Annotated in this window: 104 protein-coding genes and 1 other RNA gene (1 of these 105 running past the window's edge); 56 read left to right on the plus strand and 49 right to left on the minus strand. The window is 59.7% G+C overall.

Annotation, left to right across the window (positions count from 1 at the left end; all coding sequences use genetic code 11):
• The 10 genes in view from BW43_RS12330 to BW43_RS12290 are tightly spaced (at most 9 nt apart) and all read left to right on the plus strand, a layout consistent with a single transcriptional unit that may run on beyond the window.
• A protein-coding gene (locus BW43_RS12330; protein ID WP_032887508.1) for a phage tail tape measure protein crosses the window boundary here: on the plus strand, nt 1-667 show its final stretch. Its footprint begins 1,619 nt before the window's first position; the window shows 667 of its 2,286 coding nt (coding positions 1,620-2,286); the start codon falls outside the window, past its left edge; it ends in the stop codon at nt 665-667.
• The gene (locus BW43_RS12325) at nt 667-984 is read left to right on the plus strand and encodes a DUF2590 family protein (RefSeq protein WP_032887510.1); all 318 of its coding nucleotides are present in this window, start codon (nt 667-669) and stop codon (nt 982-984) included. The genes BW43_RS12330 and BW43_RS12325 overlap by 1 nt, the downstream gene beginning before the upstream one ends.
• On the plus strand, nt 981-2,150 hold the full coding sequence (locus tag BW43_RS12320; protein WP_032887511.1) for a baseplate J/gp47 family protein: 1,170 nt from the start codon (nt 981-983) through the stop codon (nt 2,148-2,150). Before BW43_RS12325 ends, BW43_RS12320 begins: the two co-directional genes overlap by 4 nt.
• Nucleotides 2,147-2,671 carry a phage tail protein gene (locus BW43_RS12315; RefSeq protein WP_032887513.1) on the plus strand — a complete coding sequence of 175 codons (525 nt, stop codon included), beginning with the start codon at nt 2,147-2,149 and terminating at the stop codon, nt 2,669-2,671. The genes BW43_RS12320 and BW43_RS12315 overlap by 4 nt, the downstream gene beginning before the upstream one ends.
• A 9-nt stretch (nt 2,672-2,680) precedes the next feature.
• Nucleotides 2,681-5,011: a phage tail protein gene (locus BW43_RS29295; protein ID WP_177326443.1), complete on the plus strand. Its 2,331-nt coding sequence runs from the start codon at nt 2,681-2,683 to the stop codon at nt 5,009-5,011.
• A gap of 8 nt (nt 5,012-5,019) precedes the next feature.
• Nucleotides 5,020-5,739 carry a tail fiber assembly protein gene (locus tag BW43_RS12310; RefSeq protein ID WP_032887515.1) on the plus strand — a complete coding sequence of 240 codons (720 nt, stop codon included), beginning with the start codon at nt 5,020-5,022 and terminating at the stop codon, nt 5,737-5,739.
• Nucleotides 5,736-6,662, plus strand: a complete 927-nt coding sequence (locus BW43_RS12305) for a hypothetical protein (RefSeq protein WP_032887517.1) — start codon at nt 5,736-5,738, stop codon at nt 6,660-6,662. Before BW43_RS12310 ends, BW43_RS12305 begins: the two co-directional genes overlap by 4 nt.
• The gene (locus tag BW43_RS12300) at nt 6,659-7,207 is read left to right on the plus strand and encodes a hypothetical protein (protein ID WP_032887519.1); all 549 of its coding nucleotides are present in this window, start codon (nt 6,659-6,661) and stop codon (nt 7,205-7,207) included. Before BW43_RS12305 ends, BW43_RS12300 begins: the two co-directional genes overlap by 4 nt.
• Nucleotides 7,204-7,902 (plus strand): hypothetical protein, encoded by a 699-nt coding sequence (locus BW43_RS12295; RefSeq protein WP_032887521.1) that lies wholly within the window; start codon nt 7,204-7,206, stop codon nt 7,900-7,902. The genes BW43_RS12300 and BW43_RS12295 overlap by 4 nt, the downstream gene beginning before the upstream one ends.
• Nucleotides 7,887-8,858, plus strand: a complete 972-nt coding sequence (locus BW43_RS12290; protein ID WP_032887523.1) for a phage baseplate assembly protein V — start codon at nt 7,887-7,889, stop codon at nt 8,856-8,858. Before BW43_RS12295 ends, BW43_RS12290 begins: the two co-directional genes overlap by 16 nt.
• Before the next feature lie 38 nt (nt 8,859-8,896).
• On the opposite strand, the gene BW43_RS12285 is transcribed toward BW43_RS12290, so the two are convergent.
• From BW43_RS12285 to BW43_RS12275, 4 genes are all read right to left on the minus strand, one after another.
• A complete protein-coding gene (locus BW43_RS12285) occupies nt 8,897-9,916 on the minus strand; it encodes a DUF2971 domain-containing protein (RefSeq protein WP_155989971.1) in 1,020 nt (339 codons plus the stop codon).
• A gap of 79 nt (nt 9,917-9,995) precedes the next feature.
• Nucleotides 9,996-10,946, minus strand: a complete 951-nt coding sequence (locus tag BW43_RS12280) for a DUF4238 domain-containing protein (protein WP_032887527.1) — start codon at nt 10,944-10,946, stop codon at nt 9,996-9,998.
• Between the two features lie 419 nt (nt 10,947-11,365).
• Nucleotides 11,366-11,680, minus strand: a complete 315-nt coding sequence (locus BW43_RS0127560) for a type II toxin-antitoxin system YafQ family toxin (RefSeq protein ID WP_032887529.1) — start codon at nt 11,678-11,680, stop codon at nt 11,366-11,368.
• Complete coding sequence (locus BW43_RS12275) at nt 11,610-11,936, minus strand: type II toxin-antitoxin system RelB/DinJ family antitoxin (protein WP_032887531.1); 327 nt, start codon at nt 11,934-11,936, stop codon at nt 11,610-11,612. The genes BW43_RS0127560 and BW43_RS12275 overlap by 71 nt, the downstream gene beginning before the upstream one ends.
• Nucleotides 11,937-13,275: 1,339 nt before the next feature.
• Here BW43_RS12275 and BW43_RS0127565 point away from each other — a divergent pair.
• The 4 genes from BW43_RS0127565 to BW43_RS12260 all read left to right on the plus strand — a co-directional run bounded on the left by BW43_RS0127565 (nt 13,276) and on the right by BW43_RS12260 (nt 15,283).
• Nucleotides 13,276-13,623 (plus strand): metalloregulator ArsR/SmtB family transcription factor, encoded by a 348-nt coding sequence (locus tag BW43_RS0127565; RefSeq protein WP_032887533.1) that lies wholly within the window; start codon nt 13,276-13,278, stop codon nt 13,621-13,623.
• A 76-nt stretch (nt 13,624-13,699) separates the two neighbouring features.
• Entirely contained in the window at nt 13,700-14,170 is a 471-nt protein-coding gene (locus tag BW43_RS12270) for an arsenate reductase ArsC (protein WP_032887535.1), read from the plus strand.
• A 12-nt stretch (nt 14,171-14,182) separates the two neighbouring features.
• A complete protein-coding gene (gene arsH, locus BW43_RS12265) occupies nt 14,183-14,884 on the plus strand; it encodes an arsenical resistance protein ArsH (protein WP_032887537.1) in 702 nt (233 codons plus the stop codon).
• A 9-nt stretch (nt 14,885-14,893) separates the two neighbouring features.
• Nucleotides 14,894-15,283: an N-acetyltransferase family protein gene (locus BW43_RS12260; protein ID WP_371260730.1), complete on the plus strand. Its 390-nt coding sequence runs from the start codon at nt 14,894-14,896 to the stop codon at nt 15,281-15,283.
• Nucleotides 15,284-15,340: 57 nt separating this feature from the next.
• On the opposite strand, the gene BW43_RS12255 is transcribed toward BW43_RS12260, so the two are convergent.
• From BW43_RS12255 to BW43_RS12240, 4 genes are all read right to left on the minus strand, one after another.
• On the minus strand, nt 15,341-16,381 hold the full coding sequence (locus BW43_RS12255; protein ID WP_032887539.1) for a DMT family transporter: 1,041 nt from the start codon (nt 16,379-16,381) through the stop codon (nt 15,341-15,343).
• Nucleotides 16,382-16,443: 62 nt separating this feature from the next.
• Entirely contained in the window at nt 16,444-16,779 is a 336-nt protein-coding gene (locus tag BW43_RS12250) for a hypothetical protein (protein WP_032887540.1), read from the minus strand.
• A gap of 93 nt (nt 16,780-16,872) precedes the next feature.
• Nucleotides 16,873-17,451 (minus strand): DUF4337 domain-containing protein, encoded by a 579-nt coding sequence (locus BW43_RS12245; RefSeq protein ID WP_032887542.1) that lies wholly within the window; start codon nt 17,449-17,451, stop codon nt 16,873-16,875.
• A 54-nt stretch (nt 17,452-17,505) separates the two neighbouring features.
• Complete coding sequence (locus BW43_RS12240; protein ID WP_032887544.1) at nt 17,506-17,871, minus strand: DUF2784 domain-containing protein; 366 nt, start codon at nt 17,869-17,871, stop codon at nt 17,506-17,508.
• A gap of 108 nt (nt 17,872-17,979) precedes the next feature.
• Here BW43_RS12240 and BW43_RS12235 point away from each other — a divergent pair, with 108 nt between their 5' ends.
• Nucleotides 17,980-18,666 (plus strand): HAD-IA family hydrolase, encoded by a 687-nt coding sequence (locus BW43_RS12235; RefSeq protein WP_032887546.1) that lies wholly within the window; start codon nt 17,980-17,982, stop codon nt 18,664-18,666.
• A gap of 131 nt (nt 18,667-18,797) precedes the next feature.
• Here the strand turns inward: BW43_RS12235 and BW43_RS12230 are convergent, their stop codons facing one another.
• Nucleotides 18,798-19,544 carry a 3-oxoacyl-ACP reductase family protein gene (locus tag BW43_RS12230; RefSeq protein ID WP_032887548.1) on the minus strand — a complete coding sequence of 249 codons (747 nt, stop codon included), beginning with the start codon at nt 19,542-19,544 and terminating at the stop codon, nt 18,798-18,800.
• A 126-nt stretch (nt 19,545-19,670) separates the two neighbouring features.
• Between BW43_RS12230 and BW43_RS12225 the strand changes: the two genes are divergently transcribed.
• Entirely contained in the window at nt 19,671-20,594 is a 924-nt protein-coding gene (locus BW43_RS12225; RefSeq protein ID WP_032887550.1) for a LysR family transcriptional regulator, read from the plus strand.
• A 51-nt stretch (nt 20,595-20,645) separates the two neighbouring features.
• On the opposite strand, the gene BW43_RS12220 is transcribed toward BW43_RS12225, so the two are convergent.
• From BW43_RS12220 to BW43_RS12210, 3 genes are all read right to left on the minus strand, one after another.
• On the minus strand, nt 20,646-21,374 hold the full coding sequence (locus BW43_RS12220; protein WP_032887552.1) for an aspartate/glutamate racemase family protein: 729 nt from the start codon (nt 21,372-21,374) through the stop codon (nt 20,646-20,648).
• 13 nt (nt 21,375-21,387) lie between these two features.
• Complete coding sequence (locus BW43_RS12215) at nt 21,388-22,917, minus strand: NCS1 family nucleobase:cation symporter-1 (RefSeq protein ID WP_032887554.1); 1,530 nt, start codon at nt 22,915-22,917, stop codon at nt 21,388-21,390.
• Nucleotides 22,918-23,387: 470 nt separating this feature from the next.
• Complete coding sequence (locus BW43_RS12210) at nt 23,388-24,122, minus strand: phosphoadenylyl-sulfate reductase (protein ID WP_032887556.1); 735 nt, start codon at nt 24,120-24,122, stop codon at nt 23,388-23,390.
• Nucleotides 24,123-24,273: 151 nt separating this feature from the next.
• On the opposite strand from BW43_RS12210, the gene thrH reads away from it, so the two are divergent.
• Complete coding sequence (gene thrH / locus BW43_RS12205; RefSeq protein ID WP_032887558.1) at nt 24,274-24,891, plus strand: bifunctional phosphoserine phosphatase/homoserine phosphotransferase ThrH; 618 nt, start codon at nt 24,274-24,276, stop codon at nt 24,889-24,891.
• 90 nt (nt 24,892-24,981) lie between these two features.
• On the opposite strand, the gene pabB is transcribed toward thrH, so the two are convergent.
• The 4 genes from pabB to BW43_RS12185 form a co-directional block, all read right to left on the minus strand.
• Nucleotides 24,982-26,325, minus strand: a complete 1,344-nt coding sequence (pabB, locus tag BW43_RS12200; RefSeq protein WP_032887560.1) for an aminodeoxychorismate synthase component I — start codon at nt 26,323-26,325, stop codon at nt 24,982-24,984.
• A gap of 99 nt (nt 26,326-26,424) precedes the next feature.
• Nucleotides 26,425-27,411 carry an alpha-L-glutamate ligase-like protein gene (locus BW43_RS12195; protein WP_032887562.1) on the minus strand — a complete coding sequence of 329 codons (987 nt, stop codon included), beginning with the start codon at nt 27,409-27,411 and terminating at the stop codon, nt 26,425-26,427.
• Nucleotides 27,411-28,943: an inactive transglutaminase family protein gene (locus tag BW43_RS12190; RefSeq protein WP_032887564.1), complete on the minus strand. Its 1,533-nt coding sequence runs from the start codon at nt 28,941-28,943 to the stop codon at nt 27,411-27,413. Before BW43_RS12190 ends, BW43_RS12195 begins: the two co-directional genes overlap by 1 nt.
• Nucleotides 28,944-28,948: 5 nt before the next feature.
• A complete protein-coding gene (locus tag BW43_RS12185) occupies nt 28,949-29,482 on the minus strand; it encodes an ATP-dependent zinc protease (RefSeq protein ID WP_032887566.1) in 534 nt (177 codons plus the stop codon).
• A gap of 271 nt (nt 29,483-29,753) precedes the next feature.
• Here BW43_RS12185 and BW43_RS12180 point away from each other — a divergent pair, with 271 nt between their 5' ends.
• From BW43_RS12180 to prpD, 6 genes are all read left to right on the plus strand, one after another.
• Nucleotides 29,754-30,464 (plus strand): GntR family transcriptional regulator, encoded by a 711-nt coding sequence (locus BW43_RS12180; RefSeq protein ID WP_032887568.1) that lies wholly within the window; start codon nt 29,754-29,756, stop codon nt 30,462-30,464.
• The gene (gene prpB / locus BW43_RS12175) at nt 30,461-31,354 is read left to right on the plus strand and encodes a methylisocitrate lyase (protein ID WP_015885362.1); all 894 of its coding nucleotides are present in this window, start codon (nt 30,461-30,463) and stop codon (nt 31,352-31,354) included. Before BW43_RS12180 ends, prpB begins: the two co-directional genes overlap by 4 nt.
• A 42-nt stretch (nt 31,355-31,396) precedes the next feature.
• Nucleotides 31,397-32,524, plus strand: a complete 1,128-nt coding sequence (gene prpC, locus BW43_RS12170) for a 2-methylcitrate synthase (protein ID WP_032887571.1) — start codon at nt 31,397-31,399, stop codon at nt 32,522-32,524.
• Between the two features lie 210 nt (nt 32,525-32,734).
• A complete protein-coding gene (acnD, locus tag BW43_RS12165) occupies nt 32,735-35,329 on the plus strand; it encodes a Fe/S-dependent 2-methylisocitrate dehydratase AcnD (protein ID WP_032887573.1) in 2,595 nt (864 codons plus the stop codon).
• 10 nt (nt 35,330-35,339) lie between these two features.
• Nucleotides 35,340-36,530, plus strand: coding sequence for a 2-methylaconitate cis-trans isomerase PrpF (prpF, locus tag BW43_RS12160; RefSeq protein WP_032887575.1), 1,191 nt, complete (start codon nt 35,340-35,342; stop codon nt 36,528-36,530).
• A 219-nt stretch (nt 36,531-36,749) separates the two neighbouring features.
• Nucleotides 36,750-38,234, plus strand: a complete 1,485-nt coding sequence (gene prpD, locus BW43_RS12155) for a 2-methylcitrate dehydratase (RefSeq protein WP_032887577.1) — start codon at nt 36,750-36,752, stop codon at nt 38,232-38,234.
• 75 nt (nt 38,235-38,309) lie between these two features.
• On the opposite strand, the gene BW43_RS12150 is transcribed toward prpD, so the two are convergent.
• From BW43_RS12150 to BW43_RS12130, 5 genes are read right to left on the minus strand one after another with little or no spacing between them, the layout of a single operon-like run.
• Nucleotides 38,310-39,038: an alanyl-tRNA editing protein gene (locus BW43_RS12150; RefSeq protein ID WP_032887578.1), complete on the minus strand. Its 729-nt coding sequence runs from the start codon at nt 39,036-39,038 to the stop codon at nt 38,310-38,312.
• Nucleotides 39,039-39,040: 2 nt separating this feature from the next.
• Complete coding sequence (locus BW43_RS12145) at nt 39,041-40,033, minus strand: serine O-acetyltransferase (RefSeq protein WP_032887580.1); 993 nt, start codon at nt 40,031-40,033, stop codon at nt 39,041-39,043.
• A 37-nt stretch (nt 40,034-40,070) separates the two neighbouring features.
• Complete coding sequence (locus BW43_RS12140) at nt 40,071-40,985, minus strand: PLP-dependent cysteine synthase family protein (RefSeq protein ID WP_032887582.1); 915 nt, start codon at nt 40,983-40,985, stop codon at nt 40,071-40,073.
• Nucleotides 40,986-41,000: 15 nt separating this feature from the next.
• Complete coding sequence (gene moeB, locus BW43_RS12135; RefSeq protein WP_032887584.1) at nt 41,001-42,863, minus strand: molybdopterin-synthase adenylyltransferase MoeB; 1,863 nt, start codon at nt 42,861-42,863, stop codon at nt 41,001-41,003.
• A gap of 23 nt (nt 42,864-42,886) precedes the next feature.
• Nucleotides 42,887-43,780: a DMT family transporter gene (locus BW43_RS12130; RefSeq protein WP_160385034.1), complete on the minus strand. Its 894-nt coding sequence runs from the start codon at nt 43,778-43,780 to the stop codon at nt 42,887-42,889.
• A 160-nt stretch (nt 43,781-43,940) separates the two neighbouring features.
• On the opposite strand from BW43_RS12130, the gene BW43_RS12125 reads away from it, so the two are divergent.
• A complete protein-coding gene (locus BW43_RS12125) occupies nt 43,941-45,365 on the plus strand; it encodes a PLP-dependent aminotransferase family protein (RefSeq protein WP_032887586.1) in 1,425 nt (474 codons plus the stop codon).
• Nucleotides 45,366-45,480: 115 nt separating this feature from the next.
• On the opposite strand, the gene BW43_RS12120 is transcribed toward BW43_RS12125, so the two are convergent.
• A complete protein-coding gene (locus tag BW43_RS12120; protein WP_027603681.1) occupies nt 45,481-46,299 on the minus strand; it encodes a pyruvate, water dikinase regulatory protein in 819 nt (272 codons plus the stop codon).
• 178 nt (nt 46,300-46,477) lie between these two features.
• Between BW43_RS12120 and ppsA the strand changes: the two genes are divergently transcribed.
• The 8 genes from ppsA (at nt 46,478) to BW43_RS12080 (ending at nt 54,572) form a co-directional block, all read left to right on the plus strand.
• Nucleotides 46,478-48,853, plus strand: coding sequence for a phosphoenolpyruvate synthase (gene ppsA, locus BW43_RS12115; protein ID WP_032887588.1), 2,376 nt, complete (start codon nt 46,478-46,480; stop codon nt 48,851-48,853).
• A 106-nt stretch (nt 48,854-48,959) separates the two neighbouring features.
• On the plus strand, nt 48,960-49,949 hold the full coding sequence (locus tag BW43_RS12110) for an alpha/beta fold hydrolase (protein ID WP_032887590.1): 990 nt from the start codon (nt 48,960-48,962) through the stop codon (nt 49,947-49,949).
• Between the two features lie 187 nt (nt 49,950-50,136).
• Nucleotides 50,137-50,628 carry a ribonuclease E activity regulator RraA gene (gene rraA / locus BW43_RS12105; protein ID WP_032887592.1) on the plus strand — a complete coding sequence of 164 codons (492 nt, stop codon included), beginning with the start codon at nt 50,137-50,139 and terminating at the stop codon, nt 50,626-50,628.
• Nucleotides 50,629-50,652: 24 nt separating this feature from the next.
• The gene (locus tag BW43_RS12100) at nt 50,653-51,648 is read left to right on the plus strand and encodes a zinc transporter ZntB (protein ID WP_032887594.1); all 996 of its coding nucleotides are present in this window, start codon (nt 50,653-50,655) and stop codon (nt 51,646-51,648) included.
• A gap of 85 nt (nt 51,649-51,733) precedes the next feature.
• Nucleotides 51,734-51,979, plus strand: coding sequence for a hypothetical protein (locus tag BW43_RS12095; RefSeq protein ID WP_025854229.1), 246 nt, complete (start codon nt 51,734-51,736; stop codon nt 51,977-51,979).
• Between the two features lie 2 nt (nt 51,980-51,981).
• Nucleotides 51,982-52,806 carry a mechanosensitive ion channel domain-containing protein gene (locus BW43_RS12090; protein ID WP_003175519.1) on the plus strand — a complete coding sequence of 275 codons (825 nt, stop codon included), beginning with the start codon at nt 51,982-51,984 and terminating at the stop codon, nt 52,804-52,806.
• Between the two features lie 87 nt (nt 52,807-52,893).
• Nucleotides 52,894-53,484 (plus strand): RNA polymerase sigma factor SigX, encoded by a 591-nt coding sequence (gene sigX / locus BW43_RS12085; protein WP_032887596.1) that lies wholly within the window; start codon nt 52,894-52,896, stop codon nt 53,482-53,484.
• Between the two features lie 107 nt (nt 53,485-53,591).
• Nucleotides 53,592-54,572 (plus strand): OmpA family protein, encoded by a 981-nt coding sequence (locus BW43_RS12080; protein WP_032887598.1) that lies wholly within the window; start codon nt 53,592-53,594, stop codon nt 54,570-54,572.
• 57 nt (nt 54,573-54,629) lie between these two features.
• Here BW43_RS12080 and cobA read toward each other — a convergent pair whose 3' ends face one another.
• The 5 genes from cobA to BW43_RS12055 all read right to left on the minus strand — a co-directional run bounded on the left by cobA (nt 54,630) and on the right by BW43_RS12055 (nt 60,308).
• The gene (gene cobA / locus BW43_RS12075) at nt 54,630-55,373 is read right to left on the minus strand and encodes a uroporphyrinogen-III C-methyltransferase (RefSeq protein ID WP_032887600.1); all 744 of its coding nucleotides are present in this window, start codon (nt 55,371-55,373) and stop codon (nt 54,630-54,632) included.
• Between the two features lie 26 nt (nt 55,374-55,399).
• Complete coding sequence (locus BW43_RS12070; RefSeq protein ID WP_032888083.1) at nt 55,400-57,070, minus strand: bifunctional protein-serine/threonine kinase/phosphatase; 1,671 nt, start codon at nt 57,068-57,070, stop codon at nt 55,400-55,402.
• Nucleotides 57,070-58,281 (minus strand): NarK/NasA family nitrate transporter, encoded by a 1,212-nt coding sequence (locus tag BW43_RS12065; protein ID WP_032887602.1) that lies wholly within the window; start codon nt 58,279-58,281, stop codon nt 57,070-57,072. Before BW43_RS12065 ends, BW43_RS12070 begins: the two co-directional genes overlap by 1 nt.
• 211 nt (nt 58,282-58,492) lie before the next feature.
• Complete coding sequence (locus BW43_RS12060; RefSeq protein WP_032887604.1) at nt 58,493-59,068, minus strand: ANTAR domain-containing response regulator; 576 nt, start codon at nt 59,066-59,068, stop codon at nt 58,493-58,495.
• A gap of 13 nt (nt 59,069-59,081) precedes the next feature.
• Nucleotides 59,082-60,308, minus strand: coding sequence for a CmpA/NrtA family ABC transporter substrate-binding protein (locus BW43_RS12055; protein WP_032887605.1), 1,227 nt, complete (start codon nt 60,306-60,308; stop codon nt 59,082-59,084).
• Nucleotides 60,309-60,557: 249 nt separating this feature from the next.
• Here BW43_RS12055 and sctC point away from each other — a divergent pair, with 249 nt between their 5' ends.
• The 5 genes from sctC to BW43_RS12035 all read left to right on the plus strand — a co-directional run bounded on the left by sctC (nt 60,558) and on the right by BW43_RS12035 (nt 64,362).
• On the plus strand, nt 60,558-62,006 hold the full coding sequence (sctC, locus tag BW43_RS12050; protein ID WP_032887607.1) for a type III secretion system outer membrane ring subunit SctC: 1,449 nt from the start codon (nt 60,558-60,560) through the stop codon (nt 62,004-62,006).
• A 15-nt stretch (nt 62,007-62,021) separates the two neighbouring features.
• On the plus strand, nt 62,022-62,246 hold the full coding sequence (locus tag BW43_RS0127570) for a FliM/FliN family flagellar motor switch protein (RefSeq protein ID WP_032887609.1): 225 nt from the start codon (nt 62,022-62,024) through the stop codon (nt 62,244-62,246).
• A gap of 142 nt (nt 62,247-62,388) precedes the next feature.
• Entirely contained in the window at nt 62,389-62,787 is a 399-nt protein-coding gene (locus tag BW43_RS12045) for a winged helix-turn-helix domain-containing protein (protein ID WP_032888085.1), read from the plus strand.
• The gene (locus BW43_RS12040; protein ID WP_032888087.1) at nt 62,780-63,241 is read left to right on the plus strand and encodes a transglycosylase SLT domain-containing protein; all 462 of its coding nucleotides are present in this window, start codon (nt 62,780-62,782) and stop codon (nt 63,239-63,241) included. Before BW43_RS12045 ends, BW43_RS12040 begins: the two co-directional genes overlap by 8 nt.
• Before the next feature lie 86 nt (nt 63,242-63,327).
• Complete coding sequence (locus BW43_RS12035; RefSeq protein ID WP_032887611.1) at nt 63,328-64,362, plus strand: quinone-dependent dihydroorotate dehydrogenase; 1,035 nt, start codon at nt 63,328-63,330, stop codon at nt 64,360-64,362.
• 108 nt (nt 64,363-64,470) lie between these two features.
• On the opposite strand, the gene rmf is transcribed toward BW43_RS12035, so the two are convergent.
• Complete coding sequence (rmf, locus tag BW43_RS28390; RefSeq protein WP_002553055.1) at nt 64,471-64,686, minus strand: ribosome modulation factor; 216 nt, start codon at nt 64,684-64,686, stop codon at nt 64,471-64,473.
• A 532-nt stretch (nt 64,687-65,218) separates the two neighbouring features.
• Between rmf and rlmKL the strand changes: the two genes are divergently transcribed.
• Both rlmKL and BW43_RS12025 read left to right on the plus strand, forming a co-directional pair.
• Nucleotides 65,219-67,486, plus strand: coding sequence for a bifunctional 23S rRNA (guanine(2069)-N(7))-methyltransferase RlmK/23S rRNA (guanine(2445)-N(2))-methyltransferase RlmL (gene rlmKL, locus BW43_RS12030; protein WP_032887613.1), 2,268 nt, complete (start codon nt 65,219-65,221; stop codon nt 67,484-67,486).
• A 137-nt stretch (nt 67,487-67,623) separates the two neighbouring features.
• Complete coding sequence (locus BW43_RS12025; RefSeq protein ID WP_032887615.1) at nt 67,624-70,020, plus strand: diguanylate cyclase; 2,397 nt, start codon at nt 67,624-67,626, stop codon at nt 70,018-70,020.
• Nucleotides 70,021-70,072: 52 nt separating this feature from the next.
• Here BW43_RS12025 and dacB read toward each other — a convergent pair whose 3' ends face one another.
• The gene (dacB, locus tag BW43_RS12020; protein ID WP_032887618.1) at nt 70,073-71,533 is read right to left on the minus strand and encodes a D-alanyl-D-alanine carboxypeptidase/D-alanyl-D-alanine-endopeptidase; all 1,461 of its coding nucleotides are present in this window, start codon (nt 71,531-71,533) and stop codon (nt 70,073-70,075) included.
• Nucleotides 71,534-71,771: 238 nt separating this feature from the next.
• Between dacB and BW43_RS12015 the strand changes: the two genes are divergently transcribed.
• Nucleotides 71,772-72,116 carry a YggL family protein gene (locus BW43_RS12015; protein WP_016979277.1) on the plus strand — a complete coding sequence of 115 codons (345 nt, stop codon included), beginning with the start codon at nt 71,772-71,774 and terminating at the stop codon, nt 72,114-72,116.
• A 37-nt stretch (nt 72,117-72,153) separates the two neighbouring features.
• On the opposite strand, the gene BW43_RS12010 is transcribed toward BW43_RS12015, so the two are convergent.
• On the minus strand, nt 72,154-73,344 hold the full coding sequence (locus BW43_RS12010) for a benzoate/H(+) symporter BenE family transporter (RefSeq protein WP_032887620.1): 1,191 nt from the start codon (nt 73,342-73,344) through the stop codon (nt 72,154-72,156).
• A gap of 226 nt (nt 73,345-73,570) precedes the next feature.
• Here BW43_RS12010 and BW43_RS12005 point away from each other — a divergent pair, with 226 nt between their 5' ends.
• A complete protein-coding gene (locus BW43_RS12005) occupies nt 73,571-74,335 on the plus strand; it encodes a GntR family transcriptional regulator (RefSeq protein WP_017134778.1) in 765 nt (254 codons plus the stop codon).
• Between the two features lie 138 nt (nt 74,336-74,473).
• On the opposite strand, the gene guaD is transcribed toward BW43_RS12005, so the two are convergent.
• The 4 genes from guaD to xdhA form a co-directional block, all read right to left on the minus strand.
• On the minus strand, nt 74,474-75,778 hold the full coding sequence (guaD, locus tag BW43_RS12000) for a guanine deaminase (protein WP_032887622.1): 1,305 nt from the start codon (nt 75,776-75,778) through the stop codon (nt 74,474-74,476).
• Between the two features lie 7 nt (nt 75,779-75,785).
• Nucleotides 75,786-76,628 carry a xanthine dehydrogenase accessory protein XdhC gene (gene xdhC, locus BW43_RS11995; RefSeq protein ID WP_032887624.1) on the minus strand — a complete coding sequence of 281 codons (843 nt, stop codon included), beginning with the start codon at nt 76,626-76,628 and terminating at the stop codon, nt 75,786-75,788.
• Nucleotides 76,629-76,751: 123 nt separating this feature from the next.
• Nucleotides 76,752-79,151 (minus strand): xanthine dehydrogenase molybdopterin binding subunit, encoded by a 2,400-nt coding sequence (gene xdhB / locus BW43_RS11990; protein WP_032887626.1) that lies wholly within the window; start codon nt 79,149-79,151, stop codon nt 76,752-76,754.
• Nucleotides 79,144-80,592 (minus strand): xanthine dehydrogenase small subunit, encoded by a 1,449-nt coding sequence (xdhA, locus tag BW43_RS11985; RefSeq protein WP_032887628.1) that lies wholly within the window; start codon nt 80,590-80,592, stop codon nt 79,144-79,146. Before xdhA ends, xdhB begins: the two co-directional genes overlap by 8 nt.
• A 280-nt stretch (nt 80,593-80,872) precedes the next feature.
• Here xdhA and BW43_RS11980 point away from each other — a divergent pair, with 280 nt between their 5' ends.
• From BW43_RS11980 to BW43_RS11950, 8 genes are all read left to right on the plus strand, one after another.
• Nucleotides 80,873-81,532: a GntR family transcriptional regulator gene (locus BW43_RS11980; protein ID WP_032887629.1), complete on the plus strand. Its 660-nt coding sequence runs from the start codon at nt 80,873-80,875 to the stop codon at nt 81,530-81,532.
• 2 nt (nt 81,533-81,534) lie between these two features.
• Complete coding sequence (gene smc, locus BW43_RS11975; protein WP_032887631.1) at nt 81,535-85,023, plus strand: chromosome segregation protein SMC; 3,489 nt, start codon at nt 81,535-81,537, stop codon at nt 85,021-85,023.
• Between the two features lie 258 nt (nt 85,024-85,281).
• The gene (gene zipA / locus BW43_RS11970; RefSeq protein ID WP_032887633.1) at nt 85,282-86,145 is read left to right on the plus strand and encodes a cell division protein ZipA; all 864 of its coding nucleotides are present in this window, start codon (nt 85,282-85,284) and stop codon (nt 86,143-86,145) included.
• Between the two features lie 87 nt (nt 86,146-86,232).
• Nucleotides 86,233-88,602, plus strand: a complete 2,370-nt coding sequence (ligA, locus tag BW43_RS11965) for an NAD-dependent DNA ligase LigA (protein ID WP_032887635.1) — start codon at nt 86,233-86,235, stop codon at nt 88,600-88,602.
• 151 nt (nt 88,603-88,753) lie between these two features.
• Complete coding sequence (locus BW43_RS11960) at nt 88,754-89,920, plus strand: putative zinc-binding metallopeptidase (protein ID WP_032887637.1); 1,167 nt, start codon at nt 88,754-88,756, stop codon at nt 89,918-89,920.
• A 236-nt stretch (nt 89,921-90,156) separates the two neighbouring features.
• Nucleotides 90,157-90,253, plus strand: an RNA gene (gene ffs, locus BW43_RS28395) — signal recognition particle sRNA small type.
• A 242-nt stretch (nt 90,254-90,495) separates the two neighbouring features.
• Complete coding sequence (locus BW43_RS11955; RefSeq protein WP_032887639.1) at nt 90,496-91,542, plus strand: N-acetylmuramidase family protein; 1,047 nt, start codon at nt 90,496-90,498, stop codon at nt 91,540-91,542.
• A gap of 1 nt (nt 91,543) precedes the next feature.
• Nucleotides 91,544-92,140 (plus strand): hypothetical protein, encoded by a 597-nt coding sequence (locus BW43_RS11950; protein WP_032887641.1) that lies wholly within the window; start codon nt 91,544-91,546, stop codon nt 92,138-92,140.
• Between the two features lie 66 nt (nt 92,141-92,206).
• Here the strand turns inward: BW43_RS11950 and BW43_RS11945 are convergent, their stop codons facing one another.
• A complete protein-coding gene (locus tag BW43_RS11945; RefSeq protein ID WP_032887643.1) occupies nt 92,207-93,109 on the minus strand; it encodes a DUF2167 domain-containing protein in 903 nt (300 codons plus the stop codon).
• A 61-nt stretch (nt 93,110-93,170) separates the two neighbouring features.
• Complete coding sequence (locus tag BW43_RS11940; RefSeq protein WP_032887645.1) at nt 93,171-94,034, minus strand: LysR family transcriptional regulator; 864 nt, start codon at nt 94,032-94,034, stop codon at nt 93,171-93,173.
• 102 nt (nt 94,035-94,136) lie between these two features.
• Between BW43_RS11940 and BW43_RS11935 the strand changes: the two genes are divergently transcribed.
• Nucleotides 94,137-95,069: a DMT family transporter gene (locus BW43_RS11935; protein ID WP_032887647.1), complete on the plus strand. Its 933-nt coding sequence runs from the start codon at nt 94,137-94,139 to the stop codon at nt 95,067-95,069.
• 117 nt (nt 95,070-95,186) lie between these two features.
• Here BW43_RS11935 and BW43_RS11930 read toward each other — a convergent pair whose 3' ends face one another.
• Entirely contained in the window at nt 95,187-95,948 is a 762-nt protein-coding gene (locus tag BW43_RS11930) for an ABC transporter substrate-binding protein (protein WP_032887649.1), read from the minus strand.
• 133 nt (nt 95,949-96,081) lie between these two features.
• Between BW43_RS11930 and dnaX the strand changes: the two genes are divergently transcribed.
• The 5 genes from dnaX (at nt 96,082) to BW43_RS11905 (ending at nt 101,703) form a co-directional block, all read left to right on the plus strand.
• Nucleotides 96,082-98,133 carry a DNA polymerase III subunit gamma/tau gene (gene dnaX / locus BW43_RS11925; protein ID WP_032887651.1) on the plus strand — a complete coding sequence of 684 codons (2,052 nt, stop codon included), beginning with the start codon at nt 96,082-96,084 and terminating at the stop codon, nt 98,131-98,133.
• 43 nt (nt 98,134-98,176) lie between these two features.
• Nucleotides 98,177-98,515, plus strand: a complete 339-nt coding sequence (locus BW43_RS11920; protein ID WP_032887653.1) for a YbaB/EbfC family nucleoid-associated protein — start codon at nt 98,177-98,179, stop codon at nt 98,513-98,515.
• Nucleotides 98,516-98,657: 142 nt separating this feature from the next.
• A complete protein-coding gene (locus BW43_RS11915; RefSeq protein WP_032887654.1) occupies nt 98,658-99,692 on the plus strand; it encodes an NADP-dependent oxidoreductase in 1,035 nt (344 codons plus the stop codon).
• Nucleotides 99,693-99,758: 66 nt separating this feature from the next.
• Entirely contained in the window at nt 99,759-100,361 is a 603-nt protein-coding gene (recR, locus tag BW43_RS11910; RefSeq protein WP_032887656.1) for a recombination mediator RecR, read from the plus strand.
• A gap of 193 nt (nt 100,362-100,554) precedes the next feature.
• Complete coding sequence (locus BW43_RS11905) at nt 100,555-101,703, plus strand: acyl-CoA dehydrogenase family protein (protein WP_032887658.1); 1,149 nt, start codon at nt 100,555-100,557, stop codon at nt 101,701-101,703.
• A gap of 107 nt (nt 101,704-101,810) precedes the next feature.
• Here the strand turns inward: BW43_RS11905 and BW43_RS11900 are convergent, their stop codons facing one another.
• Complete coding sequence (locus tag BW43_RS11900; protein WP_032887660.1) at nt 101,811-102,359, minus strand: adenine phosphoribosyltransferase; 549 nt, start codon at nt 102,357-102,359, stop codon at nt 101,811-101,813.
• Between the two features lie 79 nt (nt 102,360-102,438).
• Nucleotides 102,439-103,173: a fumarate/nitrate reduction transcriptional regulator Fnr gene (gene fnr / locus BW43_RS11895; protein ID WP_032887662.1), complete on the minus strand. Its 735-nt coding sequence runs from the start codon at nt 103,171-103,173 to the stop codon at nt 102,439-102,441.
• A gap of 153 nt (nt 103,174-103,326) precedes the next feature.
• On the opposite strand from fnr, the gene BW43_RS11890 reads away from it, so the two are divergent.
• The gene (locus BW43_RS11890) at nt 103,327-103,782 is read left to right on the plus strand and encodes a hypothetical protein (RefSeq protein ID WP_032887664.1); all 456 of its coding nucleotides are present in this window, start codon (nt 103,327-103,329) and stop codon (nt 103,780-103,782) included.
• Here the strand turns inward: BW43_RS11890 and hemN are convergent, their stop codons facing one another.
• The 10 genes from hemN to ccoN form a co-directional block, all read right to left on the minus strand.
• Nucleotides 103,783-105,165: an oxygen-independent coproporphyrinogen III oxidase gene (gene hemN / locus BW43_RS11885; RefSeq protein ID WP_032887665.1), complete on the minus strand. Its 1,383-nt coding sequence runs from the start codon at nt 105,163-105,165 to the stop codon at nt 103,783-103,785.
• Nucleotides 105,166-105,267: 102 nt separating this feature from the next.
• Nucleotides 105,268-105,951, minus strand: coding sequence for a sulfite exporter TauE/SafE family protein (locus tag BW43_RS11880; protein ID WP_032887667.1), 684 nt, complete (start codon nt 105,949-105,951; stop codon nt 105,268-105,270).
• On the minus strand, nt 105,944-106,156 hold the full coding sequence (gene ccoS / locus BW43_RS11875) for a cbb3-type cytochrome oxidase assembly protein CcoS (protein ID WP_032887669.1): 213 nt from the start codon (nt 106,154-106,156) through the stop codon (nt 105,944-105,946). Before ccoS ends, BW43_RS11880 begins: the two co-directional genes overlap by 8 nt.
• A gap of 22 nt (nt 106,157-106,178) precedes the next feature.
• Nucleotides 106,179-108,629, minus strand: coding sequence for a heavy metal translocating P-type ATPase (locus tag BW43_RS11870; RefSeq protein WP_032887671.1), 2,451 nt, complete (start codon nt 108,627-108,629; stop codon nt 106,179-106,181).
• A gap of 113 nt (nt 108,630-108,742) precedes the next feature.
• Nucleotides 108,743-109,282, minus strand: coding sequence for a FixH family protein (locus tag BW43_RS11865; RefSeq protein ID WP_032887673.1), 540 nt, complete (start codon nt 109,280-109,282; stop codon nt 108,743-108,745).
• 15 nt (nt 109,283-109,297) lie between these two features.
• Nucleotides 109,298-110,713 carry a cytochrome c oxidase accessory protein CcoG gene (gene ccoG, locus BW43_RS11860; RefSeq protein WP_032887674.1) on the minus strand — a complete coding sequence of 472 codons (1,416 nt, stop codon included), beginning with the start codon at nt 110,711-110,713 and terminating at the stop codon, nt 109,298-109,300.
• Between the two features lie 351 nt (nt 110,714-111,064).
• A complete protein-coding gene (gene ccoP / locus BW43_RS11855) occupies nt 111,065-112,042 on the minus strand; it encodes a cytochrome-c oxidase, cbb3-type subunit III (RefSeq protein WP_032887676.1) in 978 nt (325 codons plus the stop codon).
• Nucleotides 112,039-112,224, minus strand: coding sequence for a CcoQ/FixQ family Cbb3-type cytochrome c oxidase assembly chaperone (locus BW43_RS11850; protein WP_003175465.1), 186 nt, complete (start codon nt 112,222-112,224; stop codon nt 112,039-112,041). The genes ccoP and BW43_RS11850 overlap by 4 nt, the downstream gene beginning before the upstream one ends.
• Before the next feature lie 6 nt (nt 112,225-112,230).
• Complete coding sequence (gene ccoO / locus BW43_RS11845; protein WP_003193167.1) at nt 112,231-112,839, minus strand: cytochrome-c oxidase, cbb3-type subunit II; 609 nt, start codon at nt 112,837-112,839, stop codon at nt 112,231-112,233.
• Nucleotides 112,839-114,281 (minus strand): cytochrome-c oxidase, cbb3-type subunit I, encoded by a 1,443-nt coding sequence (gene ccoN, locus BW43_RS11840; protein ID WP_032887677.1) that lies wholly within the window; start codon nt 114,279-114,281, stop codon nt 112,839-112,841. Before ccoN ends, ccoO begins: the two co-directional genes overlap by 1 nt.
• Between the last annotated feature and the right edge of the window lie 190 nt (nt 114,282-114,471).

A 114,471-nucleotide genomic window follows, 5' to 3' on the forward strand; every position in this document is an offset into this window, starting at 1 on the left:
CGGCATCGTCGCGATCTTTCATGCGGCGATTAACGGCCTGATCGCCATGCTCAACAAGATCCCGGGCGTCAACATTGAGACCACCTTCGGCGATATGCCGACGCCCCCGGCCGTGCCCGATCTGGTGGCTGGCACCGTCGCGCCGGCGGACGTCTCCAGTTTGCCCGGGGCGACCTCGATGGCGACCGCTGCCGTCGCCGCTGCTGCGCCGGCGCCGCTGATGCTCGCCCAACGCTCCACTGAGCCCGTCGCGGTCAAGCAACCGCTGATGGCCCCCATGTTGCCCCTGGCTGGACCTGCCGTGCCGTTGCAGAAGCTCGCGCCAGAGGTGAAGCAAGCGGCGCCGATCATGCTGCCGCCGGCGACCGCCGACCTGGCCACGTCGCCAAAGACCATGCCGCTGCCGGTGGTGATGCAGAAGGCTGCCGAGCTGCCGGACAAGGTGGACAAAGGCATCCAGGCCCGCGAATCCCTTAACCAAAACACCCCGGCAATCAGCCCAACCAAACCCCTGGCCGTACCCAAAGGAGGACTGATGCAGAGCATTCAGAACACGACCCAGAACCAGCGCAGCGGCCCTCACATCGAGAAAGTGGAGATCCACAACAAGGAGCCTATGACGCCGCTGCAGATGGAAAACATGCTGGCCATGGCGGTGGGTGGCTGATGAGCGAATACATCGACCTGCTGATTTCCGGTAATGACCTGGTGCTCGATCCGGCACGACAACCGCTGTTGGTCAGTGACCGGGCTTCAATCGCCCAGGACATTGCCCACATGATCCGTGAAAGCGGCCTGCTGGTGACCCTGGTGGCCGAGCGCGACCGCATGCGTCAGCGCGATTGCATCCAGCAAATGGAGCTGCTGGTGGAGGCCGACGAGCGCCTGGTGCCTGGCACCGCTGAGATCAACCAGGTATCACCAGGTCAGTACCTGGTAACCGCCACTACGGTGAAATTCGGCCGAGTGGAGGTGAACCTGTGAGCGTCGATTTCAAGCAGGCGATGAGCGATTCGGGGATTCCGATCACCGAAGTCCAACTCAAACAGTCGTGGGAAAAGCTGGCAGCGGAGCAGGGCAGCACCCTCAGCAACACCAGCGCATACAGCCCGTTTTGGCGGATTGTTACTGCCCTGGTGACCAAGCCTGTGCTGTGGTTGCTGGAGTTCGTCAGCGGCACCGTGTTGCCGAATTTTTTCGTACAGACCGCCACGGGCGTTTGGCTCGACACTTTATGTTGGGCGGTCAACGTCGAGCGCAAAGGCGCGACGGTCGCCACCGGTGAACTGCTGTTCACCAGGGCCAACACCGGCGGCGCGTTGGAAGTGCCGGCGGGCACCGTAGTCCAGTCGCCGACCTTGAATGAACACATCTACCAACTGGTCACCACGGAGCCGCGCAGCTTTGAAGAGGGCCAAAGCCAGCTGGCCGTGCCGGTCAAAGCGTTGGGGGCGGGCAGCGGCTACAACCTGGCCCCAGGTTATTACGCGGTCCTGCCGGAACCAGTGCCGGGAATCGTTCAGGTGGTCAACGCTACCGATTGGCTACATGAGCCGGGTGCCGATGCGGAGCCCGACGACCAGCTACGCCTGCGCGGCCGCAATCAGTTTTCGGCGGTCAACCAATGGCACACCGATGCCGTTTACCGGGCGATTATCACCGGCTTCCCGGGTGTGTCGGCCGATGGCGTTTACTTCGAACACGGCGCGCCTCGTGGTCCTGGCAGCGCGAATGCCTTTGTGTTGTTCGACGCCGGCGTGCCTGCTGATACGTTCCTGGAGCAGATCAACACGCATATCCGCGACGGCGGCAACCACGGCCACGGCGACGATCTGCAGGCGATGGCTATGCCTGAAACCTTCCACGCGATCAGCGTGAAGGTTTGGCCAAAAGCCAACCTTAGCGAGATCCAGCTGGAGACGCTGGAAACCGAGGTCGGCCTATTCATCCGCGCCGCGTTTCGCGAAAGCACCCAGCGCGATTACAAGCCGACCAGGACTTACCCGCAGTCGCGGTTCAGTTTCAGCCGCTTGACCGAAGAACTGCACGCCCGTTTCCCCAACATCGAATCGCTGACGTTCGCCGGCACCGACATCGTGTCGGGCCTGAACATCCCGCGCATCCAGAGCCTGGCGGTGGTCCTGCAATGATCAAGCTCAAATTGCCGTTCTGGCTGTCAGGGCCTGAGCTGACCAAGTTGGTCGCCGCTGCCCAGGGCTGGTGGGAAATGGCCGTGGAGTGGCTGCGCTGGCCCTACCTGCAGTTCGACCCGGACACCTGCCACCTGTCGATCCTGGAGCTGTGGGCCTGGCAGCGCGACGTCACGCGCTTCAACGGCGAGCCGGAAAGCCTGTTTCGACTGCGGGTCAAGTACGCCTTTATCAACTCGGTAGACGCCGGCAGCGTGGCGGGGCTCAAGCGAATCATGCAGCGCCTCGGTGTGGGCTACATCGAGATCGAGGAGCGCATGCCCGACCGCGACTGGGACGTGGTGCTGCTGACCCTCAGCGACTCGCAACTCTCCGAAAACCCCGACCTGTTGCGCGTGCTGATCCGTCAGTACGGCCGCACCTGCCGGCGCTACGACTTCGTGACCATTACACCAGTGCGGCTTGCAGTCGCCCTGGTCGACTTTAACGACGACCAGCAAACGCTGATCGCCAGCCTGTAGGGAGTATTCATGGCTGCAAGCATCACACTGGCCGGGCAAAGCCTGATCGCTCAAAAACAAGCGGCTGGCCAAGTCTTGACCGTCGCCCGATTCATCCTGGCCAACGTGCCTGGGCTGGACGTCAATGCACCGGTAAACCGTGCTGGGCTCAAGCCCCCGTCGGGCCAGATCGTTTACACCTCACCGGTGACCCAAACCGGCTACGTGAACCCCAACCAGGTCGTGTACAGCCTGATGATGGGCACCGACATCGGTGACTTTGATTTCAACTGGATCGGCCTTGAAACCAGCGACAACGTGCTGCTGTCGGTGGCCTACGTACCGTTGCAGCAGAAGCGCAAAAACATTCTGCCCGAGCAGATCGGCAACAACGTCACCCGCAACTTCATGTTGGTGTTCGACGGCGCCCAGCAACTGACTGCGATAACCATCGACGCGAGCACCTGGCAGTTCGACTACACCGCGCGCATGAAAGGCATCGACGAGCGCGAGCGCCTGAGCAACCGCGACATGTTTGGCCGGGCCTGCTTTTTCGGCACTGCCCTGCAGATGACGAAGGTGGGCAGCGTGTACCAACTCAAGCCGGGCTTGGCGTACATCGAAGGTGTGCGTTTGGAGCGCGCTACTGCAACGCCGGTGACGGTGCCGGCAGTGCCCAGCAAGGCGTGGCTGGACGTCGTGCTGCAGCGTGAACAGAGCGACGTGGTGGGTACGTTCCAGGTCGTGTTCGGCGCCGACAAGGCCGACTACACCGACAGCGTCGGTGCGCGTCACTACCTGGTGCCGCTGGCCGAGCTGCCGACATCAAGCACGGTCACGGATCTGCGTGTGGTCGAGGCCATCGACGGCGAGCTGGTCAAGCACTTCGCGGCGCGGGTGGGTGACTATCCCGACCTGCGCGCACGCGCCACGACCAAGGACGACGTGGGGCTGAGCAAGATCCCCAACGCGATCAGCGATGCGGCTGACAGTGACAGTTCGGCAATCCTGGCCACCACCAAGATGGTCGCCGGCGTGCGCAAGCTGCTGCAGGACGCGATCACCGCGCTGATTAACGGCACCTCGGTTGCGGGCAAAGCGGCCCGCTGGGCGACGGCTCGCAAACTGTCGCTGACTGGCGGCATCACCGGCGAGGTTTCGCTGGATGGCAGTGCAGACGCGAGTATGAGCGTCACGGTGAAACCCGAGGGGCACACCCACACCATCGCGCACACCACCGGCTTGCAAGGGGCGCTCGATGCCAAGTTGCCTTTGGCTGGCGGGCTGGTAAGCGGTGCCACTGCGTTTTTTCAAGGGATTCATGGCGGTTACGGTAATGGCAACGGCAACAGCGCTGACTGGGGAGCGTGCATCTGGGGATTGGGGGCGTCTTATGACGGTGCCGGCGCGAATGCCGGTTACACCACGGCGAGCCATTACGGGATGTCTTGGATTCGTGCGGGCCATGGCGATGCTATCTCCCAGATCGGGGAGGGTGTGTACTTTTACCAAAATGGCAGCCTTCGGGGTGGGGTCGGTAATGCCGGCGTTTTCACTGCCGGGGTTTTCTATGGAAGTGGGGCAGGTATCACCCAGCTGAATGCCAGCAATCTGGCCAGCGGCACGCTTCCCGATGCGCGATTGTCCGGCACGTACACCGGCGTGAATATCACTGGGAATGCCGCAACAGCCAGCAAGTGGTCGGCCGCACGAACCATCACATTCACCGGTGGTGCTACCGGTTCTTTGACCTTGGACGGTTCCGCAAACGTGAACTTTGCGCTGACTGTTCCGCCGTCCGCACACACCCATACCGTCGCCCAGGTCACCGGGCTGGATACGGCACTGGCTGCGGCAGCTCCACCAGGACTAATCGGAGCGTTTGCTCGCGCAGATGCACCTGTGGGTTGGCTTAAAGCGAATGGTGCCGCGGTTTCGCGCACTTCCTATGCAGCGCTGTTTGCTGCCATAGGCACGCGCTTCGGTGCCGGTGACGGCAGCACCACCTTCAACCTGCCGGAAGCCCGGGGCGAGTTCGTCCGGGGGCTGGACGATGGGCGCGGCATCGACGTGGGCCGCGTCCTGGGCTCGTGGCAGGCAAGCCAGAACCTGGCTCACACCCACACCGCGACCGCCGCCGTCGATGGCGCGCACACGCACACCTTCACGATCAACCGACAAGGCTCGTCGTCGGATCACCGCGTATTGGACATGCCGCCAGGCCGTACCGGCAGTGAAGGCACGGGCAAGGTTTCGGTGGACGCTGCAGGTGAGCACACCCACGCCATCACGGTAGGCGCGAACGGCGGTACCGAAGCTCGCCCGCGCAACATCGCGTTCCTGCTCTGCATTAAATATTGAGGCCCACCATGACCAGCACGACGACAAAAACCGTTTTTCAGACAGATCACCTGGGCATCTACATCGGTGCCACGACCGCCGATGCGTCTCCGCTTGAACCTGGGGTTTGGTTGATTCCTGCCCGCTGTGTGGAAAAGGCGCCGCCTGTTGCGAGCGAGCACCAGTTGCCGCGTTGGGACGGCGAGCTGTGGACCCTGATCGACTCCTACGCGGGCCTTACGGCTTACAGCATCGAGACCGGGGCACCACTGGTGATTGAGCGTCACGGCCAGTTGCCGTCCGGTTACACGCTACAGGCGCCTGGTCAGCACCAGGTGTGGAACGGCAGCGGCTGGCAGGACGATATTCCCGCCGTGGTCGAGCGCGACTACATCGCCAAACGCAACGAGATCAGCGCGGACTGTGATCGCGTGATTTCTGGCGGCTTCTGGTCCGAAGCCCTTGGCGCGCGCCACTTCTACAGCAGCACGCTGGAAGATCAGTTGAACCTGACCAACATGACGATGCGTGCTCTGCCGGCGGCGTTCCCATGCGTGGACGTGGCTGGTCAAAAGGAGTTCAAGGAGCACACGGCGGCGCAGTTGCAGCTGGTGTGCAATGGGCTCTGCGAGTTCAAGCTGGACGCCCTGCAACGCGCTGATCGCCTTAAAAAAGCCCTGGAAGTCGCCCGGTTGGCCAAGGATGTCGAGGCGATTGCTGCGCTGTCCTGGGACGAGGCGCCGCTATGACGTGGGCACCCGTGACCATGCGCTGGCCTGCCGAGGCCACGGCGTGGATGGAGCAGATGGGCGAGGCCAAGGGCCTGGCCGGCAGTCAGATGGCCGACACCGGCACCCGGCTGCAGAAGCTGGCAGCGGTTGCGACAACCAATCCCGGCCCGGTCGGTGGAGCCTCCCAGGGCGCGATCAGCGCCGGGCGTGCGGCGCTCGCGGGGCAGTTCGGCGATGTGCCGGCGTGTATCGTCGTCACCCCGTTTCAGGCCGGCATCGGCCAGGGCAGCGGCGGGCACCAACGTTTTCTGTCTGCGCCCAACCTGCTGCAGCTGTTGGCCAACAAGCTCACCGACTCTACCGACGCTGCACGGCCCCAGGGCCAGCTGTATGGCCTGGTAGTGCTCTTTCTATCTACACGCCAGGATCACTTCGCCGCCACACTGCAGCGTTTCAACACGCTGTTGCCGATGCCTGATCTGGTACGAGCTGAACGCCGCTCGCGGCACCTGTCCAAGCTGGAGGTGGAAAAGTGGGAGTTGCCGGCAGCGGGGCAGATGCCGCGCTGGGGTCAACTGCCCCTGCAGCGTTGCCCCATCACCAAGGTGGCGAGCCAGGCCATGTCCGGCCAGTTGGCCATGCTCGAAAGCTATGCGGCCGACAGCTCGCCCATGGCCGACCTGGCCAGCCTGCAGGCGCGCAAACAGGCCCAGTCAGCCGCCGCAGACCAGAAGCTGGCCGACCTGCAGGCGATGCTGACCAACAGTTCGCCCGACACCTCGATGCAAGCCCGTCTGATCGGCCCCGGTGACGGCGCCACGATTCGCCGGCAACTGTTGGAGGGCGACGCCCCGGGGCATGAATGGCCCCTGTGCGCCGGCGCGCTGTTGGTTGGCTCGCTGGAAAGCCTTGGCTTTGTGCGCGAACTGGTGGGCCTATGACTTCGCTGCTGTTGGACGGCCTGCCGGTGCGCGGGCAGAACATGAAAATCACCGCAAACCTACGCATCGAGAGCGACGACTTGTCGGGGCAGACGAGCAACAGTGAAGCGGCGCACAAGGGCTTCAAGCCCAAAACCCTGGCCGTGACCCTGACCATTCGCTACTCCGACAAGTCGTTCCTGCGCGATCTGATGCGCCAGGCCGAGGCCACCGAAGGCGGTGGCCAGCGCAAAACTTACCGGATCGTCAACGACACCGCTGACGGTTTTGGTGTGCGCCAGGTGCAGTTCAGTGACGGCGTAAGCGCCCGGGAGGACGACAGCCTGTTTTGCTGGCGTGTCCAGTTCACGCTGTCTGAAAAACTGTCGAACCCCGAGCGGGTCGAGAAGCGCCGCCCGGCCAATGCGGCCACCGCACAGGGCGCACCAGGTCAAGCGGTAGGAGGCGGCACCAGCGCCGCCGGCGAGCCCGGGAGCACGCCTGAACTGTCGGGCTTTGAGTCCACGTTGAAGCGCGTAGACGACTGGCTGGGGAGTGGCCAATGAGCCTGAAACTGCACAAGGTGCTGGCCATAAACGGCGAACCCGTTGCCCTGATCAAAGAGGATGTCCGCTTGGAGCTGCGAAGCCCCGGCCGGGCATCTTTCACAGTCCAGGCATCGGCGCCGCTCAAGGGCCTGGTGACGTTGGACATCGGCTACAACGACAGCACGCTGCAGCGCCACTTCATCGGCTACGTCGAGCGCTGCACGGCGGCGAACACCCAGCAGCAGGTGCTGTTCTGCCGTGAGCTGGCCGCGATCCTGGCCAAGCCACTGCCACTGAACCTGCGTCACGTCGATCTGCGCGCCGTGCTCCAGGAGATCAGCAAGCACACGGGCTTGAAATTCCGCGTGCCGGACAGCTCATACACGCGGGTCAGGGCGCCGTTCTTCTACAGCCTGGCCACCGGCTACCAGGCGATGGACAGCCTGGCCCGGGTTTTCTCTATCGACGACCTGATCTGGCAGCAACAGGGCAACGGGGAAGTGTTCGTGGGCAAATGGGCTGATAGCTTTTTCGGCGCCCGAGCGCCCCTGCACCTGCCCACCGAGCTGTTCGACGGCTACCAGGACAACCAGAGCGCCATGATCGCGGCGCTCCCAGGCATGCGCCCAGGCGCGACAATCAACCAAGGCGAGCGGGTCACTTCGGTGACGCTGGCCGGCACTCAAATGGCATTGAAATGGAAGACGCAATAAAACGAGCGGTAGAACGCCAGTTCCCTGAGCTCACCGGCGGCTATCACCTGCCACGGTTTGCCAAGGTGATCGCCGTGCCTGATGCACCTGCCGGCGCCGGCGTCTGTGACGACTTCCGGCCGCGCTTTGGCGTGGACCTGCAGGTGCTTGGACCGGATGGGGAGGTGGACGCCAGTCTGCCGGTGCTGTCTGGCGTGCCGTTACCTGTGCCGGTCGGTGGCGATGAAATGGGCTTCTATGCCTTCCCGGAGGAGGGCACCACGGTTGTGGTGTGCTTTGCGTACGGGTTGCCGCACAAGCCCTATATCCAGACGGTGCTGCCCCACGGCCTGACTCTGCCAAGCGTGCCGAAAGGCGACCAGGTGTGGCAGCACAGCGAAGCTTGCCAACAGCGCGTTGATGCGGACGGCAACTGGCTACGCCAAACAGACGGCAAGATCCAGGACAAGGCGGTCCAGCGGGAAGTGGAGGCGATGGAGAACACCGAGAGCTTCCAGAGCCACACCAGGACGGTGGATGACCATTCAACCGAGTCGGTGGGTGGGATCAAGAAGATCGAGGCGTTGGGGGCACTCAAGCTGCTATCGGGCGGATCTGCGAGCCTGGCGGCGGTGGATGACTTGCACCAGGCAACCGGGCGGGACTTGAACCTGGTGATTGGGCAAAAGCACAACGCCACGGTGGGTGGCGACATGGAGGAAAGGATTCAGGGGCTGCGCCGGAGCGTGGCGGGCGGCGGCCAGCACTTGATTGCGCCTAAGAATTGGGTGGGATCAGAAAGTGTGAATATATTCCAAGTGCTCTGCGATTTGCTCGACCTGGTGCTAGAGATGAATATGCAATTGGCGATGCACACACATGGACCAACACCGGTTCCGGGCAACTCAGCCGTTTTCACTTCTAACGCAGAGTCGATATCAAGACTCGCAGCCAGCCTTAAGCCAATTACAGACTAAAGTCTTAAATTGCTTTCAGTCTGTAATGCGCCATTTTGCTACCTTATACCTTCGGCATATGTATAACAGTCGGTAGTGATAACTTGATTGAGATCGGAGTCAACTATTTGGACATTCACTGAGTGGGCCGAACAGATGGATTCGATCTTGGCTTTCAGTTTTTTGTTAGAGAGGCTTTCTTGTAAACCTAAAGCCGATTGATAGTTTTTGTTATGAGACTTTCTGATTTCTATGCTTGTTTTGAGAGGGACCGGAGACAAGATGATTTTGTTTATAAATAAACTCATGTTTTTTATTTTTAGCTCGACTTTTTTTTCGTCGTTCACTGTGCTTTTTCCGAATGCATAGTCGAAGCTGATATTGTTCCTGTCAGGCCACAGTATGAGCCGAATTTCATTTTCATAGCTGAAATGCTTAGCTTTTGAATAAAAGGGTTTAGTGCTGAGCTCATTCGTGCCGAATTTTGTTGTTTTATGATCGATGTACTCGACCTTTTGAATAGAAAAATTGTACCGTTCATCAAACTCTAAATTGTCTAAAATGGAACCTACGGTGGTCTCAATGCATACTGAGGTTCCATGAGTACGTTCACATCGCGGACAGTATTCGTCGTGGTTGCAGCCTGCCCCGGTAATGCCATAAAGTGACCACATTGCTTCACATTCATGATTTAGGTCAGTCCAGCAGTTTGCATACAACCAAGAGTTGATTGTTTTCAAATACGTATCGCCGTTTAGCTTTTTTTCGCTACCAAACAAACCCTCAAAGGTTTCATTGTTTATTTCGTTGATCCTTTTCTCGGCCTGCTCCTTTTCGGGGGATGCTGGATCGCTTGCTCTGTAATTAATCGCTAGGTCAAAAATTTCCAAGGAAACACTTATGTCTGGATAGTTTTGGCCAGTAATACCACCTTCTAATTGGTCTACGAACCTATCGAATCGTGGGAAATATAATTTGCCCGAGGTCAGCAGGCTTTCAAACTTGTCCAATGACATGTAGCGCTTTACTATCAAGTCTCTATCAACACCTACCGATATATTTCCCATTTCGATATCCATGTCGTAAGTTTATGTAGTTGGCGCTCCCAATTAAGAGTGTTGGGTCTGTGAGGTCGCGCCCTTACTTGATTGGTTGTTTTCAAGGCTGTATTTTTTTGATTTCCTGAGTGAAGTATAGAATGTTACCGCTCTTGAGCTTTGATCTGGCCATAATAGGCTCAATTCGAAATTTAGAGTTTTTTCGAATAAATTGTTCAGTCCAGTCGCTATTTTGACAAGAAAAAACGACAGATTCCGCGCACTGCACAAATAACCTATTTAGTGTTTTGGCCTCGGCTAAGGATAGCTTCTTTTTTTTGTGTTTGAAATGTTCGAAGTCGTGGTCAAGTGTTTTGTAGTGTCGTTCTGGGTTTGGTTTTATGCGGATCGCAATTTGGGGAGTTAATGGGAATATTCTATTGAGAATTCTGTTATCTGAACCATGTTCAATTGCTACAGGAAAGTCGCTGCTGAAAAATGGGCTGTCCGCGTGTGGATTTTCCAGTATGTCCCATGTTGAGTTTCCAAAAACAGCAACATGATAAAGAATTGATCTTATACCAAAAGCCTGAGGGTACTTGCCATCTACATCTATAGTGAGCTTACCCGTTTTTATCAGTTCGGTCATCGACTCGGCACCAAGTTCTGGCGGAGGAGGAGGTATTTGTTTTGTGCTGTCTAGCATTATTGCTTGGTCTTCAACAATGCCTCGAAAAAGTTCAGAGTGAATGCGCATCGCTGCTGGTGAGCAAGTTATTATGTAGGATAAAAAACCGGAAACCGTATAAATCACTTCCTTGTCAATGTTGTTGGCTTTTATTTTTTCGACTGCAGTATTGTATTTAGGCTCAATATCCTCAAGAAATTTCTCGATTGCTCGACTATCTTCAAGGTACTTGTTGGTACTCCCTTCATCTACTCGACATACAGACTTGGAGTTTGGAGTGAAAAACTTCAAATCCGCTTTCCTGTAAGCGTACATCTGTTTTTCTAGGTCTTTTGAATAGAAGTTTTTGAGATGTACTTGTGACACATAATGATCTAGTGCCATGGATTTCATCCAGGAGGGGGCGGAATTTTTGAATGGTTAGGATTCAGGGGGCGGGTATCCCCGCCCCCCTAGCCTAGGAAGAAAATCTTTCAATAAGCCAACATGTAAAAAACACGATGACCCAAAGATCAATTTCCACCTCTACCACTTTTAAACGCAGCCTAAACATGGCAGTAGCCCTGTTTCGTGCTGGCAGCGCTGCCAACTTTTTAAGGGTTGGCATTTATATAGCGCCTTGCCAGGCGCTTGCTATTGGTTAACCGCGAATCACCGCAAGCAGCAGCTCCGGAGCCTGAGTTATCCGAGTGGCACAGCCAGGAACGGGCTCAGACTACTTCACCTTTAGCGGCTAGAGAGGCCGCATTCAGGGGGTATCACTCCCTCCGAAACCTTTTGGCCGACAGGTGTTACATCGGCCATCATTCAAACAGTTCGGCGTGGCTGCCCAGGTCTACAAAAGTCACTAGGTCAGCTCGCGAGTGTTCGTAAATCATCAGGAAGTCACCTCCAATATGGCACTCCCTGAAACCATCCCAATTACCTGTCAACGCATGATCACGATATTCTGCTGGTAGTTGATCTCCCAAGAAAAGCATCGTCATCACAACACGGACTTCATTCATATCCCGACGGCCTGCACGCTTATAGCGCTCCCAGGACTTTTTAAATTCCGGCGTCTGCGCGCACTGCTTTGGCAGATCTGCCCGCTTTTGCTTCTTCTCCGGCTTCGCCATCAGTATCCCTTAGCATGTCGTCGATCGAGTCAAACTGGCGACGAATTTCACGCGCCTGCGCCATAGCACGAGCGGTCTTCTCCGAAGGTACACGCACCTCGAAAGGCAGGCCTTGCGTTGTCACTACCTGTCGGAGGAAAAGACGCATAGCGTCACTGAGGCTCAGCCCGCAGGCATTCAGCACAGCAGTAGCGCGATCCTTCAAATCCTCGTCGATGCGGCAACGCACGTCAGTGGTTTTCAGTAATGCGGACATATTATCACTCCCTCACAAAAATGTAGCTACGTTGTGGCTACAGTCAAAGTATGGGTCAACCCATCAAATTTGATCAAGCTCTTTTTGTCCTGAACAGGACGTTAGGCAGCCCATGCGTCGGAAACCGCAACGCAGATCAAAAAGCCCTGGTACTAAAAAACGAGACGAAAAAGCACTTATCCCCCTCCCGCCGACGGGCTTTGCGTCCCTTTTTTGTGCAAACGGGTAGTGGGGTGTAAACGGTGCCCCGGCCCAAGCCCGCTGCGGACTCTGGGGGATGTTTCGCAATTGCACATAGTGCAAGGTTTTGCAAAAAAGTGCAGTGGCCTTGCGCATACGTCACAGGGTGGCAGGGGAGTGGTCACGCAGACGAGGTGCCCGGTTTACGGGGGCTCTGGTTGTGAAAACCTGCAGCAGGCGGTGATTTCGTTTTCGGAGCCGCTAATATCTGGGGATCGACCAGCCACTGTCGGACACTACGCAAAAACGACTGAGAGGCCCAGCCTGTATGGGTTTCAAACGTTTTGAGACATTGCACAGCACCGCCATCAATTTCCAGCTGTTAGTACCAGCCTAGAGCGTGTGGAAAAAATCGCTGAAACGATGGGCGGATGGCTTTTTTCCAGGCGAGGGGTGGGAAAAGGGTAATTTTAGTAATTGGCAGGTAGTAACGGGCTGGAGCCCTTATAGAACGTAGCTTTCAGCCATTACCTTGGAGGGTAATATAAGGTAACGAGAGAGGTAATATTTTGTTCAGGCCCCCATTTTGCTGGGTTTGGCGGCTCACTGGCATTACTAGCTCTGAAAGTAATTTTATAACCATCTACTTACCTTATTATTACCTCTATAAAACTATATCAACTACCTGATTTTATTGGGTTTTATCCAGTTACTCACAGATCATTACCAAAATTACCTTTTTCCCATGCCTCAACATAAATCGCTCAAAACGCCTGTTCTGACCGTTTCTGCAACCTGGTGCATTTAAGCCATGGGACTGATGTGGGACAGATCCTACGCACGCGACCGGGCTGCAGCCCTTATAAACCGGGGGCCTTGGTTTCAAAAACTGCGAACGGGTAGTTTCGAATCTCTCCTTCACCGCCACATTAAGTAAACACAAACCCCTGATTTTCCTAGAGAAAGTCGGGGGTTTGTGGTTTTTGGCATTCAAAAAAAGCCCCATTAGCGGGTTTGCGACAGGGTCATCTCGTATGGGCGCTCACGAAGGTCCTACGTACGGTTCCCATCGCCCCATAGAAACCCACCCGATCGATAGCTTGCTTTAAATATATGTGTATCCGTATATTCGGTTATTCACATATAGCAAGTGGCCCACATGATTACGCCTCCAGAAGTGTTTAAGAGCCTTGCAGAGGAAACTCGCGCACGCGCTACTTTGCTGATTGCCTCCCAAGGAGAGCTCTGCGTCTGCGAACTGATGTGCGCTCTCGGCGACAGCCAATCGAAGATCAGCCGTCACCTCGCACAGTTACGCAGCAGTGGTCTCCTGCTGGATCGTCGGCAGGGACTCTGGGTTTACTACCGCTTAAATCCGGACCTTCCCAGCTGGGTGCACGAGATCCTGCAAGTGACGTTACGAGCCAACGTTCACTGGCTGCAGGGCGACACTTCCCGTCTACAGAATATGGATGGACGCCCTGTCCGCGATGTTGCCTGCTGCTAATCCCAACTGTTAACCCTATCGAAGCTGGCGCTGCGCCTAAGTGTTTAATGCCCGCGAAGAGTGGAAGGAGTAATTAATGCGAGTCTTGTTCATGTGCACGGCCAACAGCTGCCGAAGCATTCTTTCAGAAGCCATGTTCAACCACCTGGCGCCGGAGGGTTTCAAGGCGGTGAGCTCCGGAAGCTTTCCCAAGGGGCAGGTGCTACCTCGCAGTTTGACGACTTTGACCCAGTCGGGCATTTCCATCGAAGGCTTGAGCAGCAAGGGCAACGAAGCCTTCGAAGATAACCCTCCGGATATCGTCATTACCGTATGCGACAAGGCAGCTGGCGAGTCTTGCCCGGTCTATTTCGGCCCAGCCGTGAAAGCTCATTGGGGCCTGGAAGATCCTTCCGATGTGATGGGGGGCGAAGAAGAAGTTGATGCTGCTTTCCGAGCCACGCTCGCTTGCATCGAAAAACGCTGTAAAGCGTTCTTTGCGCTTCCCTTCAACAGCCTCAGCCGCGATGAACTCAAACGCGAGCTGGATCAAATCAGCAAACACTGAGAAGGAGGACATATGTCAGAGCAGCTGCCCAACCTAGACCTCTCTCTGTTCGACCCCCTGCCAATTGCATCTCGCCCGAAAGATCAAAAGCCTCGAATTCTCTTGCTGTATGGGTCGACCCGCGAGCGCTCTTTCAGCCGTCTGCTGGTCGAAGAAGCTGCGCGTTTACTGGAACACTTTGGTGCGCAAACCCGTGTGTTCAATCCTAGTGGGTTGCCACTGCCCGACGACGCATCGGTGAATCATCCTAAGGTGCAGGAACTGCGGGATCTGATGTTGTGGTCGGAAGGTCAGGTCTGGTGTTCACCAGAACGGCATGGCGCGATGTCAGCGGTGTTCAAGGCGCAGATCGACTGGGTGCCTCTTGAACTCGGCGCTGTTCGCCCCACCCAGGGAAAGACCCTGGCCGTGATGCAGGTCTGCGGTGGTTCACAGTCCTTCAATGTGGTTAATCAGTTGAGGGTACTGGGTCGCTGGATGCGCATGTTCACGATACCCAATCAATCCTCTGTACCGAAAGCCTATATGGAGTTCGACGAGGCAGGCCGAATGAAGCCTTCTGCTTTTTACGATCGCGTGGTCGATGTGATGGAGGAACTGGTGAAGTTCACCCTGTTGCTGCGTGACCAAAAGGCGTTTTTGGTGGATCGTTACTCGGAACGCAAGGAAAGCGCGGAACAGCTCATGGCGCGCGTGAACCAGCGTTCAATCTGAGTTCAATCAATGTCCATTGAAATCAGAGCGGCACGGCTTGGAGATGCTGTTTCCATCCAGGCTATCTATGCCTCGGTAGTGACCGGCTCGGCTATTTCCTTTGAAGAGGTGCCGCCTAGTATTGAAGAGATACAGCAGCGCATTGAGCTAACGCTGCGGATCTATCCATATCTGGTGGCGGTTCGAGAAGGCAAGGTGGTCGGCATATGCTTATGCAAGTCAGCACCGAGCTTCTGGTTCGGCAGGGCTATCGTCCGGCCTATGCTGGCATTTCTCAGCCCAATTCAGGCAGCGTCAAGTTGCATGAGCGGTTTGGCTTCCAACACATCGGTACCTATCCTCAAGTCGGTTATAAGATCGGTCAGTGGCACGATGTGGGCTATTGGCACCTTGAGTTAGCGGATAAAAGCCAGCCGATCGGGCGTCTGTTGGTCTCAGAGCCATGCCCATCGCCCCTCAATGCCTGTGCCGATGATGCACATCCGGAAAATGCGCATGGCTGTGCCTCAGCGGACTGTGCACATGCACATGGCTGTGGGGCTCAGCCGGATCCCACTCAAACCCGTGCTCATGTTGGTGATGTTCATCATGCACATGCCGATGTCCGTGCTCCATGGCCTCATGCTGATGATCATGGGCATGCCGTTCCGTCAGGTGCAGCCAAACGCCCATGGCCATCAACGCCGATGCAATCCAGAAAGCCAATGTCATTGACTCACCCAACATCAGCACCGCAATCGCGGCACCCAGAAACGGCGCGGTAGAAAAATAGGCTCCCGTGCGTGCACTGCCCAGTCCGCGCAGCGCCAGCACGAACATCACCAGGCTGATGCCATAGCCCAGAAAACCAACCAGCAAGATAGGCGTCAGCTGCGCCATACCCGGGATTTGCGCTCCGAAATAGAGCGCCAACCCGCCATTCACCAGCCCCGCAATCAACCCCTTGGTCCCGGCGATAAACAGCGCGTCCGACGCAGACACTTTGCGCGTCAGGTTGTTATCAATCCCCCAGCACAGGCACGCCACGGCAACCGCCAGCGGCCCCGTCCAGTCATGGCTCGTGCCACCGCCGTCGGCCCATGACAACACCACGCCGCCCAGCACGATGGCGATCATCCCCAGGACGATGCGACGGTCGGCGTTTTCCTTGAACACGACCCAGGCGATGACGGCGGTCAGCACTGATTCCAGGTTGAGCATCAGGGAGGCGGTTGCGCCGGCCGTGCGGGTCAGGCCGAACATCAGCGCGACAGGCCCGAGGATGCCGCCGAATGCGATGGCGCCGAGCAGCCAGGGCCATTCCGATGAGGTCAGTCCGCTGGGTTTCCAGCCACGATCACGGATCAGGCGCACGCCGGCGAGGCCGACGCCGCTGCCGAGGTAGAGCAGGCCGGCGAGCAGCACGGGCGAGAGGCCCAGGCCGAGGTTTTTGGCGAGCGGGGTGCTGGCGCCGAACAGGGCGGCGGCGGCGAGTGCGTAGAGGATACTGAGGTTCATGGGTCATCCTCGAAAGGGTGGCCCATGATACGTCGCGGGCTCAGGTGAAAGCCCGAGCGGATTTACTGCGCGGTTTTCAGCTTGATCACATCACCGGAAATCTTGGTGGTGTAACCGCTGAGGACCCAGGCCCAGAACCAGTTTTCCTGCACTTGGGTGTTGATCAGCGCATCGCCGCCTTTTGCTTTGATGGCGGCATCCTGGGCGCGCACGAAACGGCTGTTCTGGCCGATCGGGATCACGCCGAACAGCATAATGCCGGTGGCGCTGGCTTCACTGTGGCCCAGGACGGTGTATTGGCTGCTGTCGTATTGCGGGGATTTGATGGCGGTGCCGGTGCAGCCTGCAAGCGTGAAACCGAGAACGGCTGCTGCAACCACTTTACTGATGTACTTCACTGGGAAACTCCATGGACTAAAGCCCGAGATTCAATTCTCGGGGGGGCGTACTTTAATCGCCCTGGCAGGGGATTGAAATCAATCTTCCCGTCGTCAGATGTGCAACCACGCCAGGCTACCTAACACCACCGCCACCCCCGCCGCCGTATACGCCATGCGCTTCAACCACTCCTTCCTTGTGAGCAACGTAATTGCCGCCAGCGAAATCGCGATCTGAATCGCGGTCATCGCCTGGGCCCAGCGGTGGTGCTGGTGCAACGCCTGTTCTGATTTTTCATCCCATTCCCGCGAGGTGGCCTCAAGCTTTTCTGCCTGCTGGCGCACGTCTTCCTTCTGGCTTTTGTAGCGCTCGATCTCGCCCTTGTAATGCGCAGCGTCTACGCCGGGAATATGGGTGGCCAACTCCGCCAGGTTTTGGCGGCTGGATTTGGCCTGGTAGTAGTTCCACTGGTTGGCGGCTTCGGTCTTGATGATGGCCGCGTTGTTTTTGTCCATCGCCGCTTCGCTTTCGGTGGAACCGGCCTGGTAGCTGAGCATGGCGCCGAGAGTGGCCATCAGCGCGGTCATGACGGCGATTCGGCTGGCGAAACTGTCTCCTCTTGCGTGGGCATGTTCGGTGGTGTGTTCGATGTGTTTTTCGTGGGGGCTGGGGACTTCGAAGGCTTCGGACATGGCGGCGGCTATGAAGGGACTGAGGGAGTCTGATTCTTCACCCGTGCGGCTGTCTCAAGGCTGTACGTAACGCCGAATCAGCCGCGTATACACCGCGATATTGATCACTAACACCAATGCACCCAGCGCCAGTTGAATCTGCGGAGTCAGGCCAGCCGGATAGATGAGCGTAAGAATGTAGTGTTCGATGAATCCGCCGCCGTAGCCGTCTTGACCGGCGAGATGGCGAAGCAAGTTTTCCCAGCGCGTGAGTGGGCACGGCAGGTGGAAGACCTCGACGGCCACGCCCCACGCGGCAGCGGGCAAGTGAAGCCAGATAACCGGCCGCCACTTAAGGGCCAGCAGCCCGCCGAATAATACGAACAGGATAAAACACAGGTGAAACAGCACGAGGCTGTCGGCAGCTAGACGGTAGAGCATTGTGCGCGCTTCAAAAAGGGGAGGGCGTAGTCTAAGGGTTGCCCGCAGGTAAGCGGGACCGTTATTGTGCTGAATCCTTTTAGTCCTTCCTCCCAAGGATCTGTTGTGATGAATTCGCCACGTACCGTTGCCCCGATCAAGGCTGTGATTTTCGATATGGACGGGTTGTTGCTCGATACAGAAGGCATCTACACCGAAGTCACGCAGATTATCGCCGAGCGCTACGGTCGTACTTATGATTGGGGGATCAAGCAGCATATTATTGGCCGTGGCGCCCAGGACCTGGCCGATTACGTGGTCAAGGCACTGGACTTGCCGATCACACCGGCGCAGTTTCTGGAAATTCGCGAACCGTTGATGAGCGAGCGCTTTCCAAAGGCCCTGGGCATGCCCGGTGCTGAGGCGCTGGTTCGGCACTTGAAGGCACACAACATTCCGATTGCCGTGGGCACCAGTTCGTCGCGCAATTCGTTTGGCCACAAAACCACGTTGCACCGCGAGTGGTTTAGCCTGTTCGGCACCATTGTCACCGCCGACGACCCCGAAGTCGGCGCCGCCAAACCTGCACCGGACATCTTCCTTACCGCCGCGCGCCGCCTGGGCGTTGCCCCTGAGGATTGCCTGGTGTTCGAGGATTCGCCCTTTGGTGTAACGGCTGCGAAGGCCGCCCATATGACCGCCATCGCCGTGCCCGACGAAGCCATGGCCGACAGCAAGTACCAGCATGCCGACCAGGTCATCCGCAAGCTTGCGGACTTTGACCTGGCGGCCTATGGCTTGCCGCCAATCTCCTGACCTTACTCGGTAAAAAATGTGGGAGGGGGTTTTCCCCCGATGGCAGAGTGTCAGTCACCATTGAGCTGGCTGACACTCCGCCATCGGGAGCAAGCCCCCTCCCACATTTGTTTTTGCAGGGATTCAGAAAATCAGGCGCTGAACCCACCATCAATGGTCAGGCTGGCACCGGTGATATACCCCGCTTCCGGTCCGGCCAGATAGGCCACGAAACTGGCAATCTCTTCCACATGCCCATAACGTCCCACCGCCATTAACCCGATCAGGCTCTCGGCAAAATCACTGTTTGCCGGGTTCATATCGGTGTCCACCGGCCCAGGCTGCACATTATTGATGGTGATGCCCCTCGGTCCCAGATCCCGCGCCAACCCCTTGGTCAGGCCCACCAGCGCCGCTTTGCTCATCGCGTACGGGCCACCTCCGCCAAAGGGCATGCGTTCGGCATTGGTGCTGCCGATGTTGATCACCCGACCACCTTCACCCATATGCTTGGCGGCTTCCTGGGTAGCGATAAACACGCTGCGCACGTTGATCGCCAAGGTCTGGTCGAAGTCTTCCAGCTTGAAGTCTTCCAGCGGTGCGATGGCCAGCACGCCAGCGTTGTTCACCAGGATGTCCAGGCGGCCAAAGGCTTCCACGGTGGTATTGACCGCGTTGCGGATCGCAGTGGCATCGGCGCTGTCGGCGTGAATCGCCAGGGCTTTGCCGCCGGCGCTGATTACGCTGTTCTGCAACTCTTCTGCCTTGGCGGCCGAGCTGACATAGGTAAAGGCGACCGCTGCGCCTTGGGCGGCGAGGCGCTTGACGATGGCGGCGCCGATACCGCGGGAACCGCCTTGAATCAAGGCGACTTTGCCGCTGAGGTTGAGTGTGGTCATGTCGATCTCCTGGCTGTTCAAGGCAGGCTGCCTTGTTGTTGGAGCCGAGTATCGACTTCACCCAGCCCTACCGGTAGACCGTGATTGCTATAGTCTGTGTAAACCAAAAGTTTAGAGTGGGGCGTGATGGAAAGCTTTGGAAGTATCGAATGCTTCGTGCGCAGCGCCGAAGGTGGCAGCTTTGCCGAAGCGGCGCGGCACTTGAGCCTGACCCCGGCGGCGGTCGGTAAAAGCGTCGCCAAGCTGGAAGCGCGCCTCGGTGTGCGGCTCTTCCAGCGCAGCACTCGGCGCCTCACGCTGACTGAAGCCGGCAAGCTGTTTCTAGAAGAGGTCAGCGCCAGCCTTACCACTATCCAGAACGCCGTCGCCAACCTGGCCAGCGCCGAAGGGCGACCGGTGGGTACGCTCAAGGTCAGCATGGGCACGGTGTTCGGCAATCGCTATGTGGTCCCGCTGCTGGGGGAGTTTTTGCGGCGTTTCCCGGATATCAGCCCGGACTGGCATTTTGATAACCGCCAGGTGGACCTGATCGGCCAAGGCTTTGATGCCGCGATTGGCGGCGGTTTTGAACTGCCCCAAGGCGTGGTGGCGCGCAAGTTGACGCCCGCGCACCGGGTGCTGGTGGCTTCACCGGGTTACCTGGCGCAACGCCCACCGGTGCGCGAGCCCGAAGACCTGTCGCGGTGCAAAGGTATCCTGATCCGCTCACCGCAAACCGGGCGTATCCGTTCCTGGCAGTTGACCAGTGTCGAACGTGAATGCCGCCCGCTGGTGCTCAAACCCGGCATGACCATGAGCGACTCCGAAGCCGCCTGCCGCGCCAGCGCTCAAGGCTTGGGAATTGCGCTGGTGAGCATGCCCATGGCCGTGCCGTTCCTCGACAGCGGCGAGGTGGTAAGGGTATTGCCCGACTGGTACGTCGACGACGGCAATATTTCCATCTACTACGCCGAGCACAAACTGCTGCCCGGCAAGACCCGGGCGTTTGTGGACTTCATCATTGAGCAGTTTGCCGAAAAAAAACTGGGGCAAAGGTTCAGCGCAATCTAAAACCAGACGCAGCTCGAAATGTGGGAGGTGGCTTGCTCCCACATTTGATTTTCAGCGGCCGAACCGGGTCGGCCAGCCAATGACCTTCTTCGGCCGAGGCGTCGCGTAAGTCCGGATCTTCGACGTCGACAACCCCAGCCGCACCAAGGATTCGGCGATGGTCACCGCCGCCGTCACGCCATCCACCACCGGCACCCCGGTGCGCTGGCGAATCTGCTCATCCAGCCCGGCCATGCCGCCGCAACCCAGGCAAATCACTTCGGCCTTGTCCTCGCGGATGGCCAGTTCCGCTTGGCGCACGATGGCTTCCATCGCGGCCAACGGGTCTTCTTCCAGCTCCAAAACCGCCATGCCACTGGCCCGAACTGAAGCACAGCGCTGGTACAGGCCGGCAAGTTTCAGGCGGTCTTCGATCAGCGGCACGGTGCGGTCCAGGGTGGTCACCACCGAATAGGCATGGCCCAGGAACATCGCCGTGCTGGCCGCCGCTTCGGTGATATCCACCACCGGCACATTCAATAACTCCTGCAAACCTTCCCGGCCGTGTTCGCCGTAGCCGGCCTGGATCACCGCATCGAACGGTTGGTCGTAAGCCATTACCCGGTCCATCACGGCGATGGCGGCCAGGTAGCTCTCAAAATTGCCTTCAACCGATTCCGCGCCGAAGTACGGGGTAAGTCCGACAATCTCAGTGCCCGGCGAGGCCACGGCCCGCGCTTGCTGGGCGATGGTTTCAGTGATGGATTCGGTGGTGTTGACGTTGACCACGAGGATACGCATGGAAGGTCCTTACTCAGTGACTGACGTTATCGACGGCAATGCTTTCGCCGCTGACATCGGCGTAGAACGGCTGGCGCTTGGCGATCAGCAGGTACAGCAACCCTGCAATACCGGCGCCAAACAACCAGGAAAACGGTGAGACGCTGGCAAATCCCGGCAACAGCGCCAGCAGGATGGCGATGATGGCCGCAGGAATAAACGCCGCCACTGCACGCATATTCACCCCACGGTTGTAGTAATAAACGCCATTCGGGTTTTCGCTATACAACTGCGGTACGTCCACCTGGCTTTTACGGATCAGCCAGTAGTCGACCATGATCACCCCGTACAACGGGCCTAGCAGTGCGCCGAGGCCAGAGAGGAAATACACGATCACCAGCGGGCTGTTGTAGAGGTTCCACGGCAGAATCAATACAGCCACGGTGGCGCTGATCAGACCTGCACGGCGGAAGTTCAGGTACTTGGGCGCCAGGTTGCTCAGCACAAAGGCTGGCGCAACGAAGTTGGCCATGATGTTCACCGCCACGGTGACGATCAGGAACGCCAGGCAGCCCAGCACGAGAAAGAAGGTATTGGGGATAGCCGCGATGATTTCAGTCGGGCTTTCGATCACCCGGCCATTGAGTTGGAATTGTCCGCCGCAGAGCAGCACGGTGATTGCTGCAAACACCAGGATATTCACCGGCAAGCCCCAGAAGTTGCCGACCAGAATGGTCTTGCGGCACGGCGAAGAGCGTGCAAAGTCGCAGAAGTTGAGGATCAGCGTGCCGTAGATCGCCAGCCATAGCGCGCCGCCGGCAAAGATATTGCGCCACATCTCGCCACCGCTCAGCGGTTCGCGGATCGACCAGGCAATGTTGCCGCCGGCCTGGAAGTACATCCAACCGGCCAGCGACGCCACAGTCAGCAAAATCACCGGCCCGGCGAAGCCTTCATAGCGCCGTACCATCTCCATGCCGTAGGCCAGGATCACCAGTTGTACGAACCATATCGCCACAAAACACGCCCAGCCAAGGGATGACAGGCCGAGGATTGAGTTGTGGTCATAGTCGGCAAACCCTGGATGAATTGCCGTCAGCAGCACGCGGAAAACCACCGAGGCCAGGTAGGTCTGGATACCAAACCAGGCAATCGCAATGACCGCACGGATCAACGCGGGAATCTGTGCGCCGTGAATGCCAAAACTGATACGGCTGATGACCGGAAACGGTACGCCGGTCTTCTGCCCCATATACCCCGACAAGTTCATGAAGAAGTACACCAGCGCCGCACCGATCCCCAGGGATAACAGGATCTGCCAGCCGCCGAGGCCCAGTGCATATAAGCCAATGGCGAATGAGTAGTTGGCGATGTTGTGCACGTCATTGGTCCACAACGCAAAGATGCTGTAGCGCCCCCATCGACGGCCTTCGATCTTGGTCGGCGCCAGGTCTTTATTGTGCAGGCGTGGGCTGAGCACTAACGGGCCGGGGCATGCTGCGTCCGGGTTCAGGGCGGAGGAGGGCAGATCCAGTGCGATATTGTTCGAGAGGCTTGTACGCATTCCGGCAGGCTCCAGCATATCTGCCGGGAATAGGCAGATGGCAAAGTGTATGTATATTTTGTATTTATTGTATACAAAGCGCAATTCACCTTAAGCCACATGCGTGCCAGTTTTGGATCTATGAAAGTCCTGGGTAATTTCGTTTTTATAGGTTGGTTAAATAAATAGCTGAATTTAAAGAGATATAAATTGACCGACTGAACAGCTATTTATTTTTGGGTTGCCAGTATGCGATTTGCCAGGCCAATCGAGGGGAGGGGAGAGGTGTTACGTTATGGTGCGGCTGAATAAGAATTGCACACATAAATGGCACCGATGGTTACATGTATGTGTACATCTCCAACACTCAACACAAGACAAATGTGGGAGGGGGCTTGCCCCCGATAGCGGCCTGTCAGTCAATCTATGTTTGACTGGAAAACCGCTATCGGGGGCAAGCCCCCTCCCACATTTTCTAACCGCGTCAGCCCTTAGGCCTTGCTGATGATATTCCCGGCGTGCAGCCCGCATTCTTTCTGCGTGGCTTCTTCCCACCACCAACGACCCTCTCGCTCATGCTGGTTCGGCAGCACAGGCCGGGTGCACGGCTCACACCCGATGCTGATAAAACCGCGTTCATGCAAGCTGTTGTACGGCAGCTCCAGCATGCGGATATAGCCCCAGATCTCTTCGCTGCTCATCTGCGCCAGCGGGTTGAATTTGTATAGGGTGCGTTCCGGGGTAGAGAAGGCGGTGTCGATCTCCAGCGCCGCCACTTGGCTGCGGGTGCCAGGGCTCTGGTCACGGCGTTGGCCGGTGGCCCAGGCACTCACGCCCGACAGCTTGCGGCGCAGCGGCTCGATCTTGCGCACGCCGCAGCATTCGCCATGACCATCCTTATAGAAGCTGAACAGACCTTTCTCCTTGACGAAGGGCTCCAGCTTGCTCTGGTCCGGCGAAATCAGTTCGATGTCGATCTTGTAGAAGTCGCGCACCTGCTCGATAAACCGGTAGGTCTCCGGGTGCAGACGGCCGGTGTCGAGGCTGAACACCTTGACGTTCTTGTTCAGCTTCCAGGCCATGTCCACCAGCACCACGTCCTCGGCGCCGCTGAAGGAGATCCACAGGTCATCGCCGAACTGGCTGAACGCCAGCTTGAGAATGTCCTGGGCGGATTTGTTGGCGTAAGTCGCGGCGAGTTCAGCGACGTCGAAGGCTTGGTTCATCAGGACGGTTCCTACAGGTCAGTGGCGCTGAGCGCTCTATAGGGGAGCGATGGTATCAAAATCCGCTCCGCGTTGCGGCGGCGAGCTTGAATCGCTAGAGTTCGGCAGTCCTTTTGCTCGCTCAACTAACAACATCCAATAGGAGTGTCTTGTGGAAATTGCCTGTCTCGACCTGGAAGGGGTACTGGTACCGGAAATCTGGATCGCCTTCGCCGAAAAAACCGGTATTGAATCGCTACGGGCCACCACCCGGGACATTCCTGACTACGACGTGCTGATGCAGCAGCGCCTGCGCATTCTCGACGAGCACGGGCTCAAGCTCGCCGATATCCAGGCAGTGATCGCCACGCTCAAGCCTTTGGACGGCGCCATCGAGTTCGTCAACTGGCTGCGCGAGCGTTTTCAGGTGGTGATCCTGTCCGACACCTTCTACGAATTTTCCCAGCCGCTTATGCGCCAACTGGGTTTCCCGACTCTGCTGTGCCACCGCCTCATCACCGATGAATCCGACAGGGTGGTGAGCTACCAACTGCGCCAGAAAGACCCCAAGCGCCAGTCGGTATTGGCGTTCAAGACTCTTTACTACCGCGTGATCGCCGCTGGCGACTCCTACAACGACACCACCATGTTGGGCGAGGCCGACCGTGGGATTCTGTTTCATGCGCCGGAGAATGTGATTCGCGAGTTCCCGCAATTCCCGGCGGTGCATACGTTTGAGGATTTGAAGAAAGAGTTCATCAAGGCGTCGAATCGGTCGCTGAGCCTCTAAAGCGGATTGTGGCGAGCGGGCTTGCCCCCGGAATGGGACTGCTGCGCAGTCCAACGCGAGCAAGCTCCCTCGCCACAAGAGGTCTACCTGCTACAACCCTTCCAGCGTTTGCAGCAAAACCCGCACCTTCGTCAGCGACTCCTGATACTCGGCCTCCCACTGCGAATCCGCGACAATCCCGCCGCCGCCCCAGCAGCACACTTGCCCATCCTTGACCAATAAGCTGCGAATGGCGATGGAGCTGTCCATCTCGCCGCGTACGTCCAGGTACACCAGCGAACCGCAGTACAAGCCGCGTCGGGTGGGTTCCAGTTCGTCGATGATCTGCATGGCGCGAATCTTCGGCGCGCCGGTGATGGAGCCACCAGGGAAGCTGCCGGCGATCAGGTCGAGGGCGTCTTTGTCGTCGGCCAGTGTGCCGGTGACGCTGCTCACCAGGTGGTGCACGTTGGGGTAGCTTTCCAGGCTGAACAACTCCGGCACGCTCACCGAGCCGGTGCGGCAACTGCGCCCCAGGTCGTTGCGCAGCAGGTCGACGATCATCAGGTTTTCGGCGCGATCCTTGGGGCTGGCCAGCAGTTCCGTGGCGTGGGCGGCGTCTTCTTCAGGCGTGACACCGCGTGGGCGGGTGCCTTTGATCGGGCGGGTTTCGACCTGGCGCTCGCTGACGCGCACGAAACGCTCCGGTGACAGGCTCAATACCGCGCCGTCATTGGGCAGGCTCTGGAATCCGGAGAAGGGCGTCGGGCAGGCTTCGCGCAAGGCGCAATAGGCGACCCAAGGATCACCGCTGCACGGCGCACGAAAACGTTGGGCGAAGTTGACCTGATAGCAGTCGCCGGCCTGGATGTAATCCTGGATGCGCTCAATGGCCTGTTGGTAAGCCTCAACGCTGAGATCCGGCGCCATGGGGCCCTGCAATTTGAAGGTTGCAGGGGCGGTGGCGGCGTCACCGCTGAACAGCGTGATCAGTCGCTGCCGTTCGCTACCGGCCAGCGCCGGGTGAAATACCAGTTGGCTGGTCTGTGCCAAGTGGTCGCTGATCAGCGCCCAGGCATACAGTCCAAAACGCGCATCCGGCAGGTGCAAATCATCCACCGCCAAGTGCGGCAGCTGTTCCAAATGCCGGCCAAAGTCGTAGCTCAGGTAGCCGATCAAGCCACCGGCAAACGGCAACTCATAGCCGTCGGGCAATTTCGCTTCACCCAACTGTGAAAGGTTTTTCCGTAATCTCCGCAGGAAGTTGCTGCCGCTTTCGTTAGGATCCACTGCCAGGGTCGCCTCGGGCCAGGCGCTGAGCAGGTCATAACGACCGCGTTCGGCAGCAGGTCGGCCGCTGTCGAGCAGGACCGCGCCGGGTGCATGGCGAATCGCCGCAAAATACTCGGCGGGGTTGGCCCGATAGGGCAGCGGGTGTACTGAACAGGTCGACATGCGAGGGTGGATCAGCCAGGGCGCGGGGGAGGGGATTGTAGTCCCCTGTAGGATTTGCTCCTAGAGGGGATGTCGGCGATAGACAGTTCGAAGACCGGATCAGCCTTCCACAGGGGGAATATGCCCAAACATTTCCTGCACAAACTTCACCCGCTCTTCCGGGGTTTCCGTCACGCCGGCGGCTTTGAGTGCTTCCAGTCGTGCTTCTACCGCGTGGGTGCGCAAGGTCAGGCCGCAATCGTTGGCGATCTGGATGTTCAGCCCTGGCCGCGCATTGAGCTCCAGGATCAGCGGGCCTTTTTCCTGGTCCAGCACCATGTCCACACCGATGTAGCCCAGCCCGCATAGCTCATAGCAGCCGGCGGCCAGCTTCATGAAACCGTCCCAGTTGGGCAGTTGCACGCCATCCACCGCGTTAGTGGTGTCGGGGTGTTTGGTGATGATGTTGTTCAGCCAGGTACCGCGCAGGGTCAGGCCGGTGGCAAGGTCCACACCGACGCCAATGGCGCCCTGGTGCAGGTTGGCCTTGCCGCCGGACTGGCGGGTCGGCAACCGCAGCATGGCCATCACCGGGTAGCCCATCAGCACGATGATGCGGATATCCGGCACGCCTTCGTAGCTGATGCTCTTGAAGATCTGGTCGGGCACCACGCGGTACTCGATCAGCGCGCGGTCACGGTGGCCGCCAAGGGAATACAGGCCGGTGAGGATGCTGGAAATCTGATGCTCGATCTCTTCATGGCTGATGATCTTGCCGGACACCGTGCGGTAGCGCCCTTCAAAACGGTCGGCCACCACGAGAATGCCGTCACCGCCGGCGCCCTGGGCCGGCTTGATCACGAAGTCGCTGCGCCCACCGATAATTTCATCGAGCTTGTCGATTTCCTTCTCGGTGGAGATCACCCCATACATTTCCGGCACGTGGATACCCGCCGCGATTGCCCGTTCCTTGGTGATGATCTTGTCATCCACGATCGGGTACAGGCTGCGCTTGTTGTACTTGAGCACGTAATCAGCGTTACGCCGGTTGATGCCCATGATTCCCCGCGCTTCCAGGGCCTTCCAGGTCTTCCAGAAACCGAACATTACTTATCAGCCTTCAAGAACGCCTTGAAACGCACCAGCTCGGTCAGGCGGTAGCCGCGATAACGACCCATGGCCAGCATGAAGCCCACCAGGATCAGGAGGATCGCAGGGAAGGTGAACACGAAGTACACCAACTCCGGCACGCTCATAATCAAGTGCGCCAGGGAGGCAGCGAACAACGTACCAATCGCCACTTTCAACGCATGGTTGGCACCGCGCTCTTCCCAGGTGATCGACAGGCGTTCGATGGTCATGGTCAGGATCACCATCGGGAACAGTGCCACCGACAGCCCGCGCTCCAGCCCCAGTTTATGGCTGAACAGACTGATGGCCGCGATCAGCACCACCACGAAGGTCAGCACCACCGACAGCCTCGGCAACATTTGCAGCTTCAAGTGTTCCAGGTACGACCTGAGTGACAGCCCCAGTGCCGTAATAATGGTGAAAAGCACGATTCCGAAGCCCAATTGCGTCTCGCGGAACGCGAGGGCAATCAGCACAGGCGTGAACGTGCCCAGGGTCTGCAGGCCGATCAGGTTGCGCAGGATCAGAATCACCAGCACGCCAATCGGGATCATCACCATGATCATGAACGTCTGCTGGGTTTGCAGTGGCAGGCCGTACAGCGAGTATTCGAGGAAGTTGGCGTCGGTGTTTTCATCCGTCAGCTTGGCCAGGCGAATCGCGTTCATTTCGCTGTTGTTCAGGCTGAACGTCACCATGGCTTTCTTGCCGCCGTCGACCGTGATCAGGTTTTCATCGCCGGTCCACCACAGCAAGCGGTCGCTGGGCAGGCCCTGTTCGCCGGTTTCCGGGTTGAAGTAGAGCCAGTCATTGCCATTAAAGCTGCGCAGCCAGAGTTCGGGCGTTTGCGGCTGGTCGGCGACCAGGCGGATGGTGTGGACCTTTTCCACCGGCACGTGGGCGATGGACAGCAGCAACTCGACGATCTTGGCTTTGTGAGGCGTGGACGGGTCGCCGGCCAGCAACAACTTCACATTGTCGTCGTTGAGGTTGTTGGTGCGCTTGATGGCTTCGGTAATGAAGGTTTCGACGTCGGCCGAATGCTGGCGGATCGGCGCCAGCAGGGCTTCGGCGGCGATTTTTTCCGGGCCTTCCACCGCGATGCTGTCGCGGAACGTTGGGCCTTTGATCTTGGTTTTTTCACCGCTGTAACGCTTGGTCAGCACCAGGCGGTAATACAGGGTCTGGTTGCCGTTGGCGCGGCGTGCCGACCAGGTGACCTTACGGTTGCCATCAATACGATTGACGCTCACCCCATAGTTGTTCGAGATAAAGCTCTCATTAAGGCTGACGAAGTCGCGGCTCAGGGGCGGCACGAACATCTGGATCTTCACCGGGTCCTTCGGATTGGCGACGAACTCGACCTTGGCGTCGATGTTCCACAAATCGTCGGTCGCGTCCTCGGTGACAGGAATGCCCAGCACGAAGATCTGGTAGGCGGTGACCGAAATACCCAGCACCACCAGGATGGCGATCAGGATTTTCAGGTGCAGGGTAAGAGAGCGCATTCGGTTTACTCGGCGGTATGAGCGTCGGCGGCGCAGGCGGGTTTGCCTGCTGCGTATTTAAGACTGGGGTCGACCAGCGCATCAAAGCGTTTCAACGCTTCGGAGCCGATCAGCAGCGGATATTGGAATGCGCTGCGGTCAGTCAAGTTCACTTCGATGCTGCGTAAAGCGGTGCCCATGCAGATATCCAGGGCTATCACTGGACGGGCGGTGTAGTTCTTGTCCTCATCGGGGTCGTAGTCACCGGCGCGGCGCTTGATCTTGCTGACGCGGGCCAGGGGCCGTTCGATGGGGTGGGAATGGGCGGTGTCGATGGCCAGGTAGAAGCGCACCCAGGATTCGCCGTTGCGCTTGAAGCGCTTGATATCACGGGCGCTGAGGGAGGCGGTCTTGGCGCCGGTGTCCAGCTTGGCGGCCACTTCAAGGTCGATGCCAGCCAATTGGGCATATTCATTGAGGCCATACACGGTCTTCTCGGCGGCAACGCCAAGGCCGGGGATGAACAGTAGGCAAAACAGGGGGAAGGGCTTGAGTCTCATAGATCCTGAGGCGGTGCAGTGCGATGTTCAATTCAAGGCGACTGGCATTGCTGCGCAAACTCCCTCGTGCGCCGTTTCATCAAGCGATGTCAGGCAAATGCGGCGGCATTCTAACATGATGCTTTTTTGGCGCCACCGCTGGCAGGCGGCCATGCTCCGAGCGCGTGCAACAAGGGTTATTAGACGATTGTCGACAATGTGTATTTATTCTTTGACTATCCAGGCCTGATTGGCTAGTTTTTGCGGCATTGATTTTCAAGGTGTCGACAATATGCTGGTTCAGCCTGAAGCTCCGATAGTCGTGTCGGACGAATCCCAAACGATGTCGGAGAACGTTTTCCGGCGCATTCAGGCCGCCATCGTCAAAGGCGAGATCGCCCCCGGCAGCAAGATCTCAGAACCGGAACTGGCCCGCACCTACGGCATCAGCCGTGGCCCGTTGCGTGAGGCGATCCACCGCTTGGAAGGCCAGCGTCTGCTGGTGCGCGTGCCCCATGTGGGCGCGCGGGTCGTGTCCTTGAGCCACGCCGAGCTGATCGAACTCTATGAAATCCGCGAATCTCTGGAAGGCATGGCCTGCCGCCTGGCCGCCGAGCGCATGACCGACGCCGAAATCGAAGAGCTGCGCCAAGTGCTGCACACCCACGAACGGGATGCTGCGTTCCAGGCCGGCGTCGGCTACTACCAGCAAGAAGGCGACTTCGACTTTCATTACCGGATAATTCAAGGCGCCGGTAACCGCACCCTGACCCAAATGCTCTGCGGCGAGCTGTACCAGTTGGTGCGCATGTACCGCATTCAGTTCTCCACCACCCCCAATCGTCCACGCCAGGCTTTTGCCGAGCATCACCGCATTCTTGACGCGATTGCCGATCGCGACGGTGAACTGGCCGAACTGCTGATGCGCCGTCATATCGGCGCGTCCAAACGCAACATTGCCCGTCACTTCCCGGACGGCGCCCCTGATAGAGGTGAGTCATGAGTTCGAACAATAAAAGCACACCCGGCCAGCGTTTCCGTGACGCAGTCGCCAGTGAACAGCCGTTGCAGGTCGTCGGCGCAATCAACGCCAACCACGCGCTGCTGGCCAAGCGCGCTGGCTTCAAGGCGATCTACCTGTCAGGCGGGGGCGTGGCGGCCGGTTCCCTGGGCGTGCCCGACCTGGGCATCACTGGCCTGGATGACGTGCTCACCGACGTGCGCCGCATCACCGACGTCTGCGACCTGCCGCTGTTGGTGGACGTGGACACCGGTTTTGGCTCCTCGGCGTTCAACGTCGCGCGCACCGTCAAATCGATGATCAAGTTCGGCGCCGCCGCGATTCATATCGAAGACCAGGTCGGCGCCAAGCGCTGCGGGCATCGTCCGAATAAAGAAATCGTGTCCCAGCAGGAAATGGTCGACCGCATCAAGGCCGCCGTGGATGCGCGCACCGATGACAGCTTCGTGATCATGGCGCGTACCGATGCCTTGGCCGTCGAAGGGTTGGAGTCCGCCCTGGAGCGTGCCGCCGCCTGCATCGAGGCTGGCGCCGACATGGTGTTCCCGGAAGCCATCACTGAACTGGAGATGTACAAACTGTTCGCCGCCCGTGTGAAAGCGCCGATCCTGGCCAACATCACCGAATTCGGCGCGACGCCGCTGTACACCACCGAACAGTTGAAATCTGCTGATGTTTCCATCGTGCTGTATCCGCTCTCGGCCTTTCGCGCCATGAACAAGGCCGCCGAGAACGTTTACACCGCGATCCGTCGCGACGGCACCCAACAGAACGTGATCGACACCATGCAAACCCGCATGGAGCTTTACGATCGCATCGACTACCACACCTTCGAGCAGAAGCTCGACGCGCTGTTCGCCGCGAAGAAGTGACGAACACGTCTCCCTGAATAACGACAAAATTGGAGAAAAACCATGGCTGAAGCAAAAGTACTGAGTGGCGCCGGCCTGCGTGGCCAGGTCGCCGGGCAAACTGCACTGTCCACCGTGGGCCAGGCCGGTGCCGGCCTGACCTACCGCGGCTACGATGTTCGCGAACTTGCTGCCGATGCGCAGTTTGAGGAAGTCGCCTACCTGCTGCTGTACGGCGAATTGCCGACCAAAGCCGAACTGGCTGCGTACAGCCAGAAGCTGAGCAAGCTGCGCGACCTGCCGCAAGCGCTCAAGGAAGTGCTGGAACGCATCCCTGCCGACGCCCATCCGATGGACGTGATGCGCACCGGTTGTTCGTTCCTGGGCAACATCGAGCCGGAAAAAGACTTCAGCGTGCAGCGCGATGTCACCGACCGCTTGCTCGCCGCCTTCCCGGCAATCATGTGTTACTGGTACCGCTTCAGCCACGACGGTAAGCGCATCGACTGCGTGACCGACGAGCCGAGTATCGGTGGTCATTTCCTGCACCTGCTGCACGGCGAGAAACCGAGCGAGCTGCATGAGAAGGTCATGAACGTCTCGCTGATCCTTTACGCCGAGCACGAATTCAACGCGTCGACCTTCACCGCTCGCGTGTGTGCCTCGACCCTGTCCGATCTCTACTCCTGCGTCACTGCCGCCATTGGCTCCCTGCGCGGTCCGCTGCATGGCGGCGCCAACGAAGCGGCGATGGAAATGATCGAGCGTTTCGGTTCGGCAGAGGAGGCTGTCGAAGGCACCCTCGGCATGCTGGCGCGCAAAGACAAGATCATGGGCTTCGGCCACGCGATCTACAAAGACAACGACCCGCGTAATGAAGTGATCAAGGGTTGGTCGAAAAAACTCGCTGACGAAGTGGGCGACACCGTGCTGTTCCCTGTCTCCGAAGCCATCGACAAGACCATGTGGGAACAGAAAAAACTCTTCCCTAATGCCGACTTCTACCATGCCTCGGCGTATCACTTCATGGGCATTCCCACCAAGCTGTTCACGCCGATTTTCGTCTGCTCGCGCCTTACCGGCTGGGCAGCTCACGTATTCGAGCAACGCGCCAACAACCGCATCATCCGTCCAAGCGCCGAGTACACCGGCGTCGAACAGCGCAAGTTCGTGCCAATCGAACGTCGCTGAAGGCTGACGATCCCAGGATTGGAATGAGGTCAAAGTGTGGGAGGGGGCTTGCTCCCGATGGCGGTATGTCATTCAACACCTATGGCAACTGATAAACCGCTATCGGGGGCAAGTCGAAACGTCGCACCGCCCCTCCCACATTTGAATCGCATTTCAATTCTGGATCGGCCCAGGTCTTCCTTTTGTAATCACCGTGACCGAGTCCTGACGATGAACACAGAATTTCGCAAACCGCTCCCCGGCAGCCGCCTGGATTTCTTCGACGCCCGTGCGGCAGTCGAAGCAATCACCCCTGGCGCCTACGCCACCTTGCCCTACACCTCCCGCGTACTGGCAGAAAACCTGGTGCGCCGCTGCGACCCGGCCACTCTCAATGCTTCCCTGAGCCAGTTGATCGAACGCAAGCGCGATCTCGACTTCCCCTGGTTCCCGGCGCGTGTGGTGTGCCACGACATTCTTGGCCAGACCGCGTTGGTCGACCTCGCCGGCCTGCGCGATGCCATCGCCCTGCAAGGCGGTGACCCGGCCCAGGTCAACCCGGTGGTGCCGACCCAATTGATCGTTGACCACTCCCTGGCCGTCGAAGCCGGGGGTTTTGACCCCGATGCGTTCGAGAAAAACCGCGCCATCGAAGACCGTCGCAACGAAGACCGTTTCCACTTTATCGAGTGGACCAAAAAGGCCTTCAAGAACGTCGACGTGATCCCGCCGGGTAACGGCATCATGCACCAGATCAACCTGGAGAAAATGTCCCCAGTGATCCAGGTGCGTGACGGCGTGGCGTTTCCGGATACCTGCGTCGGCACCGACAGCCACACGCCCCACGTGGATGCTCTGGGCGTGATCGCCATTGGCGTCGGCGGCCTGGAAGCGGAGAGCGTGATGCTCGGTCGCGCCTCGTGGATGCGCCTGCCGGAAAGCGTCGGTGTCGAGCTGACGGGCAAGCTGCTGCCGGGCATCACCGCCACCGATATGGTGCTGGCGCTGACCGAGTTTCTGCGCCAACAGAAAGTCGTCGGCGCATGGCTGGAGTTCTTTGGCGAAGGCGCATCAAACCTGACCTTGGGCGACCGCGCGACCATCTCCAACATGGCCCCGGAATACGGCGCCACGGCAGCGATGTTCTACATCGACCAACAAACCATCGCCTACCTGAAACTCACCGGCCGTGAAGATCAACAGGTCGCGCTGGTCGAGCAATATGCGCGCCACACCGGTCTGTGGGCGGATGATTTGAAAGGCGCGCAGTACGAGCGCGGCCTGACCTTCGACCTGTCCAGCGTCGTGCGCAACATGGCCGGCCCGAGCAATCCCCACGCCCGCGTCGCCACCCGCGACCTGGCGGCCAAAGGTATCTCCGGACAGTGGGATGAAGTGCCGGGGCAAATGCCTGATGGCGCGGTGATCATCGCCGCCATCACCAGTTGCACCAACACCAGCAACCCGCGCAACGTGATCGCCGCCGGGCTGTTGGCGCGCAATGCCAACAAGCTGGGGCTCAAGCGCAAGCCGTGGGTCAAATCCTCCTTGGCACCCGGTTCGAAAACCGTGGCCATGTACCTGGAAGAAGCCGGCCTCGGTCACGAACTGGATAAGCTCGGTTTCGGCGTGGTGGCGTTTGCCTGCACCACCTGCAACGGCATGTCCGGCGCGCTCGACCCGGTGATCCAGCAAGAGATCATTGACCGCGACCTTTACGCCACCGCCGTACTGTCGGGTAATCGCAACTTCGACGGGCGCATTCACCCTTACGCCAAGCAAGCCTTCCTCGCGTCGCCGCCGTTGGTGGTGGCGTATGCGATTGCTGGCACCATCCGTTTCGACATCGAGAAGGACGTGCTCGGCCTCGACGCCGACGGCAAAGAAATCCGCCTGCAGGACATCTGGCCGAGCGACGAAGAAATCGACGCGGTGGTCAAGGCCTCGGTCAAGCCGGAGCAGTTCCGCGCGGTGTATATCCCGATGTTTGCGATCCACGAAGACACCGGCCCCAAAGTCGCGCCGCTGTACGACTGGCGTCCGCAGAGCACGTATATTCGCCGTCCGCCGTATTGGGAAGGTGCGCTGGCCGGAGCGCGTCCGCTGAAGGGCATGCGCCCGCTGGCGGTGCTGCCGGACAACATCACCACCGATCACCTGTCGCCGTCCAACGCGATCATGCTCGACAGCGCTGCCGGTGAATACCTGGCGAAAATGGGCCTGCCGGAAGTCGACTTCAACTCCTACGCAACCCACCGCGGCGACCATTTGACCGCGCAGCGCGCAACGTTCGCCAACCCGAAACTGTTCAACGAAATGGTGGTGGAAAACGGCAAGGTCAAACAGGGTTCCCTGGCGCGCATCGAGCCGGAAGGCCAGGTTACGCGGATGTGGGAAGCCATCGAAACCTACATGGAACGCAAGCAGCCGCTGATCATCATCGCCGGTGCCGATTACGGCCAGGGCTCGTCCCGCGACTGGGCGGCCAAGGGCGTGCGTCTGGCCGGTGTGGAGGCGATTGCCGCCGAAGGTTTCGAGCGCATCCACCGCACCAACCTGGTGGGCATGGGCGTGTTGCCGCTGGAGTTTTTGCCGGGGACCGACCGTCACACCTTGCACATCGATGGCAGTGAAACCTATGACGTGGTCGGCGAGCGCACCCCGCGTGCGCAGTTGACCCTGGTGATCAATCGCAAGAATGGCGAACGTGTCGAAGTGCCGGTGACCTGCCGCCTCGACACCGCCGAAGAAGTGTCGATCTACGAGGCGGGCGGCGTGTTGCAACGTTTTGCCCAGGACTTCCTGGAATCGGCGGCGACCGCTTAAGAGGACGACCATGGCACACGTACCGCAAATCAAGATCCCCGCCACCTATATGCGTGGCGGCACGAGCAAGGGCGTATTTTTCAGCCTCCAGGACCTGCCCGCCTCGGCGCAGGTACCGGGCGCTGCCCGCGATGCCTTGTTGTTGCGGGTGATCGGCAGCCCCGATCCCTACGACAAACAAATCGACGGCATGGGCGGCGCCACATCGAGCACCAGTAAAAGCGTGATCCTGGCCAAAAGCACCCGCGCCGAGCACGACGTGGACTACCTGTTTGGCCAAGTCTCCATCGACAAACCCTTTGTCGACTGGAGCGGCAACTGCGGCAACCTGTCGGCGGCGGTGGGTTCGTTCGCCATCACCGCCGGGTTGGTCGACCCGGCTCGCATTCCGCACAACGGCGTGGCCGTGGTGCGTGTGTGGCAGGCCAATATCGGCAAGACCATCATCGCCCACGTGCCGATTACCGACGGCGCTGTGCAGGAAACCGGCGACTTCGAACTGGACGGCGTGACCTTTCCGGCCGCCGAAATGCAGCTGGAATTCATGGACCCGGCGGCAGAAGAAGAGGGCGGCGGCGGCTCGATGTTTCCCACCGGCAACCTGGTCGATGACCTGGAAGTGCCCGGTGTCGGCACCTTCAAGGCCACGCTGATCAACGCCGGCATCCCGACGATTTTCATCAACGCCGAAGACCTCGGCTACACCGGCACCGAGCTGCAAGGCGCGATCAACGGCGACCCCAAGGCTTTGGCCATGTTCGAGACCGTGCGGGCCTATGGCGCGTTGCGCATGGGCCTGATCAAACACCTGAACGAAGCCGCCCAGCGCCAGCACACGCCGAAGGTCGCGTTTGTGGCCAAGCCTGCGGATTACGTGGCGTCCAGCGGCAAGGCGATCAAGGCTGGCGATGTGGATCTGCTGGTGCGCGCCCTGTCCATGGGCAAGCTGCACCACGCCATGATGGGCACGGCTGCCGTGGCGATTGGTACGGCAGCGGCGATTTCCGGGACATTGGTCAACCTTGCCGCAGGCGGCATTGAACGTAATGCGGTGCGCTTCGGGCATCCGTCCGGCACGTTGCGCGTGGGGGCTGAAGCCACCCAGGTGAACGGTGAGTGGGTGGTGAAGAAAGCCATCATGAGCCGCAGTGCACGGGTGTTGATGGAAGGTTTCGTCCGCGTACCCGGCGACTCTTTCTAAAGTCCAACAACAATCCCTTGTGGGAGGGGCGGTGCGACAATTCGACTTGCCCTTGATAGCGGTGTGTCAGTCGACCCATTCATCACTGACCCATCGCCATCGGGGGCAAGTCGAATCGTCGCACCGCCCCCCACAGTCATAAGCAGGCATTCAGACCTGCGAAACGATCAACCCTGACCCTGAGGATGCAACAACCCTAACTCACTTTGGAGATCTGCCATGAGCACCAACGTCGACCAGAACAACCGCCCCGACTACGACCAGGTTCTGCAGGACATCGCCGACTACGTCCTCACCTACCGGATCGACTCCCCAGCCGCCCTCGACACCGCCCGCAACTGCCTGATGGACACCCTCGGTTGCGGCCTCCTGGCGCTGCGTTTTCCCGAGTGCACCAAGCACCTGGGGCCGATCGTCGAGGGCACGGTGGTGCCGTTCGGTGCGCGAGTGCCGGGCACGTCGTTGCGCCTGGATCCGGTCAAGGCCGCCTGGGACATCGGCTGCATCGTGCGTTGGCTCGACTACAACGACACCTGGCTCGCCGCTGAATGGGGCCACCCTTCGGATAACCTCGGTGGCATTCTGGCCGTGGCCGATCACCTGTCGCAAAAACGTGTGGCCAATGGAGATGCGCCGCTGACCGTGCGTGCGGTGTTGGAAGCGATGATTATGGCCCACGAAATTCAGGGCGTTATCGCGCTGGAAAACTCGTTCAACCGTGTCGGCCTCGACCATGTGCTGCTGGTCAAAGTCGCCTCGACGGCGGTCACTGCCAAGCTGATGGGCGCCACCCGTGAGCAACTGCTGGCGGCCTTGTCCCACGCGTTTGTGGATGGGCAAGCGCTGCGCACTTACCGCCATGCGCCGAATGCCGGCTCGCGCAAATCCTGGGCGGCGGGTGATGCATCAAGCCGTGGCGTGCGCCTGGCGGATATCGCGCTGCGTGGCGAGATGGGCATTCCCGGTGTCTTAAGCGCGCCGCAGTGGGGCTTTTACGACGTGTTGTTCAGCCACACCAACAAGGACCTGGCGCTCAAGCCCGAGGACAAGCGCGCGTTCAGTCTTTCCCAGGCGTACGGCACCTATGTGATGGAAAACGTGCTGTTCAAGATCAGCTTCCCCGCCGAGTTCCATGCGCAAACAGCCTGCGAAGCGGCGGTGACCTTGCATCCTCAGGTCAAACATCGACTGCATGAGATCGAGCGCATCGTGATCACTACCCATGAGTCGGCGATCCGCATCATTTCCAAGGTGGGTCAGTTGGCCAATGCCGCTGATCGCGACCACTGTTTGCAATACATGACCGCCGTGCCTCTGGCGTTCGGCAATCTGGTGGCCGAGCAGTACGAAGATGAATTCCATGCAGCCCACCCGATCATTGATGAGCTGCGCGACAAGATGGTCATTGTCGAAGACCCACGCTACAGCCGCGAATACCTGGAGGCCGACAAACGTTCCATCGCCAATGCAGTGCAGGTGTTCTTCAAGGATGGCTCCAGCACCCAGCAGGTGGCGGTGGAATATCCCATCGGCCATCGTCGCCGTCGCGTGGATGGCATTCCGTTGCTGGAAGACAAGTTCAAGGCCAACCTGGCGACGCGGTTTACCGCGCAACGCAGCGCCGAGATCTTTGCGTTGTGCAAGGACCAGGCGAAGCTTGAGGCCACAGCTGTAAACCGCTTCATGGACCTGTTCGTGATCTAGCAGGCGACGCAAAACTAAAAATGTGGGAGGGCGGCGTGACGATTCGACTTGCCCCCTCCCACATTTGAATTGCGTTCATTCGAACCGTAGGATCACCCGGCGATTGTGCTTACTCTTCTTCTCGATCTTTTCGCAGAACACCCGGCCGATTTCCTCAGTGTTGATCACGTGGGTGCCGCCGCACGGCTGGATGTCGATCCCGGCAATTTCAATCACCCGTACCGAACCTTGGATCACAGGGGGGGCGACCGCCTGGGTGCGGGTGATCTGCAGCAGGGTGGAGTATTCCGTGGCAGCCATCGACAGGGTTTTCACCGGGTGAGCCTGTTCGATCAGCGCGTTGAGGTCGCGGGTGATGCTGTCTTTGTCGAGGGTCATTTCCGGCAGGTCGAAATCCAGGCGACCTTTGTCGGCACTGATGCTGCAGCCCGTTACCGGTGCATCGATGAGCGAGCACAACAAATGCAGGCAGGTGTGCATTTTCATGTGCTGGTAGCGCCGTGCCCAATCCAGCCCGGCATCCACCTGTACTCCGGCAACCAGTTGCTCGGGGCAGTGTTCAACCTGGTGCCAGATGATCGAGCGCAGTACTTGGTCGCGTACGGTGCCGATCACTTCGACCCGCGTACCATCGGGTAAGGTCAAGTGGCCGGTATCGCCCGGCTGTCCGCCGCCGGTGGGGTAGAACAGTGTGTGCTCCAGGGCAATGCCGTGTTCGCTTACGGCAATCACCCGGGCGCTGAATGCGTTCTGGTAGGGCGCGCTGTCATACAGCGCCAGGGTTTCCATGGAGTGCACGGACATGTTCAACCTCCGACGATCAGTGGGCTGGCTTGCAACAGGTGGCGCACCATTGCACTCAAGCCAGGGGGGGAAAGCAGGGTTATTTCAAATTCCGGGCCGCAGATTTTCAGGTTCAGCGGCAGGCGCGGCAGTTGATTGCCGGCTTCGACCCGGTGCAGACGAAATTGGAGGTGATGACGCTCCTTCACTGTCGGCTCCAGCATCAGCCCAGGCAAAGGGTGGAAGTCGGCATCCAGCACCGTCACCTTGTGGCTGGCGTTGACCTCGCCGACCACGTGCAAGCGCTCCTCCAGGGCGAAGGCGCCAAGGTAGCTGCTGTGGTCCGATTCATCGTTTTTCTGCAGTTGGATCTGGTTGACCACCTTGACCTTGGTCCCGGCGGGCACGTCCTGGGTGATCACGCAGGACGGGCTGATAAACACGTTATCGCCAATTAACACATACCCCAGCACCCGGGCACCGGAGCCGACTTCGACGTTGTTGCCCAGGCGTGGATGGCGCTTGCCGTCAGGGTTGTTGGCAATGCCTCGAGCGCCGAGGGTCACGCCGCAGAGGATGTAGCAGTCGTTGCCGATCTCGCAGGTTTCACCGATGACCGTGCCGTAGCCGTGGTCCAGCACAAAGCGCCGGCCGATGCGCGCCGCCGGGTGTATCTCGGCGCCGGACAGCACTTTGCCCTGGTTGCTGAGCTTGAGGGCGATGCGCGAGAACACGCCGTTGGTCTGGTCGGGGAAATTCCACACAAGGTGCGCAAGCCGGTAATACAGCACCGCCTTGAACGAGGCATAGGATTCCAGAATCAGCTCGCCGCGACCGCGTGAAGCCGGGTCGCGGTAGGCATAGGCGATCAGGTCTTCGGCCACCGATTGGGCGGCGCTCTGGATCAGCGGCGCCAGGTGCGGTTCCAACTGTTTCATTTGCGCAGGCGTCAGGGTCTTGATGAGTTGGGTGAGCAACTCATCGTGCAGGTGTTGCATGTCGATAAAGCCGCCCATGGAGGAACCCCCGCATTCTGGCTGGTTGGAAAACCGGTTATTCGAAGCTGGGCAGGTAGCTGTCGGCATTGTCGTAGACCATGGTCAACACCACCGTTTCGGGCGGCAGTTCGGGGGCAAGCCTGGCGACGGCCACCATGTTGGCGGCGGAGGAGAGGCCCAGGCTGATGGCGTCGGTGCGCATGATGCGTTTCATCATGTCGATGCAGTCTTGGCGCGAAACCTTGAGCATGCCGTCAATCACATCGAGGTTGAGGATGCTCGGGATCAGCCCAATCGACAGGCCCTGGATATGGTGCGGCGCGTGTTGGTTTTTCAGCAGGTCACATTCTTCCGGTTCCACGCCCATTACGCGTAGTGCCGGCCAGGCGGCTTTGAGGGTTTCGCCGATACCGGTGATATGGCCACCGGTGCCGATGCCGCTGACGAAGTAGTCCACGCGGCGATCACCAAAGGCGCGGAGGATTTCCGGCGCGGTGGTGTCGCGGTGAGTCTGCGGGTTGGCGCCGTTACGTTGCTGGTTGAGCATCACGTAGTTGGGGTTTTCCAGCTGCAACTCCATGCATTTTTCACCGTGGGAATTGTTGCCCAGGCGGCTGTCCGACAGCACCACCTTGGCGCCGTACAGGCGCAGCAGCTTCTGTTTTTCAGGGCTGTAGTTGTCGGGAATCACCAGTACCACCTTGTAGCCCAGCACGTTACCGGCCATCACCAGGCCGATGCCGGTGTTGCCGCCACTGGGCTCGATGATGGTTTGCCCGGAATCGCGCATCAGCACGCCCCGGCGCTCGGCGTCGAGGATCATGCCAAGGGCGATGCGCGCCTTGTGGCTGCCGCCGGGGTTGAGGGATTCGAGCTTGGCGTAGACCTCGATGCCGAGGTCTTCGGAAAACTGCGCCAGACGCACGATGGGCGTGTGGCCGATGGCATCGAGGATCGAGTTATGCAACATCAGTCAGTCCTCAACTCAGTACAAGGGCATGTCGGGTTCGACGTCGCGAACCCAGTGCTTCATGCCGCCTTGCAGGACTTTGGTGTTGGCAAAACCTGCCGCGAGCAGCGTACTGGCCGCTTGCTCGGCGCGGGTGCCGGCGTAGCAGATCAGGTAATGAGTGTTGTCGCGGCTGAGGCGGTCGAGTTGACCGTCCAGCTCGGCGAGCGGGATGTGCACCACCCCCGGTAACTTGCACACCTCCAGTTCGCTGGCGTCGCGCACGTCCAGCAGCACGTCGGCGCTGCGCGGGTGTTCGAGCAATTGCTTGAGAACGCGCGGCTTGATGTAGCGCTCTTCGGCGAGTGACGGTGCGCTGGGCATGGTGTCGGCGCACACGGCTGGCGCGACCGTTTCACTGTGGCGCAGTTCGGAGCAGCACGGGCAGTCAGCGCGGCGTTTGAAGCGGATTTCACTGAATTTCATCGCCAGCGCATCGAAGCGCATCAAGCGCCCGGACAGCGGTTCGCCAATGCCGATCAACAGCTTGATGGCCTCGGTGGCCTGGATCATCCCAACCACGCCGGGCAGTACGCCAATCACGCCACCGGCGCTGCAATTGGGTGCCAGTTCTGCGGGCGGTGCGCTGGGGAACAGGCAGCGGTAGCACGGCCCGCCCTTGTAGTTGAGGACGCTGATCTGCCCGTCGAAACGGTAAATGGCGCCATACACCAAGGGTTTTCCAAGCTGTACGCAGGCGTCATTGACCAGGTAGCGGGTGTCGAAATTGTCGGTGCCGTCGATCACCAGGTCATAGGCGCTCACCAACTCCAGGGCGTTGTCGGCATTCAGGGCGGTGTCGTGGGCGTTGATCTGGATATGACTGTTGAGGTCTTGCAGGCGTTGCTTGGCGGATTCGACCTTGGGCATGCCGAGGGTGCTGTTGCCGTGGACGATTTGGCGTTGCAGGTTGCTGCTTTCTACTACATCGAAATCCACCAGGCCCAGAGTGCCGACACCGGCCGCCGCCAGGTACAGGCTGATGGGGGAACCCAGGCCACCGGTGCCGATGATCAATACCTTGGCTTTTTTCAGGTTCAACTGGCCTTCGCGGCCGACGCCCGGCAGGGTGATGTGGCGCACGTAACGCTGTACTTCCTCGTTGCTCAGAGTGTCGAGGTCTATGCCGCCGGACGTGGCGAGCAGCACTTCGATTTTGGCTTGTTCCGGCAAGGGTTCGTCGGCACCGATCAGCTCTTCTTCGGCGGTAAACAGGAAGTGTTCCTTGAGCTGGTTGTTCTTCTCGTGAAACAGGTGCGCACGCAACTGCGGGTGGCTGGTGCAGAGGTTTTCAATGACTTCGCGCAATGTCGATCCGGTGCTCTCAAGGGTCGATTCCGGCAGCTTGGCCACGCGAACCAGGATATCGGGGAAAGAGACAGCGTTCATGGACAACTCCGTGTGCAGGTCGTTGAAGGGTTGAAGGGCGAAATGTTTGCCATCCCAGGCAAATAGCTTGGAACCGAGGGCCTGGCCCTGGCGAACATCCACCACCAGATAGCTCACGGGGTAGATCGGCTCGCCCAGGAACAGCGCCTTGTCCTGGTCCTCGTCGCTGAAATACGCGCCGACGTCCGGGTGGGAGTGGTAGATCACCACCACGGGGTTGTCGCCGCGAAATGCCTTGTTCAGCAGCAGGGTGTCGGCCACCGAGAAGGTGTAGCCGCTGGCCGCGCTGCGCGGGTACATCTCGGGGTTCTTGTGGTGCAATTCATTTTGGATATTGCTGCCCAGGTACACGCTGCCGTCGGCAAAGACGTAGCCACAGCATTCCTCGGGATAGCTGCGGCTGGCGTGGGCGTAGATCTGTTCCAGGGCGGTGGGGCGGAGGACTTCCATGTTTCTCTCGCGTTGGTTGTGGGTCAATTTTTCTTGGCCATGAGTTTTTCAATCGGCAACTTGGTGATCGCAAAGCCAGCCAGCAGGATGGCCGAATACAGCATCAGGTCGCGTGAAATCGCCACGCCTTCGTACCAGGCGCCGATGATCACCGCGAACACCGGGAAGATGATGAACACGAACGACAGGATGATCGGGCTCAAGCGCTTGAGCAGCATGAAGTACACGATGAACCCGCCCACCGAGGCCACCAGTCCGAGGTAGAACAGGGCACTCCAGGAGCGCAGGGTGATGTCTTCAAAGGTGGGTGTTTCAAACCACAGCCCGGCGACGAACAGCATCAGCCCGGCGATGCCGATGGGCAGGGTGTTGTAGGTGATCACGCTGATGGCGCTGCCTTTCTGCTTGGTAATCACGTAGCACAAGGCATGCATGATCGCGGCGGTCAGAATCGCCAGTACGCCGAAGAACTCGGCGTGGTCCAGATGCAATCCCTGGCTCCTGATGATCATGTAGAGGCTGCCGAAGCCGATGCCGATGCCGACCACTTGGGAAAAGTAGATGCGCTCGCGCAGAAATAGCGCGGAGAAAATCAGGATGAATACCGGCATGCAACTGAAGAGCAGGGCGGTCAGGCCGGACGAGACATGCATCTCGCCATAGTTGAGCAGGTAGTAGGGAACGCTGAAGTAGGACAGGGTCACGAACACGAAGAACCAGCGGCTTTCGCGGGGAAACAGGATCGGCTCGCGCCGCACCATGGCAAAACACAGGAACAGCGGGAACGCGATCAGGAAACGCAGGCCGGCAGAGGTCAGTGGCGGCACGCTTTCTACGGCAATTTTGATGCCCAGCCAGGTCGTGCCCCAACTCAGGCACACGATCAGGAACATCACACTGGTGATCAGTCCGGCCAACCACTGTTTTTGGGTGTTGGTTTTGGCGGTGTTTTCTATAGCGGCGGACATTGGCATCGTTTATTGCTTCCCTGAGCCGGAATTGAACTCTATATTGAACTTGTAATGAGTTATGAAATTCGGCGATTGAACCCGTAAAAGCACACTATTAGGGCGAAAGATGGCTGTCAAAACAAATATTGACATGGTGTCAATTATGCGTGAGGGCTTGTCCAACGGTCAGGGCGTGAAGTACAAGCGCCTGTCCGATGTCATGGAACGGGGCATCCTCGAAGGCTTGATTGAGCCGGGACGAAAACTGCCGCCCCATCGGGTGCTTTCCGACAATCTGGGTGTGACCATCGGCACCATCAGCCGGGCCTACGGTGAGTTGGAGCGCCTTGGCTTGGTGGTTGCGCGAGTCGGTGACGGAACATTCGTGCGCAAGCGTGGGATGGAGCGCCAGCGCGATGAAGGCTTTCGCAACGTCAGCGAGGAGCCGCGCCAGTACTTCGATATGAGCCGCAACATGCATATCCCCGGGCAGGAGACGGCGTTCCTGGCCCAGAGCTTCCAAACCTTATCGACCAACGCCAAGTTCCTTCAGGACATCAGCGCCTATACCCCGGACGCTGGCCTGCCGCGCTACCGCGAAGCGGGTGCGCAATGGCTGGTGCAGAGGGATTTTCATCCGATTCCCGAGCAGGTCATCTGCGTCAATGGCGGCCAGCACGGCCTGCTCTGCGCGATGATGGCTTTGCTGCGGGCCGGCGATACGGTGGTGACCGAGCAACTGACGTACCCAGGCCTGATCACCGCGGCGCGCATGCTTGGCATCCGCCTGATCGGCCTGGAGATGGATGACGAGGGCGTGTTGCCGAATGCGCTGGACGAAGTCTGTCGAAATCACCGGATTTCGGCGCTGTACTGCACGCCGACGATCCAGAACCCCACCACCGCCGTGTTATCGGTGGCGCGCCGCGAAGCGCTGGTCAAGGTGTGCCGCGAGCACAATCTGCTGATCCTTGAAGACGAAGCTCATGGAGTATTAGTCGAAGACCGGCCGCCGCCCCTCAGCCATTTCGCCCCCGAGCGCACGATTTTGATCAGCAGCCTGAGCAAAGCCGTTTCCGCCGGGCTGCGCGTGGGCTATGTGCATGCGCCGCCGGCGTTGGTCAGCCGTATTTCGGCGGCCTTACGTTCTACGTGCTGGATGGCTACGCCGGTGACCTTGGAACTAGCCACGCAATGGATCGAAAATGGCACGGCCGAATACCTGCTGCGCCAACAGATCAACGAGATCAGCCGGCGTAAAGCCTTGGTGAGTGACCTGCTGGAAGGCCTGGCTTACCGCACCCATCTCAATAGCCCGCACTTCTGGATTGAAGTGCCGGAGCCGTGGCGTGCGTCGGAAATCGAGGCGGAGCTCAAGCAGAACAATTACCTGATCGCCACCGCCGAAGCATTTGCCGTAGGGCAGACGGCGGTCCCGCAGTTTATTCGGGCGAGTATCTGCAATACCTCGGGAGATGATCAGTTGTTGCGAGCGGGGTTTGATGCGTTGGCGACGGCGTTGGGGCAGGGCGGGGGCAGGTTCCATCTGTAGAGTTGAATGTACGCCGACCCAAATGTGGAAGGGGGCTTGCCCCCGATGGCGGTGGATCAGTCAATTAATCTGTCAACTGACACGCCGCCATCGGTAACAAGCCCCCTCCCACAGGTTATTTGAACCTGCGCTCCACACCTTTCTCCACCAGAATCTTCGCGGAAATCTCTTCCACCGAAAAATGCGTGGAATTGATGTGCGCAATATTCTCGCGACGGAACAGATTTTCCACTTCGCGCACTTCAAACTCGCACTGGGCGTAGCTTGAATAGCGGCTGTTGGGCTTGCGCTCGTTGCGGATGGCGGTGAGTCGGTCCGGGTCGATGGTCAGGCCGAACAGCTTGTGGGAGTGAGCGCGCAGGGCGGCCGGAAGTGTCAGGTGCTCCATGTCGTCTTCGGTCAGCGGGTAGTTGGCCGCGCGGATGCCGAATTGCATGGCCATGTACAGACAGGTGGGCGTTTTGCCGCAGCGCGACACGCCCACCAGGATCAGGTCGGCTTTGTCGTAGTAATGCGTGCGGGCGCCATCGTCGTTGTCGAGGGCGAAGTTCACCGCCTCGATACGCTCCATATAGTTGGAGTTATGCCCAATGGAATGGGACTTTCCTACGGAGTAGGAGGAGTGTTCGCTCAGCTCCTGCTCCAACGGCGCCAGGAAGGTCGAGAAGATGTCGATCATGAAACCATTCGACGTTGCGAGAATCTCACGGATGTCTTGATTGACGATGGTGTCGAAAATGATCGGCCGAAAGCCGTCTTTTTCAGCCGCAAGATTGATTTGTTGTACCATGGCCCGCGCTTTATCCACGCTGTCGATATAGGGCCGCGTGAATTTGGCGAAGGTATTGTTTTCGAACTGCGCGAGCAGGCTCTGACCCAATGTTTCGGCTGTAATGCCGGTGCCGTCGGAGATAAAGAAAGCAGATCGTTTCATTTGAGCCCTGGGCCTTAAGCTGATGGCGAATCTTGGATATGATAGGCGCGATTTTGCCGTCCCGCAGTGGGCCGCATTCTCACTTATTTTCCAGGTCCAGGCCACAAGCGCGGGCGTTAGCTCCTACTGAGCCGCCGGCGTCCTGAGCTTTTCCAACACAGAAAGTGGAGAGATCACCTTGGTAGAGTACGTAGTTTCCCTCGATAAGCTCGGCGTCCATGATGTAGAGCACGTGGGGGGCAAGAACGCATCCCTCGGCGAGATGATCAGTAATCTTGCAGGCGCTGGTGTCTCGGTGCCCGGTGGTTTCGCCACCACGGCCCAGGCTTACCGCGATTTCCTCGAACTGAGCGGCCTGAACGCTCAGATCCACGCCGCGCTGGACGCCCTGGACGTCGATGACGTCAATGCCCTGGCCAAGACCGGCAGCCAGATCCGCCAATGGATCATGGACGCCGAGTTCCCCGAGAAGCTCAACGAAGAAATCCGCACCGCCTTCGCCACATTGTCGGCCGGCAACCCGGACATGGCTGTCGCCGTGCGCTCCTCGGCCACCGCCGAAGACTTGCCCGACGCCTCCTTCGCCGGTCAGCAAGAAACCTTCCTTAATATCCGTGGCGTGGAAAACGTGATCCGCGCCGCCAAGGAAGTGTTTGCCTCTCTCTTTAACGATCGCGCCATTTCCTACCGCGTACACCAAGGTTTCGACCACAAGCTGGTGGCTTTGTCTGCCGGTGTGCAGCGCATGGTGCGTTCGGAAACCGGCACCGCCGGCGTGATGTTCACCCTGGATACCGAGTCGGGCTTCCGTGACGTGGTGTTTATCACCGGCGCCTACGGCCTGGGCGAAACCGTCGTACAGGGCGCGGTCAACCCGGATGAATTCTACGTACACAAGCACACCCTTGAAGCTGGCCGTCCCGCCATCCTGCGCCGCAACCTGGGCAGCAAAGCCATCAAGATGATCTACGGCGACGAGGCCAAGGCCGGTCGTTCGGTGAAAACCGTTGATGTGGACAAGGCCGAGCGTGCACGTTTCTGCCTGTCCGACGCGGAAGTCAGCGAGTTGGCAAAGCAAGCGATGATCATCGAAAAGCACTACAAGTGCCCGATGGACATCGAATGGGCCAAAGACGGCGACGATGGCAAGCTGTACATCGTGCAGGCCCGTCCGGAAACCGTGAAGAGCCGCACTTCGGCCAACGTCATGGAGCGCTACCTGCTCAAGGAAACCGGCACCGTGCTGGTGGAAGGCCGTGCCATCGGCCAGCGCATCGGCGCCGGCAAGGTGCGGATCATCAAGGACGTGTCCGAGATGGACAAGGTCCAGCCAGGCGACGTACTGGTCTCCGACATGACCGACCCGGACTGGGAACCAGTGATGAAGCGTGCCAGCGCTATCGTCACCAACCGTGGCGGGCGTACCTGCCACGCGGCGATCATCGCTCGTGAGCTGGGCATTCCGGCAGTTGTAGGTTGCGGCAACGCCACCCAACTGTTGAAGGATGGTCAAGGCGTGACCGTGTCCTGTGCCGAAGGCGACACCGGTTTCATCTTCGAAGGCGAACTGGGCTTTGACATCAAGCAAAACTCCATCGACGCCATGCCGGACCTGCCGTTCAAGATCATGATGAACGTCGGCAACCCGGACCGTGCCTTCGATTTCGCGCAGTTGCCGAACGCCGGTGTGGGCTTGGCCCGCCTGGAGTTCATCATCAACCGCATGATCGGCGTGCACCCCAAGGCGCTGTTGAACTACGACGGCCTGCCGCTGGATATCAAGGAAAGCGTCGACAAGCGCATCGCCGGTTACAACGACCCGGTGGGCTTCTACGTCGAGAAGCTGGTGGAAGGCATCAGCACCTTGGCGGCGGCGTTCTACCCGAAAAAGGTCATCGTGCGCCTGTCGGACTTCAAGTCCAACGAATACGCGAACCTGATCGGCGGCAAGCTTTACGAGCCGGAAGAAGAAAACCCAATGCTGGGTTTCCGTGGCGCCTCGCGTTACATCAGCGAAGCGTTCCGTGATTGCTTCGAGCTGGAATGCCGCGCGCTGAAACGTGTACGTAATGAGATGGGGCTGACCAACGTCGAGATCATGGTGCCGTTCGTCCGAACCCTGGGCGAAGCGAGCCAAGTGGTGGACCTGCTGGCTGAAAACGGTTTGTCCCGTGGTGAAAACGGTCTGCGCGTCATCATGATGTGCGAACTGCCGTCCAACGCCATCCTGGCCGAAGAGTTCCTGGAGTTCTTCGACGGTTTCTCCATCGGTTCCAACGACCTGACCCAACTGACCCTGGGCCTGGACCGCGATTCCGGGATCATCGCTCACCTGTTCGACGAGCGTAACCCTGCGGTTAAGAAGCTGCTGTCCAATGCTATCCAGGCCTGTAACAAGGCCGGCAAGTACATCGGCATCTGCGGCCAAGGCCCTTCCGACCATCCTGACCTGGCGCGTTGGCTGATGGAACAGGGCATCGAAAGTGTCTCGCTGAACCCCGACTCCGTGCTGGAAACCTGGTTCTTCCTGGCGGAAGGCCAAGCGTCCGCCTAAAGTCGCTACGTCAAAAGTGCCGGTCACTCGTTGTGGGTGACCGGCATTCTTATCTGTGCAGGGCGGATCTCCTTCCGGACGCCGCCCTTTTTTGTGCAAGAGCATTATGCAAAGCAGCAGCAATCTGTTTCCCGTCGCCCTGATCAGCGCTGAACGTCGTGGCGACCTGAGTGAAGATGTATATCGCCTCAAACCCGGTAATAGCCCCGACGGCACCGTTGAGCTGGCAGTTACCCGTTTGGGCCTTGCCGATGTCCCGGAAAACCGGGGCATCCCGGTTATTTTGTTGCACGGCAGTTTTTCCAATCGGCGTTTCTGGTATTCGCCTAAAGGCATCGGCTTGGGTGCTTTCCTGGCGCGCCAGGGCTTCGATGTGTGGATACCGGAAATGCGCGGCCATGGTTTGTCCAAGCGCAATCATGACTACGCCAAAAATCGGGTCGCTGACTACGCGCGCTATGATTTGCCGGCTATCGGCGCGTTTGTGAGAGAGCAAAGTGCGCAGATCCCCCACTGGATCGGGCACTCCCTGGGCGGCACAGCCTTGGCGGCGGCGCTGGGTGGTGAGCACCTTGGCGCGCCGGCAGTGGCTTCCGTGGCCTTGTTTGGTTGCCAGGTCAGTCGCACCCACTGGCCATTGAAGCTTCCTCCGGTGGAGTGGACCGGTCGATTGCTTCTGAAACGCTTCGGGGAATTGTCCGGCTCGCGCCTCAAGCGCGGTCCGGAGGATGAGCCCGCAGGCGTGCTGATCGAAGCCATGCGTTGGAATGGCCTGTTTGGACGCTTTGGCGAGGGTAAGCAGGACTGGTGGAAAGGCCTGGCAACCGTCGATGTGCCGCTGTTGGCCGTCAGTGCTGCCGGTGATCAACAGGACCCTGATTGGGCATGTCGCAAGTTGTTCGAGCAAATCGGTTCTGAGCATCGGCAATACCTTTGCCTGGGCCGCCAGCAAGGTTTTACCGAGGATTTCGGGCATGTGGAAATGCTGGTGAGCAAGGCCGCCCAGGCCGAAGTGTGGCCGCTGGTGGCGCAATGGTTAAAAGATCCGCTCACACCGTTGCTTGGCGCCCCGGTCGATACAGTGGCGACGGTTTGACGCAGCGCTCTGCCAAGGGCGTTTCGCTTGTGCGAGGTTGCGGCTAAGATATGACGCGCTGAACGCTTCTGGTCATATTCAGTCGCGCAGTGGCTCTTGCGTTGCGGCGAGGCGAAAGGGATGTTCCCCGTCCGCTTCGGCCGGTACTTCTTTGAAAGACACTTCTCTGGCAGAAAGGAATTTTTCGATGAACCATTACGTGACCCCCGACCTCTGCGACGCCTACCCGGATCTGGTGCAGGTGGTCGAGCCGATGTTCAGTAATTTTGGCGGCCGAGATTCCTTTGGCGGCGAGATTGTCACCATCAAGTGCTTCGAAGATAACTCGCTGGTGAAGGAGCAAGCCGACCAGCCGGGCGCCGGCAAGGTGCTCGTGGTCGACGGGGGCGGTTCCCTGCGGCGCGCGTTGTTGGGCGACATGATTGCCGAGAAAGCTGCAAAAAACGGCTGGGAAGGGTTGGTGATCTACGGTTGCATCCGTGATGTCGATGTCATCGCGCAGACCGATCTTGGCGTCCAGGCCCTGGCCAGCCACCCGATGAAGACCGACAAGCGCGGCATTGGTGACTTGAATGTGGTGGTCACATTTGCCGGCGTGACCTTTCGTCCGGGTGAGTACATCTATGCGGATAATAATGGCGTGATTGTGTCGCCAAGCCCGCTGAAAATGCCTGAATAAACCGCAATAACCGACGGGGTGAGGATGTTCGAGGAAGAAAACGCGCAATGGGGGCTGGTGCATGCCCTGGTGCTGGACGGTAAAGGCGGTGCGCGTTCGATTGCCCGGACTGAGCTCGACGACTTGCAACTGCAGCCCCAGGAAAGCCTGTGGCTGCATTGGGATCGCAGCCATCCGCAGACCCAGACCTGGCTGCGTAAATCCAGTGGCCTGAGCGAATTTGCCTGCGACCTGCTGCTGGAGGAGAACACCCGCCCGCGCTTGTTGCCGCTGCCAGAGGGCGAGCTCCTCCTGTTCCTGCGCGGGGTTAACCTCAATCCGGGTGCAGAGCCCGAAGACATGGTGTCGGTGCGTATCTTCGCCGCCGCCAGCCGCGTGATTTCCTTGCGCCTGCGCCCGCTGCGCGCTACCGATGAACTGCTTGTGCAACTGGCGGAGGGAAAAGGGCCAAGAACTGCGTCTGAACTCATCCTTTATATGGCGCAGTACCTGACCAATAAAGTGCAGGATCTGGTCACGGACCTCTCTGAAGTCGTGGATTCCGAGGAAGAAAAACTCGATACCGACGAACGGTATACTCCGGAGCACGGCAGCGTGTTGCAGATCCGTCGACGAGCGGCAGGGCTCAAGCGATTCCTCGCGCCGCAGCGGGACATTTTTGCTCAACTGACGCGGATCAAATTGCCATGGTTCTGCGATGACGATGCCGACTATTGGAACGAATTGAACAACAGCCTGACCCGCTATCTGGAAGAGCTCGAATTGACCCGCGAGCGCGTGGGGCTTGTGCTGGAGGCCGAAGACCGGCGCTTGAGCGTGCGCATGAACCGCACGATGTATCGCTTTGGGATCATCACTGGAATCTTCCTGCCCATGAGCTTCTTGACCGGCTTACTGGGTATAAATGTGGGAGGCATACCTTTCTCTCAGAGCCCCTATGGCTTCATCATTGCGTGCCTGTTGATGGTGTCGGTGGCCCTCGGACAATGGTGGCTATTTCGGCGGTTACGCTGGGTTTGAGCTGAATATCACCTGAATGTAGGAAGGGTCCTATGTGACCCCAGGAATTTTCCCCTCGTCTTTAAAACACTTGCGAGAGGTCTTTATGCACGATCCGTTCGAACAGTCTTTACGTGACATGCTCAATGCCTCGCCGTCCAACCGTGACGACGATGCCTGCCTGGGCCGCGTGTTGAAAACCGCTAACCGCCAGGTGGGCGCGGGTGACCTGTTCGGTCTGCTCGGCCGCTGGGTGCCGGCGTTGATGATGGCCTTGAACAACGGTTCGGCCCATGTTTCACCGGTTTCCCGTCGTAAACCTCTTGCTCGCACTGCTGATAAGGCTGATTGAATATGGAACTTGATCTCTGGACCCAGAGCCTGGTCACTGCAATGACCGCATTGTGGACCAAGGTGGCGAACTTCATTCCCAACCTGTTTGGTGCTCTGGTCCTGGTATTGCTGGGCTTTGTCGTAGCCAAGCTGCTCGATACCCTGCTGTCCAAATTGCTCGCTAAACTCGGGCTTGATCGCCTGATGGCAGGCACTGGCCTGACCAAGCTGCTGGGGCGTGCCGGGCTGCAAGTGCCGATCTCCACGTTGATCGGTAAGATCGTCTATTGGTTCGTTTTGCTGATTTTTCTGGTTTCTGCGGCTCAATCCCTTGGACTTGAGCGAGTTTCAGCTACGCTCGACATGCTGGCGCTGTATTTACCGAAAGTTTTCGGCGGCGCGCTGGTACTGCTGGTAGGTGTTCTGCTGGCGCAACTGGCCAATGGGCTGGTGCGCGGCGCTGCCGAAGGCGTGGGGCTGGACTATGCTGCTGGCCTGGGGCGAATTGCCCAGGGGTTGGTGATCATCATCAGTATTTCGGTCGCGATCAGCCAGTTGGAGGTCAAGACTGACCTGCTCAACCACGTAATTGTGATCGTTTTGATTACCGTTGGTCTGGCCGTTGCGCTGGCCATGGGTTTGGGAAGCCGGGAAATTGCGGGTCAGATTCTTGCGGGAATCTATGTGCGCGAGCTGTATCAAGTTGGGCAACAGGTGCGTGTAGGCGAGGTCGAAGGGCAAATCGAGGAGATCGGCACGGTCAAGACGACGGTGCTGACCGATGACGGTGACCTGGTGTCGTTGTCCAATCGGATTCTCCTGGAGCAGCAGGTCAGTAGCCGCTAATCCGGTAAACCCTGCTAATGTACGCCGCCGCAAGCTCGGCTGACCGGGCTGTAGCGGACATTGACCTGACTGTCGGCACGACTTGTTTTGAATAAAGCCCAAACGCTGTCCACGCGCTATGACCCCCGTGAGCTCTCTGATGAGGAGTTGGTCGCGCGCTCGCACACGGAGCTGTTTCACGTCACTCGCGCGTACGAAGAATTGATGCGCAGATATCAACGCACTCTGTTCAACGTTTGTTCAAGGTATTTAGGGAACGATAGAGATGCGGACGATGTCTGTCAGGAAGTGATGCTCAAGGTGTTGTACGGCCTGAAGAACTTTGAGGGTAAATCGAAGTTCAAGACCTGGCTCTACAGCATCACGTACAACGAGTGCATCACGCAGTATCGGAAGGAACGGCGAAAGCGTCGCTTGATGGACGCTTTGAGTCTGGACCCCCTTGAGGAGGCGACTGAAGAGAAGTCGCCGGCACCCGAGGAAAAGGGCGGACTCGATCGCTGGCTGGTGTATGTGAACCCGATTGACCGGGAAATTCTGGTGCTGCGATTTGTCGCAGAGCTCGAGTTCCAGGAAATCGCTGACATCATGCACATGGGTTTGAGTGCTACAAAAATGCGTTACAAACGTGCTCTAGATAAATTACGTGAGAAATTTGCGGGCGAGACTGAAACTTAGTGCGTGGCAAATATCTCTTACGTGTAGGCAAGTTCTGTTAGACTTGTCGCCGAGTTGTCCCCCGGTTTGTGGGACTGCTTTACAATCACCAGATGGGGATTTAACGGATGAAACTGAAAAACACCTTGGGCTTGGCCATTGGTTCTCTTATTGCCGCAACTTCTTTCGGCGTTCTGGCACAAGGCCAAGGCGCAGTTGAAGGCGAGCTGTTCTACAAGAAGCAGTACAACGATAGCGTCAAGCACATCGAAGACGGCTTCAATCCTGGCGCTCGCATCGGTTACTTCCTGACCGACGACCTGTCCTTGAACTTGTCCTACGACAAAACCAACCACACCCGTTCGAACGACGGTACTGGTAGCCAGAAGATCAAAGGCGATACCGGCAGCCTGGTTGCCCAGTATCACTTCGGTCAAGCTGGTGTTGACAGCCTGCGTCCATACGTTGAAGGCGGTTTCGGCCACCAGAGCCGTGGCAACGTACAAGCTGACGGCCACAGCGGTCGCGATCAGACCACTTTCGCTACCGTCGGTACTGGCGTGAAGTACTACTTCACCAACAACCTGTACGCTCGTGCCGGTGTTGAAGCTGACTACGGTCTGGACAACGGCAAGTGGGACTACTCCGCACTGGTCGGCCTGGGCGTAAACTTCGGCGGTAACGCTGGCGCAGCTGCTCCAGCTCCTACTCCAGCACCAGCTCCAGAGCCAACTCCAGAGCCAGAAGCTCCAGTTGCTCAGGTTGTTCGTGTTGAGCTGGACGTTAAGTTCGACTTCGACAAATCCGTTGTTAAGCCTAACAGCTACGGCGACGTGAAAAACCTGGCCGACTTCATGGCTCAGTACCCAGCTACCAACGTAGAAGTTGCTGGTCACACTGACTCCGTAGGTCCAGACGCTTACAACCAGAAGCTGTCCCAGCGTCGTGCTGACGCTGTTAAGCAAGTCCTGGTTAAAGACGGCGTTGCTCCTAGCCGTGTAACTGCTGTTGGTTACGGCGAATCCCGCCCAGTTGCTGACAACGCAACTGAAGCAGGTCGTGCTGTTAACCGTCGCGTAGAAGCGTCGGTTGAAGCTCAAGCTCAGTAATTACTGAGTAGAAAAAAGCCCGGCTCAGGCCGGGCTTTTTTTCGCCTGGAATTTGCCTCAGGCACTGGCCGCTGCCGTGATGTAGGCCACTTGGTCGGTGGCGGCAACACTGCCAATCACCAGGATTGCAGGGCTCTTCAAGGCAAAGGAATGAGCATCCTCGTGCATGCGTGACAGCTCACTACGGCATTCGCGCTGCTGGGGCAGTGATGCATTTTCGATCATCGCCACTGGCATATCAGCTGCCATCCCGCCTCCGAGCAATTGCTGGCGAATCTCCTCCAGCTTGGCCACGCCCATGTACACCACCAATGTCGTTCCACCTTCTGCCAGCGCGCGCCAATTAACGCTGCTGTCGTCTTGAGTGTGGGCCGTGACCAACGTCACGCCGCGGCTGACACCGCGCAATGTCAGAGGAATCGCGCAGTTCGTCGCACCCGCCAGCCCTGCGGTGATCCCGTTGACCAACTCCACCTCGACGCCACGCTCGCGCAGCCACATGGCCTCTTCACCACCGCGTCCGAAAATGCACGGATCGCCACCTTTGAGCCGCACCACGCACTTGCCTTGGCGGGCGTAACGCAGCATCAGGCGATGGATAAAATCCTGCGGGGTTGAGCGGCAGCCACCGCGTTTACCCACGGTAATCACACGAGCCTCGGCGCAGTGCTCCAGTACGGCCGGGTTGACCAAATCATCGATCAACACTACATCGGCTTCGTTCATTGCCCGTACGGCTTTGAGGGTCAACAGTTCTGGGTCGCCGGGGCCTGCGCCCACCAGCCAGACTTTTGCGTTCATGTGTTTTTCCTCGTCTAGAGCTGACGTCAGCTATGAAAGAGTGAATACAGAAGAATCAGATTGATCAGCATCGAGACCAGGCCCAAGGTGCGCCAAACCTTCAAAGGTTCGCGCTCAAGGAGTGGCTTCGGACGGATGCTCAGCTCTTGGCGATCAGCCTGCTCCAGCACCAGCAGCCATTCCTCGGCAGTCTCGTAGCGATGCGCGGGCTGCGCTGCCACCGCGCGTTCCAGGCTCAGAGGGAGCCAGTCCGGGAGGTCCGGACGATAGCGGCTGGCGGTGACGGATTGGGCAAATCTAGGTCGTTGGAAAGCTTCGATTTCACCGTATGGGTAGTGCCCGGTCAGCAGGAAATACAGCGTCACACCAACGCTATATAAATCCTGTTGTGCTGTAGGACGGTCGCCATTGAACGCCTCAGGCGCGATAAAGCTCGGAGTGCCGGGCAGCACATGGGCGCGATCCTCTGACAGGCCCGAGCAATACGCCAGACCGAAATCCAATACTCGCAATTCTCCGTCGTCCCCCAGCAGCAGGTTTTCCGGCTTGATATCGCGGTGCAGGATCTGCCGTCGATGCAGCATGCCCACCGCGCGCAGCAAACGCTCGGCGACGGACTGCCATTGCGCCAGGGGCAGTGGGCCCTGGCGCTGAAAGAGCTCGGCGAGGGTCATACCGGGATATTCACGCATCACGTAGTACAAATGCTGACGCCCGCTGGCCGTATGGACTTCCGGAAACGCCCGCCCGGCAACCCGTCGCAGAAACCATTCTTCCGACAACAATGCCTGACCGCCGTCGCTGTCATTATCGCGGCTCAGGGGCAGCGTTTTCAGCAGCCAGGGTTGCTGCTGGGCATCGCGTACCCGGTACAACAATGACTGCCTGCTGTGTGCCAGGACGGCGTCGACCTGCCAACCTTCAAAGTGTTGCCCGGCTTTGAGTGGCGGTGGCAAGGGCCATTGCTGCAGCTGCACCAAGGCGTCACCGAGCGTGGCCTCGCCGACCGTGTCGACACGCACCAGCAGGGCGCTGGCATTGTCCTGGCTACCCGCCAGATGCGCGGCGTTGATCAGGGTGCTTACCGCCAGGTCGAGGTCGGTTTGTTCACGCAGGATCGCGCTGATGCTGTGATCGGCCAGGGTCGCCCACACGCCATCGCTGAGCAGCAGGAAACACTCACCCTCGCGCAATTGACCGTCGAGAAAATCCAGGACCAGATGTTGATCCAGGCCAAGGGCACGCTTGAGAACATGCTGCATGCCCGGCTGTTCCCACACATGGTCTTCGCTGATGCGCTGCAACTCGCCGTCCAGCCAGCGATATGCCCGGCAATCGCCGACATGGGCCAGGGTGAAGCGCTGGCCGCGAAAGACCAAGGCGCTGAGGGTGGTCAGCAACGGTTGACCTCCCCCATTGGCCTGCAGCCAGCGGTTCTGTGCGAGTAGCAACCGCTCCAGTGCCTGTGCCACGCCCCAGGTTTGCGGCGTGGCGTAGTAATCCAGGGCCAGGGCCTGCAGAGTTGATCGGGCGGCCAGGCCACCGTCTGCACACTGGCTCACGCCGTCGGCCATGGCGCACAGATAGCCTTTGCTCGCCGCCAGTTCCGCAGCGGGGGTAACCACCCGCAGCGCATCCTGGTTTTCCGCCCGTGGGCCGATGGCACTGGCGTGGGCGATGCTCAGTTGCAGGCTCATCAGACGCGCGCGGCGGTCACAGCGGCCGAACCCCAAGTAGTTCTCCAGCGGCGCTTGACGCCATGCAGACCGAACCAGGCCAATACGCCCAGGCTCGCGAACAACCACAAGGCCAATTGATAGCTTCCGGTGCTCTGCTTGATCGCACCCATGCCCGCCGCCAGGGCGAAACCGCCGATGCCGCCGGCCATGCCAATCAGGCCGGTCATCACGCCGATCTCACGGCGAAAACGCTGTGGTACCAGTTGGAACACAGCGCCATTGCCTGCGCCCAAACCGAGCATGGTGCAGACGAAAAGCGCCAGCGCCGCGTAGGAACTGGGCAGGTTGAAACCGACTGCCGCGATGCAAATTGCTGCGACGCTGTACATGCCGAGCAGTGTGCGGATCCCGCCGAAACGGTCGGCCAAGGCGCCGCCCAGTGGGCGCATCAGGCTGCCACCGAACACGCAGGCGGCGGTGTAGTAGCCGGCGGTCATGGGGCTCAGGCCGTATTGATCGTTGAAATAGCCGGGCAGGGCGCTGGCCAGGCCGATAAATCCACCGAAGGTCACGCTGTAGAAAAACATGAACCACCAACTGTCGCGGTCGCCCAGAGCCTTGAAGTAATCAGCCATGGACTTGGCTTTAGCGCGTTCAGGCGCATTTTTCGCGAGCCAGGCGAACACGATCAGGGTCAGGATCAGCGGAATCAGTGCGAAGCCGAACACGTTGCTCCAGCCAAAGGCCGCCGCCAGTACCGGGGCCAACAATGCAGCGAACACTGTGCCCGAATTACCGGCGCCGGCGATGCCCATGGCCTTGCCCTGGTGTTCGGCTGGATACCACTGGGACGCCAACGGCAACGCCACTGCAAAGGATGCGCCGGCCATACCGAGGAACAGCCCTAGCAACAAGGCTTGTTCGTAGCTGTGAACCCCCAGTTTCCAGGCGCCGAACAACGCGACAATCACAATCACCTGGCCAATCAGCCCGGCTGTCTTTGGGGATAGCTTGTCCGCCAGCATGCCCATCAGGAAGCGCAACACAGCGCCCGCAAGGATCGGTGTCGCCACCATCAAGCCGCGTTGTTGAGTGGTCAGGTGCAAGTCGGCGGAAATCTGTACCGCCAGCGGGCCCAACAAATACCAGACCATGAAGCTCAGATCGAAATACAGGAACGCGGCAAACAGGGTCGGGGTGTGCCCGGATTTCCAGAAGCTTGATTTCATCACGCACCTCAACGGTTGGGAGTCTTGTAAGAAGGCCTAGTGATGGAGCAGCCGGCTGAGGCCGCCCCACCGGCCCCGTGCTGCTGGGGCCAAAACGAAAAAACGCCGCCATCGGGTTCGCGAGGGCAAACCGGATGTGCGACGTCTTTGTCGTGGAGGGGCAACCGCCGTTGGTTACCTGTGATGATTGTTTAGCAAGTCCCGCGCCACATCAGCCGAGCAGTTCACTCATGGCGATGATTTGCTCTGCCACTTGGATCAGTTTCTGTTGGCGGCTCATGGCTTGGCGGCGCATCAGTGTGTAGGCCTCTTCCTCATTACAGGCCTTCATTTTCATCAGCATGCCCTTGGCCAGTTCGATGCGCTTGCGCTCGGCCAACTGCTGGTCCCGCGCCTGAAGCTGGGCGCGCAAGGCCTGGTCGCTTTCAAAGCGGGCCATGGCCACGTCGAGGATCGGTTGCAGGCGCTGGGCCTGGATGCCCTCGACGATATAGGCACTGACACCGGACTTGATGGCCTGGCGCATCACGTTCGGGTCGTGCTCGTCGGTAAACATCACGATAGGCCGGGGCTGGTCGCGGCTGACGAGCACCACTTGCTCCATCACATCGCGGCCCGGTGACTCGGTATCGATCAGAATCACATCCGGGCGCACTGTTTCGACGCGTGCCGGCAAGTCGATGGTCAGGCCGGACTCATCGATCACCTCGAAGCCAGCTTCGATCAGCGCCGTACGCAGGCGCCCGACCTTGCGCGGGGTGTCATTGATCAACAGGATTCGCAGCATAGAAGTGCTCCTGTCAGCGCAAGGCTTGGCGGTTGGCGTGGTCGGCGATGGCATGCAATCGGAAACTGCGGGCGTAGCCGACGGGGTCCGAGCCGTCCCACACCTTGCCGTCGATCAGTTGGCTGCTGCGCATGTCCTGGCGTTGCGCATTGATGCCCAGCGCGTCTGCCGCCTGGCGATACAGCGCCAGTTGCTGGACCTGGCGGGCAACGCCCAGGTAATCAGGGTCTTCGCGCAGCAGGCCCCAGCGTCGAAACTGGGTCATGAACCACATGCCATCGCAGAGATATGGCAGGTTCACTTCGCCATCGGCGAAAAAGCGCAGGGCATGGGGATCCTGCCAGTGGTTGCCCAGGCCATCGTCATAAATGCCCAGCAGGCGGGGTTCGATGCAGTCGAGAGGCGCGTCAAGGTACTCGCGGCCGCTGAGCAACTGCGCGGTGGAACGCCGGTTTTCGATACTTTCTTCAATAAAGCGGCTGGCTTCGAGGATAGCCATGACCAATACGCGGGCGGTGTTGGGGTATTGGTCGACGAAGGCCTGTGTGCAGCCGAGCACCTTTTCTGGATGGTTCGGCCAGATCGCTTGGGTGGTTGCCAGTGTAAAGCCCTGGTTTTGCGCGACTGCGCTGGCACTCCAGGGTTCTCCGACGCAAAAGCCATCAATCCGACCAGCTTGCAGGTGCGCAACCATTTGTGGGGGCGGTACCACGACGCTGTCCACATCCTGTAACGGATGAATGCCCTGACTTGCGAGCCAGTAGTACAACCACATGGCGTGGGTGCCTGTGGGAAAGGTCTGTGCGAAGGTCAGTTTTGTTCGGCTTTGGTGCACGTGGCGATCCAATGCCTCAGGAGTGACCACCCCTTGTCGTTGCAGGGCGTGGGACAGGTTGATGCTTTGACCGTTCTGGTTCAATCCCATCAGCACGGCCATGTCGGTGGGTGCGACGCCGCCGATGCCCAGGTGAACGGCATAGATCAACCCGTACAGGCTGTGGGCGGCGTCCAGTTCACCGCTGACCAGTTTGTCCCGCAGGTTGGCCCACGAGGATTGGCGCTTGAGGTTTAGCGTCAGGCCATAAGGTTGAGCGAAGCCCTGGGTTGCCGCCACCACCAGGGAGGCGCAGTCGCTCAAAGCCATGAAGCCCAGGTCGAGGCTGCTCTTTTCCGGAGCATCACTGCCGTTGACCCAGGCCAGTGGGTCTCTTGTCGGGCTGCTGCCAACCGAATCGTTCATCAACACCTACCTTTTCTTTCAAAAAAAAGCGCCGTTCCCTCAGATGGCGATGCAAGGCCATTGCGGGTAACGACGCCTTTGTCCGTAAGCTCGCTCCGCCGTTGGAGTGCGCTCTGATACCGAGTGCAAAGCAAGGCACATGCCACGGGCCTGGAAGCGCTGTCGGCCGTCACCTTTCCATCAAGATTGAAAATGGACGGCCTCTCAGTATGGCCGCCTCTCACTGCCAGGCCGCCCAGGAAACCTACGGTGTACGCTGACTTTCCCTTAACGACTCCCTGCCTCTGGCTACTGCTTGCCGCGCTGATGCTGGGAGGTGCCGATGCCCATGGCGAAACCTATCAGGCGCAGGACGAGAGCCTGCATACCGTCTTTACTGCCTTGTCCGTGCCTATGGGCCTGCCCATTGTCGTGAGCAGTGAAGTGGCGCGCACACGCATCAGTGAAGTCATTGACCTCGATACACCTCAACACGCCCTGGAGACGCTTGCATTGCAATACGGCTTGATCTGGTACGGCGACGGGCAGGCGCTCTACATCTATGACGTCAGCGAAGCAAAAAGCTCGACCGTGACGTTGTTGCATATATCCGTCGACAGGTTTCGTGCCCTCATGCGCCGCTCTGGGGTTGATGAAACGCGCTACCCCCTTAGGATCAGCGGAGCTCGGACATTCTCCGTGTCGGGTCCGCCTAATTATGTCGATCAGGTGTTGCAACTGGCCCAATTGATGGACCTTGAACGTGCTGATTTGCGCGTGGGTACCCAGGCGTTTGCTGTCGTCCAGGTACTCAACACCCATGTTGCTGACCGGGTGTACTCCATGGGCCCGGAAAAGGTCACGGTGCCGGGGATCGCGTCGCTGATCGACACCCTGCTGGCGTCTGAGGAGGACGGACCACTGGCCGACAAGAGTCTGGTGGTGATCCCCTATTTGGATACCAACAGCCTGCTGATCAAGGGCGAACCTGAGCAATTGGGATTCATCGAGCGATTGATCGCCGAGTTGGACACACCCAAGCGGTCTGTCGAAGTCTCGCTCTGGATGGTGGACGTGGAGCGTGACGACCTGAAAAAACTGGAGCCTGCCTGGGATAAGGAGGCGAAGGGTCAGGCCACGCGAATCCTGGAACCGATTGACGATAACCGCTTGATGGCGCAAATCGCCACGCTGGAGCATCGGCGGCGAGCGAAAGTGATGACGTTACCGGTGATTCTCACCCAAGAGAACGTGCCAGCGGTATTTCAGGATAACCACACCTTCTATCTGCCCGCTCCCGGACAGGATCATGCTGATTGGAAGCCTGTGCATTACGGCTCCCAAGTCAGCGTGTTGCCGCGTTTTGCCGAAGCGAATCAGATCGAGATGCTTCTCCACGTTGAGGATGGTCGCCAGATGAGCCAGGTAGGTCGGCGCGGCAAACCGAGCGCGGTCGGACGGGTGAGTGTCAGTAGCGTGGTGCAAGTGCCGCAGGGCAAGCGCCTGTGGTTGGGGCCGTTTAGCCGTGAGGCCAATGAGCAGGGACGAAACGCCGTATCAAATGGCTCGGCCAAGGTTCGTCTGTTTGTGATTCAGTCCCGGGCCATGGGTAGCGAGAAGGCCTTACCGGCAGGCGTTGGTGCGCCGCCGTTGACTGCGGCGCAATACGAACGAGTGCAACGTGCGTTTGTGCACCCGGGTCGCGATATCTCTCCGTGAAAAAGGTGCTAACCCGTGCATATGGAAATTCTTCTACAGGAACAACTGGTCAGTTTCAGGCGCCTTTCAGCCTTTGCGCCTGGGAAGGTGCTGCCATTGGCGCCTGGAATCAACCACTGCGTGGAGGTTCGGGTTAACGGCCGGCTATTGGCGTTGGGGGAGTTGGTGCAGTTGGAGGATCGCCTGGGGATTGAATTGCACGAGGTCTATCGAAAAGGGGCATCTGACAGTTGTAAATGAACGGTCTTACAGGGTGATGCTGAAAAGCGGCGGCTGTATGGGTTTTTTCCTAGCGTGGGCTGCAAGGCGGTTTTTTATAGTCATGACGTGGGCACAAGAGCCAGTACTGGAAATAAGGAATGAGTCGGATGCCGAGGTGGATATGGCCGTCGTGAATGATGGGTTGACTGCGACTTCCCTGTATTTCTCCCAGTGGATACTGCATGGCGATGGTCGTCTAAGCGGTAAAGTCAGCGATGTTCAGTTGCCGCCCAAGGAGCTGCATGTTTTGCGGTTGCTGCTTGCCTCTGGCGGTGTCCTGATGACCAAGGATCATTTGCTTGAACTGGCCTGGCCACAAGGGGAGGTCGCGGAGGAGTCACTGACCCGTTGCATTTACTCGCTGCGCAAGCATCTTGGAGCCGACAAGGGTTTTATCAAGACCATCTACGGTCGTGGGTATCGCTTCACCTGTCCGGTGAACGTTGAGCGGCATGGGGCCGGGCATACGGATGCCGCGCAGCACCTGTGTTCGGCCTGTGGCCAGCTCAGGCGTGGCTAAGCTGTGGCGCAGGCTGCTGTTGCTCGGCCTATTGATCAGCGCAAACCAGGCGTTTGCCTACTGCTGGGAGGAAACCGCCAGTCGCTACGGTATCGAGCCTGAATTGCTGCAGGCTATCGCTGCCGTGGAGTCGGGGTTTCGTGCAGATGCGATCAACCACGCAAACCAAAATGGTACGCGTGACATCGGCCTGATGCAGATCAACAGTATCCATTTGCCCCGCTTGCTCAAGCTGGGCATTACCGAGGAGCGGCTGTTGAGTGAGCCGTGCCTCTCAGTGGAAGTGGGCGCTTCCATACTGGCCGATTTCATTCAGCGCTTTGGCTACAACTGGACGGCGGTAGGTTCCTACAATGTTGGCGCCGGCTCAGGCCCCCAGCGCGACGCATTGCGCATGCGCTATGCAGAGAAAATTTGGGCACGCTATGAGTTGCTCGTACAGCAGCGCTATTGATGTTTGGGTAGCACGCCTCGCGTGCACCCCGTCACCCCGGCTATAATCGCCGCCACCTTTCGCCGCCATCCGAGTCTAGCCCGCCCATGTATACCCTGGCCCGCCAGCTGTTGTTCAAACTCTCCCCGGAAACCTCCCACGATCTGTCCCTGGACCTGATCGGCGCCGGTGGCCGCCTGGGGCTCAACGGCCTGGTGTGCAAGGCACCCGCAAAAATGCCGGTATCAGTGATGGGGCTCGACTTCCCCAACCCGGTCGGACTGGCCGCTGGCCTGGACAAGAACGGCGCGGCCATCGATGGCTTCGCGCAACTGGGTTTCGGTTTTGTCGAGATCGGCACCGTGACGCCACGGCCGCAGCCCGGTAACCCCAAGCCGCGGATCTTCCGCCTGCCTGAAGCCGAGGCGATCATCAACCGCATGGGTTTCAACAACCTCGGCGTCGATCATCTGCTGTCGCGGGTTGAGGCTGCGAAGTACAAGGGCATCCTCGGCATCAATATCGGCAAGAATTTTGATACACCGGTTGAGCGAGCGGTGGACGATTACCTGATCTGCCTGGACAAGGTCTACGCCCACGCCAGCTATATCACCGTCAACGTCAGCTCGCCGAACACACCGGGCTTGCGCAGCCTGCAGTTCGGTGACTCCCTCAAGCAATTGCTCGAAGCCCTGCGCCAGCGCCAGGAAGATTTGGCAGTGCGCCATGGCAAGCGCGTGCCGCTGGCCATCAAGATCGCCCCGGACATGAGTGACGAGGAAACCGTACTGGTGGCCCAAGCCCTGGTGGATTCGGGTATGGACGCAGTGATCGCTACCAACACCACCCTCAGCCGTGTCGGCGTCGAAGGGTTGGCCCATGGCGACGAAGCCGGTGGCCTGTCAGGTGCGCCGGTGCGGGACAAGAGCACCCATATCGTCAAGGTGTTGGCTGCTGAGTTGGCCGGGCGTTTGCCGATCATTGCAGTGGGCGGTATCACCGAAGGCAAGCACGCAGCCGAGAAGATCGCTGCCGGCGCGAGCCTGGTGCAGTTGTACTCCGGGTTTATCTACAAAGGCCCGGCACTTATTCGTCAATCGGTGGATGCGATCGCAGCATTGCGTCGAAGGATCGCCCAATAAAAAGGGCTCCTTAAAAGGAGCCCCTGGGCCGAAGCCCGCCGCCTTGAGAGGGCGTGCGTGGTTAAGTCGTCATCTATTCGTGGTGGTGTCGGAATTAAGTGCCCTTGATTAGCCGACGGCGTGAAGTTCGTTGAGTCTGTGGATTCCCGCAGTGCCAGTCATACCGTCCCAGTTGTCGCCTCGTCCTTCTCGCCAGCCGTTGATCCAGGCTTGGCGTACCGACGGTAGAGTAAATGGGCAAAGCTCACGGGATTTGCCATGAACGCCATATTGATATCCGCGTAAAAAAGCTCTTTCCAACGGATCACGCTTAAGTCTTCTCATAGGGTGTTTCCCTCACTTGTTGACTGTCTTGATATCCTTCGGCCTCGTCTGAGGCCGGGCAGAGTTTTTCTGCCGTTGGTGGGCTCGCTGCCGGCGTGGCGAGCCTAGGTGTTGGCGTCGTTACGGCGCCAACCTGTGTTGAGTTCTAACCAATAGGTCACACGGATTCAATGATCGTTTTGTCATAAGCACGTAACGATTACGATGCTATAGCCATAAGCTGGGATGGCTTTTCGCCCCTTTTTTGAGGCAAAGCCAGCTATGATGCACCCTGCAAAGAGGATGGGTTTAATCCTTTAGTGAGAATGCTGGCCCGTTGCGGTCGGTTACTATTCGACGAAGGGTCGGAATATTTCTTTTTGTTGCTTAAAAAAATCACTCTGCCCCGTCAATAAAGGCTCAAGGGCCCGTCAGACGGGGTGGGACGGCACATTCGTGCCACGCGAGCACTCTTCGAGAAAAGTGCTTGATTGAAAACCGAACCGGCGATGCGTCGCCCGTTCATTTATTGCTGAAAAGCCTGGAATGCCCCATGTCGGACCGTTTTGAACTCTTCCTCACTTGCCCCAAGGGCCTCGAAGGCCTGCTGATCGAGGAAGCCGTCGGGCTTGGCCTTGAGGAAGCCCGCGAGCACACCTCGGCCGTGCGCGGCATGGCCGACATGGAAACCGCCTATCGCCTGTGCCTCTGGTCGCGCCTGGCCAACCGCGTGTTGTTGGTGCTCAAGCGCTTCCCGATGAAGGATGCCGAAGACCTCTACCACGGCGTGCTGGACATCGAATGGGCCGACCACATGGTCTCCGACGGCACCCTGGCGGTGGAGTTCAGCGGTCACGGTTCGGGCATCGACAACACCCACTTCGGCGCGCTGAAGGTCAAGGACGCGATCGTCGACAAGCTGCGTACCCCGACCGGCGAACGCCCGTCCATCGACAAGATCAACCCGGACCTGCGCATTCACCTGCGCCTGGACCGTGGCGAAGCAATCCTGTCCCTCGACCTTTCCGGCCACAGCCTGCACCAGCGCGGCTACCGCCTGCAGCAGGGCGCGGCGCCGTTGAAGGAAAACCTGGCGGCGGCGATCCTGATTCGTGCCGGCTGGCCGCGTATTGCTGCCGAAGGCGGCGCGCTGACTGACCCGATGTGCGGTGTGGGGACCTTCCTGGTCGAAGGCGCGATGATTGCCGCCGACATGGCCCCCAACCTCAACCGCGAACTGTGGGGCTTCACCACCTGGCTTGGCCACGTGCCGGCGCTGTGGAAGAAACTTCATACAGAAGCCACTGAACGTGCCGCCATCGGCATGAATAAAACCCCGCTGTGGGTGCGTGGCTACGAGGCTGACCCGCGTCTGATCCAGCCCGCGCGCAACAACATCGAGCGTGCTGGTCTGAGCCATTGGATCAAGGTGTACCAGGGCGAAGTCGGCACCTTCGAGCCGCGCCCGGACCAGAACCAGAAAGGCCTGGTGATCTGCAACCCGCCCTACGGCGAGCGTCTGGGTGACGAAGCCAGCCTGTTGTACCTCTACCAGAACCTCGGCGAGCGTCTGCGCCAGGCCTGCATGGGCTGGGAAGCCGCGGTGTTCACCGGCGCACCGGACCTGGGCAAGCGCATGGGCATTCGCAGCCACAAGCAGTATTCGTTCTGGAACGGCGCGTTGCCGTGCAAATTGCTGCTGATCAAGGTCAACCCGGATCAGTTCGTTACCGGCGAGCGTCGTACCCCGGAACAGCGCCAGGCTGAACGTGAGCAGGCCGTTTACGACCAAGCCCCGGTCGAGCCACAAGAGCGCCAGTACAACAAGAACGGCAACCCGATCAAGCCAGCCCCGGCCCCTGTGGTCGAGCAGGCGCGCCTGAGCGAAGGCGGGCAGATGTTCGCCAACCGCCTGCAGAAGAACCTCAAGCTGCTGGGCAAGTGGGCCAAGCGTGAAGGGGTGGATTGCTATCGCGTGTACGACGCCGATATGCCCGAATACTCCATGGCCATCGACCTGTACCACGATTGGGTGCATGTGCAGGAATATGCCGCGCCGAAGTCCATTGACCCGGAAAAAGCTTCCGCACGTATGTTCGATGCGCTGGCGGCGATCCCTCAGGCGCTGAACATCGACAAGAGCCGCGTGGTGGTCAAGCGTCGTGAGCGCCAGAGCGGCACCAAGCAGTACGAGCGCCAGAGCGCCCAAGGCAAGTTCACCGAAGTCAGTGAAGGCGGCGTGAAGCTGCTGGTCAACCTCACCGATTATCTCGACACCGGTCTGTTCCTAGACCATCGCCCGATGCGCATGCGTATCCAGAAGGAAGCGGCCGGCAAGCGTTTCCTTAACCTGTATTGCTACACCGCCACCGCCAGTGTGCATGCAGCCAAGGGTGGCGCGCGCAGCACCACCAGCGTTGACCTGTCCAAGACCTATCTGGACTGGGCGCGTCGTAACTTCTCCCTCAACGGGTTCTCCGACAAGAACCGCCTGGAGCAGGGTGACGTGATGGCCTGGCTGGAGGCCAGCCGCGATGAGTTCGACATGATCTTCATCGACCCACCGACCTTCTCCAATTCCAAGCGCATGGAAGGCATTTTCGACGTGCAGCGTGACCACGTACAGTTGCTGGACCTGGCGATGGCACGCCTGGCACCGGGTGGTGTGCTGTATTTCTCGAACAACTTCCGCAAGTTCGCGCTGGAGGAAAACCTCAGCGAGCGCTACACGGTCGAGGAAATCAGCGACAAGACCATCGATCCGGATTTTGCGCGCAACGCCAAGATCCATCGGGCCTGGAAAATCACCGCTCGCGGTTAACCAACAGCCTGAAGCCGCAAGCCTGGTTTAATCCGGTCTTGCGGCTTTTTTACGCTGGTCAAACTCTGGGCCGATAGCTATAACTTAAGGCCTAGCCAAAGTGACACCCCCGCACGCTGGCGTTGTGAGTGTTGCTTATGCCGATGCAAGCCGTTCGCCCGAAAATCCTAGGCTTTATCAGTGAACAGGCGTCGGCTTGGCTGGTGGCATTGGTGGTGTTTCTGGCGGGCTGTACCCTGACGCTCATCGTCGCCTGGGCGTCCTTCGATCTCTATCAACAACAGGTGCGCCAGCGTTTCCAGTTGCTGGTCAACGAGCGGTATACCCGCCTGCAGGAACGCTTCGAAGATCAGGAACAGCGCTTAAACAGCCTGCGGCGGTTCTTCGTCAATTCCGACGACGTGTCCCGTGAAGAATTCGATGGTTTCGCCCAGCCTTTGCTATTGCGCACCCGGGCCTACGCCTGGGCGCCGCGCGTGTCTCGCGATCAACGCAGCCAGTTCGAACAAGAGGTGTCCCGCCAGCGTGGTGCGCCCTTTGTCATCCGTGAGTTAAATAGCGCCGGAGAACTGGCCCCGGCGCCTGAGCGTGATGAATACGTGCCGGTGCTCTACAGCCAGACTCAAAGTCTGCTGGGCTCGCCACTGGGTTTTGATCTGCTGGCCCAGCCCCTGCGGCGCTCAGCCCTTGAGCGCGCACAAAAAAGCGGCAAGCTGGCGGTTTCCCAGCCCATGCAACTGGTAGGCGTTGAGCCTGCTTATGCCACTGGGGTATTGCTGGTGGCGCCGGTCAGTCACCTGTCCACCTCCGAGCAGTCCCAGGATGAGCCCTTTGGCTACGTGATGGCCGTGATCAGCATGCGCCAGTTAGTAGCTGACGGCTTGCCCAAGCCGGAACGGGACAACCTGGTGATGCAGATCGTCGATACCTCCGACCTACAGAAACGTGTGCTCTACGAATCGAGCAATAGCGTGGCAAACGGCGACCTGATCGGTGCGCGCCGTCTTACCTTGGGGGACCACGTTTATGCCCTGACCCTACGTCCGAGCCAGATGTTCGACCAGACTAACCATTCTTCGTTGATCACGATCCTGACGATGGGCGGGTTGCTCAGCCTATTGCTCAGCGCCTTGCTCTATGTGCTGGTCAGCCAACGCCAGCGCGCCGTGAAGCTGGTGGAACAGCGTACCGTGCAGTTGCGCCTGCGTGAGCAGGAGTTACGCGGTGCCCATGGCCAACTGCGCAGCGTGCTGAATGCGGCGACCCAGGTCGCCATCATTGCCACCGACTTACGCGGCGTCATCAACACCTTCAATGCCGGTGCCGAACAAATGCTCGGGTTCTCAGCCGAGCAGGTGGTGGGTAAGTTGACCCTGGAAAGCTTGCACTTGGCGTCGGAACTGGAAGCCCGTGCAGCTAGCCTGAGCGTGGCCTTGGGCAAGCGAATCCCTGCCAGTCAGGCGATGCTGGTCGAGAGCCCGGATAACCTGCACGAAGCCCGGGAATGGACCTTGGTGCGCGAGGATCGCAGCCAGTTGACTGTGAACATGCTGGCCACTGTGTTGCTGGATGATCACGGTTTGTGGATCGGGCACTTGGCGATTTACCTGGACATTACCGAGCAAAAACGCGCTTACGAAGCATTGGCGGCCCGTGACCGCCTCCTCAAGAAACTCAGCGCCCATGTGCCCGGCGGTATCTTCCAGTTCACCCTGGAACCCCGCGAAAACTGGCGGTTCATCTATGCCAGCGATGGTATGCGCGACATTTATGAAATCGAAACCGGTGTGTTGCAACAGGACGCGAAGAAAGTTTTCGAGCGTATCCACCCGCTGGACGTGGAGCGGGTACGAGCCTCGATTCGCCTGTCGGCGTTGCAGTTGAGCCATTGGCGCGAAGAGTACCGGGTGCAGTTGCCACAACGGGGTCTGCGCTGGATTCGCGGCGAAGCCACACCGGAAGAGTTACCGGGTGGCGGTACGCTGTGGCATGGCTACGTGTCGGACATTTCCGATTTGAAGCGGGTTGAAGAGGAGCTACGCGCACTGTCCATCACTGATTCCCTGACCGGAATTCACAATCGACGCTATTTTCAGGACCGACTCAGGGCCGAGATGGTGAGGCTCAATCGGACCAGCGGGGCATTGTCGGTGATCATGCTCGATATCGATCACTTCAAGCGCATCAACGACAAGCATGGTCACGCGGTCGGCGACGCGGTGTTACAGGAGTTGTGCAAACGCATCGGCCAACGCTTGCGTCGTTCCGATGTCTTCTGTCGGCTGGGTGGCGAGGAATTCATGGTGCTCTGCCCCAACACCGGTGGCGAACAGGCCTACAGCCTGGCGATGGAATTGTGGCAGTCGCTGCGCAACGAGCCTATGGACGTGGTGGGCATCGTCACTGCCAGCTTTGGTGTGGCCAGTTGGCGGATCGACGAAGGTATTGATGGGTTGTTGCTGCGCGCCGACTCGGCCGTTTATGTAGCCAAGCAGGCGGGCAGGGATCGGGTAGAGGCGACGCCGCTGTGTTGAGTGACCTTTGTGGTGAGCGGGCAAGCCGCTCACCACAGGCTCCAGTTCAGCGTCAGAGTACTGGGGCTGAAGCCGCCAATTTAGGTTGGCGATACAGGTCCAGCAGCACCTGATCCAGCACCGACGAAGCGCCCCATGGCTTCGGATCGTTGAGAATCGCCACCACCGCCCAGGTATTGCCGTTGTTGTCGCGGCTGAACCCGGCAATGGCGCGTACGGTGTTCAAGGTGCCGGTCTTGACGTGGGCTTCGCCGCGCATCGCAGTGGTCTTCAGGCGTTTGCGCATGGTGCCGTCGGTGCCGGCAATCGGCATCGAACTGATGTATTCGGCAGCGTAAGGGCTTTTCCAGGCGGCTTGCAGCATCGCGGCCATCTCGCGGGCGCTGACCCGTTCGGCACGGGACAGCCCGGAGCCGTTCTCCATCACCAGATGCGGTGCAGTGATACCTTTTTTCGCCAGCCACTGACGCACTACACGTTGCGCGGCCTTGGCGTCGTCGCCGTCGGCATCGTTGCGAAACTGCGCGCCCAGGCTCAGGAACAACTGCTGCGCCATGGTGTTGTTACTGTATTTGTTGATGTCGCGGATGATTTCCGCCAGGTCCGGCGAGAATGCGCGGGCCAACACCTTGGCATCCTTGGGCACGGGTGCCTGGATATCACGGCCCTGGATGCTGCCGCCCAACTCCTGCCAGATTGCCCGCACGGCGCCGGCGGTATAGGTGGCATGGTCGAGCAGCGACAGGTACGTCTGGGAGCTGCAGCCGTCGCCCAGTTGGCCACTGACGGTGACCGTCACGCTGCCATCGGCGGCAGTGACCGGGTTGTAGCGCACGTCGCCGGTGCATTGCTTGGCGTTGGAAACCTTGACCTGATTGTCGATGCGAATACTGGCGATCGGCGGCTCCACCGATACGATCACACGGCCTGAGTCGTTGCGGGTCACAAAGCGCAGGGCCTTGAGGTTGACCAGCAGGGCGTCGGGCTTAACCAAGAAGGGCTTGTTCTCGTCGTTGCCGTCGTCATTGAATTCCGGCAGTTGTGGCGGGATAAAGAAGCCACGGTCCAACACCAGGTCGCCAGTGACTTGCTGTACGCCATTGGCGCGCAGGTCGCGCATCAGCAGCCAGAGTTTTTCCATGTTCAGCTTGGGATCACCGCCGCCCTTGAGGTAAAGGTTGCCATGCAACACGCCGCCGCTGAGGGTGCCGTCGGTGTAGAACTCGGTTTTCCACTGGTGGTTGGGGCCGAGCATTTCCAAGGCGGCGTAGGTGGTAACCAGCTTCATGGTGGAAGCGGGGTTTACCGAGACGTCAGCGTTGAAGACGGTGGGGGTACCAGGGCCGTTCAGGGGGATCATCACCAGTGACAGCGCGGTGTTTTGCAGCTTGGCTTTGGCCAGGGCCTGCTGAACATTCGGGGGGAGGGTGTTATTGACTGGGGCAGCTGTGGCGCTGAGGGCCAGTGGCAAGAGGAGACCGGCTAGCAAGACTGAACGTAAAGATTTGATCATAAGAAATGAAACCCTACTGCTGAGGAGGGTGAAAAAGGCGAGGGGTAAATAGGAAAAATCCCTCATTGGTCATGAAAGTGTCGGCATTATGCCCCAAGGTGGGCGCGCTTGTGGCTGAACCATAGCTGGAAATCAGCGTTTTTTTTACAGGCAAAGTGCCGCCTGTCCCAGAGAGTCGGGCAATCGTCGCCTTAAACTGCTAAAGTGCCGCCCGTTATTACTTATGAGGATTGTTCCAATGGCGACTAACCGTTCCCAGCGTCTGCGCAAAAAACTGTGCGTTGATGAATTTCAAGAGCTGGGTTTCGAACTGAACCTGGACTTCAACGAAGGCCTGAGTGAAGAAGCTATCGACGCTTTCCTCGAAGCATTCATTAAAGAAGCCATGGAAGCCAACGGTCTGGGCTATGTCGGCGGCGATGACTTCGGTCTGGTTTGCCTGCAGAAGCGTGGCTCGGTCTCCGAAGAGCAGCGCGCTGCTGTTGAAGCCTGGCTGAAAACCCGTTCCGAGCTGACCAAGGCTGAAGTCAGCCCGTTGCTGGACGTGTGGTATCCGGAAAAGCCGATCAACGCGGCTAAGTGATACTGAAAAAAACGGCGACCTGAGGGTCGCCGTTTTTTTATGCCTTGCGCCAGTTCAGAATCAGCAGCGTCAATACCCCCGCCACAATCCCCCAGAACGCCGACCCGATGGAAAACAACGTCAAGCCTGACGCGGTGACCATAAAGGTGATCAGCGCCGCTTCACGTTCCTTCGGCTCATTCATGGCGATACTCAAGCCGTTGATAATCGAGCCAAACAACGCCAATGCCGCAATCGACAGCACCAGCTCCTTGGGCAATGCTGCGAACAATGCCGCCAACGTGGCGCCGAACACGCCTGCAACCCCGTAGAAAACCCCGCACCACACGGCCGCGGTGTAGCGTTTGTTGCGGTCTTCGTGGGCATGGGGCCCGGTGCAGATGGCTGCGCTGATCGCCGCCAGGTTGATGCCATGGGAGCCAAAAGGTGCCAGTACCAGCGAGGCCAGGCCGGTGGCTGTGATCAGTGGTGATGCCGGCACGTTGTAGCCGTCGGCGCGCAACACGGCGACGCCGGGCATGTTTTGCGAAGTCATTGCCACCACAAACAGCGGAATGCCGATGCTGATCGTCGCGGCCAGTGAGAAGTGCGGCGTGGTCCAGACCGGCGTCGCGACTTCCAGGTGGAAGCCGCTGAAATCCAACAGCCCCATCACCCCGGACAGCGCGGTGCCGATCACCAGCGCGGCCAGCACCGCATAACGTGGCGACAGACGCTTAATGATCAGATACGTGAAGAACATCCCCAGCACCAGGCCGGTGCGATGCTGCGCGGCAACGAAAATCTCGCTGCCGATCTTGAACAGGATCCCTGCCAATAAGGCCGCCGCCAGTGAGGCAGGAATGCGTTTGACCAGTTTTTCAAAGCTGCCGGTCAGCCCGCAGATCGTCACCAGCACCGCACAGGTGATATAGGCACCGATGGCTTCGCCATAACTCACGCCGCCCAGGCTGGTGATCAACAGCGCCGCGCCAGGCGTGGACCAGGCAATGGTGATCGGTGTGCGATAGCGCAGGGACAGGCCGATGCTGCACACCGCCATGCCGATGGAAATTGCCCAGATCCATGAGGAAATCTGCGCGGTGGTCAAGCCGGCGGCTTGCCCGGCTTGGAACATCAGCACCAGGGAACTGGTGTAGCCGGTCATCATCGCAATGAAACCCGCGACGATGGCCGATGGAGAAGTGTCGGCCAGCGGGCGCAAAGGCGCTTGAGTGGCTTCGGTCATGGAGAGGTGTTCCTTTTACCTGGGTATTTGCCGGTGACGGCGCAGATTCAAGCCTAAACTCAAACGTAACTACTCATTGCAATACAGCCGCCGGCGCAATCAGCCGTACAGTGTGTTGGCGCATTGGGTTGTGTACAATGTGCCGTGTTTTTAGGTGATACTTGCCAGCGACCCTCGCTTGCCGTATTACCGTTAATTCGCCGCCGTTCTCCAAACCCGAGTGCCCATGAACGAACAGTTGCAACCTCTCAAGAAACAACCGCGAGCCGGCAAGGCCGGTCGCAGCGGAACCCAGGACGATATCGTCTATGCGCATATCTTCGAGGCCATCCTCGAACAACGCCTGGCGCCCGGCACCAAATTGAGCGAAGAAGCACTGGGCGAAATCTTCGGCGTAAGCCGCACCATCATTCGTCGCGCACTGTCGCGCCTGGCCCATGAAGGCGTCGTGCTGCTGCGGCCCAATCGCGGCGCGGTGGTCGCGAGTCCAAGCGTGGAAGAGGCGCGCCAAGTGTTCCTGGCACGGCGTCTGGTGGAGCGGGCGATCACCGAGTTGGCGGTGCAGCATGCTACCGCCGAACAACTGGCCGAGCTGCGCCAGATGGTCAACGACGAGCGCGACAGTTTCTCCCGTGGTGATCGCGGTGCGGGTATCCGCCTCTCCGGCGAATTCCACCTCAAGCTGGCCGAAGCGGCAAAGAACGCGCCGCTGATCAGCTTCCAGCGCAGCCTGGTGTCCCAGACCTCACTGATCATCGCCCAGTACGAAAGCGGCAACCGCTCGCACTGTTCGTATGATGAGCACACCCAGTTGATCGACGCGATTGAAGCGCGGGACGCGACACTGGCGGTGAATTTGATGATGCATCACATGGATCACATCGACAGCAAGCTCAACCTCGACGAGGAAAGTGCGTCGGATGATTTGCATGCGGTGTTTTCGCATTTGCTGCAGACCAAAAAGCCGGGGCGTTCTTCGGTCAAACTGTAATTTCCTCGGTTCACCCGGAAACAAATGTGGGAGGGGGCTTGCTCCCGATAGCGCTGGATCAGTTAACACATGACTAACTGAACCACTGCCATCGGGAGCAAGCCCCCTCCCACGTTTGGTTTTGTGTAGCGGTTGAGATCAGCGTTGGTGCACGAGTTGGCCGGCAGCGTAGGTCTGTAACACCGTCCGATCATCCCCCAGCGTCATCAGCACAAACAACGTCTCGGCAATGTTGTTCGCCTGCTTCAAGCGATAGCTGAGCAACGGCGTGGCGTTGTAATCCAGCACCAAAAAGTCCGCATCCGTGCCCGGCTGCAACGTGCCGATCTTGTCCTCCAGGCGCAGTGCACGCGCTCCGCCGAGGGTCGCCAGGTACAGCGATTTGAACGGGCTCAACCGCGCCCCTTGTAGTTGCATGACCTTGTACGCTTCGTTCAACGTTTGCAGCAGCGAGAAACTGGTGCCGCCGCCCACATCAGTGCCCAGGCCCACATTCAACTTGTGCTTCTCGGCCATTGGCAGGTTGAACAACCCACTGCCGAGGAAGAAGTTCGACGTCGGGCAGAACGCTACCGCCGAGCCCGTCTCTGCCAGCCGCGCGCACTCGTCATCACACAGGTGCACGCCGTGGGCAAATACCGAACGCTCGCCCAGCAGGTTGTAGTGGTCGTAAACATCCAGATAGCCTTTGCGCTCCGGGAACAACTCCTTCACCCATTCGATTTCCTGCTTGTTCTCACTGATGTGCGTCTGCATGTACAGGTCCGGGTACTCGCCCAGCAGTTGCCCGGCCAATGCCAGTTGTTCCGGCGTGCTGGTCGGTGCGAATCGGGGCGTGACGGCATAGTGCAGACGGCCCTTACCGTGCCAGCGCTCGATGAGCGTCTTGCTTTCCTGGTAGCCGGTTTCGGCAGTGTCGGTGAGGTAGTCCGGCGCGTTGCGGTCCATCATCACTTTGCCAGCGATCATGCGCAGGTCGAGTTTCTCGGCCGCTTCGAAGAATGAGTTCACGGACTGCGGATGCACGCTGCCGAACACCAGCGCCGTGGTGGTGCCGTTGCGCAGCAGTTCCTTGATGAAAATATCCGAGACTTCGTCGGCGTGGGCCTTGTCGGCAAATTGGCTTTCACACGGGAAGGTGTAGGTGTTGAGCCAGTCCAGCAACTGCTCGCCATAAGCACCGACCATGCCGGTCTGCGGCAGGTGGATATGGGTGTCGATCAGGCCTGGGGTGATCAGCGCGTCCTGGTAATGGGTGACTTCGATGTCGGCCGGCAGGGTCGGCAGCAGGTCGCCAGCATGGCCGACAGCGCTGATCTGGCCGTTGTCGATCACCAGCAGGCCGTCTTCGAAATACTCATAGGACGCTTCGATCCCAACGATGGCGGGGTCGGCGATGCTGTGCAGGATGGCGGCACGGTAGGCTTTGCGAGTCAAAGGCATGGTTATCTCAATTCGTGGCTTGGCTGCGGCGTGACACCGGCAGCAATTTGGCAATGGGTTCGGCGCTCGCGGTGTACTGGCCGAAATTAGCGTTATAGGTGGCGATGATTTCGCCCGCGATGGAGATGGCGATTTCTACCGGTAATTTGCCCTTCACCTCGGTGAGGCCCATGGGGCAGCGCATGCGTTGCAACTGCGCGGCGTCGAAGCCACGGTCACGCAGGCGGTGTTCAAACTTGACGCGCTTAGTCTTGGAGCCAATCAGGCCGAAGTAGGCGAAGTCATTGCGCTTGAGCAGGGCGGCGGTGAGTTCCAGGTCCAGCGCGTGATTGTGGGTCATGACGATGCAATAACTGCCCGCCGGCAAGTCAGCAATTTCGTCGACCGGTTCTTCGCTGACGATTTTACGCACGCCCTGGGGGATATGTTCCGGGAACTCCTGATCGCGGGAATCGATCCAGCGTACCCGGCACGGCAGGCTCGCCAGCAAGGGCACCAGCGCGCGGCCGACGTGACCTGCGCCGAATACCGCAATCTGCGCCTGCACCTGGCCCATGGGTTCAAACAGCAACACGGTGACGCCACCGCAGCACTGGCCCAGGCTGGCGCCGAGGCTGAAGCGCTCCAAATGAGTGTTTTGCTGGCCGCGCGCGAGCATGTCGCGGGCGATCTGCATGGCCTTGTATTCCAGGTGCCCGCCACCGATGGTGTCGAAGGTCTGCGCGGCGCTGATCACCATCTTCGAACCAGCATTGCGCGGCGTGGAGCCGAGCTCTTCGATGATGGTCACCAGTACGCAGGGTTCGCCTCTGTTTTGCAGGTCGGCGAGGGCGCTGATCCAGTTGTTCATGTTTACCTCAACATTACTGTTGTCAGTCAGGCCGCTATCGGGGGCAAGCCCCCTCCCACATTTGAAAGTAATCACAGATCAAAATGTGGGAGTGGGGCTTGCCCCCGACGGCAGCGCCTCGGTCTAGAGCGAAGCCATCTCGGTATCAGCCTCAACTACCTTCGCAGCAGCCAACTTGCGCATCTGCTCACACCCCCACAACACTCGCTCCGGCGTCGCTGGCGCATCGATTTTCGGCTGATGGCGATAGTCACCCAGGCTCGCCACCGCATCCTTTATCGCGCACCACGAGGCAATCCCGAGCATGAACGGCGGTTCACCCACGGCCTTGGAATGGAACACCGTGTCTTCCGGATTTTTGCGGTTTTCTACCAGCTTCACCCGCAGATCCAACGGCATGTCCGCCACCGCCGGGATCTTGTAGCTGGCTGGGCCGTTGGTCATCAGCTTGCCCTTGTTGTTCCACACCAGCTCTTCCATGGTCAGCCAACCCATGCCTTGGATAAAGCCGCCCTCCACCTGGCCGATGTCGATGGCCGGGTTCAGCGAGGCGCCTACGTCATGCAGGATGTCGGTGCGCAGCATTTTGTATTCGCCGGTCAGGGTGTCGACGATCACTTCGCAGCAGGCTGCGCCGAAGGCGAAGTAATAGAACGGCCGCCCGCGTGACTGGCTGCGGTCGTAGAAGATTTTCGGGGTCTTGTAGAAGCCGGTGCTCGACAGCGACACCTGAGCGAAGTAGGCCTGCTGGATCAGTGCCTCAAAGGTCAGGATCTGGTCACGCACGCGCACATGGCCGTTGTGGAATTCAACGTCCGCCTCGCTCACGTCGTATTTGCGCGCCGCAAATTCCACCAACCGTTGCTTGATGGTTTCGGCGGCATTCTGCGCGGCTTTGCCGTTCAGGTCCGCGCCGCTGGAAGCGGCGGTCGGCGAGGTGTTGGGCACCTTGTCGGTGTTGGTGGCGGTGATTTGCACGCGGTCGATTTCCACCTGGAACACTTCGGCCACTACTTGCGCCACCTTAATGTTCAAACCCTGGCCCATCTCGGTGCCGCCGTGGTTCAGGTGGATACTGCCGTCGGTGTAAATATGGATCAGCGCACCGGCCTGGTTCAGAAAGCTGGCGGTGAACGAGATGCCGAACTTCACCGGTGTCAGCGCCAGGCCTTTCTTCAGGATTGGGCTGTGGGCGTTGTACAGGCGAATCGCTTCGCGGCGCTCGGCGTATTGGCTGCTGGCCTCCAGTTCGGCGGTCATCTCTTCGAGCATGTTGTGCTCGACGGTCTGGTAGTAGTGGGTGACGTTGCGCTCGGTCTTGCCGTAGTAGTTGGCCTTGCGCACCGCCAGCGGGTCCAGCGCCAGATGGCGGGCTATGGCGTCCATCACTTCTTCGATAGCGACCATACCTTGGGGCCCGCCGAAGCCACGGTAAGCCGTGTTGGACGCGGTATTGGTCTTGCAGCGATGGCCGTTGACCGTGGCATCGCCCAGGTAATACGAGTTGTCGGAGTGGAACATGGCACGGTCGACAATCGAGTTGGACAGGTCCGGCGAGCAGCCGCAGTTGCCGGCCAGCTCCAGGTTGATGCCGTGCAGGCGGCCGCTGTCGTCGAAGCCCACGTCGTATTCGATATAGAAGGGGTGGCGCTTGCCGGTCATCAGCATGTCTTCCACACGCGGCAGGCGCATTTTGGTCGGCTGGCCGGTGAGGCGCGCCACCACTGCGCACAGGCAGGCGGGGCTGGCGGCCTGGGTTTCCTTGCCACCGAAACCACCGCCCATGCGGCGCATGTCGACGACGATTTTGTTCATCGACACATCGAGTACTTCGGCCACCAGTTTCTGCACTTCGGTGGGGTTTTGTGTGGAGCAGTAGACGATCATGCCACCGTCTTCGGTGGGCATCACCGACGAGATCTGGGTTTCCAGGTAGAAGTGTTCCTGGCCGCCGATGTGCAGAGTGCCCTGGATACGGTTTTTCGCCGTTGCCAGTGCGCCTGCCGAATCGCCGCGTTGATGGGTATGACTGTCGAGCACAAAGTGTTTTTTGCGGTAGGCCTCGACCACGTCCAGCACCGGTTCCAGGTCTTCGTATTCGATCACGGCGGCCATGGCGGCTTTGCGTGCGGTGTCCAGGTCACGGGCGGCAACCGCCAGTACCACTTGGCCAACGAACTGCACGGTGTCGATGGCCAGCAGCGGGTCGCCGGGCATCAGCGGGCCGATGTCTTTCAGGCCCGGTACGTCTTCGTGAGTGATAGCGATGCGCACACCTTCGAAGGCGTAGCAGGGCGCGGTGTCGATGCTGATGATTCGGGCGTGGGCGCGGTCAGACATGCGCGCATACAGGTGCAACTGGTTGGGGAATTCCAGGCGGTCATCGATGTACTGCGCCTCACCGCTGACGTGCTTGGCGGCGCTGTCATGCTTGACGCTGCGACCGACTCCGGAGGTCAGGTCCTGGGCGAACAGCTCGGCGAGTTCGGCCTGGGTTTTTTCCACGGCGTGATGGTTAGACATAAGCGGTCACCCGAGTCTCGATGTGCGGCGTTTGCAGTTCGATGAAGTATTTACGCAGCAGGTTCTGCGCGCTGAGCAGGCGATATTCCTTGCTGGCGCGGAAGTCCGACAGCGGCGTGAAATCCTGGGCCAGGGCGGCGCAGGCTTTCTCCACGGTGGCGGCGTTCCAAGTGGCGCCGACCAATGCGGCTTCGCAGCTTTTCGCGCGTTTTGGTGTCGCGGCCATGCCGCCGAACGCGACGCGTGCCTCACGGATTACGCCGTTGTCGATCTTCAGATTGAAGGCTGCGCAGACGGCGGAAATGTCATCGTCCAGGCGCTTGGAAACCTTATACGCACGGAACAGCGTATGGCCCTTGGGTACGATGATTTTCTCGATGAACTCACTGTCCTGGCGGGCGGTCACGCGGTAGTCGATGAAGTAGTCTTCCAGGGCCAGAGTGCGGCGTACGTCGCCCTTGCACAGCACGATCTGCGCGCCCAGGGCGATCAGCAGTGGCGGTGAGTCGCCGATGGGTGAGGCGTTACCGATATTGCCGCCCAACGTGCCCTGGTTGCGGATTTGCAGAGAGGCGAAGCGGTGCAGCAGCTCACCGAAGTCCGGGTATTCGTGATGCAGTGCGGTGTAGCAGTCGGAGAGGGCGGTGGCGGCGCCTATTTCCAGGCGGTCGTCGAACGATTCGACGCGCTTCATTTCTTCAATATTGCCGACGTAAATCATCACTGGCAGTGTGCGGTGAAACTGCGTGACTTCCAGCGCCAGGTCTGTGCCGCCGGCCAGCAGGCGGGCTTGGGGGTAGGCGTCATAGAGGTCGGCCAGGTCGGCCACGGTCAGCGGCACCAGGCAGCGTTTGTCGCCGCTGTTGAGCTCGCCCGTTTGGGTCGGCGCGATGGCTTTGAGGCGTGCAATCGTCTCGGCCTGGCGGCTGTCGAACTGATCCTGGGGCTTGTTGCAGCAGGCCTGTTCGGCGGCCGCAAGAATCGGGCGGTAGCCGGTGCAGCGGCACAGGTTGCCGGCCAGGGCTTCATGGGCTTTCTGGCTGTCGGGAGCGTCGCTGTTCTTTTGCAGGGCGAACAGCGACATCACAAACCCTGGGGTGCAAAAGCCGCATTGCGAACCGTGGCACTCAACCATGGCTTGCTGCACGCTGTGCAGTTGGCCTTGGTGCTTGAGGTCTTCGACGCTGATCAGTTGTTTGCCGTGCAGCGACGACACAAAGGTCAGGCACGAGTTAAGGCTGCGATAACGAATCTGCTCGACGCCTTGATCGTCGCGATGCAGCTCGCCGACCACCACGGTGCACGCACCGCAGTCGCCGCTGGCGCAGCCTTCCTTGGTACCGGATTTGCCCACGTGCTCACGCAGATAGTTGAGCACGGTCAGGTTGGGGTCCAGGGCGTGCTCGCTACGGAGTTCCTGGTTGAGTAAAAACTGGATCACGGAAGGCCTCGCAGACTCATTATTGTTGTTAACCGCTTTTCGCCGAATCTAGTCATGTCTGACTTTTCGGTCAATGATTTTCTGACCAGCAGGTCAAGAAAATGCGATCGCAACACTCTCAATTATGGTCCAGTCTTTTGGAACGGGCGTTTTTGCGGGCTTACGCTGCTCAACCGCTGCTTATTTCATGCCAAATTCGCCACGGTGGGCGTAGCGCCATCAGCCAGCCAATGCGCTACACTGCCGCGCTTGTACCGATAGAAGATTTTGAAGGGAAAACATGACGTTCAAGGCGCCGGACAGTCTCGCCGAGCAAATCGCTCACCACCTCGCCGAACGCATTATTCGCGGCGATCTCAAGCCTGGTGAGCGCATCCAGGAACAGAAAGTCACGCTGGCACTCAATGTCAGCCGTGGTTCCGTGCGCGAAGCCTTGCTGATCCTCGAACGGCGCCACCTCATCGCGATCCTGCCGCGCCGTGGCGCCCACGTGACCGAGCTCACCGCACACAAGGTGCAGAGCCTGTGCACGCTGATGAGCGAGCTGTACATCCTGCTCGGCAATGCCGTCGCCGAAGGCTGGCAGACCCAGGCCGACATGGCGCCGTTCGTGCAGATCCAGCAGCGCCTGGTGACCAATTTCGAGCGTGAGGACATCCGCGCCTTCGTCGAAGAATGCTTTAACGTGATGCGCGCCGCGTACCCCTTTGCCAACAACCCGTACCTGCAGGAAACCGTCGAGAACCTGCAACCGGCGATGAACCGCGCTTATTACCTGGCCCTGGATCAGCGCAAGGCCTCCATGAGCGAGTACCTGGCGCTGTTCGAGCAACTGCTCGCCGCCGTACTGGCCCGTGACGTGCCTCAGATTCGCCTGGTGCTGTCGGCCTACTGCCAGCGCAGCAGCTCGTTGGTCATCGCAGCGTTGGCGGACGGCTAAGCGTGCGGCTCAAGTGCATCAAACTGGCGGGGTTCAAATCCTTCGTCGACCCGACCACGGTGAACTTCCCCAGTAACATGGCGGCGGTGGTCGGGCCCAATGGTTGCGGCAAGTCGAACATCATCGACGCCGTCCGTTGGGTGATGGGCGAGAGCTCGGCAAAAAACCTGCGCGGCGAGTCGATGACCGACGTCATCTTCAACGGCTCCACCAGCCGCAAGCCGGTGAGCCAGGCCAGTATCGAGTTGGTATTCGACAACTCCGATGGCACCTTGATCGGCGAGTACGCGGCCTACGCGGAAATTTCCATCCGCCGCAAAGTCACGCGCGACAGCCAGAACAGCTACTTCCTCAACGGCACCAAGTGCCGTCGACGTGACATCACCGATATTTTCCTTGGCACCGGCCTGGGCCCGCGCAGCTACTCGATCATTGAGCAGGGCATGATCTCCAAGCTGATCGAAGCCAAGCCCGAAGACCTGCGTAACTTTATTGAAGAAGCGGCCGGCATCTCCAAGTACAAAGAGCGCCGCCGCGAAACCGAAAACCGCATCCGCCGTACCCACGAAAACCTTGCCCGCCTCACCGACCTGCGCGACGAGCTGGAGCGCCAGTTGGAGCGCCTGCACCGCCAGGCCCAGGCGGCCGAGAAATACCAGGAATACAAGGGCGAAGAACGCCAGCTCAAGGCACAACTCTCGGCCCTGCGCTGGCAGGCGCTGAATGAGCAAGTGGGGCAGCGCGAAGCGATCATCGGTACCCAGGAAATCAGTTTTGAAGCCTTGGTGGCGGAGCAGCGTAACGCCGACGCCAGCATCGAGCGTCTGCGCGACGGGCACCATGATCTGTCCGAACGCTTCAATCTGGTGCAAGGCCGCTTCTATTCGGTAGGCGGCGACATCGCCCGTGTCGAGCAGAGCATCCAGCACGGCCAGCAGCGCCTGCGCCAATTGCAGGACGATCTGAAGGAAGCCGAACGCGCGCGTCTGGAGACCGAATCTCACCTGGGCCATGACCGCACCTTGCTGCTGACCCTGGGCGAAGAGCTGGACATGCTCACCCCAGAGCAGGAAATCACCAGCGCCGCCGCCGAAGAAGCCGCCGCCGCCCTGGAAGAATCTGAAACCACCATGCATGGCTGGCAGGAGCAGTGGGACGCTTTCAACCTGCAATCCGCCGAGCCGCGTCGCCAGGCCGAGGTGCAGCAGTCGCGCATCCAGCAGCTGGAAACCAGCATGGAGCGACTGGCCGAGCGCCAGCGCCGCTTGCAGGAAGAGCGCGTATTGCTCGCCGCTGATCCGGAAGACGCCGCGATCATGGACCTCAGCGAGCAACTGGCCGAAAGCGAAATGACGCTGGAAGAGCTGGAAGCTAGCGAAGAACAGCAAGTAGAGCGCCTTGAACAATTGCGTCAGCAGTTGCAACAGGCGACCCAGGCCCAGCAGCAGGCACAGGGCGATTTGCAGCGGCTCAATGGTCGGCTGGCATCCCTTGAAGCCTTGCAGCAAGCTGCGTTGGACCCAGGTACCGGCACCGCCGAATGGCTGCGCGACCAGCATTTGGCCGAGCGGCCACGCTTGGCGGAAGGCCTGAAGGTCGAAGCCGGCTGGGAGTTGGCAGTGGAAACCGTGCTCGGTGCCGATCTTCAAGCAGTGCTGGTGGATGACTTTGGCGGTTTCGACCTGGCCGGGTTTGCCCAAGGCGATCTGCGTTTGCTCAGCCCCGCCGCCGATGGTGCGCGGGTGCCGGGCAGCCTGCTGGATAAGGTCGAGGCCGCCATTGACCTGTCGCCGTGGTTGGGCCAAGTCAAACCGGTGGATTCCCTGGAGCAGGCCCTGGCCCAGCGCGGTCAATTGGCAGCCGGCGAAAGCCTGATCAGCCGCGATGGCTATTGGGTCGGCCGGCACTTTTTGCGGGTTCGCCGCGCCAGTGAAGCGGAAAGTGGCGTTCTGGCCCGTGGCCAGGAAATCGTCAACCTGATCGCTGAGCGCGAAGAGCGTGAAGCCACCCTCGAAAGCCTGGAAACCGAACTGCAAACCCTGCGCGCCACCCAGCGCCAGCAAGAGACCGGCCGCGAACACCTGCGCCGTCTGTTGCAGGACGAAGCGCGTCAGCAAGGCGAGTTGAAGGCGCAACTGTCGGCGAGCAAAGCCAAGGCCGAACAACTGACCCTGCGCCGTACCCGTCTTGATGAAGAAGTCGCCGAGATGGGCGAGCAACGCGCCCTGGAACATGAACAGATCGGCGAAGCGCGCCTGCACCTGCAGGAGGCGCTCGACAGCATGGCCCTCGATACCGAGCAGCGCGAACTGCTACTGGCCCAGCGCGACAGCTTGCGCGAACGCCTTGACCGCGTGCGCCAGGAAGCCCGGCAGCACAAGGATCACGCGCACCAATTGGCGGTACGCCTCGGCTCGCTGCGCGCCCAGCATGATTCCACACGCCAGGCCCTTGAACGCCTGGAGATGCAATCCGAACGCCTCACCGAAAAGCGCGAGCAACTGAGCCTCAATCTGGAGGAGGGCGAAGCGCCGTTGGAAGAGCTGCGCCTCAAGCTCGAAGAATTGCTCGACAAGCGCATGACCGTCGACGAAGAACTCAAGACTGCGCAGATCGCCCTGGAAGACGCCGACCGCGAATTGCGCGACGCGGAAAAACGCCGAACCCAGGCCGAGCAGCAATCCCAATTGATTCGCGGCCAACTCGAACAACAGCGTATGGAATGGCAAGCCTTGACCGTGCGCCGCAAAACCTTGCAAGACCAATTGCTGGAAGACGGCTACGACCTGCACGGCGTGCTCAACACCCTGACCTCCCAGGCCAACGAGAAAGAAGCCGAGGAAGAACTTGAGCGGATTGCTGCACGTATCCAACGCCTGGGCGCGATCAACCTCGCGGCCATCGATGAATATCAGCAGCAGTCCGAGCGTAAACGTTATTTGGATGCCCAGGACGCCGACCTGGTCGAAGCCCTGGATACGTTAGAAAACGTGATCCGCAAGATCGACAAGGAAACCCGTAATCGCTTCAAAGATACCTTTGATCAGATTAATAGCGGTTTACAGGCGTTATTCCCGAAAGTTTTCGGCGGTGGCAGCGCTTACTTGGAACTGACGGGCGAAGATCTACTCGATACAGGGGTAACGATCATGGCGCGGCCTCCAGGCAAGAAGAACAGCACCATTCATTTGTTGTCCGGCGGCGAAAAAGCCCTGACCGCATTGGCCCTGGTATTTGCCATCTTCAAATTGAATCCGGCGCCGTTCTGTATGCTCGACGAAGTTGACGCCCCATTGGATGACGCTAACGTTGGACGCTATGCACGACTGGTCAAAGAGATGTCCCAGACCGTGCAGTTCATCTATATCACCCACAACAAGATCGCCATGGAAATGGCTGATCAGTTGATGGGGGTGACGATGCATGAACCGGGCTGTTCGCGTTTGGTCGCAGTGGATGTCGAAGAAGCGATGGCGATGGTGGAATCCTGAGCTGCGCCATGAGAGATAGTTTTCATGCGATGTCAGGTGATTTACCGGTCAAGTGAAAGTGGCAAATGGACATATTTGTTCAAGGCATTTTGACAGACGGTGTAAAGTTATCTTTGGTCGTGCTAGTTTAATGTCAATTTTTCGTGTGCGTGGGCAAAACGTCAGTCAGAACATAGAGTTGGCGCCACGTTTTAAAGCGGTTTGCACGGTGCTAAACCCCTTATTTTTCAGCATTTTTTATTAGAGGCACGGGATTACATGGAAATCGGTCTGCGCGAGTGGCTGATCGTCATCGGCATTATTGTCATTGCCGGTATTCTTTTTGATGGCTGGCGCCGCATGCGCGGTGGCAAGGGCAAGCTCAAATTCCGTCTGGACCGCAACCTGTCCAACTTGCCTGACGACGACGGCAGCGCCGAGCTGCTGGGGCCGCCCCGTGTGCTGGACACGCATAAAGAGCCGCAACTGGACGAGCACGACTTGCCGTCGATGAGCGCGCCGTTGCGTGAAGCCCGTGAACCGTCTTCCAAACGTGGCAAGCGCGCCAATGCCGCCGTGGCCGAGCCCCATCAGGGCGACCTGAACCTCGACGTCGACGAAGGCCCGAGTTTCAGCAGCCGTGACGATGACTTCCCGGACGAAAACGTTGGCAAGAACGCGCCGCGCCAATCGGTTAACGATCAGCCTGCTGCTGAAGAAGTGCTGGTGATCAGCGTGATCTGCCGCGACGCCGCCGGCTTCAAAGGCCCGGCCCTGTTGCAGAACATCCTCGAAAGCGGCCTGCGCTTTGGCGAGATGGATATTTTCCATCGCCACGAAAGCATGGCAGGCAACGGCGAAGTGCTGTTCTCCATGGCCAACGCAGTCAAGCCCGGCACCTTCGACCTGGACGACATCGACCTGTTCAGCACTCCAGCGGTGAGCTTCTTCCTTGGCCTGCCAGGCCCGCGTCACCCGAAACAAGCGTTCGATGTGATGGTGGCTGCAGCCCGCAAGCTCTCCCAGGAGTTGAACGGCGAACTGAAGGACGACCAACGTAGCGTCCTGACTGCCCAGACCATCGAACACTACCGTCAGCGCATCGTCGAATTCGAGCGTCGCGCCCTGACACAGAAACGCTGAGGTTTGGCTTCAAGCGTTGTCGATAGAATTAAGCGCACCAACATTTGAGCAGCTTCGGCTGCTCTTTTGCTTTATGAGAGAACACCCATGACCGCCGCCCACACCCGCATCCTCGAACTGCGCGCTGAACTGGATCAGCACAACTACCGTTACCACGTCCTCGACGAGCCGAGTATTCCGGACGCCGAGTACGATCGGCTGTTCCACGAGCTCAAGGCTCTGGAAGCTGAGCATCCGGAACTGATCACGCGGGATTCGCCGACGCAGCGGGTGGGCAGCGCGGCGTTGTCGGCGTTCACTCAGGTCAAGCACGAGATCCCGATGCTCAGCCTGGGCAACGCCTTTGATGAAACCACGATGTTGGAGTTTGATCGCCGGGTGACTGAAGGCCTCGACCTGCCGGTGGGCGACCTTTTTGGCGCTGGTGCCGAGGTGGAGTACAGCTGCGAACCCAAACTGGACGGCCTGGCGGTCAGCCTGCTGTATCAGGACGGTGAGTTGGTGCGCGGCGCCACCCGAGGTGACGGTACCACTGGCGAAGACATCAGCGTCAACGTGCGCACCGTGCGCAATATCCCTTTGAAACTGCACGGCAGCGGCTGGCCGGCGACCTTGGAGGTGCGTGGCGAAGTCTTTATGTCCAAGGCCGGCTTCGAACGGCTCAATGCCTCGCAACTGGAAGTCGGCGGCAAGACCTTCGCCAACCCGCGCAATGCCGCCGCCGGCAGTCTGCGTCAGTTGGATTCGAAAATCACCGCCAGCCGCCCGCTTGAATTCTGCTGTTATGGCATTGGCCAGGTAACTGCTGACATCAGCGATACCCACATCGGGAACCTGCAGCAGTTGCAAAAATGGGGCATGCCCATCAGTCATGAACTGAAGCTGGCCAAGGGTATTCAGGATTGCCTCGATTACTACCGCGATATCGGCGAGCGGCGTAACAGCCTGCCCTATGAGATCGACGGTGTTGTCTTCAAGGTCAACAGCATTGCTGCTCAGCGTGAATTGGGCTTCCGCGCCCGTGAGCCGCGCTGGGCCATCGCCCACAAATTCCCGGCGATGGAAGAACTCACTGAGCTGCTCGACGTTGAATTTCAGGTCGGCCGCACCGGCGCTGTCACCCCGGTAGCGCGTCTGAAGCCCGTCAAGGTCGCGGGTGTGACTGTGTCCAACGCCACCTTGCACAACATGGATGAAGTGGCGCGTCTGGGCGTCATGATTGGCGACACCGTGATCATCCGGCGCGCCGGGGATGTGATCCCTCAAGTGGTGTCCGTAGTGCTTGAGCGACGTCCGGCCGACGCCCGCGCGGTACCGGTTCCCGAGAGCTGCCCGGTGTGCGGCTCGCACGTGGAGCGCACTCAACTGGTCAAGCGCAGCAAGGGCAAGGAAACCGTCAGCGAAGGCGCCGTGTACCGCTGCGTCGGGCGCCTGGCCTGTGGCGCTCAGCTCAAGCAGGCGATCATTCATTTTGTCTCGCGCCGGGCCATGGACATTGATGGGCTGGGTGACAAGACCATCGAGCAACTGGTGGATGAAAAACTCATCGGTTCGCCAGCCGACCTCTACACGCTCAAGTACGAGCAGATCATCGACCTGGAAGGCTTCGCCGACATCTCCAGCAAGAAGCTGATCGCCGCCATCGAGAACAGCAAGACGCCGACCCTCGCGCGTTTTATCTACGCGCTCGGCATCCCCGACGTGGGCGAGGAGACCGCCAAAGTGCTGGCACGCTCGCTGGGGTCCCTTGAGCGCGTGCAGCAGGCGTTGCCGCCGGTGCTGACGTACTTGCCCGACGTGGGCCTTGAAGTGGCGCACGAGATCCACAGCTTCTTTGAAGACAGTCATAACCAAGAAGTGATTGGCGCACTGCTGTCGCCTGAGAAGTGCGGCCTGCAATTGCAGGATCAGGGCGACCTCAGCGCCGAGTTCGCCGCTAGCACCACCTTGGGCGGCTTGCTCGACAAGCTGCACGTACCGTCCGTGGGCCCAGGCGCTGCGCAGAAGCTGGCGGACAAGTTCGGCAGCCTGGAAGGCGTGATCAAGGCTGACTGGCTGGACATGCGCCAGGCGCTGCCCGAAAAGCAGGCCAAGGCCGTGCGCGACTTCTTCGACAACCCGGACAACGCCCAGCACGCCTTGGCCATTGAGCAGCAGCTCAAGGACTTCGGCATGCACTGGCAAAGCGAGAAAAAGGTCGTAGAAGGCTTGCCTGAAGCCGGACACACGTGGGTACTCACTGGCTCCCTGGAGCTTATGAGTCGCGACGTGGCCAAGGAGAAGCTCGAAAGCCTCGGTGCCAAGGTGGCCGGTTCCGTCTCGGCGAAAACCCACTGCGTGGTGGCCGGGCCGGGTGCTGGTTCGAAACTGGCAAAGGCCAGCGAGTTAGGCTTGAAGGTGCTGGACGAAGAGGCCTTCGTGGCCTTTCTCGCCACGCACAACATTCCAGTCAGTTGACCCTCACCTGTAGGCGTCCGGCTGGCCGGCGATCGCGCGCCAAGGAGTGCCATCGTCGGCACGCCTGACGCCTATAGGGATGTCATCCCATTTTTGGAACGATCTTCGAAGGGAATTGATCTAGTCTTGGTCACCCCAGGAAGAGATCGCCATGTTCCGCTACTTCGAGCAACTCAGTTCGCGCATTGCCGCACCGTTCATGGCCGAATCCTCGCGCAACAGCAAGGTTTGGCAATGTCGTTGCGGCCAGTCCCTATTTTTTCGCAACAGCCAATGCCTGGCATGCGCAGCGCTGCTGGGCTATCAACCCCGGCAAAACCGCTTGTCCTCGCTGCAACCCGGCCCCGTCGAAGGCACCTGGCTGCAGGACGATAACCTCGACGCCGGCGCCTTTCGCCGCTGCGCCAACCTTGACACGCCTGCCGCCTGCAACTGGCTGATTCCGGCCCACAGCACCGCACCGCTGTGCGTGGCCTGTAGTCTCAACCGCACGATCCCCGACCTGTCGATCCCGGAAAACCATGAGCGCTGGCGCAAGGTAGAAACCGCCAAGCGCCGGTTGGTGGCGCAACTGATCAGCCTGGGCCTTAGCGTCGTGCCCAAGAGCGTTGACGAAGACACCGGCCTGGCCTTCGATTTCGTTGGCATCGACCTGGAAGGCAACGCCCCGATGACGGGCCATTCGAACGGCTTGATCACCCTCGACATCAAAGAAGCCGACGACGCCCACCGCGAAAAAATCCGGGTGCAGATGCGCGAGCCTTATCGCACCTTGCTCGGTCACTTTCGCCATGAGGTCGGCCACTATTATTGGGATCGCCTGATCGCCAATACCCACTGGCAGGAGTCCTTTCGCACCCTGTTCGGCGACGAACGCGCCAGTTACGCCGACGCCCTTGACCAGCATTACCAAAACGGCCCGCGTCCTGACTGGCAGCAAACCTGCGTCAGCGCCTACGCCACCATGCACCCTTGGGAAGACTGGGCCGAAACCTGGGCTCATTACTTGCACATGATGGACGCCGTCGACACTGCCCTGGGCTTTGGCATGAGCGCCCGCGAGATGGACCTGGATTACCAGCCGTTCCCCCTTACTACGCTTTTTGACCCCCAACATCCCAGCGGTCCGGCGTTCCTGTCGTTCGTTAACGCCTGGATTGAACTGGCGGGCATGCTCAATGAGCTGTCGCGCGCCATGGGCCAGCCGGATTTCTACCCGTTCGTGCTACCACCGGCGGTGATCGCCAAGCTGCACTTCATCCACCTGGTGATCCAGGAAGAGGGCGGCCGGGCGGATGAGGTGTTGCAGGCACAATGATCAGCCAATGTGGGAGGGGGCTTGCTCCCGATAGCGTTGGGTCAGTCACTGATTTATTGGCTGGCAGTCCGCTATCGGGGCAAGCCCCCTCCCACAGGGGATGGCGGGGAAGCTGATGGCCATGGCAAGTGCTTGAACCCCTTCATATTTTTAATCCGTCACCAACGGTTGTAACTTCCGAGGAGATCGGTACAATGGCCCCGCTTGCCGAGAGGCAGGCGTCGTTATGGTGACCCCATCGGTCCCCCCGCAACGATTACCCGTGAACCTGGTCAGAGCCGGAAGGCAGCAGCCACAGCGGGAACATTGTGTGCCGGGGTGTGGCTGGTGGGGTTGCCTCCATAACGCCCCTCCTTGCAATACCCCTTCGATTCAAATCCAGATTTCTTATTTTCAGCCAACTGCCGATGTTTATTGCGCAGTCGATGACGGCTGTTTCACAACTTTCCAAACCCCCGCTGGACAACCCTAAACCGCCTTGTTAGTTTGCGCCGGCCACTTGTTTCAGAATATGACAATGGCGCTGAATTGATATTGAAGTGCTATCACTTCTTTAACTAACAAGGATGTCTGTGATGAAAAGCCTGCAAGGTTTACCTCGTCTTATCAGTGCTTCGGTAGGCGCTCCGGGTAAAGCCCGCAACTTGCCCGCCGATGTGCAGTGCATCCAATATTTATTCAATCTGATCATTCCCAAGATGGGTTTCCCGTTGGCCGAAAACGGCAAATGCGATGGTCAGTTGGTGCAGTGCATCAGCCAGTATCAGTTTCGCCATCTCAAATACGCCCATCCAGATGGTGTGGTCGACCCCACCGGTCGCACGTTTAACAGCCTGATCGAAGAGGCGGTGAAGGTGCCGGTGAAGTCCTTCCCGACGATGCGTATACCGAGTTTTCTCAACGCATTTGGCAACAACCAGGGCGACGCGGTGCAGGCCACGGTCAATGTGTACCTGGACCGCATGCGCGCGATGATTGAGGCCGAGCGGCGTAACCGGCAATTGATGCTCCAGGCCACGTGCGACGGGGGCATGACCCTTAGCGAAACGGACTTCCAGAACGCCGCTACGCAACTGGGTAGCGGTATTTCGGTGAATATCATCAAGGCCTTCGCCACCGTGGAATCTGGCGGGCGCTCCGGCTTCGGGCCGGCCAAGCTGCCGGTGATCGCCTTTGAAGGTCACCTGTTTCGCAAATACACCAAGCACATCTATGACCAGGCGCACCCGCTGCTGTCCTACCCCTACAAGAAAAAAGCAGGGCCGCAGTGGCAGGCGAACAACAAGGACCAGACAAAGGCCTGGGAAACCATGGCTACCGCATTCGCCCTGGATCAGGAAGCCGCATTGATGTCGGCATCGTGGGGCATGTTCCAGATCATGGGTTTCAACTTTGCGTCGTGCGGGTACAAGACGGTATTTGAGTTTTCGGCGGCATTAAAGGTGAATGCTGGCAACCAACTAAAGGCGTTCCTCGGCTTTTGCAGTAAGAGCCCTGCGTTGATGAAGGCCATGAAGGCCAAAGACTTTACTGGAATGGCGCGTAACTATAACGGTGAGGACTACGGCAACTACGACGTCCTTATGCAAAAAGCCTACGAAAAACTTGAAGGGAAAAAATAGGATGATCCGTTTACTCGCGATAGGTGTGTTGTCGTTGTGCGCCGTGGCACCTGCCATGGCTGGTTCGGCCGCGCTGCATTCGGGCAAGTACGAAGGGCTGATGCTGGCAGTGACGCCGGAGCATCAGGTCGAAGGTTTTTACACGGAATCAATGGGTGAGGGCGTGACGCGCAGCTGTGCGTTCTACCTGCAAGGTAAGCCCGACGCGCTCACCACTTGGCTCGACGACGCCTACCCTGGCAGCGTGGCGCCGTCGTCCGACGGTGTGACCCTGACCGTGGAAGAAGGCCGTCAGCATCCCGGCTGCATCAACGTACTGATGCCGGAAATCGCCACCGGCCTTGATCTGACCCAGACCGCCAGTAAGAAGTGGATCGGCCTGGTCACAGTGTCTGCCGACAAGGCTTACTTGCAGAAAACCCCCGGCGCCAAGGCGGCCAAGCGTCCGTATATCGTCAAGAACGATGTGGTAGGGGTGCTGGCGTTCAAGGATGGCTGGGCTCAGGTTGAGTTCATCAATGCTGAGGATCGCTCGTTTAAGGGTTGGATCACCCAGGATCAATACAGTCGTCTGGCCGCGCCCACTGCAAAAAACTGAGCAGAACCGCGCACACAAAAACGCCGCAACGTGTCCAGCACGCTGCGGCGTTTTTGTGTGCGGCGGTCAGGCCTTGTTGCGGTTGAACAGCTTGCGGATCACCGCGAACAACGCCACGACACCCACCACCAGAAACTTCTTCGCGGCCAGCAGGAAGATCCCGATCTTGGCGAATAACCCGGCCTTGGCGGCAATCCCGCCGGCAACCAACGCGGCTAGGCCGTAAGTGGCGAGCTTGTCGGTTTTCGGGTTGAAGTCGGTGTAGAGGTTGCCGTCGGTGAAGTTGGTAAACGCCAGGACCTTGGGCAGTTCCTGCTTGATGGTCGGCAGGTCGGCCATCGCCGCGACGGCGTTGAGTTCCAGTACGCCCTCACGGCCCAGCACGCGGATGCTGTAGTTGAGGGTGTTCTGGTCGGCGTCGTCGGCCTTCAGTTCACGGGCCCAGTACATCTTGTGGGTGGTGTCGTCGTAGCGCGGCGGCTCGGCCCAGCCCACCAGATGCAGGCCGGCGTAGCCTTGTTTCTGGCGTTCCTTGTTATCTGTTTCGTCTTCTTCCTGCATTTGCTTGAGCAGGTCGGAGTAGTCGATTTTCGCGGCATCTTCGTCGGAAATATGCCCGTCGGCCTTGTAGCTGACGATGACGCCCCAGCCGCGTTCCGACAGTGGGCTGACGGCTTTAGGCACGATCATGCCCAGGGTCTTGAAGCCCGGCGGGTTGCCCCAGCCATCGGTGAGCAAGCGCTCAGTGTCGGCGGGGTCGAGGTAATAAAATTCGTCGTTGAGCTTGAGGGTGGCAATGCCACTTGGCAGCGTGACGGTGCCGGTCTTTTGCTTAAGTGACGCCAGAAAGTGCTCGGCCGTTTCGGCGGGGGCACTGGCTTCAACGGGGGCAGGCGAGGCAGCAGCAACGGCAGGTGCGGTAGGCAGGCTCAGAGCGGCCGCCGCCAACAACAGGCGGAAGTAATTCATGGTAGTCCCTTACATTTTGAATTAATTTCGTAAGAGGATAACCGAAACAACATGTTGCGAGTTAGCCGAAAGTCTCCCGCAACAGCCCCGCGAATGCATCCCGTGCCAGGTGGCGTTGGGTGTCCTTGTGCCAGAACAGCAGGTTATCCACGGCCGCCAGCTCTTCAAATCGATAAGACGCCAGCTGATTGGCCTGCTCATAGCGCGCCAGGATGCCTTCCGGCGCCAACGCCACGCCAATCCCGGCGCTGACGCAACCGATGATCGTGCCCCAACTGGCATAGCTGGCAATGGTCGGTTTGAAGTTGTGCGGCTTGACCCAGTTTTCCAGTGCTGCGCGATACGGGCAGCCAGGCGGCCAGACCAGCAAGGTGCGGCCGGCGAGGTCCTCGGCGCCATTGATGGGTGCACTGGATGCGCTGGCGATCAGCACCAGGCGCTCGCTGTAGACCACGCTGTGTTCGAGCTTGGAGCGTTTGTTGCCGGCGGCCACGAGCGCCACGTCCAGGCGATGGTGTTGCAGGTCGTCGAGCAACGGGCCCCAGGCGCCTGTCACCAGTTCCAGGCTGACATCCGGGTAGCGCCGGTGATACTCCGCCAGCAGCGGCGGCAAACGTCCGCTGGCGCTGGATTCCACCGCGCCGATACGCAAAGTGCCACGGGGAATGGCGCTGGCGTCCACGGCGCGTTTGGACTCATCCACCAGCGCCAGAATGCGCTCGCAGTACTCCAGGAAAATCTCACCGGCGGCACTGATCGCCAGCCCACGCCCGGCGCGGATGAACAGTGGTGTGCCCAGCTCGCCTTCCAGCTGCTTGATGCGCGTGGTGATGTTGGACGGCACGCAATGCAGCAGCACGGCTGCTTGGGCCACGCTGCCGGTTTGTGCCACGGCTCGCACCATTTTCAGTTGGGCCAGTTCCATTGCTCAGTTCCAGTGATTGCAGAAGTCAGAAACGGTTAATTGTCCTGCGCCTTACGGGGGCCAAGACTGACGGCACACCTTCTCAGTTTCTGGACGCCGTCGATGAATAACCCTTCACCCGCAAAGCTTACGCTAGTCATCGCCAGCGTCATCCTGTGTTGGGCCTATTCGCCGATTGGCGTGCACATGGGGCTGCACAGCTACAGCCCCGGACAATTGGCGTTGTTAAGGTTTTTGATTGCGTCGGTGTTCATGGGCGGTGTGGCACTGGTGATGGGCATCGGTCGTCCGCGCTTGCGGGATTTTCCGTGGTTGTTGGTGCTGGGGTTCTTCGGCGTGTTCTTGCACCACACCAGCCTCAACTATGGGCAGCAATGGGTCACGGCAGCGGCGTCCAGCGTACTGGCGCAGTCGGCGCCGCTGTTCAGTGTGCTGATCGCGTTTTTCTGCCTGAAGGAGCGGGTCAGCGCTTGGCGCTGGGCCTGCGTATTGCTGGGGCTGCTCGGCGTGATGGTGGTGATCTGGGGGGATCAGGGGCTGGGTGAGATCGACCCGCGTGGCTTGTTGATCCTGCTGGCGGCGGTGTCGTGGAGTGTGTATTTCGCCCTGCAGAAACACTATGCCCACCGCTACAGTCCGCTGACTATGGCGTGCTACATGGTGTGGGCGGGCACCCTGATGCTGTGCGTGAACCTGCCGGGCCTGCCTGCTGCGGTGGTGCAGGCGCCGTTGGCGGAGAACGTCGCGGTGCTGGTACTCGGTATTTTTCCCAGCGCCTTGGCGTATCTGGCTTGGGGTTATGTGTTGAAGCATGTGGAGGTCAGTCGCGCGTCGGTGGCGATGTACCTGATCCCGCCGGTGGCGATGGTGATGGCCGCGACGTTGCTGGGTGAACACATTGCCTTGCAGGTAATGATGGGCGGTGTGATCGTGCTGGCCAGCGTGGCGGCGATCAGTCTGGAAGGGCGCTGGCGGTCAATCGTTCAGACAAAACGCACGCAAACGGTGGCCATCGAAGTCGAGGGCCGGCGGTGACTGGATAAGGATGGCGCCGCGTTCTACCCATCGGTCGTGCAGCAAGAAGCCCACTTCACCGCCGGCTGTAAGCTGGACTGCGGCTCGACCAGAGCCCGAGCCTATAAGGAGCGCCTGTCAGTTTTTGTCAGGGGCGAGCAGGGGCGCCGGGTTTTCGCCGGTGTACAGCTTGATGATGTCGTCGATTTCGCCGGACATTTTCATCCGCAACAAGGTGCGCAGGATTTTTTGCGCCGGCACGTCGGGATCGTTACGCACGATGCAACCGAGGTTTTGCTCGTCAATCAACGCGACCTTGTGCAACCGCTGGCTGATCGGCATTTTCTGGTTGAAACGGTCGACGATCCATTCGTTGCTCACCGCATAGTTGAATCGCCCCGCCACCAGTTTGTGCAGCACCAGCTCTTCGCTATGGGCGTCGTCACGGGTGAGTTGGCCGTTGGCAAACAGCGGGTCGAGGGCGGCATAGCGATAGTTGAGCACCGTGCCGATCGGCTGAGGTGCCAGCTTGAGCACCTGTACCGGCTGGTTTTGCGCACTGACCAGCACATTGCGCTGCATCATTAAAGGCAAGCTCCAGATGTAGTCGCCGGACAGGTTGTCGACCCACGCCTGGGTGACGTAACAGCGCACATCAATGTCGCCGCGTCCCATGGCCGCAGAGATGCGTGCCCGGGCCAGCACGTGGAACTGCGCCGGATGGCCAACCTGGGTGGCCAGGCTCAGCATCACGTCATACAAAATGCCCTGGGTCGGCCGACCGTTCTCCAGTTGCACCATGGGCATCGCCCAACTGTCGGAAACCGAGAAGCGCAGCGGTGCAGGCGCCGCCAGGCAAGCCGTGGTCATCATCCATAAAGCGCCCAGGACTACGCGCATACACTCTCCGGGTTCAGGCCTTTTGGAGGCCAGTCAGCAGAGCTTAGTCAGATTAGGCGAGCGTGCCGGATGCAATTTCCCCCTTGCTCCGCTAGCATTACCGGCTTCCGCTTCCCAGTTGCGACGGTTTTCGATGAGTTATCAGGTTCTTGCACGTAAATGGCGTCCGCGCTCGTTCCGCGAAATGGTCGGCCAGACCCATGTGCTCAAGGCTCTGATCAATGCCTTGGACAGCCAGCGGCTGCACCACGCCTACCTGTTCACCGGTACCCGGGGCGTGGGCAAGACCACCATCGCGCGCATCATTGCCAAATGCCTGAACTGTGAAACCGGTATCACTTCGACGCCTTGTGGCACTTGCTCGGTGTGCCGCGAGATCGACGAAGGGCGCTTCGTCGACCTGATCGAGATCGACGCCGCGAGCCGCACCAAGGTCGAAGACACCCGCGAGTTGCTCGACAACGTGCAGTACGCGCCTAGCCGCGGTCGCTTCAAGGTCTACCTGATCGACGAAGTGCACATGCTGTCCAGCCATTCCTTCAACGCGCTGTTGAAAACCCTGGAAGAGCCGCCGCCCTACGTCAAATTCATCCTGGCCACCACCGACCCGCAGAAACTTCCTGCAACGATTCTGTCGCGGTGCCTGCAGTTCTCCCTGAAAAACATGACCCCCGAGCGCGTGGTCGAGCATTTGACCCACGTGCTGGGTGTCGAGAACGTACCGTTCGAAGACGACGCGCTATGGCTGCTCGGCCGTGCCGCCGATGGTTCGATGCGTGATGCCATGAGCCTTACCGATCAGGCCATCGCCTTCGGTGAAGGCAAGGTCATGGCCGCCGATGTGCGCGCCATGCTCGGCACCCTCGACCACGGCCAGGTGTTCGATGTGCTGCATGCATTGATCGAAGGGGATGCCAAGGCGTTGCTCGAAGCCGTGCGCCACCTCTCGGAGCAAGGCCCGGACTGGAATGGCGTGCTCTCGGAAATCCTCAACGTCTTGCACCGCGTCGCTATCGCCCAGGCTTTGCCGGAAGGTGTCGACAACGGCCATGGCGACCGCGACCGCGTGTTGGCCCTGGCCCAGGCGTTGCCGGCCGAAGATGTGCAGTTCTACTACCAGATGGGCCTGATCGGTCGTCGGGACTTGCCTTTGGCGCCGGACCCGCGTGGGGGCTTTGAAATGGTCCTGCTGCGCATGCTGGCGTTCCGGCCAGCTGATTCGGCCGATGCGCCGAGACAGCCGCTAAAGCCAGTGGGGATCAGCCAGGCCACAGTTGATTCCGCCAAACCAGTGGCTGGCGCGGCGGTGGTTGCGCCAGTGGTTGCTGCCCCGGTTGCGCCGGCGCCTGAGCCAGCCCCTGTGGTGGTGGCACCTGTGGTTGAGCCGGAGCCGGTGGTTGAGCCCGAGCCTGTCGTCGACTTGCCTTGGAATGACCCGGTAGAAGCCGAGGTCGAAGAAGTCGAACAGCAGCCCTATGTTGAGCCCGTCCTGGAAACTGCCAGCGAGCAGCCTGAGCTGACGCCTATGCCTGCGCCGACACCGGACAGCGTGGTGCCAGCCGCTCCTGAGTGGGTTTCAGCACCGGTTCCCGAGCCGACAGTCGCCCAGGTTGAGGCCGCAACCCCAGGCATCGACCTCGACGACGAGCCGCCGCTGGACGAAGACTACATCGAGCCGGACATGGATTCGGCCTACAGTTACCTGGACGATTTGGCCAGCGAACACACCGCCGAACCGGCCCCCGAGCCCGAAGCAGAACCCGCGGCAGCCCCGGCCACCGGCCTGGCATTGCAATGGCTGGAACTGTTCCCGAAACTGCCGATCTCCGGCATGACCGGCAGTATTGCCGCCAACTGCACCCTGATTTCCGTCGACGGCGACCATTGGCTGTTGCACCTGGACCCGGCCCACAGCGCCCTGTTCAACGCGACCCAGCAACGGCGCCTCAACGATGCCCTGAACCAGTACCATGAGCGGACGCTGACTATCACCATCGAGTTGATCAAGCCCGAGCAGGAAACCCCGGCCCAAGCCGCAACCCGTCGGCGTATCAACCGTCAGCGCGAGGCTGAGGATTCGATCCACGCAGACCCGCTCATCCAGCAAATGATGCAACAGTTTGGTGCGGTCGTTCGTCACGATACTATTGAACCTGTCGAAGCCCCGGTGACCCAAGCGTCATGACACCGGGCTATTAATTGATCCACGTACTTTTGAGGTGATTCCCATGATGAAAGGTGGCATGGCCGGCCTGATGAAGCAGGCGCAGCAGATGCAGGAAAAGATGGCCAAGATGCAGGAAGAACTGGCCAACGCCGAAGTCACCGGTAAAGCCGGGGGCGATATGGTCAGCGTGGTGATGACTGGGCGTCACGACATCAAGCGCGTGAGCATCGACCCAAGCGTGCTGCCAGGCGTGGGCGAAGATGACCTGGAAATGCTCGAAGCGCTGTTCGCCGCGGCCGTCAACGACGCCGTGCGCAAGATCGAAGCCAATAGCCAGGACAAAATGTCCGGCGTGACCGCTGGCATGCAACTGCCACCGGGCATGAAGATGCCGTTCTGATTCTCCAGCGTTAGCTAGACTCCAATGCCAGGCCCAGTGCCTGGCATTTTTGTTTGTGCCTATTCAATCGAATCCCGATCGAACCCTGGCCTGGCACCCATGGTCTGCAACCTATACCGATGAATTCGATAAGGAGCCCCTGATGCCTCAAGAACTGACCCTGAACCAACGCATCGTGCTGGTCTCGCGCCCCCAAGGCGCGCCCACTCCGGAAAACTTTCGCCTGGAGCGCGTGAGCTTGCCGGAGTTGGCGGACGGCCAAGTGCTGCTCAAGACCCTCTACCTGTCCCTTGACCCCTACATGCGCGGGCGCATGAGCGACGCACCGTCCTACGCCGCCCCGGTGGAAATCGATGAGGTGATGACCGGCGGTGCTGTCAGCCGTATCGAGCAATCCCGTAACCCGAAATTCGAAGTGGGTGATCTGGTGGTCGGCGCCACCGGTTGGCAGAGCCACAGCATTTCCGACGGCCGCAACCTGATTCCAGTGCCCAAAGGTCTCGCCAGTCCGTCCATGGCGTTGGGCGTATTGGGGATGCCGGGTATGACCGCCTACATGGGCCTGATGGACATTGGTCAACCCAAGGCTGGGGAAACCCTGGTGGTCGCCGCTGCCTCCGGCGCAGTCGGTTCGGTAGTGGGCCAGGTCGCCAAGCTCAAGGGCCTGCGCGTGGTCGGGATTGCAGGCGGTGCGGACAAGTGCCGCTATGTCGTGGATGAACTGGGTTTTGATGCCTGTATCGACCATAAGAGCGCAGACTTCGCCGATCAACTCGCCCAGGCTTGCTTCAACGGCGTGGACATCTATTTCGAGAACGTCGGTGGCAAGGTGTTCGACGCCGTGGTGCCTTTGCTCAACCCCAAGGCACGCATTCCTTTGTGCGGGCTGATTGCCGGCTACAACGCCCACGAAGCCCCCAGCGGGCCTGATCGCTTGCCGGCGCTGCAACGCACGTTGCTGACCAAGCGGGTGCGCATCCAGGGCTTTATCGTGTTTGATGACTACGGTGATCGTCAGCCAGAGTTCCTCAGTGCCATGGCGCCCTGGGTCCGCGACGGCAAGATCAAGTTCCGCGAGGACGTGGTCGATGGCTTGGAGCAGGCGCCCGAAGCCTTTATCGGCCTGCTTGAAGGGCGCAACTTCGGCAAGTTGGTGGTGCGGGTCGCGCAGGATTGAGGATTTGACGCTAATCCGGGGCGCGGGTATAAACCGCGTCTCGTTGTTTTGTCGGACCATTGCCCCATGAGCTTCAGCCCCCTGATTCGCCAACTGATCGACGCCCTGCGCACGTTGCCGGGTGTCGGCCAGAAAACCGCCCAGCGCATGGCGCTGCAACTGCTGGAGCGTGATCGCAGCGGCGGCACCCGGTTGGCCCAGGCCCTGAGCCAGGCCATGACGGGCGTCGGCCACTGCCGCCAGTGCCGAACCCTCACCGAAGAAGACCTTTGCCCGCAATGCGCCGACCCGCGTCGCGACGACACGTTGCTGTGTGTGGTGGAAGGCCCGATGGACGTCTACGCGGTGGAGCAGACCGGTTATCGCGGGCGTTACTTCGTGCTCAAGGGCCACCTTTCGCCGCTGGACGGCCTGGGTCCGGAGGCCATCGGCATTCCGCAACTGGTGGCACGTATCGAAGAGCAGGGCACCTTTACCGAGGTGATCCTGGCTACCAACCCGACCGTGGAAGGTGAAGCCACCGCCCATTACATCGCCCAACTGCTGAGCAACAAAGGCCTGATCACTTCGCGTATCGCCCATGGCGTACCGTTGGGTGGGGAGTTGGAGCTGGTGGATGGTGGCACGCTGGCGCATTCGTTCGCCGGTCGCAAGCCGATCGCGCTCTAACAATAAACACCAGCCAAATGTGGGAGGGGGGCTTGCTCCCGATGGCAGTGGATCAGCCATGAATCTATTGGCTGACACACTGCTATCGGGAGCAAGCCCCCTCCCACAATGGTTTTGCGGTGTGATTGAGATCTGTGTTGCTAACCAAGCAAGCGCTTGGTAATTTCGCTCCACCTCTCCGTGGAGCTTGCCGATGTCTGCCTATCAGGACTACTTCGATCCCAGCCACCAATTGCTCCGCGACAGCGTGCGCCGTTTTGTCGAGCGCGAGCTGTTACCGGACATCGAGCAATGGGAGGAGGCGGAGAGCTTTCCCCGAGCGTTGTACCTTAAGGCCGGTGCGGCGGGGATCCTCGGTATCGGTTATCCCGAATCCTTGGGCGGCAGTCACGAGGGCGATCTGTTCGCCAAGGTGGCCGTCAGCGAGGAATTGATGCGCTGCGGCTCCGGCGGCGTGGTCGCGGGATTGGGCTCGCTGGATATCGGCTTGCCTCCCATCGTCAAATGGGCGCGGCCCGAAGTGCGCGAACGTGTGGCCCCGCAAGTGCTCTCGGGCGAGAAGATCATCGCCTTGGCCGTCACCGAACCCAGCGGCGGCTCCGATGTAGCCGGCCTGCGCACCCGCGCCGTGCGTGATGGCGACGTTTACCGGGTCAGCGGCAGCAAGACCTTTATCACCAGCGGCAACCGCGCCGATTTCTACACCGTTGCTGTTCGTACCGGCGGGCCAGGCTTTGGCGGCATCAGCCTGTTGCTCATCGAAAAAGACACCCCGGGTTTCACCGTCGGCCAGCCCCTGAAGAAAATGGGTTGGTGGGCGTCGGACACGGCAGAGTTGTTCTTCGATGATTGCCAGGTCCCCGTAGGCAACCTGATCGGCGCCGAGAACATGGGGTTTGCCTGCATCATGGGCAACTTTCAGAGTGAACGGCTGGCGCTGGCGTTGATGGCCAATATGACCGCGCAGCTTGCGCTTGAGGAAAGCCTCAAATGGGCCGCGCAGCGTGAAGCATTTGGCAAGCCCATTGGCAAATTCCAGGTGCTCAAGCATCGCCTGGCGGAAATGGCGACAGCTGTGGAAGTGTCCAGGGAATTCACCTACCGCCAAGCCGCCAAGATGGCCGCTGGCAAGAGTGTGATCAAGGAGATATCCATGGCCAAGAACCTGGCCACCGATACCGCCGATCGGGTGACTTATGACGCCGTGCAGATCCTCGGCGGCCAGGGCTATATGCGCGGCAGCCTGGTGGAGAGGCTGTATCGCGACAACCGTATCCTGTCGATCGGCGGCGGCACTCGTGAAGTGATGAATGAAATCATCAGCAAACAGATGGGGCTTTGAGGCGGCTTACCTGCCTCATCGGGGCAAGCCCTCTGCCACATTTTGATGTGTAAACACCTTCAAGTGTGGGAGGGGGCAGCCCTTGATAGCGTCAGTCCAGGCAAATATTACCGCTCGCTCAGCGCAAACTGCGTCAGGCAAAACGTCGGAATCCCCATGTCTTCCAAACGCTGCGAGCCACCCAGCTCCGGCAAATCAATAATTGCCGCGGCTTCAAAAATCTTCGCACCCATGCGCCGCACCAGGTTCGCCGCAGCGATCAAGGTCCCGCCTGTGGCGATCAGGTCATCGAACATCAGCACCGAGTCGCCTTCGCACAGGCTGTCGGCGTGCACTTCCAGGAAAGCTTCGCCGTATTCGGTCTGATAACCCTCGGCCAGGACATCGGCCGGCAGCTTGCCCTGCTTGCGGAACAGGATCAGCGGTTTGTTCAGTTGGTAGGCAATGATCGAACCGATCAGAAACCCGCGGGCATCCATCGCGCCGATGTGGGTGAAATCGGCTTCGACATAGCGATGGGCAAAGGTATCGGCCACCAGGCGCAGGGCCTTGGGCGATTGGAACAGCGGCGTGATGTCACGGAAGATCACCCCAGGCTTGGGGAAGTCGATGACGGGGCGGATCAGGGATTTGATGTCGAACGAATCGAAGGTCATCGTCGAAGAGTCCTGGGAGGAAAACGGACTCGAAGTATACCTGCGGCCTCACCGATTGGCGCGGCCACAAGTGTCTGCATCAACCCTCTAGAGAACCACCCGCCAACGCACACAGCTGGATCGGGTCGAGAATGTGCACTTCCTTGCCTTCGGCGGCAATCAACTCGTTCTGCTGGAAACGGGTGAACACGCGGGACACGGTTTCCACCGCCAGGCCCAGGTAGTTGCCGATTTCGTTACGCGACATGCTCAAGCGGAACTGGTTGGCCGAGAAACCGCGTGCCCGGAACCGGGCCGACAGGTTGACCAAGAATGTCGCGATGCGCTCGTCGGCGGTTTTCTTCGATAACAGCAGCATCATCTGCTGATCGTCACGAATTTCTCGGCTCATCACGCGCATCAACTGGCGGCGCAGTTGAGGTAATTGGATGGCCAGTTCGTCCAGGCGTTCGAAGGGGATTTCGCACACCGACGTGGTCTCCAGCGCCTGGGCCGACACGGGATGCATCTCGGTGTCCATGCCCGACAAACCCACCAGTTCGCTGGGCAGGTGAAAACCGGTGATCTGCTCCTCGCCGTTGTCGCTCAGGCTGAAGGTCTTCAACGCGCCCGAACGTACTGCATAGACGGAGTCGAACTGATCGCCCTGGCGAAACAAAAACTCGCCTTTCTTCAGCGGGCGACCACGTTTAACGATGTCGTCCAGCGCATCCATGTCTTCCAGATTCAGCGAAAGTGGCAGGCAGAGGGGGGCCAGGCTGCAATCCTTGCAGTGAGCCTGGCTGTGAGCGCGCAGTTTGACTGGCTCGGACATTTCTTAAATCCTTGTGGGAAAACACACATAAGACGTAAGGGTAACGCACTGGGGGGCAGTGAGGCCAGCGTGTACAAAAAACAGACAGCCGTATAAAGCTTTGTGTATCGGTGCCGATACATATGTGTACGTTCATGAGCAGGAGCTCAGCGCATGTTGATCATCGCCGCCAACAACCCCTCCATCCGTGTGCCAAACCCTGAGCCGGCCCCGCCCGCTGCGGCGGTTGAGACGCAGAATGCCGTGTCAACGCCTGCCACGAGCGAAGGCGTGAAGGTGAGCATTTCGCCGGATGGCTTCAAGGCTGCGGGTGCGGCCAAAAGTGCCAACGCCGATATCGACGACAGCGGTCTGGACGACAACGTTAAGCAAGTTCTTAAAATGATCCGTCAGTTGAAGCAGCAGATCGCCGAAAAATTGGCGGAGCTTCAGGCCATCGCCGCGGACAAAAGCCTGACGCCGGAGGAGGTTCAGGCCAAGGTCGCTAACGTGCAAGGTGCCATCAGTTCCTTGCAGGCCGGCTTGATGACGGCCCAAATCTCCTTGGCCAAGGCCATGAAAACCATGAGTGCCGATCAGGCGCTCAAGGCCGCTTCGTTGTCGATGTAACTAGATCACCCGTGAAAACCGTTGCCGGTTCTGGTGTTCCAGGTACGCGTCGAACACCATGCACACCGAGCGCACCAGCAAGCGCCCTGCGGGCAGCACCCGAATGCCCTGGGCGTCGAGCGTGATCAGGCCGTCCTTGGCCATGGCCTCAAGTTGCAGCCAGATCTCATCGAAGTACCCGCGAAAATCAATATTGAAGGCCTGTTCGATACGCTCGAATACCAGGCTGAAATTGCAGATCAACTGCTGAATCACTTCCCGTCTTAGTCGATCGTCTGTGGTGCAGACCAAGCCACGGCTGGTCGCCAGCTGCGCGCCGGCCAGGGTGTTCTGGTAGCCGTTGAGGTCACTGCTGTTCTGGCAATACAAGTCGCCGATCTGGCTGATCGCCGACACACCCAGGCCGATCAGGTCGCAATGGCCGTGGGTGGTGTAGCCCTGGAAATTGCGTTGCAGCGTGCCTTCTTCCTGGGCGATGGCGAGTTCGTCATCCGGCAGAGCGAAGTGGTCCATGCCGATGTAGCGATAACCCGCCTCGGTCAATTGCGTGATGGTGGTTTGCAGCATCAGCAGTTTTTCCGCCGGTGCTGGCAGCGCGTCGCTGTCGATGCGCCGCTGGGGCATGAAGCGCTCCGGCAGGTGCGCATAGTTGAACACCGACAGGCGATCCGGTTGCAGCTTGATCACTTCTTCCATGGTGCGCGCGAAGTTGATCGGCGTTTGCTTGGGCAGGCCGTAGATCAGGTCGATATTGATCGAGCGAAACTGCAAAGTGCGCGCCGCATCGATTACTGCGCGAGTCTCTTCCAGGCTTTGCAGGCGGTTAACGGCCCGCTGGACCTCGGGGTCGAGGTCTTGCAGGCCAATGCTGACGCGGTTGAAACCGAGTTCACGCAGCAGGCCCATGGTGGCCCAGTCGGCTTCGCGCGGGTCGATCTCGATGCCGTAGTCGCCGGAATCATCATCGAGCAAATTGAAGTGCTGGCGCAGGGAGCCCATGACCTGACGCAGTTCGTCGTGGCTGAGAAACGTCGGCGTGCCGCCGCCGAAATGCAACTGCTCCACCGGCTGTTTCGGGTCGAGATGGCAGGCCACCATTTGGATCTCCTGCTCCAGGCGGTGCAGGTATGCCTGGGCGCGGCCACGGTCCTTGGTGATTACCTTGTTGCAGGCGCAGTAGTAGCAAATGTTCGCGCAGAACGGCACATGCACATACAGCGACAATGGGCGCACAGCCTTGCGACTGTCGCGCAGGGCATGTAGCAGGTCGAATGTGCCGACCTGGCTGTCGAATTGTACGGCGGTGGGGTAGGACGTATAGCGCGGTCCCGCCAGGTCGTAGCGATGAATCAGATCGGTGTCCCAACGAATGGCGTCGAGCATGCGGGCGTCCCCCGGATAGGCTAGTGGGCCGAGTCTAGAGGCGTGGAGCAGAGGGCATCTTGATTTGCATCAACGAGCAGCGGCGCTATGCCACATGGCCTTTTAGTGGCCCATCAGCCAGTGCTGGTGCGGCCCTGGCAAGGTCCAAATACCGAACACAATGACCAGCAATCCACCGGCCATGCGCACGCTGCGTTTGCGCAATAACGCGGTGACGCGTTCGGCGGCCAGCCCAGTCGCCAGCAGCACGGGCCAGGTGCCCAACCCGAACGCGAGCATCAGCAAGGCACTGTCCAGCGCATTGCCCTGGCTCGCGGCCCACAGCAGGGTGCTGTAGACCAACCCGCACGGCAACCAGCCCCACAGCGCACCCAGCAGTAAAGCGCGAGGCAGGCTGGACACCGGCAGCAAACGGGTGGCAACGGGCTGGATATGCCGCCACAGGCCGCGCCCGAGGCTTTCGATACGGGTGAGGCCGCTCCACCAACCGGCCAGGTACAGGCCCATGCAGATCAGCAGCAGACCGGCGAGTACGCGCATGAACATCGCCGCCGGGCTATTGGCCACGGCCCAGCCGGCCAGGCCGATCAACAGCCCAGCCGTGGCGTAACTGAGGATTCGCCCCAGGTTGTACGCCAGCAGCAGGCGAAACCGGCGACTGCGTTGCTCCTTGGGAATTGCCAAAGTCAGCGCGCCCATCAGCCCGCCGCACATGCCCAGGCAATGACCGCCGCCCAGCAGGCCCAGGATCAGCGCGGAGACCAGCAGCGGCGCCAATTCAAGCATGAGGTGGGTCTTTGGGCGGTTGTTCCGGACCGTTGGCTTCGTCGATGGCGGCCAGGTGGTTCGGGTCCTGGTCGTCGAACAGCACGCTGTGGGCCGGGCCGTCGAGGTCATCGTACTGGCCGCTGTCCACGGCCCAGAAGAAGATGTAAATAGCGATGGCCACTATCAGCAGCGCCGCCGGAATCATCACGTATAAAGCTGGCATCTGCACTCCATGCCCGCGCGGCTCACGCGGGCAGCGGGCGGGTGATTGAGGGGGCGCTGGCGGACTGTGCGCTCGGCACGCGAGTCAGGCGCAGGGCGTTGAGTACCACGGTCAACGAACTGATGGACATGCCGACTGCCGCCCAGATTGGCGTGATCCAGCCCAAAGCAGCAAACGGCAACATCAGGCCATTGTATAGGCCCGCCCAGAGCAGGTTTTCAATAATCACTCGTCGGGTGCGCCGCGCCAGGCTGAAGGCCTGCACCAGAGCGTCGAGGCGATTGGAGAGCAACACCGCATCGGCACTGGTCTTGGCCAGGTCGGTGGCCGAGCCCATTGCCACGCTGATATCGGCGGCGGCGAGGACGGGGACATCGTTGACGCCATCGCCGAGCATCAGCACCTTGCGACCTTCCTTGTGCAGCTGTTGCAGCACGTGCAGCTTGTCGTCGGGACGCAGGCCGCCGTGGGCCTCGTCTATGCCCAGCTCAAGGGCGACACTGGCGACCATCGGCGAACTGTCCCCGGACAGCAGCAGTGTGCGCCAACCGCGCGCCTTGCAAGCGGCGAGCAGGGCGGGGGCGTCGCTGCGCAGGCGGTCATCCAGTACGAACCAGGCGAGGGCGCCGCTGCGGTCGCCCAGCAGCAGCCATTGTCCGGCGTCGTCCGGCGGAGCGGGGATCGGGCAGCCACTGAGTTCGCAGACGAAACCCGGCTGGCCGATGCGCAGCAGACGCTCGCCCACTCGACCTTCCAAACCGAGACCGGGCGTACTGAGCACTTCTTCAGCGGCCAGTGGCGCACGGCCAAAGGCGCGGGCAATCGGGTGTTCCGAGCGGTTTTCCAGTGCGGCGGCGAGCCCCAGGCAGTCGTCGCTGCCCAATTCGCCCAGCGGCCGGATCGCGCGCAGGGCCAGGCGACCTTCGGTGAGGGTGCCGGTCTTGTCGAAGATCACCGTGTCGATCTGGTTCAGGCCCTCCAGCACATGGCCACGGGTCAGCAGCAGCCCGAGTTTGTGCAGGGTGCCGGTGGCGGCGGTCAGGGCGGTAGGTGTAGCGAGGGACAACGCACATGGGCAGGTCGCCACTAACATCGCCAGCACGATCCAGAACGCTCGTGATGAGTCCAGTTCCCACCACAGCAGGCCGATCAGCGCAGCGGCGATCAGCGAACACAACAGGAACCACTGCGCGGCGCGGTCGGCGATTTGCGCCAGTCGCGGTTTTTCGGCCTGGGCGCGCTCCAGCAGGCGCACGATGGCGGACAGGCGGGTCTCGTGGCCAAGGGCGCGCACTTCGACGGTCAGCGCGCCGTCGACGTTGAGGGTGCCGGCGGTGACGGTGTCGCCGACTTGGCGCGGTTGCGGCAAGTACTCGCCGGTGAGCAGGGACTCATCAATGCTGGACTGGCCATCGAGGATCACGCCGTCTGCTGGCAGCACCGCGCCCGGATGCACCAGCACCCGGTCGCCCAGGGCCAGTTCGCTCAACAGGATGCGTTCGCTCTGGCCGTCGTCTTTCAAGCGCAGGCACGACGCAGGCAGCAGGTTGACCAACTGCGCAGTGGCCGCCGCCGTGCGCTCCCGGGCACGGCGTTCCAGGTAGCGACCGGCCAGCAGGAACAGTGCAAACATGCCCACTGCATCGAAATACAGCTCGCCGACGCCGGTGATCGCGGTCCATATTCCCGCCAAATAAGCCCCGCCAATGGCGAGGGATACTGAAACGTCCATGGTCAGGTGGCGCGTGCGCAGGTCGCGCATGGCGCCCTTGAAGAACGGCGCGCAGCTGTAGAACACGATGGGGGTTGTCAGAAACATCGCCACCCAGCGCAGGATTACATGCAGCTCCGGGCTCAGGTCGATATTGAATTCCGGCCAGGTGGCCATGGTTGCCATCATTGCCTGGAACCACAGCAGCCCGGCGACACCGAGTTGGCGTAAAGCCAGACGGTTTTCGCTGGCCAGTTGCTCAGCGGCGCGGTCGGCCTGATAAGGATGGGCGGCATAGCCGATATGGCGCAGCTCACTGAGCACTTGGCTCAACGGCAATTGCCCGTCGGCCCAGCGCACCTGCAAGCGATGGTTGGACAGGTTCAACCGCGCCTCGGCAACGGCGGGCAAGCTGCGCAGGTGTTTTTCGATCAGCCAGCCACAGGCGGCGCAGCTGATGCCTTCCATCAACAGGGTCGTTTCAGCCAGTTCGCCTTGGTGGTGCACGAAGGGTTTTTGCACGTCCGCGCGATCGTACAGCGCCAGCTCGTCCACCAGTTGCACCGGCAGCGTTTCGGGGTTGGCCGAGGCTTCGCTGCGGTGCTGGTAATAGCTTTCCAAGCCTGCGGCCACGATTGCTTCGGCCACCGCCTGGCAGCCCGGGCAGCAGAGTTCGCGGCGCTCGCCGAGGATATCGGCGGTGAACCGACTGCCGGGCGGTACGGGCAGGGCGCAATGGTAGCAGGGAGTGGGGGTGGTCATGGTTCGGGATCTTTGGTGGCTGGGAAGGCCTCATCGCCGGCAAGCCGGCTCCTACGAGAGGGGGTGTAGGTCTGTAGGAGCCGGATTGCCGGCGATGCGCGAAGCGCAGGTGTTTATTTTTTCAGGTCTTCGGCACCCTGCAACGGTTCATCACCCAACAGCAAGTCTTTGTCGTGGCTGACTTCTTCTTCCTCGAACAGCCGCCAGGTCTTGTCGCCTTCCACGCCCAGCAGTTCCACGAAGCGGCGGCCTTCGACTTTGTCGGTGACCTGGCCGATGTAGCGGCCGGGTTCGCTGTCGCTGCGGGCCAGGTTGATTTTGCGATCTTTCTCCGGCTGAGTCGGGGAAATCAGGTTCAATTCCAGGGTGTTCGGGTTGCTGTAGCCGGTGAGCTTCAGCTCGACTTCACCGGTCAGTTCGTCCAAATGCAGCTTGGCGCGCAGTTGCAGGGTCTGCGCCAGGCGTTCGCGGTCCAGTGAGCGGTTGATGCCCTTGCCAGCCTCGTAGTAGTTGTCGTTGACCAGGTTGTCCGGGTTGTTTACCGCGATGGTCACCATGGACAAGGTCAAGGTCACCGAGCAGGCGAGGATCCCGATGATGATCCAGGGCCAGAGGTGCTTGTACCAAGGGCTTGCGGCAGTGGCTAAGGGCATTGTTCCGTTCTCTCTTTATCGAACTTGTGGGCCGATGAATCGGCTCTTGGCTTCAATGTTGACGCTGGCGTCATCGGCATCGGTGAGGGTGAATTTCACCTCGTTGGTGCTCGACGGCAGTTGTTCCGGCGCACTCGACAGTTCCACTGGCATGCTGACGATATCGCCGGCAGCCACTTTGATCTCGCGCCGGCCCTGTAGTTTGAGGTCTGGCAGGCCTGATGCGTCGAGCACGTAGGTGTGGTCGCGCTGGTCCTTGTTCATGATCTTCAGGCTGTAGACGTTTTCGATCCGGCCTTCGGCGTTTTCGCGGTAGAGCACGCGGTCTTTGCTCACGTCGAAGCCCACCAGCGACCGCATGAAGAACGCCCCGGCCAACAGGCTGATCATCGCCAGCAACACCAGGGCGTACCCGATCAGGCGTGGGCGCAGCTTGTGGGTTTTCTGCCCGGACAGGTTGTGCTCGGTGGTGTAGCTGATCAGGCCGCGCGGGTACTCCATCTTGTCCATGATGTTGTCGCAGGCGTCGATGCACGCGGCGCAGCCGATGCACTCGATTTGCAGACCGTCGCGGATGTCGATGCCGGTGGGGCACACCTGCACGCACATCGTGCAATCGATGCAGTCGCCCAGGCCTTGGGCCTTGTAGTCGATCCCTTTTTTACGCGGGCCACGCAGCTCTCCACGACGTGGGTCGTAAGAGACGATGAGGGTGTCTTTGTCGAACATCACGCTCTGGAAACGCGCGTACGGGCACATGTAGATGCACACCTGTTCGCGCAGCCAGCCGGCGTTGCCGTAGGTGGCGAGGGTGAAGAAACCGACCCAGAAATACGACCAGCCATCGGCCTGGCCGGTGAAGAAATCGAACACCAGTTCGCGGATCGGCGAGAAGTAGCCGACGAAGGTAATCCCGGTGGCAAAACCGATCAGTAGCCACAGGCTGTGCTTGCTGAATTTGCGCAGGAATTTGTTGGCGCCCATCGGCGCTTTATCCAGCTTGATGCGTTGGTTGCGGTCGCCTTCGGTGACTTTTTCGCACCACATGAAGATCCACGTCCACACGCTTTGCGGGCAGGTATAACCGCACCACACGCGGCCGGCGTACACCGTGATGAAGAACAGGCCAAACGCCGCGACGATCAGAATACCCGAGAGCAGGATGAAGTCCTGGGGCCAGAAGGTCGCACCGAAAATGAAGAACTTACGCTCCGGCAGGTTCCACCACACGGCCTGGTGGCCACCCCAGTTCAGCCACACCGTGCCGAAGTAGAGCAGGAACAAAGCAGCGCCGCCGAGCATTCGTAAATTGCGGAACAGGCCGGTAAAGGCGCGGGTGTAGATTTTCTCGCGCGGGGCGTAGAGGTCGACGGTGGCGGTCGAGTGTTTGGCAGGCGGGGTAACGTCATGTACCGGTATTTGGTCGCTCATCATTGCATCCCACGGCGGTGGAGATTTGCCTCGGCCAGTACGTGCCAACCGGGGTCAAATTAGGGGTCTTGCAGTGGCGTAATGATACGCCCCCGATGCTGCGCAAGGGGTGCGACCTTTGGTCGCGTTGGGGAAAATCAATTGATGGTGTACGTGATCTGGATCAATTGACTTGTGAAGTATGGACGGTTTTTGCGGGCTCAACCTTCAAAAAGCCGAAGATCCAATGTGTGAGGGGGCTTGCTCCCGATAGCGGCGTGTCAGTCAGAGTCACTAATACTGATCCACCGTCATCGGGAGCAAGCCCCCTCTCACAAGGGTTTTTTGGTGTTTCTGGGTAAGGGGGTAGCCTTACTGCTCCTCGGCCTTCTTATCCCCATGGGACAAGCTGTAAACATACGCCGCGAGCAAGTGCACCTTGTCATTGCCTTGCAATTGTTCCTGCGCCGGCATCTGGCCCTGGCGGCCGAAACGGATGGTCTGCTGCAGTTGGGCGAAGCTCGAACCGTAGATGAATGCACCGGGGTGGGTCAGGTCGGGCGCGCCCATTGCTGGGGTGCCTTTACCGGCTGGGCCGTGGCAGGCCACGCAGTTGGCGGCGAAGAGTTTTTCGCCGTTGGCTACGTTCGCCTTGACGCCTTCGGGCAGTTTGCGGCCGTCGAGTTGGGTGACCACGTAGGCCGCCACGTCGCTGACACCCTCTTCTTGCAGCACCGGCAGCCAGCCCGGCATCACGGCATGACGGCCTTTCATGATGGTTTCCTTGATCGTCGCCGGCTCCCCACCCCAGCGCCAGTCGGCGTCAGTCAGGTTGGGGAAGCCGTAGGCACCCTTGGCGTCGGACCCGTGGCACACCGAGCAGTTGGACGCGAACAAGCGGCCACCCATCTTCAGGGCTTGCGGGTCCTTGGCGACTTCCTCAATGGGCATGGAGGCGAATTTGGCGAAGATCGGACCGAACTTGGCGTCCGACCGGGCCATTTCCTTTTCCCATTCGTGTACACCGGTCCAGCCGGTCTGGCCGTTGGCGAAGGGGGTTTGCTTGTCGTTGTCGAGGTAGTTGTAGCCTGGCAGCAGGCCTTTCCAATTGCCCAGGCCTGGGTACAGCACCAGGTAGCCAAGGGCAAAAATGATGGTGCCGACGAACAGCATGAACCACCACTTGGGCAATGGGTTGTCGTACTCCTCGATGCCATCGAACGAGTGGCCGACGGTCTCGTCGGTTTGCTCGGCGCGCTGGCCCTTGCGGGTCGACAGCAACAGCCAGGTCAGGGCGAAAATGGTACCCAGACTGAGGACTGTGACGTACAGACTCCAGAACGTAGTCATTCTTTGTTACTCCTAGAAGCTTGCTCGACGTGCTTGATGGCTTCGGGATCATCCGCAAAGGGCAGCAAGGTCGCGTCTTCAAACTCCGACTTGCGCTTGGGGCTGAACACCCACAACGCCAGGCCGATAAAGGCTACCATCACCACAACGGTGCCCAGGCCACGAATCATCCCGATATCCATGAAGAGTCACCGTTTGCTTTTGATGATGGTGCCCAGGCCTTGCAGGTAGGCCACCAATGCGTCCATTTCGGTCTTGCCCTTTACGGCTGCGGCTGCACCGGCGATGTCTTCGTCGGTGTAGGGCACGCCCAGGGTGCGCAAGACTTCCATCTTCTTCGCGGTGTCCTTGCCGTCGAGCTTGTTTTCCACGAGGAACGGGTACGCCGGCATTTTTGACTCAGGCACCACGTTGCGCGGGTTGTACAAGTGCGCACGTTGCCAGTCATCGGAGTAACGCCCGCCAACACGGGCCAGGTCAGGTCCGGTGCGCTTGGAACCCCACAGGAACGGGTGGTCCCATACGCTTTCGCCGGCGACCGAGTAGTGGCCGTAGCGTTCGGTTTCGGCGCGGAACGGGCGGATCATCTGCGAGTGGCAGCCCACGCAACCGTTGGCGATGTAGACGTCGCGGCCTTCCAGTTCAAGGGCGGTGCGCGGCTTCATGCCTTCCACCGGCTTGTTGGTCACGTCCTGGAAAAACAGCGGAACGATCTGGGTCAGGCCGCCGATACTCACGGCGATGACCATGAAGAAGGCCAGCAGGCCGATATTCTTCTCGACTACTTCATGCTTCATCAGTGGGCTCCCACAACGGCGATCTTGGCGGCGGCTTCGGCTTCTGCGGGGTCCGAGGCACGCACGGTGCGCCAGACGTTGTAGGCCATGAACAGCATGCCAGCAGCGAAGAACGCACCGCCCAGGGCGCGGACGATGTAGCCCGGATGGCTGGCTTGCAGCGCTTCGACGAACGAGTAGGTGAGGGTGCCGTCATCGTTGATCGCACGCCACATCAGGCCTTGGGTGATGCCGTTGACCCACATCGAAGCGATGTAGAGCACGGTGCCGATGGTGGCCAGCCAGAAGTGCGTGTTGATCAGCCCGACGCTGTGCATCTGCGCACGGCCGAACAGTTTGGGGATCATGTGGTACAGCGCACCGATGGAGATCATCGCCACCCAACCGAGGGCACCGGCGTGAACGTGGCCGATGGTCCAGTCGGTGTAGTGGGAGAGCGAGTTGACGGTCTTGATCGCCATCATCGGCCCTTCGAAGGTCGACATGCCGTAGAACGCCAGGGATACCACAAGGAAGCGCAGGATCGGGTCGGTGCGCAATTTATGCCAGGCACCCGAGAGGGTCATCATGCCGTTGATCATGCCGCCCCAGCTCGGAGCCAACAGGATGATCGACATCGCCATGCCCAGGGACTGCGCCCAGTCCGGCAGTGCGGTGTAGTGCAAGTGGTGCGGGCCGGCCCAGATGTAGAGGGTGATCAATGCCCAGAAGTGCACGATGGACAAACGGTACGAGTAAATAGGACGTTCGGCCTGTTTCGGCACGAAGTAGTACATCATCCCCAGAAAACCGGTGGTGAGGAAAAAGCCTACGGCGTTATGCCCGTACCACCACTGGATCATCGCGTCCGTCGCGCCGGCATATGCCGAGTAGGACTTGAACAGGCTGACCGGCAGCGACGCGTGGTTGACGATGTGCAGCATCGCCGTGACCACGATGAACGCACCGTAGAACCAGTTGCCCACGTAGATGTGCTTGGTTTTGCGCTTGACGATGGTGCCGAAGAACACCGCACCGTAGGTCACCCACACAATCGCCAGCAAAATGGCGATCGGCCATTCCAGCTCGGCGTATTCCTTGGTGGTGGTGTAGCCCAGTGGCAGGCTGACGATGGCGCCGACGATGACCGCCTGCCAACCCCAGAAGGTAAAGGCGGCGAGGCCATCGGAGATCAGTCGCGTCTGGCAGGTTCGCTGCACGACATAGTAGGAGGTGGCAAACAATGCACATCCGCCGAAGGCGAAAATCACCAGGTTGGTGTGCAGCGGGCGTAGGCGACCGAAGGTCGTCCATGGCAAGTCGAAATTCAATTCCGGCCAAACCAGTTGCGAGGCGATGAACACCCCGAGCCCCATGCCAAGGATCCCCCAGACCACCGTCATGATGGCGAACTGGCGGACTACCTTATAGTTATAAGCAGTCGGACTGATTGCTGTGCTCATTCTAAGGTTCCACGGTTTAGGTTTTTTTATAGGTAAAATCGGCCGCAAGTATGTAGAAAGCGAGGGGCCATTGCAACGCAATGGCTGACCTGGATCAATGCGTTCCACGCCAGATTCTGCGCCCTTTCCATGTTTGGCGTAAGGACAAAATCAGAAATCGAAAGCTGATCGAGTGGACAGGAAATTTTGG

It is taken from the genome of Pseudomonas sp. RIT357 (assembly GCF_000632245.1).
Lineage (GTDB): Bacteria > Pseudomonadota > Gammaproteobacteria > Pseudomonadales > Pseudomonadaceae > Aquipseudomonas > Aquipseudomonas sivasensis.

Excerpts from the sequence above, each read along its gene's own strand:
- BW43_RS12325 (WP_032887510.1), top strand. The coding sequence starts at position 667 with ATGAGCGAATACATCGACCTGCTGATTTCCGGTAATGACCTGGTGCTC.
- BW43_RS12315 (WP_032887513.1), top strand. The coding sequence starts at position 2,147 with ATGATCAAGCTCAAATTGCCGTTCTGGCTGTCAGGGCCTGAGCTGACC.
- BW43_RS29295 (WP_177326443.1), top strand. The coding sequence starts at position 2,681 with ATGGCTGCAAGCATCACACTGGCCGGGCAAAGCCTGATCGCTCAAAAA.
- BW43_RS12310 (WP_032887515.1), top strand. The coding sequence starts at position 5,020 with ATGACCAGCACGACGACAAAAACCGTTTTTCAGACAGATCACCTGGGC.
- BW43_RS12305 (WP_032887517.1), top strand. The coding sequence starts at position 5,736 with ATGACGTGGGCACCCGTGACCATGCGCTGGCCTGCCGAGGCCACGGCG.
- BW43_RS12300 (WP_032887519.1), top strand. The coding sequence starts at position 6,659 with ATGACTTCGCTGCTGTTGGACGGCCTGCCGGTGCGCGGGCAGAACATG.
- BW43_RS12295 (WP_032887521.1), top strand. The coding sequence starts at position 7,204 with ATGAGCCTGAAACTGCACAAGGTGCTGGCCATAAACGGCGAACCCGTT.
- BW43_RS12290 (WP_032887523.1), top strand. The coding sequence starts at position 7,887 with ATGGAAGACGCAATAAAACGAGCGGTAGAACGCCAGTTCCCTGAGCTC.
- BW43_RS12285 (WP_155989971.1), bottom strand. The coding sequence starts at position 9,916 with ATGGATATCGAAATGGGAAATATATCGGTAGGTGTTGATAGAGACTTG.
- BW43_RS12280 (WP_032887527.1), bottom strand. The coding sequence starts at position 10,946 with ATGGCACTAGATCATTATGTGTCACAAGTACATCTCAAAAACTTCTAT.
- BW43_RS0127560 (WP_032887529.1), bottom strand. The coding sequence starts at position 11,680 with ATGGCGAAGCCGGAGAAGAAGCAAAAGCGGGCAGATCTGCCAAAGCAG.
- BW43_RS12275 (WP_032887531.1), bottom strand. The coding sequence starts at position 11,936 with ATGTCCGCATTACTGAAAACCACTGACGTGCGTTGCCGCATCGACGAG.
- BW43_RS0127565 (WP_032887533.1), top strand. The coding sequence starts at position 13,276 with ATGATTACGCCTCCAGAAGTGTTTAAGAGCCTTGCAGAGGAAACTCGC.
- BW43_RS12270 (WP_032887535.1), top strand. The coding sequence starts at position 13,700 with ATGCGAGTCTTGTTCATGTGCACGGCCAACAGCTGCCGAAGCATTCTT.
- arsH (WP_032887537.1), top strand. The coding sequence starts at position 14,183 with ATGTCAGAGCAGCTGCCCAACCTAGACCTCTCTCTGTTCGACCCCCTG.
- BW43_RS12260 (WP_371260730.1), top strand. The coding sequence starts at position 14,894 with ATGTCCATTGAAATCAGAGCGGCACGGCTTGGAGATGCTGTTTCCATC.
- BW43_RS12255 (WP_032887539.1), bottom strand. The coding sequence starts at position 16,381 with ATGAACCTCAGTATCCTCTACGCACTCGCCGCCGCCGCCCTGTTCGGC.
- BW43_RS12245 (WP_032887542.1), bottom strand. The coding sequence starts at position 17,451 with ATGTCCGAAGCCTTCGAAGTCCCCAGCCCCCACGAAAAACACATCGAA.
- BW43_RS12240 (WP_032887544.1), bottom strand. The coding sequence starts at position 17,871 with ATGCTCTACCGTCTAGCTGCCGACAGCCTCGTGCTGTTTCACCTGTGT.
- BW43_RS12235 (WP_032887546.1), top strand. The coding sequence starts at position 17,980 with ATGAATTCGCCACGTACCGTTGCCCCGATCAAGGCTGTGATTTTCGAT.
- BW43_RS12230 (WP_032887548.1), bottom strand. The coding sequence starts at position 19,544 with ATGACCACACTCAACCTCAGCGGCAAAGTCGCCTTGATTCAAGGCGGT.
- BW43_RS12225 (WP_032887550.1), top strand. The coding sequence starts at position 19,671 with ATGGAAAGCTTTGGAAGTATCGAATGCTTCGTGCGCAGCGCCGAAGGT.
- BW43_RS12220 (WP_032887552.1), bottom strand. The coding sequence starts at position 21,374 with ATGCGTATCCTCGTGGTCAACGTCAACACCACCGAATCCATCACTGAA.
- BW43_RS12215 (WP_032887554.1), bottom strand. The coding sequence starts at position 22,917 with ATGCGTACAAGCCTCTCGAACAATATCGCACTGGATCTGCCCTCCTCC.
- BW43_RS12210 (WP_032887556.1), bottom strand. The coding sequence starts at position 24,122 with ATGAACCAAGCCTTCGACGTCGCTGAACTCGCCGCGACTTACGCCAAC.
- pabB (WP_032887560.1), bottom strand. The coding sequence starts at position 26,325 with ATGTCGACCTGTTCAGTACACCCGCTGCCCTATCGGGCCAACCCCGCC.
- BW43_RS12195 (WP_032887562.1), bottom strand. The coding sequence starts at position 27,411 with ATGTTCGGTTTCTGGAAGACCTGGAAGGCCCTGGAAGCGCGGGGAATC.
- BW43_RS12190 (WP_032887564.1), bottom strand. The coding sequence starts at position 28,943 with ATGCGCTCTCTTACCCTGCACCTGAAAATCCTGATCGCCATCCTGGTG.
- BW43_RS12185 (WP_032887566.1), bottom strand. The coding sequence starts at position 29,482 with ATGAGACTCAAGCCCTTCCCCCTGTTTTGCCTACTGTTCATCCCCGGC.
- BW43_RS12180 (WP_032887568.1), top strand. The coding sequence starts at position 29,754 with ATGCTGGTTCAGCCTGAAGCTCCGATAGTCGTGTCGGACGAATCCCAA.
- prpB (WP_015885362.1), top strand. The coding sequence starts at position 30,461 with ATGAGTTCGAACAATAAAAGCACACCCGGCCAGCGTTTCCGTGACGCA.
- prpC (WP_032887571.1), top strand. The coding sequence starts at position 31,397 with ATGGCTGAAGCAAAAGTACTGAGTGGCGCCGGCCTGCGTGGCCAGGTC.
- acnD (WP_032887573.1), top strand. The coding sequence starts at position 32,735 with ATGAACACAGAATTTCGCAAACCGCTCCCCGGCAGCCGCCTGGATTTC.
- prpF (WP_032887575.1), top strand. The coding sequence starts at position 35,340 with ATGGCACACGTACCGCAAATCAAGATCCCCGCCACCTATATGCGTGGC.
- prpD (WP_032887577.1), top strand. The coding sequence starts at position 36,750 with ATGAGCACCAACGTCGACCAGAACAACCGCCCCGACTACGACCAGGTT.
- BW43_RS12150 (WP_032887578.1), bottom strand. The coding sequence starts at position 39,038 with ATGTCCGTGCACTCCATGGAAACCCTGGCGCTGTATGACAGCGCGCCC.
- BW43_RS12145 (WP_032887580.1), bottom strand. The coding sequence starts at position 40,033 with ATGGGCGGCTTTATCGACATGCAACACCTGCACGATGAGTTGCTCACC.
- BW43_RS12140 (WP_032887582.1), bottom strand. The coding sequence starts at position 40,985 with ATGTTGCATAACTCGATCCTCGATGCCATCGGCCACACGCCCATCGTG.
- moeB (WP_032887584.1), bottom strand. The coding sequence starts at position 42,863 with ATGGAAGTCCTCCGCCCCACCGCCCTGGAACAGATCTACGCCCACGCC.
- BW43_RS12125 (WP_032887586.1), top strand. The coding sequence starts at position 43,941 with ATGGCTGTCAAAACAAATATTGACATGGTGTCAATTATGCGTGAGGGC.
- BW43_RS12120 (WP_027603681.1), bottom strand. The coding sequence starts at position 46,299 with ATGAAACGATCTGCTTTCTTTATCTCCGACGGCACCGGCATTACAGCC.
- BW43_RS12110 (WP_032887590.1), top strand. The coding sequence starts at position 48,960 with ATGCAAAGCAGCAGCAATCTGTTTCCCGTCGCCCTGATCAGCGCTGAA.
- rraA (WP_032887592.1), top strand. The coding sequence starts at position 50,137 with ATGAACCATTACGTGACCCCCGACCTCTGCGACGCCTACCCGGATCTG.
- BW43_RS12100 (WP_032887594.1), top strand. The coding sequence starts at position 50,653 with ATGTTCGAGGAAGAAAACGCGCAATGGGGGCTGGTGCATGCCCTGGTG.
- BW43_RS12095 (WP_025854229.1), top strand. The coding sequence starts at position 51,734 with ATGCACGATCCGTTCGAACAGTCTTTACGTGACATGCTCAATGCCTCG.
- BW43_RS12090 (WP_003175519.1), top strand. The coding sequence starts at position 51,982 with ATGGAACTTGATCTCTGGACCCAGAGCCTGGTCACTGCAATGACCGCA.
- BW43_RS12080 (WP_032887598.1), top strand. The coding sequence starts at position 53,592 with ATGAAACTGAAAAACACCTTGGGCTTGGCCATTGGTTCTCTTATTGCC.
- cobA (WP_032887600.1), bottom strand. The coding sequence starts at position 55,373 with ATGAACGCAAAAGTCTGGCTGGTGGGCGCAGGCCCCGGCGACCCAGAA.
- BW43_RS12070 (WP_032888083.1), bottom strand. The coding sequence starts at position 57,070 with ATGAGCCTGCAACTGAGCATCGCCCACGCCAGTGCCATCGGCCCACGG.
- BW43_RS12065 (WP_032887602.1), bottom strand. The coding sequence starts at position 58,281 with ATGAAATCAAGCTTCTGGAAATCCGGGCACACCCCGACCCTGTTTGCC.
- BW43_RS12060 (WP_032887604.1), bottom strand. The coding sequence starts at position 59,068 with ATGCTGCGAATCCTGTTGATCAATGACACCCCGCGCAAGGTCGGGCGC.
- BW43_RS12055 (WP_032887605.1), bottom strand. The coding sequence starts at position 60,308 with ATGAACGATTCGGTTGGCAGCAGCCCGACAAGAGACCCACTGGCCTGG.
- BW43_RS12045 (WP_032888085.1), top strand. The coding sequence starts at position 62,389 with ATGGCCGTCGTGAATGATGGGTTGACTGCGACTTCCCTGTATTTCTCC.
- BW43_RS12035 (WP_032887611.1), top strand. The coding sequence starts at position 63,328 with ATGTATACCCTGGCCCGCCAGCTGTTGTTCAAACTCTCCCCGGAAACC.
- rmf (WP_002553055.1), bottom strand. The coding sequence starts at position 64,686 with ATGAGAAGACTTAAGCGTGATCCGTTGGAAAGAGCTTTTTTACGCGGA.
- rlmKL (WP_032887613.1), top strand. The coding sequence starts at position 65,219 with ATGTCGGACCGTTTTGAACTCTTCCTCACTTGCCCCAAGGGCCTCGAA.
- BW43_RS12025 (WP_032887615.1), top strand. The coding sequence starts at position 67,624 with ATGCCGATGCAAGCCGTTCGCCCGAAAATCCTAGGCTTTATCAGTGAA.
- dacB (WP_032887618.1), bottom strand. The coding sequence starts at position 71,533 with ATGATCAAATCTTTACGTTCAGTCTTGCTAGCCGGTCTCCTCTTGCCA.
- BW43_RS12015 (WP_016979277.1), top strand. The coding sequence starts at position 71,772 with ATGGCGACTAACCGTTCCCAGCGTCTGCGCAAAAAACTGTGCGTTGAT.
- BW43_RS12010 (WP_032887620.1), bottom strand. The coding sequence starts at position 73,344 with ATGACCGAAGCCACTCAAGCGCCTTTGCGCCCGCTGGCCGACACTTCT.
- BW43_RS12005 (WP_017134778.1), top strand. The coding sequence starts at position 73,571 with ATGAACGAACAGTTGCAACCTCTCAAGAAACAACCGCGAGCCGGCAAG.
- guaD (WP_032887622.1), bottom strand. The coding sequence starts at position 75,778 with ATGCCTTTGACTCGCAAAGCCTACCGTGCCGCCATCCTGCACAGCATC.
- xdhC (WP_032887624.1), bottom strand. The coding sequence starts at position 76,628 with ATGAACAACTGGATCAGCGCCCTCGCCGACCTGCAAAACAGAGGCGAA.
- xdhB (WP_032887626.1), bottom strand. The coding sequence starts at position 79,151 with ATGTCTAACCATCACGCCGTGGAAAAAACCCAGGCCGAACTCGCCGAG.
- BW43_RS11980 (WP_032887629.1), top strand. The coding sequence starts at position 80,873 with ATGACGTTCAAGGCGCCGGACAGTCTCGCCGAGCAAATCGCTCACCAC.
- zipA (WP_032887633.1), top strand. The coding sequence starts at position 85,282 with ATGGAAATCGGTCTGCGCGAGTGGCTGATCGTCATCGGCATTATTGTC.
- ligA (WP_032887635.1), top strand. The coding sequence starts at position 86,233 with ATGACCGCCGCCCACACCCGCATCCTCGAACTGCGCGCTGAACTGGAT.
- BW43_RS11960 (WP_032887637.1), top strand. The coding sequence starts at position 88,754 with ATGTTCCGCTACTTCGAGCAACTCAGTTCGCGCATTGCCGCACCGTTC.
- BW43_RS11955 (WP_032887639.1), top strand. The coding sequence starts at position 90,496 with ATGAAAAGCCTGCAAGGTTTACCTCGTCTTATCAGTGCTTCGGTAGGC.
- BW43_RS11950 (WP_032887641.1), top strand. The coding sequence starts at position 91,544 with ATGATCCGTTTACTCGCGATAGGTGTGTTGTCGTTGTGCGCCGTGGCA.
- BW43_RS11945 (WP_032887643.1), bottom strand. The coding sequence starts at position 93,109 with ATGAATTACTTCCGCCTGTTGTTGGCGGCGGCCGCTCTGAGCCTGCCT.
- BW43_RS11940 (WP_032887645.1), bottom strand. The coding sequence starts at position 94,034 with ATGGAACTGGCCCAACTGAAAATGGTGCGAGCCGTGGCACAAACCGGC.
- BW43_RS11935 (WP_032887647.1), top strand. The coding sequence starts at position 94,137 with ATGAATAACCCTTCACCCGCAAAGCTTACGCTAGTCATCGCCAGCGTC.
- BW43_RS11930 (WP_032887649.1), bottom strand. The coding sequence starts at position 95,948 with ATGCGCGTAGTCCTGGGCGCTTTATGGATGATGACCACGGCTTGCCTG.
- dnaX (WP_032887651.1), top strand. The coding sequence starts at position 96,082 with ATGAGTTATCAGGTTCTTGCACGTAAATGGCGTCCGCGCTCGTTCCGC.
- BW43_RS11920 (WP_032887653.1), top strand. The coding sequence starts at position 98,177 with ATGATGAAAGGTGGCATGGCCGGCCTGATGAAGCAGGCGCAGCAGATG.
- BW43_RS11915 (WP_032887654.1), top strand. The coding sequence starts at position 98,658 with ATGCCTCAAGAACTGACCCTGAACCAACGCATCGTGCTGGTCTCGCGC.
- recR (WP_032887656.1), top strand. The coding sequence starts at position 99,759 with ATGAGCTTCAGCCCCCTGATTCGCCAACTGATCGACGCCCTGCGCACG.
- BW43_RS11905 (WP_032887658.1), top strand. The coding sequence starts at position 100,555 with ATGTCTGCCTATCAGGACTACTTCGATCCCAGCCACCAATTGCTCCGC.
- BW43_RS11900 (WP_032887660.1), bottom strand. The coding sequence starts at position 102,359 with ATGACCTTCGATTCGTTCGACATCAAATCCCTGATCCGCCCCGTCATC.
- fnr (WP_032887662.1), bottom strand. The coding sequence starts at position 103,173 with ATGTCCGAGCCAGTCAAACTGCGCGCTCACAGCCAGGCTCACTGCAAG.
- BW43_RS11890 (WP_032887664.1), top strand. The coding sequence starts at position 103,327 with ATGTTGATCATCGCCGCCAACAACCCCTCCATCCGTGTGCCAAACCCT.
- hemN (WP_032887665.1), bottom strand. The coding sequence starts at position 105,165 with ATGCTCGACGCCATTCGTTGGGACACCGATCTGATTCATCGCTACGAC.
- BW43_RS11880 (WP_032887667.1), bottom strand. The coding sequence starts at position 105,951 with ATGCTTGAATTGGCGCCGCTGCTGGTCTCCGCGCTGATCCTGGGCCTG.
- ccoS (WP_032887669.1), bottom strand. The coding sequence starts at position 106,156 with ATGCCAGCTTTATACGTGATGATTCCGGCGGCGCTGCTGATAGTGGCC.
- BW43_RS11870 (WP_032887671.1), bottom strand. The coding sequence starts at position 108,629 with ATGACCACCCCCACTCCCTGCTACCATTGCGCCCTGCCCGTACCGCCC.
- BW43_RS11865 (WP_032887673.1), bottom strand. The coding sequence starts at position 109,282 with ATGCCCTTAGCCACTGCCGCAAGCCCTTGGTACAAGCACCTCTGGCCC.
- ccoG (WP_032887674.1), bottom strand. The coding sequence starts at position 110,713 with ATGAGCGACCAAATACCGGTACATGACGTTACCCCGCCTGCCAAACAC.
- ccoP (WP_032887676.1), bottom strand. The coding sequence starts at position 112,042 with ATGACTACGTTCTGGAGTCTGTACGTCACAGTCCTCAGTCTGGGTACC.
- BW43_RS11850 (WP_003175465.1), bottom strand. The coding sequence starts at position 112,224 with ATGGATATCGGGATGATTCGTGGCCTGGGCACCGTTGTGGTGATGGTA.
- ccoO (WP_003193167.1), bottom strand. The coding sequence starts at position 112,839 with ATGAAGCATGAAGTAGTCGAGAAGAATATCGGCCTGCTGGCCTTCTTC.
- ccoN (WP_032887677.1), bottom strand. The coding sequence starts at position 114,281 with ATGAGCACAGCAATCAGTCCGACTGCTTATAACTATAAGGTAGTCCGC.